The sequence below is a fragment of the Desulfosporosinus shakirovi genome, assembly GCF_020595055.1.
GTDB lineage: Bacteria > Bacillota > Desulfitobacteriia > Desulfitobacteriales > Desulfitobacteriaceae > Desulfosporosinus > Desulfosporosinus shakirovi.
Genome location: NZ_JAJDOO010000001.1, coordinates 344,834 through 437,663 on the forward strand (window position 1 = coordinate 344,834; position 92,830 = coordinate 437,663).

General features: G+C 42.3%; 79 protein-coding genes, 4 pseudogenes, 1 riboswitch and 1 other annotated feature. Of the genes and pseudogenes, 41 read left to right on the forward strand and 42 right to left on the reverse strand.

The window, feature by feature from the left end; translation table 11 throughout:
* From LJE72_RS01720 to LJE72_RS01750, 7 genes are all read right to left on the reverse strand, one after another.
* On the reverse strand, window positions 1-737 hold a 737-nt coding region (locus tag LJE72_RS01720), incomplete at its 3' end, for a DNRLRE domain-containing protein (protein ID WP_229245677.1).
* Between the two features lie 391 nt (window positions 738-1,128).
* Entirely contained in the window at window positions 1,129-2,685 is a 1,557-nt protein-coding gene (locus tag LJE72_RS01725) for an ABC-F family ATP-binding cassette domain-containing protein (RefSeq protein ID WP_229245678.1), read from the reverse strand.
* Between the two features lie 111 nt (window positions 2,686-2,796).
* Window positions 2,797-2,952 (reverse strand): hypothetical protein, encoded by a 156-nt coding sequence (locus LJE72_RS01730; protein WP_200797872.1) that lies wholly within the window; start codon window positions 2,950-2,952, stop codon window positions 2,797-2,799.
* Between the two features lie 82 nt (window positions 2,953-3,034).
* Window positions 3,035-4,981, reverse strand: a complete 1,947-nt coding sequence (locus LJE72_RS01735) for an ABC-F family ATP-binding cassette domain-containing protein (RefSeq protein ID WP_229245680.1) — start codon at window positions 4,979-4,981, stop codon at window positions 3,035-3,037.
* A 364-nt stretch (window positions 4,982-5,345) separates the two neighbouring features.
* Window positions 5,346-5,525 (reverse strand): hypothetical protein, encoded by a 180-nt coding sequence (locus LJE72_RS01740; protein ID WP_229245682.1) that lies wholly within the window; start codon window positions 5,523-5,525, stop codon window positions 5,346-5,348.
* 112 nt (window positions 5,526-5,637) lie between these two features.
* On the reverse strand, window positions 5,638-6,939 hold the full coding sequence (locus LJE72_RS01745; RefSeq protein WP_229245691.1) for an L-cysteine desulfidase family protein: 1,302 nt from the start codon (window positions 6,937-6,939) through the stop codon (window positions 5,638-5,640).
* 225 nt (window positions 6,940-7,164) lie between these two features.
* Entirely contained in the window at window positions 7,165-7,344 is a 180-nt protein-coding gene (locus tag LJE72_RS01750; protein ID WP_229245693.1) for an aspartyl-phosphate phosphatase Spo0E family protein, read from the reverse strand.
* 221 nt (window positions 7,345-7,565) lie between these two features.
* On the opposite strand from LJE72_RS01750, the gene LJE72_RS01755 reads away from it, so the two are divergent.
* On the forward strand, window positions 7,566-7,754 hold the full coding sequence (locus LJE72_RS01755; protein ID WP_396390171.1) for a type II toxin-antitoxin system RelE/ParE family toxin: 189 nt from the start codon (window positions 7,566-7,568) through the stop codon (window positions 7,752-7,754).
* A 319-nt stretch (window positions 7,755-8,073) separates the two neighbouring features.
* Here the strand turns inward: LJE72_RS01755 and hutI are convergent, their stop codons facing one another.
* From hutI to LJE72_RS01820, 13 genes are all read right to left on the reverse strand, one after another.
* On the reverse strand, window positions 8,074-9,333 hold the full coding sequence (gene hutI, locus LJE72_RS01760) for an imidazolonepropionase (protein ID WP_312038881.1): 1,260 nt from the start codon (window positions 9,331-9,333) through the stop codon (window positions 8,074-8,076).
* 132 nt (window positions 9,334-9,465) lie between these two features.
* Window positions 9,466-10,179 carry a vitamin B12 dependent methionine synthase gene (locus LJE72_RS01765; RefSeq protein ID WP_229245945.1) on the reverse strand — a complete coding sequence of 238 codons (714 nt, stop codon included), beginning with the start codon at window positions 10,177-10,179 and terminating at the stop codon, window positions 9,466-9,468.
* A 484-nt stretch (window positions 10,180-10,663) separates the two neighbouring features.
* Window positions 10,664-12,676 (reverse strand): urocanate hydratase, encoded by a 2,013-nt coding sequence (locus LJE72_RS01770; RefSeq protein ID WP_229245695.1) that lies wholly within the window; start codon window positions 12,674-12,676, stop codon window positions 10,664-10,666.
* A gap of 455 nt (window positions 12,677-13,131) precedes the next feature.
* The gene (locus tag LJE72_RS01775) at window positions 13,132-13,764 is read right to left on the reverse strand and encodes a corrinoid protein (protein ID WP_229245697.1); all 633 of its coding nucleotides are present in this window, start codon (window positions 13,762-13,764) and stop codon (window positions 13,132-13,134) included.
* 172 nt (window positions 13,765-13,936) lie between these two features.
* On the reverse strand, window positions 13,937-15,394 hold the full coding sequence (locus LJE72_RS01780) for a trimethylamine methyltransferase family protein (protein ID WP_229245702.1): 1,458 nt from the start codon (window positions 15,392-15,394) through the stop codon (window positions 13,937-13,939).
* Between the two features lie 154 nt (window positions 15,395-15,548).
* Entirely contained in the window at window positions 15,549-17,018 is a 1,470-nt protein-coding gene (locus LJE72_RS01785; RefSeq protein WP_229245704.1) for a trimethylamine methyltransferase family protein, read from the reverse strand.
* A 586-nt stretch (window positions 17,019-17,604) separates the two neighbouring features.
* Window positions 17,605-18,582 carry an ATP-binding protein gene (locus tag LJE72_RS01790; RefSeq protein WP_229245706.1) on the reverse strand — a complete coding sequence of 326 codons (978 nt, stop codon included), beginning with the start codon at window positions 18,580-18,582 and terminating at the stop codon, window positions 17,605-17,607.
* A gap of 121 nt (window positions 18,583-18,703) precedes the next feature.
* Complete coding sequence (locus LJE72_RS01795) at window positions 18,704-19,648, reverse strand: glycine betaine ABC transporter substrate-binding protein (RefSeq protein ID WP_229245708.1); 945 nt, start codon at window positions 19,646-19,648, stop codon at window positions 18,704-18,706.
* Between the two features lie 322 nt (window positions 19,649-19,970).
* On the reverse strand, window positions 19,971-20,615 hold the full coding sequence (locus tag LJE72_RS01800) for an ABC transporter permease (protein ID WP_229245709.1): 645 nt from the start codon (window positions 20,613-20,615) through the stop codon (window positions 19,971-19,973).
* Window positions 20,616-21,731, reverse strand: coding sequence for a betaine/proline/choline family ABC transporter ATP-binding protein (locus LJE72_RS01805; protein WP_229245711.1), 1,116 nt, complete (start codon window positions 21,729-21,731; stop codon window positions 20,616-20,618). It lies immediately after the preceding gene.
* 62 nt (window positions 21,732-21,793) lie between these two features.
* Window positions 21,794-22,450 carry an ABC transporter permease gene (locus LJE72_RS01810; RefSeq protein ID WP_229245713.1) on the reverse strand — a complete coding sequence of 219 codons (657 nt, stop codon included), beginning with the start codon at window positions 22,448-22,450 and terminating at the stop codon, window positions 21,794-21,796.
* A 252-nt stretch (window positions 22,451-22,702) separates the two neighbouring features.
* Window positions 22,703-24,112 carry a sigma-54 interaction domain-containing protein gene (locus tag LJE72_RS01815; RefSeq protein ID WP_229245716.1) on the reverse strand — a complete coding sequence of 470 codons (1,410 nt, stop codon included), beginning with the start codon at window positions 24,110-24,112 and terminating at the stop codon, window positions 22,703-22,705.
* Window positions 24,113-24,197: 85 nt separating this feature from the next.
* Window positions 24,198-25,064: an FAD binding domain-containing protein gene (locus LJE72_RS01820; RefSeq protein ID WP_229245718.1), complete on the reverse strand. Its 867-nt coding sequence runs from the start codon at window positions 25,062-25,064 to the stop codon at window positions 24,198-24,200.
* Window positions 25,065-25,360: 296 nt separating this feature from the next.
* Here LJE72_RS01820 and LJE72_RS01825 point away from each other — a divergent pair, with 296 nt between their 5' ends.
* From LJE72_RS01825 to LJE72_RS01865, 9 genes are all read left to right on the forward strand, one after another.
* The gene (locus LJE72_RS01825) at window positions 25,361-25,648 is read left to right on the forward strand and encodes an AbrB/MazE/SpoVT family DNA-binding domain-containing protein (RefSeq protein WP_229245719.1); all 288 of its coding nucleotides are present in this window, start codon (window positions 25,361-25,363) and stop codon (window positions 25,646-25,648) included.
* Window positions 25,641-26,042: a PIN domain-containing protein gene (locus LJE72_RS01830; RefSeq protein WP_229245725.1), complete on the forward strand. Its 402-nt coding sequence runs from the start codon at window positions 25,641-25,643 to the stop codon at window positions 26,040-26,042. Before LJE72_RS01825 ends, LJE72_RS01830 begins: the two co-directional genes overlap by 8 nt.
* 606 nt (window positions 26,043-26,648) lie before the next feature.
* Window positions 26,649-27,302, forward strand: a complete 654-nt coding sequence (locus LJE72_RS01835; RefSeq protein WP_229245727.1) for a Crp/Fnr family transcriptional regulator — start codon at window positions 26,649-26,651, stop codon at window positions 27,300-27,302.
* Between the two features lie 245 nt (window positions 27,303-27,547).
* The gene (locus LJE72_RS01840; protein WP_229245729.1) at window positions 27,548-29,041 is read left to right on the forward strand and encodes an SLC13 family permease; all 1,494 of its coding nucleotides are present in this window, start codon (window positions 27,548-27,550) and stop codon (window positions 29,039-29,041) included.
* A gap of 23 nt (window positions 29,042-29,064) precedes the next feature.
* Window positions 29,065-30,825, forward strand: coding sequence for an adenylyl-sulfate reductase subunit alpha (locus LJE72_RS01845; RefSeq protein ID WP_229245731.1), 1,761 nt, complete (start codon window positions 29,065-29,067; stop codon window positions 30,823-30,825).
* 17 nt (window positions 30,826-30,842) lie between these two features.
* The gene (locus LJE72_RS01850) at window positions 30,843-31,148 is read left to right on the forward strand and encodes a 4Fe-4S binding protein (RefSeq protein WP_229245733.1); all 306 of its coding nucleotides are present in this window, start codon (window positions 30,843-30,845) and stop codon (window positions 31,146-31,148) included.
* Between the two features lie 203 nt (window positions 31,149-31,351).
* Complete coding sequence (locus tag LJE72_RS01855; RefSeq protein ID WP_229245735.1) at window positions 31,352-31,777, forward strand: hypothetical protein; 426 nt, start codon at window positions 31,352-31,354, stop codon at window positions 31,775-31,777.
* Window positions 31,778-31,801: 24 nt separating this feature from the next.
* Window positions 31,802-32,020, forward strand: coding sequence for an SHOCT domain-containing protein (locus LJE72_RS01860; protein ID WP_229245737.1), 219 nt, complete (start codon window positions 31,802-31,804; stop codon window positions 32,018-32,020).
* Window positions 32,021-32,090: 70 nt separating this feature from the next.
* Window positions 32,091-32,363 carry an SHOCT domain-containing protein gene (locus LJE72_RS01865; RefSeq protein ID WP_229245739.1) on the forward strand — a complete coding sequence of 91 codons (273 nt, stop codon included), beginning with the start codon at window positions 32,091-32,093 and terminating at the stop codon, window positions 32,361-32,363.
* 215 nt (window positions 32,364-32,578) lie between these two features.
* Here LJE72_RS01865 and LJE72_RS01870 read toward each other — a convergent pair whose 3' ends face one another.
* The 10 genes from LJE72_RS01870 to LJE72_RS01915 all read right to left on the reverse strand — a co-directional run bounded on the left by LJE72_RS01870 (window position 32,579) and on the right by LJE72_RS01915 (window position 43,478).
* The gene (locus tag LJE72_RS01870) at window positions 32,579-34,063 is read right to left on the reverse strand and encodes a nitrite/sulfite reductase (RefSeq protein WP_229245741.1); all 1,485 of its coding nucleotides are present in this window, start codon (window positions 34,061-34,063) and stop codon (window positions 32,579-32,581) included.
* 451 nt (window positions 34,064-34,514) lie between these two features.
* Window positions 34,515-35,918 carry a sensor histidine kinase gene (locus tag LJE72_RS01875; RefSeq protein WP_229245748.1) on the reverse strand — a complete coding sequence of 468 codons (1,404 nt, stop codon included), beginning with the start codon at window positions 35,916-35,918 and terminating at the stop codon, window positions 34,515-34,517.
* A gap of 1 nt (window position 35,919) precedes the next feature.
* Window positions 35,920-36,612 (reverse strand): response regulator transcription factor, encoded by a 693-nt coding sequence (locus LJE72_RS01880; protein ID WP_229245749.1) that lies wholly within the window; start codon window positions 36,610-36,612, stop codon window positions 35,920-35,922.
* A gap of 202 nt (window positions 36,613-36,814) precedes the next feature.
* The gene (locus tag LJE72_RS01885; RefSeq protein WP_312038884.1) at window positions 36,815-37,930 is read right to left on the reverse strand and encodes a cytochrome c biogenesis protein CcdA; all 1,116 of its coding nucleotides are present in this window, start codon (window positions 37,928-37,930) and stop codon (window positions 36,815-36,817) included.
* Window positions 37,931-38,018: 88 nt separating this feature from the next.
* Window positions 38,019-39,215 (reverse strand): ABC transporter permease, encoded by a 1,197-nt coding sequence (locus tag LJE72_RS01890; protein WP_229245753.1) that lies wholly within the window; start codon window positions 39,213-39,215, stop codon window positions 38,019-38,021.
* 258 nt (window positions 39,216-39,473) lie between these two features.
* Window positions 39,474-40,637: an ABC transporter permease gene (locus tag LJE72_RS01895; protein ID WP_229245761.1), complete on the reverse strand. Its 1,164-nt coding sequence runs from the start codon at window positions 40,635-40,637 to the stop codon at window positions 39,474-39,476.
* A 12-nt stretch (window positions 40,638-40,649) separates the two neighbouring features.
* Entirely contained in the window at window positions 40,650-41,333 is a 684-nt protein-coding gene (locus LJE72_RS01900) for an ABC transporter ATP-binding protein (RefSeq protein WP_229245763.1), read from the reverse strand.
* Between the two features lie 95 nt (window positions 41,334-41,428).
* On the reverse strand, window positions 41,429-42,013 hold the full coding sequence (locus LJE72_RS01905) for a DUF2318 domain-containing protein (protein ID WP_229245765.1): 585 nt from the start codon (window positions 42,011-42,013) through the stop codon (window positions 41,429-41,431).
* 693 nt (window positions 42,014-42,706) lie between these two features.
* On the reverse strand, window positions 42,707-42,925 hold the full coding sequence (locus tag LJE72_RS01910) for a 4Fe-4S binding protein (protein WP_312038882.1): 219 nt from the start codon (window positions 42,923-42,925) through the stop codon (window positions 42,707-42,709).
* A 373-nt stretch (window positions 42,926-43,298) separates the two neighbouring features.
* Window positions 43,299-43,478: a hypothetical protein gene (locus LJE72_RS01915; RefSeq protein WP_229245767.1), complete on the reverse strand. Its 180-nt coding sequence runs from the start codon at window positions 43,476-43,478 to the stop codon at window positions 43,299-43,301.
* A 549-nt stretch (window positions 43,479-44,027) separates the two neighbouring features.
* On the opposite strand from LJE72_RS01915, the gene LJE72_RS01920 reads away from it, so the two are divergent.
* The 9 genes and pseudogenes from LJE72_RS01920 (at window position 44,028) to LJE72_RS01960 (ending at window position 54,317) form a co-directional block, all read left to right on the forward strand.
* Window positions 44,028-45,386, forward strand: coding sequence for a sigma-54-dependent transcriptional regulator (locus tag LJE72_RS01920; protein WP_229245768.1), 1,359 nt, complete (start codon window positions 44,028-44,030; stop codon window positions 45,384-45,386).
* A gap of 15 nt (window positions 45,387-45,401) precedes the next feature.
* Window positions 45,402-46,535 (forward strand): two-component system sensor histidine kinase NtrB, encoded by a 1,134-nt coding sequence (locus LJE72_RS01925; RefSeq protein WP_229245775.1) that lies wholly within the window; start codon window positions 45,402-45,404, stop codon window positions 46,533-46,535.
* A 300-nt stretch (window positions 46,536-46,835) separates the two neighbouring features.
* Window positions 46,836-47,618, forward strand: coding sequence for an ABC transporter ATP-binding protein (locus LJE72_RS01930; RefSeq protein WP_229245777.1), 783 nt, complete (start codon window positions 46,836-46,838; stop codon window positions 47,616-47,618).
* A gap of 14 nt (window positions 47,619-47,632) precedes the next feature.
* Window positions 47,633-48,625, forward strand: coding sequence for a hypothetical protein (locus tag LJE72_RS01935; protein WP_229245779.1), 993 nt, complete (start codon window positions 47,633-47,635; stop codon window positions 48,623-48,625).
* A 761-nt stretch (window positions 48,626-49,386) separates the two neighbouring features.
* Window positions 49,387-50,304, forward strand: coding sequence for a radical SAM protein (locus tag LJE72_RS01940; RefSeq protein WP_229245781.1), 918 nt, complete (start codon window positions 49,387-49,389; stop codon window positions 50,302-50,304).
* Entirely contained in the window at window positions 50,301-51,263 is a 963-nt protein-coding gene (locus LJE72_RS01945; protein WP_229245787.1) for a radical SAM protein, read from the forward strand. The genes LJE72_RS01940 and LJE72_RS01945 overlap by 4 nt, the downstream gene beginning before the upstream one ends.
* Before the next feature lie 8 nt (window positions 51,264-51,271).
* A complete protein-coding gene (locus LJE72_RS01950; protein WP_229245789.1) occupies window positions 51,272-52,084 on the forward strand; it encodes a lipoate--protein ligase family protein in 813 nt (270 codons plus the stop codon).
* A 236-nt stretch (window positions 52,085-52,320) separates the two neighbouring features.
* A complete protein-coding gene (locus LJE72_RS01955; RefSeq protein ID WP_229245796.1) occupies window positions 52,321-53,580 on the forward strand; it encodes a DUF401 family protein in 1,260 nt (419 codons plus the stop codon).
* Between the two features lie 158 nt (window positions 53,581-53,738).
* Window positions 53,739-54,317: pseudogene (locus LJE72_RS01960) on the forward strand (Uma2 family endonuclease).
* Window positions 54,318-54,789: 472 nt separating this feature from the next.
* On the opposite strand, the gene LJE72_RS01965 reads toward LJE72_RS01960, so the two are convergent.
* The 3 genes from LJE72_RS01965 to LJE72_RS01975 all read right to left on the reverse strand — a co-directional run bounded on the left by LJE72_RS01965 (window position 54,790) and on the right by LJE72_RS01975 (window position 58,105).
* Window positions 54,790-55,464 carry an ADP-ribosyltransferase gene (locus LJE72_RS01965; protein ID WP_312038885.1) on the reverse strand — a complete coding sequence of 225 codons (675 nt, stop codon included), beginning with the start codon at window positions 55,462-55,464 and terminating at the stop codon, window positions 54,790-54,792.
* A 176-nt stretch (window positions 55,465-55,640) separates the two neighbouring features.
* Window positions 55,641-57,119, reverse strand: a complete 1,479-nt coding sequence (locus LJE72_RS01970; protein ID WP_229245807.1) for a C40 family peptidase — start codon at window positions 57,117-57,119, stop codon at window positions 55,641-55,643.
* A 3-nt stretch (window positions 57,120-57,122) separates the two neighbouring features.
* Window positions 57,123-57,260, reverse strand: a riboswitch (cyclic di-AMP (ydaO/yuaA leader).
* A 125-nt stretch (window positions 57,261-57,385) separates the two neighbouring features.
* A complete protein-coding gene (locus LJE72_RS01975) occupies window positions 57,386-58,105 on the reverse strand; it encodes a lysophospholipid acyltransferase family protein (RefSeq protein ID WP_229245813.1) in 720 nt (239 codons plus the stop codon).
* Window positions 58,106-58,430: 325 nt separating this feature from the next.
* Here LJE72_RS01975 and LJE72_RS01980 point away from each other — a divergent pair, with 325 nt between their 5' ends.
* The 8 genes and pseudogenes from LJE72_RS01980 (at window position 58,431) to LJE72_RS02015 (ending at window position 70,822) form a co-directional block, all read left to right on the forward strand.
* Complete coding sequence (locus LJE72_RS01980) at window positions 58,431-59,087, forward strand: winged helix-turn-helix transcriptional regulator (protein WP_229245815.1); 657 nt, start codon at window positions 58,431-58,433, stop codon at window positions 59,085-59,087.
* Between the two features lie 258 nt (window positions 59,088-59,345).
* Window positions 59,346-61,592, forward strand: a complete 2,247-nt coding sequence (locus LJE72_RS01985; protein WP_229245822.1) for a molybdopterin-containing oxidoreductase family protein — start codon at window positions 59,346-59,348, stop codon at window positions 61,590-61,592.
* Window positions 61,593-61,973: 381 nt separating this feature from the next.
* Window positions 61,974-62,495, forward strand: coding sequence for an RNA polymerase sigma factor (locus LJE72_RS01990; protein WP_229245824.1), 522 nt, complete (start codon window positions 61,974-61,976; stop codon window positions 62,493-62,495).
* On the forward strand, window positions 62,495-63,808 hold the full coding sequence (locus LJE72_RS01995) for a DUF4179 domain-containing protein (protein ID WP_229245826.1): 1,314 nt from the start codon (window positions 62,495-62,497) through the stop codon (window positions 63,806-63,808). The genes LJE72_RS01990 and LJE72_RS01995 overlap by 1 nt, the downstream gene beginning before the upstream one ends.
* 371 nt (window positions 63,809-64,179) lie before the next feature.
* A complete protein-coding gene (locus LJE72_RS02000; protein WP_229245835.1) occupies window positions 64,180-66,006 on the forward strand; it encodes a sigma 54-interacting transcriptional regulator in 1,827 nt (608 codons plus the stop codon).
* 294 nt (window positions 66,007-66,300) lie between these two features.
* Window positions 66,301-67,652, forward strand: a pseudogene (locus LJE72_RS02005) (acetyl-CoA hydrolase/transferase family protein).
* Window positions 67,653-67,708: 56 nt separating this feature from the next.
* The gene (locus LJE72_RS02010; protein WP_229245836.1) at window positions 67,709-68,938 is read left to right on the forward strand and encodes a thiolase family protein; all 1,230 of its coding nucleotides are present in this window, start codon (window positions 67,709-67,711) and stop codon (window positions 68,936-68,938) included.
* 48 nt (window positions 68,939-68,986) lie between these two features.
* Window positions 68,987-70,822: an acyl-CoA dehydrogenase gene (locus tag LJE72_RS02015; protein ID WP_229245838.1), complete on the forward strand. Its 1,836-nt coding sequence runs from the start codon at window positions 68,987-68,989 to the stop codon at window positions 70,820-70,822.
* Between the two features lie 248 nt (window positions 70,823-71,070).
* Here the strand turns inward: LJE72_RS02015 and LJE72_RS02020 are convergent, their stop codons facing one another.
* The 3 genes and pseudogenes from LJE72_RS02020 to LJE72_RS02030 form a co-directional block, all read right to left on the reverse strand.
* A complete protein-coding gene (locus LJE72_RS02020; RefSeq protein ID WP_229245846.1) occupies window positions 71,071-71,280 on the reverse strand; it encodes a hypothetical protein in 210 nt (69 codons plus the stop codon).
* Between the two features lie 36 nt (window positions 71,281-71,316).
* Window positions 71,317-71,847 carry a hypothetical protein gene (locus LJE72_RS02025; RefSeq protein WP_229245848.1) on the reverse strand — a complete coding sequence of 177 codons (531 nt, stop codon included), beginning with the start codon at window positions 71,845-71,847 and terminating at the stop codon, window positions 71,317-71,319.
* Between the two features lie 147 nt (window positions 71,848-71,994).
* Window positions 71,995-72,597, reverse strand: a pseudogene (locus tag LJE72_RS02030) (response regulator transcription factor).
* Window positions 72,598-72,629: 32 nt separating this feature from the next.
* Between LJE72_RS02030 and LJE72_RS02035 the strand changes: the two are divergent.
* Window positions 72,630-73,030 (forward strand): annotated as a pseudogene (locus tag LJE72_RS02035) (DMT family transporter).
* 676 nt (window positions 73,031-73,706) lie between these two features.
* On the opposite strand, the gene LJE72_RS02040 reads toward LJE72_RS02035, so the two are convergent.
* The 5 genes from LJE72_RS02040 to LJE72_RS02060 all read right to left on the reverse strand — a co-directional run bounded on the left by LJE72_RS02040 (window position 73,707) and on the right by LJE72_RS02060 (window position 76,243).
* The gene (locus tag LJE72_RS02040) at window positions 73,707-74,012 is read right to left on the reverse strand and encodes a spore coat protein (protein WP_312038883.1); all 306 of its coding nucleotides are present in this window, start codon (window positions 74,010-74,012) and stop codon (window positions 73,707-73,709) included.
* Window positions 74,013-74,177: 165 nt separating this feature from the next.
* A complete protein-coding gene (locus LJE72_RS02045; protein ID WP_229245852.1) occupies window positions 74,178-74,375 on the reverse strand; it encodes a spore coat protein in 198 nt (65 codons plus the stop codon).
* 56 nt (window positions 74,376-74,431) lie between these two features.
* The gene (locus tag LJE72_RS02050; RefSeq protein ID WP_229245853.1) at window positions 74,432-75,589 is read right to left on the reverse strand and encodes a zinc-dependent alcohol dehydrogenase; all 1,158 of its coding nucleotides are present in this window, start codon (window positions 75,587-75,589) and stop codon (window positions 74,432-74,434) included.
* A 20-nt stretch (window positions 75,590-75,609) separates the two neighbouring features.
* Window positions 75,610-76,014, reverse strand: coding sequence for a spore coat protein (locus LJE72_RS02055; RefSeq protein WP_229245862.1), 405 nt, complete (start codon window positions 76,012-76,014; stop codon window positions 75,610-75,612).
* Window positions 76,015-76,036: 22 nt separating this feature from the next.
* The gene (locus LJE72_RS02060) at window positions 76,037-76,243 is read right to left on the reverse strand and encodes a spore coat protein (RefSeq protein ID WP_229245864.1); all 207 of its coding nucleotides are present in this window, start codon (window positions 76,241-76,243) and stop codon (window positions 76,037-76,039) included.
* Window positions 76,244-76,578: 335 nt separating this feature from the next.
* Here LJE72_RS02060 and LJE72_RS02065 point away from each other — a divergent pair, with 335 nt between their 5' ends.
* From LJE72_RS02065 to LJE72_RS02105, 9 genes are all read left to right on the forward strand, one after another.
* Entirely contained in the window at window positions 76,579-77,157 is a 579-nt protein-coding gene (locus LJE72_RS02065; protein WP_229245866.1) for a class I SAM-dependent methyltransferase, read from the forward strand.
* A gap of 95 nt (window positions 77,158-77,252) precedes the next feature.
* Window positions 77,253-77,795 carry a glutathione peroxidase gene (locus tag LJE72_RS02070; RefSeq protein ID WP_229245868.1) on the forward strand — a complete coding sequence of 181 codons (543 nt, stop codon included), beginning with the start codon at window positions 77,253-77,255 and terminating at the stop codon, window positions 77,793-77,795.
* A 22-nt stretch (window positions 77,796-77,817) separates the two neighbouring features.
* A complete protein-coding gene (locus LJE72_RS02075; RefSeq protein ID WP_396390174.1) occupies window positions 77,818-78,240 on the forward strand; it encodes a transcriptional regulator, SarA/Rot family in 423 nt (140 codons plus the stop codon).
* Between the two features lie 79 nt (window positions 78,241-78,319).
* Window positions 78,320-78,632: a binding site (T-box leader), on the forward strand.
* Window positions 78,633-78,725: 93 nt separating this feature from the next.
* Entirely contained in the window at window positions 78,726-79,955 is a 1,230-nt protein-coding gene (trpB, locus tag LJE72_RS02080) for a tryptophan synthase subunit beta (protein WP_229245872.1), read from the forward strand.
* A complete protein-coding gene (gene trpA, locus LJE72_RS02085) occupies window positions 79,948-80,763 on the forward strand; it encodes a tryptophan synthase subunit alpha (RefSeq protein ID WP_229245879.1) in 816 nt (271 codons plus the stop codon). The genes trpB and trpA overlap by 8 nt, the downstream gene beginning before the upstream one ends.
* A 187-nt stretch (window positions 80,764-80,950) precedes the next feature.
* The gene (locus tag LJE72_RS02090; RefSeq protein WP_229245881.1) at window positions 80,951-81,901 is read left to right on the forward strand and encodes a sugar ABC transporter substrate-binding protein; all 951 of its coding nucleotides are present in this window, start codon (window positions 80,951-80,953) and stop codon (window positions 81,899-81,901) included.
* A gap of 7 nt (window positions 81,902-81,908) precedes the next feature.
* Entirely contained in the window at window positions 81,909-83,441 is a 1,533-nt protein-coding gene (locus tag LJE72_RS02095) for a sugar ABC transporter ATP-binding protein (RefSeq protein WP_229245882.1), read from the forward strand.
* Window positions 83,425-84,375 carry an ABC transporter permease gene (locus tag LJE72_RS02100; RefSeq protein WP_229245884.1) on the forward strand — a complete coding sequence of 317 codons (951 nt, stop codon included), beginning with the start codon at window positions 83,425-83,427 and terminating at the stop codon, window positions 84,373-84,375. The genes LJE72_RS02095 and LJE72_RS02100 overlap by 17 nt, the downstream gene beginning before the upstream one ends.
* Window positions 84,376-84,469: 94 nt before the next feature.
* The gene (locus LJE72_RS02105; protein ID WP_229245886.1) at window positions 84,470-85,975 is read left to right on the forward strand and encodes a xylulokinase; all 1,506 of its coding nucleotides are present in this window, start codon (window positions 84,470-84,472) and stop codon (window positions 85,973-85,975) included.
* Window positions 85,976-86,067: 92 nt separating this feature from the next.
* On the opposite strand, the gene LJE72_RS02110 is transcribed toward LJE72_RS02105, so the two are convergent.
* On the reverse strand, window positions 86,068-86,820 hold the full coding sequence (locus tag LJE72_RS02110) for a MerR family transcriptional regulator (RefSeq protein ID WP_229245888.1): 753 nt from the start codon (window positions 86,818-86,820) through the stop codon (window positions 86,068-86,070).
* 416 nt (window positions 86,821-87,236) lie between these two features.
* Between LJE72_RS02110 and LJE72_RS02115 the strand changes: the two genes are divergently transcribed.
* The 4 genes from LJE72_RS02115 to LJE72_RS02130 all read left to right on the forward strand — a co-directional run bounded on the left by LJE72_RS02115 (window position 87,237) and on the right by LJE72_RS02130 (window position 92,477).
* On the forward strand, window positions 87,237-87,914 hold the full coding sequence (locus tag LJE72_RS02115; protein ID WP_229245889.1) for an ABC transporter ATP-binding protein: 678 nt from the start codon (window positions 87,237-87,239) through the stop codon (window positions 87,912-87,914).
* Window positions 87,911-89,014 (forward strand): HlyD family secretion protein, encoded by a 1,104-nt coding sequence (locus LJE72_RS02120; protein WP_229245890.1) that lies wholly within the window; start codon window positions 87,911-87,913, stop codon window positions 89,012-89,014. Before LJE72_RS02115 ends, LJE72_RS02120 begins: the two co-directional genes overlap by 4 nt.
* 10 nt (window positions 89,015-89,024) lie before the next feature.
* Complete coding sequence (locus LJE72_RS02125; protein ID WP_229245892.1) at window positions 89,025-91,529, forward strand: ABC transporter permease; 2,505 nt, start codon at window positions 89,025-89,027, stop codon at window positions 91,527-91,529.
* Between the two features lie 123 nt (window positions 91,530-91,652).
* Window positions 91,653-92,477 (forward strand): undecaprenyl-diphosphate phosphatase, encoded by an 825-nt coding sequence (locus tag LJE72_RS02130; RefSeq protein WP_229245894.1) that lies wholly within the window; start codon window positions 91,653-91,655, stop codon window positions 92,475-92,477.
* The last annotated feature ends 353 nt before the right edge of the window (window positions 92,478-92,830 follow it).

Here is a 92,830-nt window from a genome sequence, read left to right on the forward strand (position 1 = left end):
GTTACTCCTGTTACTCCTGTTACTCCTGTTACTCCTGTTACTCCTGTTACTCCTGTTACTCCTGTGGCTCCTGTTGCTCCTGTGGCTCCTGTTGCCCCTGTTGCCCCTGTTGCCCCTGCTTCTCCTGTTACCCCTGTTGCCCCTGTTGCTCCTGTTGCCCCTGTTACTCCTGTTACTCCTGTACATACACATGGACAGGGACTATAGTTTATGAGCAAAAAAGGCGGATTGGCACTTCCGGTACTTTCGTATCCAATGATTGTATCTTCTTTTTTTTCAATTCCGATAAGTGTGATGCCATAATTCGGATGACAAGAATTAACCCAACTTTGAACTAAATCCTTAATATCAACTCCGATATAACATCCCAAGTCACTATCGGTAACTTTAAATGAATAAGGAGAAATAAGAGTTTTTGGTGCTGTATCCCAAGTTACGGTTAATTGATTAAAGTCACTTTCATTTTCATATATTGTTACAATTTGCGGAGAAAGCTTTTTATCAGATTTATCTTTTCTATTTACAAAGAGAAAAAGTGTAGCACTGCATATTGTATCTGTACAAAGTAAATTAACGTTAAACTTTAATAACGTTCTATAGGCATCCGGTTTACAACGATTTGCCGTAGTTATAAGATATTGCCCTGTAAACAATTGATTAACAGTTCCAAAATTAGTACTTTGATAAAATTGGGATATATAAACACTATCTGTAGGAAAAACATCTATAGTTGCCATTTACTTACCACCTTATTTTTTTTAGTATAATATTCCATATCTGGTGTAAATGTCACTTTTAGCTTGCCTTTAAAGGCAAAAATCTTACTATAACTCAAAGATCAACCTATCGCGACGATAAGATATGACTTAAAAACAGCCAAGACGCTTTTTGAAACCCTTGACATGTTAGATTTACCTGAAGTTAAGAAGGCCTTATACAAGTAATATACTATTTACATAAACAAACAGTCTGAAACTTCTATCCAAGCTCCAGACTGTTTTGTATATGCATATTAATTTCTTTAACTAATGGAGGTTCAGCTATGATTTTATTTATAGTCATAGTTTTTATTGCTGCTTTTATCTGCAACTTGTATGCCGACAGACATAGTATCGGCCAATAGTCTCATTACACGATTTTAGTGGTCCACTCTTCCAGATTCCAGACATCCGTCACCCAGTCTTCGTAAAATTCCGGCTCGTGGGAAACGACGATTACTGTCCCTTTATATTCCATAATTGCTTTCTTGAGCTCAGCCTTAGCATCCACATCCAAATGATTGGTAGGCTCGTCAAGGACCAACCAGTTCACATCTTTCAGCATCAGCTTACACAACCGAACTTTAGCATTCTCTCCCCCGCTCAAGACCATCATCTTACTGGAGATGTGTTCACTGGTCAAACCGCACCTGGCCAAGGCCCCGCGCACTTCGGAATTTGTAAGTCCGGGGAATTCAGCCCAAACTTCTTCCAAAGCGGTCTTAGTATTTTTGCGGCTGGATTCTTGCTCGAAATAACCCGGGTAAAGATAGTCTCCCAGCTCAACTTCACCGGATACCGGCTGGATATACCCCAGTAAAGTCTTTAGTAAGGTAGATTTCCCTAATCCGTTAACCCCGCGGATTGCAACCTTCTGCCCGCGTTCCAGGGCCAAATCTAAAGGCCGAGTCAAAGGCTCATCATAGCCCAGTACAATACCCTTAGCCTCAAAAATCATCTTACCCGGTGATCGAGCTTCCTTAAATCTAAACTTTGGTTGAATTCTCTCCCTTGGCCGCTCAATCAGATCCATTTTTTCCAGCTGTTTCTGCCGACTTTTGGCCCGCCCGGTTGTTGAAATCCGTGCTTTATTGCGGGCAATAAAGTCCTCGAGTCGATCGACTTCCTTTTGTTGCTTATCATAGGCTTTAATTTCCTGGATCTTTCGAGTTTCTAAGAGTGCCATAAACTGCTCGTAGTTTCCGGTATAGCGTGTCAATAAAGCATTTTCCACGTGATAGATAACATTAATAACGCTATTCATAAACGGCACATCATGAGACACGAGGATAAAGGCATTTTCATACTGATTAAGATAGCGTTTGAGCCACTCAATATGCTCAACATCTAAAAAGTTAGTTGGCTCATCCAAAATTAAAATGCTGGGATTTTGAAGCAACAATTTGGTCAATAAAACCTTTGTCCTCTGGCCCCCGCTCAAATCTGCGACATCCTTTTCGAGGCCAATTTCTCCAAGACCCAATCCATTAGCAATCTCTTCAATCTTCGTATCAATCATATAAAAACCGTTGTGTTCTAAAATGCTCTGAATCTCTCCTACCTCTTCCAGGAGCTTGTTCATTTCGCTTTCTGAAACATTGCCCATTCGGTCATACATTTCCAAAGTTTCTGCTTCCAGATCGTACATCCCCTGAAACGCCTCTTTGAGCACGTCGCGGATGGTCTTCCCTTTGGTTAAAACCGTATGCTGATCCAAATAGCCGACGGTTACCCGATTCGACCATTCCACTTTACCCTTGTCCGGCATAAGCTTGCCCGTAATAATGTCCAGAAAGGTTGATTTTCCTTCTCCGTTGGCTCCCACTAAGCCAACGTGCTCACCTTTTAATAAGCGAAAACTAACATCCTCAAATATTTTACGTCCACCAAATCCATGGCTGACATTTTCAACACTTAATACGCTCATTTGACTTAACTTCTCTCCCTTAATTGTAACTATATTTATTTATATAATTCTTGTATTTAACTTCCACCAAGCCTTATTTTTCCACGGAACCTAAAAGCGGCTAAAACCAAGTTACTTGTCAAACATTCCACCAACTTTGCGTCGTTTGATGCCCTTCCTCTTCTCCCCAATCTTCTGTGTCGCTTTCATTGGACCGCCTTGTTGTGAACTCTTCAGCTTCTTTTCCTCCACTAACTTTTTCATCAGATCTAAGGTTTTCTCATCCATATTTTTATCCTCCAATTATTTTAAGGTAAATGCTGAATCAAATCTGCCCTGTACATAGGGCATTGTGCATGCGCCTCATTTTTTATCCCTTGTTTTTTTCTATTTTTTCTGCCAACTCCGTCAAATACGTCCAACGTTCCAGCAAATCATCCAGTTTCTGTTCAAGGGTTTTTTGAAGTTTGACTAACTCTGTTAGCTTTCCAAAATCACTGCCGGAATCATTCATGTCTTGATTGATTTTTTGTAATTCTTCTTCCGCTTGGGCAACCTGAGCATCAATCCGGGCATACTCTTGTTGCTCTTTATAGCTCATTTTCAGCGGACGCTCTTTTTTCTTCTCGGACCCTGCCTTATTTAAATCAGCATCCATCCCTCGGAATGTTGTTGCCAAGGAAGCTAATTTGACAGCCTGTTCTGCTTCTTGCTCTGCAGCGTACACCTGCTCACGATAGTCCGAGTAATTTCCGGCATAGGACCGGATTTTTCCGTCCCCTTCAAAGGCAAAAATCTTATCTGTAACCCGATCCAGAAAATACCGGTCGTGAGAAACTGCAATGACCGCTCCCGGAAAATCCTCCAGATAGCTTTCCAGAATAGTAAGCGTTTGAACATCTAAATCATTGGTCGGCTCATCCAACAAGAGAACATTGGGCGCTCCCATCAAGATCCTCAAAAGATACAACCTTCGTTTTTCCCCGCCGGAGAGTTTACCGATCTGCGTCCACTGAACAGCCGGTGGAAACAAAAAGCGTTCCAGCATTTGAGAGGCTGTTATAAAACCGCCATCTGCCGTGGGAATCACTTCTGCTACGGCTTTAATCTCATCAATCACTCGACGCTCCGGATCCATATAGGTATTTTCCTGAGAAAAATATCCCACATTAACCGTCGAGCCCAGTTCTATACTGCCCCTATCCGGTGTCAGGTTGCCCACAATCAAGTTTAGCAATGTAGACTTGCCGCTCCCATTGGGACCAATAATCCCTATCCGGTCATCTCTCAAGAGAATATAGCTGAAATCTTTGATGACCACACCCCGGTTGGAAAACTCTTTTCGCACTTCATTGCATTCTAGGATCTTCTTACCTAAACGTGACGCCCCAGTGGGCATTTCAATCCGATCCCCATACTCCACAGGTTTATCCGCCTGCAACTTTTCAAAACGCTCAATCCTGGCCTTTTGCTTCGTAGTTCGGGCTTTAGCGCCTCTTCGCATCCAAGCAAGTTCATTGCGAAAGAGATTTTGGCGTTTTCTCTCAGTCGCTTCAACCTGCTCCTCCCGCTCCGCTTTTAACTCTAAGAAGCGACTATAGTTACCGGGATAAGGATACAGTTTACCCTGGTCCAACTCTAATACTCGCCCCACCACACGATCAAGAAAATACCGATCGTGGGTGATCATCACCAGGGCCCCTTTGCGTTTATTAAGATACTGCTCCAGCCAATCTACGGTATCATTGTCAATGTGGTTTGTTGGCTCATCGAGCATCAGGATATCGGTAGGGTTAATGAGAGCACTTGCTAAAGCAACTCGTTTTCTCTGCCCACCCGAAAGAGTTCCCACTAAAGTATCAAACCTTGAAATCCCCAACTTATTCAGGATGGTTTTGGCCTCATTTTCAAGTTGCCAAGCATCCAACTCATCCATCTGCTGGCCTAAGGCAATCAACCTTTGTTGCAACATCGGCTCATCGGAATTCTCATTTAGTTTTTCTAAGGCTAATTCATACTCTCGCAACAATTTCATAACCGGGGCATTTCCTTTGAAGACCTGCTGCAACACCGTCGCGGAGTCTTCGAATTCCGGATTTTGGGGGAGGTACTCTAAACGGACACTATTTCCCGTCGTAACCTTGCCCTGATCTGGCCACTCCATACCTGCCAATATTTTAAGCAATGTAGACTTGCCCGTCCCATTGACTCCAATAATCCCTATTTTCTCCCCCTCGTCAATTCCGAAGGAAATATCCGTGAACAGAACCTTTTCACCATAACTTTTCGTTAAATTCTCAGCAGTTAAGACATTCATGCCGACCCTCTTCTCCTTAGCAAAAGCTGTACAACACCTTATTATATCACAGTTCCTGCACGATGCCGAATAAACCAACTTACCACGCTGGCCAAGGATAGCCGAGTGTCCCTGCAGACAATAAGTTATCTTTTCTATAGGGTACTGAAAAGCCCCATAGCTGAGCATTAATCTTGCACAGTTATGGGACTTTTATATAACTAGAATCCTGCTAATAAACCTCTTTCATCGGCTAATCCCTTTAAAATCTCATGGGCACTGCGACGTAAAGCTCCAACAATTTTCGATGACTCAACTTTCAATTTTTCCCGCTCAATTGCGGCAATGGCGACTTTCTTCTGACCCTTTCAGCATAAGATACATCTCATCTTGACGAGAACGCCATAGCATCCATGTCTGTCTTTAGACTACTCACATCTGTCTTTAAGCTACTTACGTCTGCCTTTAAATCACTTACATCACTCTTCAAACTACTTACATCTGTCGTTATGACCTCGAGTACACCAAGAACTTTTCCGAACATCTCCCGAGTTTCTTGATCCACATCTATCCCCCCCAGATCTCACCCCTCTCTATTTGTCACTATTTTACAAGTCCAAAAGCGGTTTGTCCATCGATTTCCAATATTTATTCTAATTGCCTCAACCTAACGAAGCTTAGCCAACTTTCTTTTGCACCATAATATCCAGAATAACTCGATCCACCTCGTAGCTCGCATCATTAGCCAGCCGTCCAAGGTTTTCGATGGTCTGTTCAGCCGTACTTTCAATAATGCCATCCGTGGCCTGAATCGTTTTACCCTCCACAGCCATGATCGCAGACTGAACAGCAGCACTCGTACAGGTCGATAACTTTAAAGCACACCCCGCCTTGGCTCCATCACAGAACATTCCGGTCGTATTGCCCTGCATATTCTGGATAGCTGACCTTATTTCGGCTTTTCCCCCTCCAAGCAAGTAAGCAATGCCGCAACTTGCACCGGTCCCAGACGCGGTTGCACCACATAAAGCAGAAAGTCGGCCAATCTTTAACTTAATGTAAATTGCAATCAAATTACTTAACGTTACAGCACGAATCAGTTGCTCCCTCGATACCTGCAATTTTTCTCCTGCAGCTACAACAGGCAAAGTTGCCGAAATCCCTTGATTTCCGCTTCCTGAATTACTCATTACCGGCATAGTACATCCCGACATCCTGGCATCCGAGGCACCGGCTGTCAGAGCCATAGCATGAGTTATTAAATCATCGGAAAGCATTCCTTTACCGACACTATTTTTAATCGTTTTTCCTACCTCTAAACCATAGGCATTCAATAACCCCTCTAACCCAACACTTGTATTAAGTTCAATGGCCTTCTTAATTATTGTTAGATCACTGATTTGCGCCCGCTGAACAAACTCCCATATGGAGTCTATCGTGATAAACGAATCCTCGCTTCTCCCACTGTCACCGGTCTCACTTGCACCAGATTCATCTGCACTCAACCTGTTTATCAATAAATTCCCGTCCACTTCAACAAGTACAACCTGGGTATGTTCGTCTGCGACAACCACTCTCGCATACGATTGTGGGGTCTTAACAATTACTTCAACATAGAGCTTTTTCGAAGTATCTGCTATTCCCACCATAACTTTCCCCTGCTCGATCATAGTCTTCGCGTTTTCTACATCCCGCGGAGTCAGTCCTTCTAATACTTCAAGACCTTTGGCAAAATCTCCTGCAATTACCCCTAAGGCTGCAGCAAGATCGACTCCACAGCCCTGGGCACCGGGAATAGCCACAGCCATTGCATTCTTGAGCACATTAGCGCTGGCCAAAACTCTCACTGAAGTAATTATCTCTCCCTTGACATGCTTTTTAGCTAGAGCAGCCGCAAAGGCAATTGCCATTGGTTCAGTACATCCGAGTGTTACGACAAGTTCCTTTTCTAAACGTTCTAAAAACTTCTTGTATTCCATGATGCAATCCCCCCTGTTTTTAACGAAGACAAATTGTAAAAATTGATTCTAGGTTATCTTAATCATTTGATTATAACCTATTTTGATTCTTTGTGTTGTCTTTTAAAAGATAATTATTACAAGAAAAAAGCCAGTCCTTGGTTAACCGATTATTCGGAAACCAAAAACAGCCTCAAATTCAGACTTCTATCGATTGGAATCATTTGAATTTTGGTTCACTCAACCTTAAGAGCTTTGATACTTTGAGCTTAGCTCAAGTTTACGACGGGAATAAAATTCATTAATTAATACATCTAATTTGCAACTTATACTCACAACTCTATGATCCGTTAGGTTTTTATCTGAAGCAATTTCATGCATTTTTAATCTTAATTCTTCAATTTGCTCATCTATTATCTGTTTCACCGTTCAAAAACCTCGTTTCAACAAAATATGGAATCCTCGAACATTCTAATATATTTTCCTGAGAACATCAACAATGTATAAGATAATCTTTTGTCGGAATATGGAAAATATATGTTTTATTGTCAAACATCACCTTTGACTCCCATATTAGGCCTTGACGCGATAATTATCATTATTTGCATCTATTTTGATAAAGAAAATAATGGAGAATTAAATCAGGAATAGAAGGACTGCTTGAAGCACCACCAAAGGTTGATATTAATCAGCTGCAGGGCATAAATCCTCCTGTTCTTCGTTTACGAATAGGAAAATATCGGGTATTATATGAGTATACTAATTTTAATGACGAAGAAGTATTAATGATTAACGATATCGGATCACGAGAGGACATTTACAAGCAATGGCGATGATAATATGTCCACAGTTTCAAAGCAAATCATTGATATGCTTGATATGCTTCCTGAGTCGGAACAGTAGTTGGCATTCGAAATGATTAAGAGAATGGTCCTTGCATGGGACAGTGATTTCACGAAGCTGACGCCTCTGGAGAGAGAGATTAACCCAATCCGAAAAAGAAATAGCAACGAAGAAACCGTTAGCCATTCAGACATTGACTTGAATTAACCGTAAAAGTGGTGACACCCTTTACATTAGTGACACTGCTCTGTCCCAGGTCCTAACAAAAGGACATGGGGCTTTTTTGTGCAAACAAAACTTATGAACTTTGACTTACCCCCCCCAAACCACTTCTCCTCGCTTAACCACCGTCTCAACTGGGTTACTTCCAAAATGATACGGCAAGTAATTTAGATTGGGAATATCAAGAATAAGCACATCCCCCTGTTTTCCAACCTCTAGACTCCCCACCTGATTTGCTCTGCCGATAGCATGGGCAGCATTAATCGTACACCCAGCTAAAGCTTCTTCAGGGGTAAGTCTGAGGTAGAGACAGGCCAGGGTTATAACGAGAGGCATGGATTCCGTAGGAGAAGATCCTGGATTCGAATCCGTAGCCAACGCTACAGGCACCCCTGCACGAATCATCTCTCTCGCTCTGGCGTAGGAATTCTTAGCAAGGTTAAACGAAGTTGCCGGAAGCAATACTGCAATTACACCTTGTCGCGCTAGAGCAGCGATTCCTTCATCCGAAGCTTGAAGCAAATGATCAGCACTTATAACACCCAGTTTTGCCGCTAATTCTGCCCCTCCCGCTGAAGCTAGTTCATCCGCATGCATTTTTAATTTGAAATTCAACTCTTTCGCCTTAACTAAAATCCGCTCGCTTGATTCGAGACTAAAAACTCCGGGCTCGCAAAAAACATCACAGAATTCCGCCAGGTCTTCAACAGCAACCTGGGGTAACATCACATCCACTATATAGTTTGTAAACGCCTCTTCGCTGTACCCCGGCGGAACCGCATGCGCCCCCATAAACGTGGGCACCAAGTCCACCGCCTGTTCTCCATCTAATTCGTGTATAAGACGTAAAGCCCGCAATTCATCATCCACCATCAGGCCATACCCGCTCTTTGCCTCAACTGTCGTCGTCCCCATGCTCAACATCGTCCGGAGCCGACGACTTGTCTGCGCTTTAATTTCTTCATCAGTAGCCAACTTAGTACTTCGAACCGTAGAAAGAATCCCCCCGCCCTGCTTAAGTATCTCAAGATAAGGAACCCCTTTAAGCTTCAAAGACAATTCATTCTCACGAGAACCGGCATAGAGAACATGGGTGTGAGGATCGACAAACCCCGGGGTAACAACCTTACCCAGCGCACTTATTTGCCGAGTATCAGGTCCTGCCCACCCACCGGCTCGAACTTCCTCTGTAGTGCCAACCGCAACAATCTTTCCCTCACGGATAGCAACAGCACCATCTTCAATCAAACCAATCTCAGACATGCCTTCCCCACAGGCCGGACGGTCCGAGTAGCCCCTCAGCGTCGCCATCAATTGGGCGGAATAGATCAAGAGATCCGCATACATCACACAATCAGCTCCAATCAAGTTATTTAGGTAACCTAAAAAAGATACGCAGTGGAAAAGCAGTGAACTCGTTCAACTAAAGTTGAACACAGGAATCTTAACATTGGATGAGACGAGAATGGAACCCGCATGCTCTTAAGTTGTCACTAACTTAGGCTTACCAAATTTCAAGCGGCTGTGAGCACAATTTTGCTGTTCGACACACATCTCACAGGTGATTGCGCAGGACAAGTTTGGCTTACTCAGCTTTTCTCCAACCGGGATAACAAGCGTATGAGATTTTATCGGAGACATCAACATCGTCTCCCCTAAAGATATGCCCAGCTCTCCCCCATCCAACAAAGTAAACAAGATTTTCTGAGCTTCCAGGGGAATCTGATAACCACCCGGACATAGATTATGCCCCGTCTGTAAGCCCTGATCTGACACTTGCTTGACAACCATGCCCCTTAACAATTCTAAAGCTTCATCAAGCGCCACAGTCCCGCAACCGTCTAAAACCATCCCATCGAGCATCTCCCCATCTTGAAACAAACGGATTGATTCCTCTTCAAGCGAGGAACCGATAGTCTGGATAGCAATTAAAACCTCCTGAGCCCCCTCAAAGAACGAGGTAGTAGCCCCAACCGGATACTGATTTGCAATAAGAATTTCCCCCGGACCCGAAACCTCCACCGGTACATAACCATAAATACAGCGAGCATCAACAAGTCCTAACGCTTTGACTCGCATCTCCTCAATGGTTGGCTTAAAGTTCTCACTTCGTTTCGAATCTGCATCCGGCATACCAATACGCCGATAAATCTCTGAAGTATCTAATTTTAAATTATCCCACTTTATATATTCCATCACTTATCGATCCTCCAGCCTAAAAAGAAGAAATCTGACTTTACACTTTTTCCATACTTTCATATCCAAATGCCATGTTCCATCGTTCCGACTCTGTCGACCCAAGCCTTGTGTCCTAACTTGCACAACATACATAGAAGGCGCATATGAAATGTGCCTTCTCCCTACTTTCTAGCAACGTTCCCCACGACCCAAGCCCGGGGCGCAGGGTGACACGAGCGCGACCTCTTTACGTAAGCAGCTAAGCAAACTTCCGTTTAAGCGACCGACCCCATATACAGGGCAGTGTACAGGGATGTACACTGCCGCCAGTGAGCCACGGACGGCTCATCGGCACGATAGTCTCCCGTGGAGATTATCGCCGTAGGCGGGTTCTTTAAAAGGATACTATCGCCGAAGGATGAACCCCGCTCCCCAAAGCCAGTCGCTTAAACGGTTAGTTTGCTCTGCGTCGTAAGCACCGAGCGCTGTGTCACACAAGCCCCTACTTGCATACCCGCTCAATCAACTCATCCTTCGGAATAAAAGGCACCGTAATATGCCCCAAACCCTTATACCGCTCATTGAACTCAATGCCGGTCTCAATAGAATGCTCGTTCCTGGCCCAAGCCCGCCGAGCAACCCCCCCAATTACATCCCACAAAAGCGCAGACTTAATAACCTCATCCACACGTCCGCTCCCGTCAAGGACCAAGCCAAATCCTCCATTAATAGCTTTACCAATGCCGACACCCCCGCCATTATGAAGAGAAACCATACTCATCCCTCGAGCGGCATCCCCGACAAAACTTTGCACAGCCATATCTGCCATAACATTACTTCCATCTTTGATATTCGCCGTCTCTCTAAAGGGAGAATCCGTTCCGCTTACATCGTGATGATCTCGTCCCAGCATGACCGGGCCAATTTCCCCATTGCGAATCATCTCATTAAATTTAAGGGCAATCTTAATCCTGCCTTCCGCATCCTGATAAAGAATCCGCGCTTGAGTACCGACAACCAGTTTATTTTTCTCAGCATCCTTAATCCAAATATAGTTATCCCGATCTTGACCCCTGCGGTTTGGATCGATACACCCCATGGCAGCCTCATCCGTTTTACGCAGATCTTCCCTTTTCCCGCTCAAACAAACCCATCTAAAAGGCCCATACCCATAATCAAACAGTTCCGGTCCCATAATATCTTCTACATAGGACGGGAAAATAAAGCCATCCTTCTCATCCACGCCATTTTTCGAAATCTCATTCACTCCGGCATCATAAACTGCCTTCATAAAAGAATTACCATAGTCGAAGAAGTAAGTGCCTCTTTCGACCAATGTCCGAATCAATTCAAACTGCCGCACCAAGCTCTGATCCACAAGCTTTTTGAACTCAGCCCGGTCGGTTGCCAGTAACCTGGTCCGCTCCTCAAAAGAAATCCCTTGTGGGCAGTAGCCGCCTTCATAAGCAACATGACAGGAGGTCTGATCACTGAGCAAATCCACTTTAATCTCATGCTTTACCGCATACTCCAATAAATCGACAACGTTACCCTGATAAGCAATGGACATGGGCTCTTTTTTCTGCACATACTCAGCCGCAATCCGGAAGACTTCCTCCAGATCCGCAGACACTCTGCTTACCCAGCCCTGCTCATGGCGAGTCTTGATTCTGGATTCATCCACTTCAGCGATAATCCCCACACCTCGGGCGATTTCCACAGATTTCCCCTGAGCCCCGCTCATCCCGCCAAGACCCGACGAGATAAAAAGATGCCCCCTTATATCCCCATCATGAGGAATTCCTAACTTCATTCGCCCGGCATTAAGCAACGTATTAAAGGTACCGTGCACAATCCCCTGAGGGCCAATATACATCCAACCGCCGGCGGTCATCTGACCATAATTGGCAACACCCATCTGCTCTGCGATTTCCCAATCCTTCTGATTGTCAAACATCCCGACCATTAAGGCATTCGTTATGATCACCCGCGGGGCTTCCGGACGAGAGGGAAATAATCCCACCGGATGACCTGATTCCATGACCAGAGTCTGATGATCCGTCATCACTTCCAGATATTTTTTTATCAAACGATATTGCAGCCAGTTTTGACAGACACTTCCTGTTTCACCATAGGTAACAAGCTCATAAGGATAAAGTGCCACCTCAAAATCCAGGTTATTATCGATCATCACCTGAAAAGCCTTGCCCTCTATACAGTTTCCCTGATACTCGTCGATAGGTTTACCGGATAATTTCCCCGCGGGACGATAACGATAGGCATAAATCCTGCCCCCGGTCCTTAATTCCTCCAGAAACTCCGGTGCCAACTGTTTATGCAATTCTTCAGGAACATAGCGCAAAGCATTCTTAAGTGCAATTTTGGTTTGACTGGGAGAGAGGCTAAACCCCCGATCCGGAGCCCGTCTAATCCCTTCCACGAATTCCTGCATCTCAGGCAATTCAGGATCCAGCTTAACAGCCATAGCTTGTGATATTTCATAGTTACTGATCATCCAGCTCACTCCTCACTTAAAATTCAGCAATTCCGGGACTCCACTTCTCAAGTGGGTGTTCCTTATTGGAGGTAGACTCCATCCTACGGCGCGAATGTATTCGTATGTGGATCTGCGCCTTCGGCATAAGTCTATCCTCAGCGCAATTGTATTCGTTACTGGCCGTGCGCTTTCGGCGATAGTCTCCACCAGAGACTATCGTACTGGAGACTTACGTCACCGAAGTCTCGATGTTCAGCTTTAGCTGAACCAGTTCACTTTAAAAACCTTGCTTTACCTTACTACTGAACCAAGCAGGAAAGTCCCAATTAATTCATATTTTTAGAAATAGGTACAGTTGCCCTTTAGGACTCCTGTACCTATCACTTATACGGATGTTTTCACCGTCGTCTTTATGCTCTAATTTCAAAAATTCAAGTCTAACTAACGTTTACCAATCCCACTAATCATAGCTTTTAAGCTATGATGCGTCGACACAGCTCTGTTGCCGATGCGGCGTCCGCAGCATATCCATCAGCGCCGATTTCATCGGCAAAACTTTGGGAAATAGGTGCCCCGCCAATAACGACCTTAACGGAATCACGCAAGCCCTCTTCTTTTAAAGCCTCAATGGTATCCTTCATGGAAAGCATGGTCGTTGTTAAAAGAGCGGACAAACCAATAACTTGAGGGGAATGCTCCTTAACAGCTTTTACAAAAGCAGCCGGATCTATGTCTACACCCAAATCAATAATTTCAAATCCGGCACTTTCCATCATCATAACAACCAGCTTTTTACCGATGTCGTGAAGATCCCCCTTAACTGTCCCGATCACCACTTTACCGGCGGTAGGCATGTCTTTGTCCGCAATCAACGGTTTTAAGAGTTCAATACCTGTACTCATTGCCTTAGCAGACATCATAACCTCTGGAACATACATATCCCCTGCTTTGAAACGAACTCCGACCACATTCATGCCCGCCATTAATCCCTGATTGATAATCTCCAAGGGATCATTGCCGTTATCAATCATTTTCTGGGTTAAATCCTTCGCCCCATTATAATTTCCATTAATCACAAGTTCAGCCAAGCTGGTAAAATCACTCATTAAGATTTCCTCCTCAAATATTGGTTTATCCCCTCACCCAAAGTAATCTATTAATACTATCACGTATTTTTCTTCGAGTACTAAATGCCTGTAAGCCGTCACAGGCTTTCTTCCGGAAGTGAGTACACCTGACATTATATAAAAATGTCCCATAATGATCAACTAATCTAAATTAAGCTTTCTCCCCAACCTTTTCCTTAGCTTTTCGGAGGATTTCAGCGATTTGTGCCCTTACATCCTGGGTGACAGGCTTAGGCTGGTAAGTTTCCAAGACTTGTTTGATCTGGTCCCTGGCACGTTCGATCATCGTCTTACTGCCGCCGGCTGTCCAATTTTCATAATTGTTAAAGTCCGAGAGATCGGGAAACCAGTTATCCCTAAAATGCTTGGCCGTATGGTCATCCCCAAGGAAGTTTCCTCCCGGGCCAACCCGCATGATGGACTCTACACCCAAGGACTCTTTATCAGTATTGATCCCCTTCAGTAACCGGCGAGTCCTGCCAATAACCTCGTTGGAAATAACCAACAATTCTAAGGAACCCGTTATACCGAACTCCATATAGAAAACATCATGCATAATATTGCACCCTTGAAGGGCTCCCATCATGGTGAACATTGTCGACTCCGCGATAGCCTGTTCGTCACAAACCTTGGAATTACTGCACCCGGCATAGCCCCAAGAGGGAAGTTGATAGTAATGAGCCAGATCAACAGCGCCCCCTTGAAAGAGTACCGCTTCCGGAGTTCCATAAACCGCCTGCATCGTTCGCATATCAAGCGGGGAATTTCCATAACCGTAAATAAAGGGAGCCCCCGGAGCCTTTAACTGGTGAATGATTAAGCCGCTCAACGCTTCCGCATTAGCCTGCACCAAGGCCCCTGCAATTGTAGTAGGCACGGAAGCACCCGCCACACCACCGCAGGCAAAATTCGCGGGAACCCTATTTTCGGCTGCAATCAACAGTTTTTCGACGGACTCCTTCGGATGTTGAAGAGGGGAGGTAGGTTCAGTATAAATCATAAACAGAGGCTTCTGACGCAAGCGCTCCTTCCCACCCACAGCACAAGCTGCCATTTCAATAATATCCAGAAGAGTATCCCCATCTTCAGCAATCACTACCTGAGGTTTCTCAGTATTTTGAACCATAATGGCATATTGTTCACGATTAATCATACGAGGGTCTACATCGGACAATAAACCCATGGACATGACAAAATCGATATTCGGTAATTTGTCACAAAGTCTAATAGCATTAGTGACATCTTCTTGACGCCAACTCCGCCTCTCTAAAGTGAAGGGATCCAAGTAGTTGAGGGTATCAGACCCGGTACCGAAGTAAACATTAGCCCCTTCAAGATGAAGCGCCGCCTCTCCCTTGCGGTTATACAGAGTCACACGCGAAGGAGCCGACTGCAATGCTTGCTTGACCAGAAAACTTGGGAAATAAACCCGATTACCCTTTTCCACATGTGCCCCGGCTTGCCGAAGCAATTCCACTGCCTCCTCATGGTGAATCACCATGCCTGTGTCTTCAAGAACTTGACAACTTGCGAGATGAATCTCCTCTGCTTGTTTTTCCGTGAGTGTTCGAAAGAACAGTCCGTTTCCGTGCGAGCTTCCAACTCCCATTGAGTGTAACCCCTTTCATTTGTTCATGCCAACTGCCGTTATTTAAAGCTTATTTAACTTCTTTATTTAAATCGTGAGACTCCCATATCTACAAGTGGGAGTTGTATCCCCGTCACCGAAGTTTCGATGTTCAACTTCAGGTGAACGGGTTCACTTATCTTTTACTTGTTGCTTTGGCTTTTTCCGTCTCAGCAATAATCTCATTTAATCCCTCACGGATTCCTCCATCCAACAGTTCCGAAGTATGGGTGGCCACGATATATTTAGTTAATTCCTCAGCCTTGTCTTCCATCGATTTAGACCCCTGCTCTTCCCAGATCTCCCAGAATGAGCTGTTGAACTGTTTAGACGACCAAATCTCTTCACGGAAGTGTTTAAAGGTATGTTCATGGCTAACGTAGTTCCCGCCGGGTCCCACTTCATTGATCACATCCACAGCCATGGTCTCTTCATCAATTCGAGTTCCTCTCCCCATGTAACGGGCATTATCCATATAGTCATTACACATAGTAAGGAAAGTCAGGGAACCAGTCTTTCCACCTTCCAAATAGCCCACATCATGGACCAGGTTAGCACCCATTAACTGAGCCATCAAAATCCCATTTCCAGCTTCCATGCCAGCCTGAGCATCAGGTATCGGGGAATTAACACACCCTGCCTCCGTAAAGTTTGGAATTCCATAAAACTGTGACAATTGAGTCATAATAGCGTAGTTCATCATCGTCTCCGGAGATCCATACAAGGTCGCAGTGGTCTTCATATCCATAGGAGTAGCACCGCCGCCGATGATAATCGGAGCTCCCTTTTGTTTTAGTTGAGCCATAACCACCCCTGCCAGCGCTTCAGCATTCATCAAAACGATGGTTCCGGCTTTCGTAACCGGTGTTGTAGCCCCGGACAAAACTCCCGGAGTATAAACAACGGGCACTCCATATTCAAAGCAAGCAAACATCTTGCCCACTCCGTCATTGGTGTGCACCAAGGGGGAGATCGGCTCGGAATAAAGAATCATAAACGGATTTTTTCGCAGTTCCTCTTTACCGCCGACCACTAAAGCAGCCATCTCTAATTGCGCCCGCATATTGATTTCATCATGGGCAGTAACAATCATGGGTTTTGTCGTATTAGTAACCATAGCTTCTAACTGATGCAGATCACTCACTTTTGAGTTCGTGTCCGCAGCAATGGCATAACTCATGACAAAATCATAATTAGGCAGAAAATCCATGACTCGGCAAGCCCGTTCCACATCCCTCTTACCGGAGCGTCTCCGCTTACCCGTTTCTAAATCTATGGTATAAGGCAGGTCTGAGCCTGTCCCGAAATAGGTTCGATTCTTTTCCAAGGGCATAACCCGTTGCCCCTTCCGATTAGCAACCACAATTTTGCGCGGCGCTAAGCGCAGGCATTCCTCAACCAGCCAACTCGGAATACGAACCCGGTTCTCATTGACAATGCATCCCGCATCTTTTAATAACTGTAACGCTTCCGGGTGATCTACTTTAACTCCGGTTCGTTCTAAGACTTCTAAAGTCGCAAAATGAATTTCCTCGATCTGTCCCTCACTCACCCAGCGTAAAAATGGCGTTGTTTGTTCTATACTATTGGAGCGAATCTTTCTCATTCATGTTACCTGGTTAATAAAACTTGGACAAAACCTAACCTTATCCTTTCCTAATTCTTGATGTATTGTTTATTTACCTCTCCAAGTTTTGAACATAATTTGTCCGTCTTAGTATCTCCAGAGTTATCTCCAATACCTGACAACGAAAGCTAAGTCTCAGCAAAGACGGCCGCCTTAGTTGCCCTTATACTCTCTCCATGACGACCTATACACTTCGAGTAAGGTATCTCTATAACTATAGTTGTAAGTACTGCAAGATTTATGCCATCCCTTAGACTGGGAGTGGGTTTTTTAAAATCAATACTTACTATTACTATATCGGTATCCTAAAGGGTTTTCTTCACTTTTAAAATCAAGAGTTTAGCCACTCTATAAACATGCAAAAGCAAAGCACCAAAATAATTTGCACTTCTTCTTTCTTCTTACTCCGCCTCACTGTCGCGCTTCCACAAGCGCATAATTTCTTTGCTACGCTAAATTTTATTGCTGTATTTCTTTAACAATCGATTCGAACCAAGGAAATTCATAATATTTCTCATTGGGCCTATGAAATGAAGCAGTTGTCCCTGTTAAAAAAGCAGACCTTTTATCCTTCAATCACAGAAATAGCCTTAGCAGGGCAAGCCTCTTCACAAATCCCGCATCCCCAACACTTGGTCGGGTCAAACTCAACCTTGCTTCGACGTTTACCCTTGACCATCACTTCCGCCTCTCCTATATAAAAAGCCCCAAAATTACAACGCTTAGCGCAAGCACCACAATGCAAACACTTAGAGTCATCCCTCTGAACCAGGATCTGACTCACCGGGAATACACCCTTGGTCTCTTTTTCTTGAGCCAAACGCAAGGGATAACAACAGCAGGAGCAACAATTGCAAATATAAGTGGGCCCCTTAGTCCGCCAGTCACTGTTCACTTGATGCATTAGACCTTTCTTATGAGCCGCCTTCACCATTTCCTTGGCTTCTTCCTTCGTCAGCGACCGCCCAAAGGTCCGATCAGTTATCGAATCATTAAAGCTTAAACAGGTTTCTGTCGGCTTAACACAATGGCTTGCTAACTTACGACAATTACACGGAACTACCCTGATATCACTCACAGACTCAAGTACTTCATCAAGGTCTTCAATCAATAAAAACTGCTCCGGAGCCCTATCCACCGCTTCCTTATTGATCAGCGAATCCAGATAGGAATTCATCTTCCCTGCATAAACCTGATAACACCACTGATCCAAAGCCTGCCGCAAATCCTTGTCAATCAAAGGATAGCTTTCGTCAAACTTACACACATAATCCAAGAGCTCATAAAAATCCGCCCCAAAATAAACTAGCTCTCCATCAAACTCTTCTCTATGAACAATATGTTTATCATAACAGGCATCTAATAAAACCTGAGCATCTTCAAAAGAACAATCCAGCCTTGCAACAATTTCTGAGACAGAACACTTTTCACCATTAAGCCCAACCACAAGACCCATCTCACCCTCAGACACAAACCGATCCATATGGAAAACAACGAATTCCGGCACACCAAACAAAGACACAAACCTCTCAAGCACAGCCATCAATTATTCCTGCCTTTCACGTTGAAAAAGTTATAAAGCCACTCTATACCCCTAGCAAAAATATGGAGTATAAAGTGGCCAATTTAATCAATTCCCATATCCCCACTTCTAGTGGGTGTGCTTAATTCAACAATCCTTTACTCTTCAAGAACGTCGATGAAACTTCATCAATGGACTTCTTCTCAACATCCGCTTGCATGTTCAGTTCAGTAATAGTCAGAGTGTCTAACACGGAGCTTAACTTCTTAAGATCGGCAGCCAAAGTAGGATAAGCATCCACAATTTGCTGCCGAACCACAGGGGCAGCATTATAAACCGGGAATGCATTTTTGTCGTCTTCAAGCATCACAAGCTTATCCGTAACAATCCTTGGTTCTGTAGTGAAGGCTAAAGCCAGATCCCCTTTTTGATTTTTAAGAGTCTCATAGTTTAAACCCATAGCTACATTAACAAAATCCCCTTTAGGCATCTTAAAATCATAGACCTTTTCAAACGAAGGCAGCCCGTCCGCTCTTCCTTCCCATTCAGGGAAGCCAACGAACTTAAAGCTTTCTCCCTTTTTCACTTGGGCAACATAGTCCGAAATGGTTTTAAGCTTATACTTTTCTGCAACATCCGGACGAACTACGATTCCATAAGTATCATTGAGGGGAGCATATTCCAACCAGGCAATTCCATTCTTAGCATCCCATTCTTTGATGAGTTTGTAGCTTTCCTCAGCCTCAAACACAGGAGCATGCTCCATTAAATTCATAACCCCTGTTCCGGTGTACTCCCAATACAGATCAATTTGCCCGGAAGTAAGAGCCGGTCTGATGACCGCTAACTCCCCAAGGCCCATTTTATTTTCAACGGGATACCCTAATCCTTCCAGATACTGAAGACTCAGTGTTCCTAAAATTTCCGCTTCAGTAAAGGTCTTAGAGGAAATTTTAATAGTTGGTCCTTCTTTTCCCTTATCCGGAGCAGTTCCGGCAGCAGGTTCCTTTGCGCCGCAACCGAACACCCCTCCCAAAGCTAATGTCAGGGACAAGACTGCAACGAGAAATAACGATTTCTTCTTCATGTATATACCCCTTCCTTTCAACTTTTTTTGTTAATTATACATCGTTTCATTTTATAATATTACCAAAGGCTTCTATATGTCCTACCCCCTCCTTTTTTGCCCTTTTAAAAACCGTCCCTCGTTCCCCTCAAGCACCTTTGCATGAAGATCAAAACAACCTTCAAAGAGCTCCGAAAAATCATATCCAACCCCGTCTATAAGTTTAGAAGATAGACGGAAAGGACGTCCCTAGTGTAGAACGTGCAAAGAAAGAATCCCCAAAAATTGACTTAGCATAGAGAGCACAGTGAATAGCGATGGCACGAGTACGAAGAGGCGAAAGCTACTCCGCCCCCATACTAGGCGGAGTGATTCGTTGCTCAAGATAATTAATCATCCTGTCTAAAAATATAGCCATCAGCGCCCCGAGCCCTGCCCCAACCAGCAGATACTCAGGCCGGAAGAGTGACAACCCGCCCATAATGAGATTGCCCAAGCCTCCCGCTCCGATAAGAGAAGCTAATGTACCCATGCTTACCACATAAACAGTCGCCGTCCTGATACCGCTCAAAATGATCGGAACCGCCAAGGGAAGTTCCACTTCTATAAGTATCCTTCGCTGAGACATCCCCATACCGCTGGCTGCTTCCTTCACATCCGAGCTAACCCCTAATAAACCGGCAATTGTATTCCTAACGATGGGCAATAAACTCTGAAACATAAGAGCAACAATAGCGGGCTCCATGCCTAAACCGAGAATCGGCAAGGCCAAGGCAATAACAGCAATTCCCGGCACAGCTTGTAACAGGTTAAGTATATTAAGAGTAACAAGACCGAACTTTTTAAATTTCGGACGGCTTAGGAAGATCCCCAGGGGTACTGAAATCAGGATTGCAAGTGTTATGGTGATAACAACAATCAGGGAATGCTCCCACAAAGCCTCCGGTGCCTTCTCGAAAAGAGCAAACCTGAAATTCTCCCACTTCATTTACTCACCCTCTTTCCGGTAAACATGCTTCCTAATCCCTTTGAAAGAGAGCATCCCACATAGTTCCTCGCCCTTAAGAATCCCAAGGTAATCCGTATCATATTCCAGCAACAAAGAAAGTGCATCCGGGAAAGGAGTCGTCGTTTGGACAAAAGCCTTTTCCGTCCTAAGGACTCGTTTCCGCAACCCCTCTATATCCCTCCCGAACTCTTCCGTATCAGAAACCGTAATTTGCCCGCAAGCCTTGCCCTCTTCATTTAAGAGGAAGGCCACCCGGACATGGGCATCCTTCATTTTCTGGGCAACAGTATGTAACTCATTTCCCTTCACCACACACCCAATGGGTTGCATGGCATCTTCCGCCAGATATAAATTCAACTTTTTCACAACCCGATCCCGGCCGATAAAATCTTCAACAAACTCGTTAATGGGATTGGTTAAGATCTCTTCCGGAGTCCCAAATTGAACTAATTTCCCAGCATCAAAAATGGCAATCCTATCTCCCATTTTTATGGCTTCGTTAATATCATGAGTCACAAAAACGATGGTCTTCTTAATCTCTTTCTGTAAACGAAGCAATTCATCCTGCAAATGCGTCCGGGCAATCGGGTCGACTGCCCCGAAAGGCTCATCCATCAGCATAATGGGCGGATCGACAGCCATGGCCCTGGCGACACCCACTCTCTGCATTTGCCCCCCGCTCAGCTGGGCCGGATACTTGCCCCTTGTTTTTTCCAAGTCAAGTCCCATCATGACAATAAGCTCATCAACACGTTTATTGATCTTCCCCTTCGGCCATTTATACAGCCGAGGCACGACAGCAATATTTTCAGCAATGGTACGGTGGGGCAAAAGGCCAATCTGTTGAATGACATAGCCAATCCCCATCCTCAGTTGGTCCGGATCAGTACGAGTTACATCGTCGCCGTTAATTTTAACGATCCCGGATGTAGGCTCGATCATTCGGTTAATCATACGCAAAATTGTACTTTTTCCACAGCCTGAGGGTCCGACCAAGACACAGATCTCTCCCTTAGGAATGGAGAGAAATAATTTATCCACAGCCGGCATTGCTTGACCTGGGTACTGCTTCGTAATTTGATCTAATTCAATCATCCGAATCCTCCTCCGCAAACTCTATCCCGTCCTCAGTTAGACCTAACTATGCTGATGAGGAGTTAGCGACTAATTCTTAATCCTTTAGGAACAATCCTTTTCTCCACCAATCCGAGAATAGTATCTAAACCAATAGCAATCGCCGAGATAATCAGAGCGCCTGTCACCATCATAGGGGTATTAGAACGAATGAGACCCTCTTGAATAAATCGCCCTAAATTACGCTCCCCAATATAGGTAGCAATTGCCGCAATCCCCGTTGTCATTACCACAGTAATTCGAAAACCCGCAAAAATTATAGGCATACCTAAAGGCACAAGAATTTCGATGAGAATCCTTCTTGTGCCCATACCCATCCCTCTAGCTGCTTCGATCACATTGCGATCCACGTTTTTAACCCCGTCATAAACGCTGCGAATCAAGGGCATCATCGCATAGAGAACCAAAGCCAGCAAGGCTGACTTTCGACCTAAGCCAAACATGGGAATAGTTACTAAAATAGCAAACATAGACAAACTGGGAATACAAAATATGGTGTTCGCCAGAGCCAGGACCCTAGCCGCCCATTTATCGCTTTTTGTCAATAAAAGTCCCACAGGTACCCAAATCGCTAAAGAAATCCCTACCGCCAACAAGACCAAGGTAAAATGATTTTCCGAGTATTCCATAATAGTCTTGGAATTCTTCATTAGAAAACTAGTAAAATCTGATAAGGTCACTCGCCATCACCTCACTTTCTTTCGTTATTCTAATTAAAGAAGCCACTTCAAAGAGGTGGGAACTCCATAATTCAAAATAAAGCGTTAATTCTGGTAATCGTTGCAAGAACCATGCCTAATTCCTTACAATTGAGAGTTTATAGATTTTTTCGTTACTGAACAAAAGCTAGGCGCCAAATTATTTTGCTAATATAGAACAGTAAGCCCTTGCCAGAAGCAGTTTTCGGACAAGTGCATATAATTATTGCCTGCCTAATAATTATGCATCCCCAACTTTTTCATGCGGTATTGGAGATTTTGCCGGGCAATTCCAATGGATTCAGCCGCCCTGGTGATATTCCAGTCATGGCTTTTTAAAGCTTCCCAAAGCACCTGCTTTTCCACCTCACGCAAAACATGACTCAGTGTGCCGGACCCTTTCTTATAGAATTCAGAAAAGGTTCCATCCTGACTGAGAAACTTCGCTCTCAGATAATGGGGCAAATGGTCAACGGTTATAACCTTTCGTCCATCCAGCATATTCATAGCGCTTTCAATAATATGCTCTAATTCCCGTACATTTCCGGGCCACAGATATCTAAGAAATATATCCTTTAACTCAGCAGCAATGTGAACCTCACCTAAACCATATATTTTTTGATAGCGATTTAAAAACCAATGGATCAATGCTTCAATATCCTCCGACCTGTCTTTCAAAGGCGGAATAAAAAGGGTCATCACCGCTAAACGATAAAAAAGATCCTTACGCAAACTGCCATTGTTCACCGATTCCCATGGATCAACATTTGTAGAACTAATAACTCGGCAGTGCACCGGAATCTCTGTGGTCCCGCCCACCCGTCTGACCATTCTTTCTTGAACTACCCGCAAAATCTTAGCCTGCAGGGCAATACTCATACAATTAAGTTCATCTAAAAACAAGGTCCCATTCCCAGCCTGTTGAAACAAGCCCTTGGAGTCTACCGCCCCGGTAAAAGCCCCCTTAGCCGTTCCAAATAGAATACTTTCCAGCAATGTTTCCGGGATAGCCGCACAGTTAATTGCTACAAAAGGCTCATTTTTGCGGGCGCTGTGATTGTGAATCGCTTGAACCAACAATTCCTTACCTGTTCCTGTCTCGCCAAAGACTAAGATGAATCCATCGGCTACCGCTGCTTTTTTTGCCGAAGCAACCAGATTCTGCATAGCGGGACTGGCATAAACCATTGATTCAAACGTATATCGAGTTCCATTACTGCTCCGATTTTCTTGCCCTTCCAGACTGATTTGGTCGTGCAATTGCATGGTCTTCGTCAGCAATTCTTTAAACTTGGTAATATCCTTACAGACAGAATAGACCGCAACAACCTGATCCTCTTCTATCACGGGAAATGTGCTGGCTATAATAGTGACCTCTTTGCCTTTGTTGGTAAAATAAGTCTTATGTTTCTCCAAAATTGGTTCACGAGTTAAAACAACGCTCAAGTGTTCACTGCTTTCCACAGTAACAGCATCATACACTTCATTTAAATACTTTCCGACAACATGTTCGGATAACAACTCTTCTAACTTAGCCATTTCAGAATTATAAAAGATTATCTTACCCTCAGGGTCGGTAACAATAACCCCTTCGTCAATTGAATTAAAGAGATGCCTGAAAACTTGGTCCATAACACGAGGCATACTCCTACCCCCTAGTTTTCTACCTTTTTTCGTTAATTCTTCAAGCAACGACAATATCCTCTTTTTTAAGATAATCCCTTTAGGGTTAAGGGAGCAAATCCTCCAGAAGATCGTAAGCTAAGCCTCGAATAGCCTGACGTTTATACTCTTGGGAAGCACGGCCGGGAATAGCTCGGTCAACTGCAGTTGTTAAATGGTCGGCAACTTCCTCTGCGAAATCCGAATTAACCTGCTTGCCTTGTAATCCCCGCTCCAATTCCTCTAAACGAAAGGGGATGGGTCCTAAAGCCCCCACAGCCCATCTTGAGGAAAGGATTTTTTGTTCCTCCGGGTCATATTCCACCATTGCCGCCATATTCAAACGGGCAATTGAAACCGCAGTACGACTTCCGATTTTCCCAAAAGCGCTGATAATTCCCGCTCCCCCCTGGGATTTCCGGATTGGGAAATCAATCTCTGTTATCAATTCCTTCTGCTGCAAACCTTGACCCTCTCCCCCTTGGAACTGAGCAAAGGGCACTCTCCGCATACCCTGTGGTCCGGCAATATTGATCCACGCTTCCAGAACCAGCAAAGCAGGCAAACTGTCCCCGGCAGGGGAGGCGTTCGCAATATTTCCGCCAATAGTAGCTCTGTTTCGGATTTGAGCAGACCCAACCTGAGATGCCGCCCGGCTTAAACACCGAGCCTTCCCTCTCAGCAAATCACTTTCACTGATTTGGGTAAAGGTTGTCCCGCTCCCGATCCTCACCCTTCCCTCAACTTCCTTTATGAATTTCAGTTCCGGAATCAAGGAAAGATCCATAAGCCAGGCAGGCCGTATTTGTCCCCCTTGTAACTTAATGACAAGATCTGTGCCACCACTTATAAAAACCACGTCCTCATTAATTCGAGAAATAGTCTCAATACCTTCCTCAACTGTCGCCGGACAAACAAACTCACATTTCGTCATCCTAAAAACTCCTCTATTTCTCTTCTTACAGACATGAAGGGAACATGGTGGTTCTCTGTTTCCTCCTCGGTGACCGCCTTCGTTTTACCATTTATCTAACCAGGATCCTCGAACTTAATTGTTCTAAATATTCGATATTTAGTGCGCGTATCCCTTCCTTGTTGTTAGCAAAAATTTATCCTTTACTGTATTAATCAAGCTTAGGCATTTAAGCTGAAACCAAACTGGTAAAACTTACTTATGTAAAAGTATTACTTACAATATAGGTAATACTTTTATGATGGAGGGAGATAAATATGGCAAAGCAACTTCTCTCTGGTAAGTTAACCAGCAAAGGACAGTTAACTATTCCAGTTGAACTGAGAACTCTCTTAAATATTAAAGAAGGAGACAGATTGGCTTTTGTCTTAGATGAAAGCGAAAAAATTATTGAAGTCCAGCCTAAGACCAAAAAATCAATTCGCGGGGTCATGGGAGCCCTCAAGCCCGCCTCCTCCATAGATATTAATGAAGCCATTAAATTAGCTACAACAGAACGGGCAAAAGAGATTGACAGTCGCTTAAAAGAGTTGGACGATGAATAAACAGATGATGATAGCTGACACTAACATCCTGATTCGTTTATTCACAAAAGACGATGACTCTCAAATGGAGCAATTAGTACAACTCAATGAACAAGGAGACACTACGTTTTATATTTTGTCACTCGTTCTACTTGAAGCCTATTGGGTCTTACGCAAAGTATATGGATTCGAAAAAAAAGCGATTTTGCAAGTATTTGAGGATTTTGTTGAATCTGACGGAGTTGAACTCGAAGAAGATAATCTGATGCAGCGCGTTTTATTTCGTTTTCATGAAGTAAACGTAGATTTAGTTGACGTTTACTTAGCCCAGAAATCAAGAAGTCTAGACCTACCCATATTGACATGGAATTCTAAAGATTTTAGGAAACTTGACTGTGAATTTTACAGACCATAAGATATTTTAATATAAGGCTTGCACTTTTGAACATAGAGATACTACAAGTTGCCTACTAAAAATGGGGATGTAACGAAACTTGTTTTCCGGTTTATTACATCCCCACTCTATTTGTAATCCCCTGATATATTAGAGGACTGTTCACCACTTCAAAGGTGTACAGTCCTCTATTTTGGGATAACGCACCACCAGCTTGAAAAAATCTCAAGTTTCGTTACGGCCCCTTTTTATAATATAGGCAGTTTTATCACAAATGTAAGATTCTTTACGAGTAGAATAATTTGCTCATGCAGAAATTGAGCTACATAATTGCATCTTCGATTGAGATAATATTACATAAAGTTTAAATACCTTGTTTAATGAGTGGACAAGGGTCGGTAAGGTCAGTGACTGAAGATGACATTTTCGCTACTGAAAAAGGCAAATCTAATGTCCGAGATCCCTGGGGAAGAATTTGAGCATAGTGAATGTGATTTAATCAAGACCCCAGAGGAGGACTTAAGCGGGTCGAATGAGTAAATGGTATGATAATATAGTTAAGAGAATAAAGTCGGTAATTACCGACTTTTTCCAATGTGAACAGCAAACGCAAAGAGGGGGAAAATAATGTTTCAGATAACAGAGGGAGAATTGAAGTATTTAAATGAAATATCTTCAGAGATTAAATACCCAAAAGGACAGATTATTTTTTCAACTAGTCAAAAGGCCAATGAAGTCTATTACATAAAAAGTGGGTTGGTTAAAATATACCGCACTACATCGGATGGCCGTCAGGTGTCTGTTGCGATCCGTTATCCGGGTGACTTTATTGGTTTAGCTGAAGTACTTAGTAATATCAATGAGAGAGAGTATAGTGCTGAGGCAATGGACAATGTCTCGATCTTGATTATCTGGAAGGATGGCTTTAAAAAGATGCTTTGCGAAATGCCTGAGTTTTCCGAGAAGTTAATCAGATTAATGAGTGATAGATTAAGAGAAGCCCAGAATACAATCTATGATTTTATAATGAATCCCATTCAAGGGAGGTTGGCTATTCTTCTGTTGACTATGGCAGAACGTGCAGGGGATAAAAGTGAAGATGATATTATTCGAGTGCGTTTACGGGTTACTCAGGAAGAACTGGCCTGTGTTATAGGTTCGGCACGTCAAACGATTTCGTCTCTGCTCAATTTACTTAAGGAAGACGGAAGCATCCAATATGAAGGTAGAGAGATTGTTGGGGTAAACCCAAACAAGCTAAAACTATGGATTCAGGAATAATGAGATAACACATTGTCCCACAAAATGTAATCCAGCCGACAAAATGGAGGTCTATTAAAGGACCTTTTTTTATCGGCTGGATTTTTTTTGTCGTTAACATGACAAAAAAGTGTCTTCAATTTGGTTTTAAGCAACAATTGTTATTGTTAAAATCTTCACATACCAATAGAACAAAGGGGTGAGCTATAAGGTCAAAATCGAATAGGTTATTTTTACTAACATACGAAGAAATGGAGGGGTTATAAATGACGGAGCCCGCTTTACAAGCAAATGCACAGAGTGCGAATGTTAAAGCGAAATCTACCGAAACTGGCAGAAGTAAGTATGCCTTACCAGGATTTATTCTTTCTTGGTTGGTTTTTGCGGCAATCTTAATACTGGTTCCTACTTCCGAGAGTCTTACCGAGGGTGGTCGAGCAGCCTTGGCTGTGATGGGTTGGGCTACAATTATTTGGTTGAGCGATGGATTGCCTCTAGCGGTTTCCGGACTGATGATACCGGTCTTATTATCCTTGACAGGAGCAGCTACAAAACTACCTGAAGCCTTTAGTGGCTTTACCAGTAACGTTACCTTCCTCATTCTTGGCTGTTTTATTCTAGCTGCTGTTATGCAGACTACTGGATTAGACAAGCGGATTGCACTCACTATCGTTTCAAGAGTTAAACCTAACGTTGGTAGTGTCCTAAAAGGTATAATTGGAGCTCACCTGGTTACTGCAGTACTCGTACCTGCCACCAATGCCAGGGGAGCACTTTTCCTGCCAATTATTCAAGGTCTAAACAGTTTGTTTGAGAAAGCTGGCGAAGGTGCTAGGGCAAGGAAAGTATTTACGATGGTTGGCATCGGTTTTGCCTCACTGGCTAGCGGGACTATTCTGATGCACAGTCATATGTCAAATGTCATCATAGCCCAAACCATTAATCAGGCTGTGAAAAAAGACGTGATTACTTGGGGTACCTGGGGTTGGATGAATTGGCCATTGCTAGGTATTTTGGTAATCATGTATTACTGGGTTAATTGGATCATGAAATCAAAGAATATTGAAGTTCCTGGCGGTATTACTGAAATCAGGCGCCAAAAAGAAGCTATGGGTAAAATGAATACTGCTGAATGGATTGTCTTAGTTACCTTTGGGATTGCAATTTCCTTATGGGCGACGGAACAAATTCATGGTTATAAAATGGCCTTAGTTGCTCTTGTGGCCGTGATGGTACTCTTTATTCCGGGGCTTACTAACCTTTCTTGGAAAAGGGTACAATCCAATACGATCTTTGGTACATGGTTGTTGCTCTGTGGTTCCCTGTCTCTGGTATCCGCCTTTGAAAAGACGGGTGTGGACAAGTGGATTGCCTCTCACCTGGTGGGTTTAGCACCTGCTTGGGGTTGGATAGGCGTTAGTATCTTCATCTGTGTGGTAGTACAAATTAGCCGTTTAGGGATTGTGAGTAATGTTGCGGCTGTGACCCTGCTGGCTCCGATTGTAGCAGCAATGGCTCCTATGCTTGAGCTGAACACTGTCGCCTTTACAATGATGGTCTTAAATGTGGATAGCTACGCCTTTGTCTTGCCTATCTCGGTAACTGCCTGTCTGATCGCCTATGGAACTGAGGAGTTTACCTTTGGCGAATTTGTTAAAGTCGGTGCTCCCTTCACCTTAATGGTAATACTCTATATGGTCTTTATCATGGTGCCCTGGTATGCATTCACAGGTTATCCCATCTGGGTGCCCACTCCATAATGATTAAAAGGAGGAAAATTTAAATGGCAAGAGCAAGTTTACCCCAATCCGTGGAAAAAATTGAAGAGGTCCGCATTGATACTGACATTCTAATTATCGGAGCAGGAAATGCCGGTTGTTTCGCTGCCATTGAAGCTAAGCGTCTCAACTCTGATTTGAAAGTGACTTTAATGGAGAAAGCACACATCGACCGCAGTGGATGCTTAGCCGGTGGTATGGATGCGATTAACACCTATATTAAAAAAGATCGTACCATCGAAGACTTCGTGCGTTGGAGTCGCTCTCAGGCCGGTGGGCTGATCCGTGAAGACTTGACCATTTCGATGGCAGAAGTTTTAAACAAGCCTATCGAAGAATGGGAAGAGTGGGGTATGCCCATTAAATATGAAGAAGACGGCGATGAATATAAAACCAGAGGCAAATGGGATATCACGATCAGTGGTTCTGAGATGAAAGTTATTTTGGCAGAAAAGACCCGTCAAACTGGCTGTGAAATTATAAATCGTGTAGTCGCTACCAATTACCTGATGGAGGGCAATAAAGTCATTGGCGCTATTGGTTTTGGTGTGAGAGACGGCAAGGTATACATCATACGAGCTAAGGCCACCATTATAGCTACTGGTGGCGCAGCTGGTTTGTATAAGCCCTACCAAAACGATGGTAATGACAGCCACCACCAGCTCTGGTATGCCCCCTTTAATGTAGGGACCGGTTTTGCGATTGGTATCCGCCAAGGTGCTGAAATGACCACCTTTGAAATGCGCTGGTGTGCCACCCGAACCAAAGATTTTAATGGCCCCATCGATACCATTTCAGTGGGTTATAAAACACCCATGATTAACTGCAAGGGCGAGCAAATTCTAAAAACGCGTTACGCGCACCTAGGGGGGGATGCCGCTCCCCGCTATATCCGGGCTAACGCGCCGATGGATGAGTGGCGTGAGGGTCGTGGTCCTTGCTATGTGGATACCACCCACATGACTTCAGACCAAATCCATGACATGAAATACGATTATTTGAATGAGCGCCCCAGTTATGTCTTATTCCTTGCCAGCCGAGCCCAGGATTTAAAAAAGGAACCCATTGAAATATATGGCTCCGATCCATATATTGTTGGTGGGCATACGGCGAGCGGTTACTGGGTTGATGTAAAAAGAGCGACTACCTTACCGGGATTATATGCCTGTGGGGATGTAGCGGGTGGCACACCCAATAAATTTGTGGGTGGTTGTGCCGCTGAGGGACTCTTATCCGCTAGGGCCGCCGTAGACTATGTGGCCAGTGTCAAGCAGGGTAACCTTAACGAGGAGCAAATTGCGAAGGAGAAGGACCGAATTTTTGCACCTGGTTTCCGCAATATTTCCGTGGGTGATGGTGTTAAACCTCGAGAAATGGAAGAAAGGCTTCAGCGGCTGATGGATGAGTATGCCGGGGGGGTACACCAATTTTTCCGAATGAACAAAGAAGGCCTGGAATATGCCCTGCATAATCTCAAGACTTTGAAGGATCAAGTCAAATACCTAATCGCCACGGATCTTCATGAGTTGATGGATGCTCACGAAGTCATCGACCGATTAGATGTGGCTCAAGTGCTGGTGCACCACCTGATGTATCGTGAAGAAACAAGATGGGCAGGATGGCAGACCAGGGCAGATTTCCCGGAAAAGAATAATCAAAAATTCGATTGCTTTGTAAACTCTCGTTATAATCCTGAAACTGGAGACGTAGAAATGTTTACTCGCCCCTATGAACAAATTATCCCAGGCGATCGTTTAAAAGCTTAAGAAAGGAGGGTGACGAAATGCCACCAGTAGTATATAAAGACAAATGCCAAGGGTGCGGAAAATGTGAAGAGATCTGTCCAGGAGATTTAATGGAACTAAATGAGGAGAAGAAAGCCTTTTGCCGGGCTAAAAGAGATTGTTGGGACTGCATGGCCTGTGTAAAAGCCTGCCGATTCGAGGCCATTGAAACTAGAATTCCTTATCAGTTGGGGTACTATCCAGCTAGACTTATTCCTAAGGTGAGAGAAAAAGAAATCGAGTGGACCTGCATCGATATTAATGGTAAGGTGGATAAGTTCTTGGTAAGGACGCACAATAAATAAATCCATAATTTTGGTAAAGTGGAACAAGAAGCGATGGTATTTTAAAGGGACTCTGATTTTTTAAATCAGGGTCCCTTATTCATAAGAAATTCACAACTCTTTCATGAGTTAATCGTATCAGAGAGTTAGACTAAGGACATAGAAGAACAGCAGATTCACAGAAAAGGTAACAAAAATTAATAATCGATTGGGAGGAATATTCAATGAAAAAATTTAGTGAAAGAATTACCGTGATCGTAGGAACCGCAACATTAGTTCTGGGGCTCATGGCTTTGCCGGCCTTGGCAGAAACGTCTCAGCAGCAAGGAAGTGGATGGTTTGGAGAAATGCAAGGATACATGCAAAGGAATTTTTCGGCTGATCAACACCAAGAGCTTATGAATTCGACAGAAATGCAAAACCTTCATAATTCGCAGGGAATGCAGAATGCGATGCAAACAGGCGATTTTGAGAAAATGCAAGAACTTATGAATTCTGATCCAGGGGTTAGAGCTCAAATGGGGCAAGAGAACCTTGATAGCATGAACGAATTTATGAGTAATTATGGAGTGAGCATGATGACCAACAGCAGTGGTAGGAGCAATGTTCGCGGGTCTATGATGAATGGAAATGGAATGGGGTCAAGGTAAATAATTAAAAAGGAGAGAGCTTAAATGATGATTGGTTTAATACTATTAGTCGTTATTGCTTATTGGATATTTAATCCATCTAGTTCTGGGGCATCATGTTGTACGGGCCATCAATCTCAGGTGAATTCACTGGATATCTTAAATGAACGATATGCACTTGGTGAGATTCAAAGAGAGGAATACCTAGAAAGAAAACAAGAGCTCTCGGGGCAAAAACAGTACGTATCTATTAAGAAAGAATAAAAAATGGTTACTTATTATTGAGGGAATGTCTCGGTTGAGTTAATGAAATGAGTTTGAAGGAGGAATTTACATGATGGGTGGATGGGGTAATATGATGGGTGGTTGGGGATATAGCGGTTACGGTAGCGGCGGCTATGGGATGATGGGTATGGCGGGAATAGGAATGAATCTCATCTTTGGGATTGGGATTATCCTTTTGGGTATCTATCTATTTCGTCGAAATGCCTCACATGTGGCAACAGGTAAGCATAGTGCTATGGACATCTTGCGCGAACGATATGCGCGTGGCGAGATAGATTCTGAGGAATTCCAGGGCAGGAAACAAGATTTAGAGAGTAAATGAATAAAGACTATAAAAGTGGCTGAGGATTGATTCCTTAGCCACTTTTATGTCTTACTATGAACATCGTTAATTTCTTCAAAAACAAGCTGATTTATCTGGGGATTCCATATAGGGATTAAGAAGTTCTTGGAAGGATTCACTTCCGAGCCGTGAAACAAAATCATGGAACGACTCTTGGGAAGATCGTTGATTTTTATAAAACTTGATAAAATCCTCTAAAACCTCGTGAACTCTTTCGGATGGAACCGCTCTTGGAGCGGGGTTGCAAAGCCAGCGTTTATTCCGAGGCTTCCTCCAATAGAGAGCTCGAATTTCTCGACCATCTTCCCATTCCACTTGCCTATTGTACCGTTTAATCCAATATCGGCAATTTGCAATTGACCGCAAGAATTAAGGCAACCATTCACATGAATGCGAAGCGGGGTATCTAGAGTGATTTTTTCATCCAAGTGTTTTGCTAATTTTAGCGCAAGACTCTTTGTTTCGACGAAAGCTAAATTACAGAATTCCTTACCGGTGCAGGAAAGTGTATATCCCAAAAAGGGCTTTGGATTGGGTGAAAAACGCTTAAGGATTTTTTTCGCTAGGAGAGCTTCGATATTTTCAGTCGGAATGTTACCGAGCACTAGATTTTTGGAAAGGCAAGTCCGTATAGAACCATCTCCGTACTCATCAGCACATTGAGCGATTTCAAGCAGCTCTTCTGCAGTTAAGCGGCCAAGAGGTATTGACAGGCCCATATAATTGAGCCCCGGTTGTATTTGCGGATGAAACCCGTAAATATAGCCTGCATTCCATCCGCGAGTTAGGTCAATTCCGCTGGGTTCAAGAGGGCCAGTCAGTTTTAGAAGCTCTGCTTCAAATTTCTCTCTTCCCCAATCTGCCACAAGAAATTTCAGTCTGGATTTTCGACGATTATTTCGATAGCCATGATCTCTAAAAATTGTCGCTACGGCAATGGAAATCTTTAATACTTCATGAGGGCGTACAAACAGACTTAACTTTTGAGCTAGATAAGGTTGGGTTGACAGCCCACCACCAACACTGACATGAAATCCGTAAATTTCATTTTCCCTATCTTTCTTAACCGCAGGTGTGAATGCCAGATCATTAATTTCAGCATGTGCTGTATTATAAACATTGGCCGAAATTAAAATTTTGAACTTCCGGGGGAGATTTGAAAACTCTTTGTTCCCCTGAAAGTATTGGAAGACTTGCTGAACAATCTCCCGAGTATCTATCATTTCATTGGGGTCTATTCCTGCAAGAGGATTCCCTGTAACTGTTCGAGGACAGTCACCACAAGCTTCGATCGTGTCAAGTTCTGCTTGTTCAAGGATATTCATTACTACCGGGATAGTTTCTATCGTAAGCCAATGGAATTGGATGGCCTGGCGTGTAGTCAAGTCAAGGATCCCGCGACCATAATCTTTTGCAATACGTGCTAATACCCTTGCTTGATCGGAATTCAAAATCCCACTAGGAATCTTTATTCGCATCATAAAGTATCCCTCAGCCCTCGGTCTTTGTATATATGCACCTACCCATTTTAGAAGATCAAGCTCTTTAGGATGTATAGATTCAAATCCGTATTCTTTGAACTGTGAAAGTTTATTAATAACGTCCAAACCATCTTGCTTTAGTTTTGTTTTCTCAAAGTCATTTAGCTTATTATAATCCTTTGCCCAAACCTTAGTCAAAGTGAATGCATCCTAAACATAGCGAATTACTTGGATATAATTATAAAGGAACAATACTACAAAAAGGGGTATTTGTCTAGGCCTAATAACCCAGTTGTCATAAAGTACCAAGTCGATCCGTCTGGGCTTTGAATTTTCTTTGGCTGACTTTAGAAACACTTAAAGAGCATAGACATAAGCACTATCTATTTTACGGGGTAGATGGTTAATTTTTCATGGCTAAGGATGACATTGCCTAAAATCCTTTGCCCATGTAAATCTGATAGTTTACTTAAAACCGGTGAGTCTCCTATAAAAATATAAAGATAAGAATACCCTTAATTATGATATGAAGGTATTCTTATCTTCTCTTAATCGGCGATAATCTCCACCGGAGACTTATGCCACCGAAGTCTCGATGTTCAGCTTTAGCTGAACGAGCTCACTGTCCTTTGACAGAGGGGTGGTTTTTCTACTCCTCAGCCACCTTTATATCTTTGGGAAGCTTAAGGACAAATTCCGTCTCCTGACCGACTTTACTCTGTACAGAGATCGTACCTTGATGGAGGTCCGTAATCTGACGGACCAGCGCCAGACCAATTCCGGTCCCACCTGTCTCACGGGTTCTGGATTGGTCAGCTCGGTAAAAACGCTCGAATATTAGAAGTAGGTCGTCTTCCGAGATGCCTATGCCTGTGTTCATAATCTTGATTTCTGCATAATCCTGCATTTGTGTAAGAGTAACGCTAATCTGACCGCCTGGGTTTGAGTATCGATAGGCATTGTGAACCAGATTGTAGAAGAGTCGAGTCAGAAGGCGATCATCCCCCACCGCAGTAACGGGTTTCTCGGGAGTGTTCCAATTCAGAGTCAAGTTTTTTTCCTGGATAAGAGGGTAAAGGCTGTGGATGATTTTTTCAAGAAGATGTGTTATGTCCACAAGTTCAAGATTTAGGTGTAATCCGCCTATTTCTGCAACATTTAGGTCTTTTAGATCGCTTGACAAGTCGACTAGACGGTTAATCTCCTCATTTATAGAAGAGAGATTTCCATGATTGGCAGGAAGGACGTTGTCTTGGAAGGCTTCAATATAGCTTTTGATCGAGGTCAAGGGAGTGCGCAGTTCGTGGGCAATATCGGCGGTAAACTGTTTGCGCATGGTTTCTTGTCGATTTAAATTGTCAGCCATCGCATTAAAAGCGTTTGCCAGTTCCCCGACCTCATCTTTGGAACGAAGGGAAACGCGTTCGTCAAGATGTCCATGACCAATACGATTGGCAGCTTGTGTTAAGCGTTTGAGTGGAGCGACGAGCCTGAGGCTTGTAAAGTAACTGAGAAGAATCCCAAATAGAAGGGCCAATCCTCCAGCGAAAAGCAGAGAGCGAAAGACTGCAGATTGGAAGCGGACATCTTGGGGATTGAGACTCTGTGCGGTAGCAGGGTAGCGAACCTCTGCTATGGCTAAATTGCCAAGGGGTCCTGACACTGTGAAGGTTTTAGTTTTCCAATTTGTAGTGGTGTGGGAAGACATACCCATGCCCATACCCATACCCATACCCATCTGGTCTTGACCGTGCATCATATTATCCATGGGGTTGCTTAACGTGGCAATGAGCTTGCCGTTGGGATCTGTCAGAGTAACAACTGTACCCGTCGGGAGGGAATGACTTATTTCGTTTAGAAGTGCAGGATCCCAAGTGCCGGTGGTCTGATATAGCGAACTCAGACGTAAGGGTAACTGGTCCAAAGTCGCTTCATTAACCTGAGTCAAGTAGTTACTAAACTGTTGTTTGAAGACAAAGTTCACGGAAAGCATGCTGAAAGTTAAGGTGATCAGCGCGATGATCAAGGTGGAAAGAAATAATTTTGTGCGCATTTTATCCCTCCGCATTCGGGTTAAACTTGTAGCCAATACCGTAGACAGTCAAAATAATTTGTGGGTTGCTGGGAGTAGTTTCAATCTTTTGACGGATCTTTTTAATATGAGCATCAATCACGCGGTCATCTCCGTCAAAGTTGTGCCCTTGAACAATTTCTACCAACTGACCCCGAGATAACACTCGTCCAGGATTTTTCGCTAAGGCACCCAGAATCTTAAATTCGGTTGGGGTCAACGAGATTTCTTGATCCTGCAGCCGAATCTCATACTGTATGTTATCAATGGTGAGGCCATTGTCATAGGAAATCACGTCTGCAAGGGGTGCAGTATCATTATTTGCCCGACGTAAGACGGCACGTACCCGGGCAACCACTTCACGAGGGCTAAAAGGTTTTGTAATGTAATCATCTGCACCGATACTTAAGCCTTGGATACGATCTTCTTCTTCGACTTTAGCGGTGAGCATGATAATGGGTACGGAGGATATTTTGCGAATCTCGCGGCAAATTTCTGTTCCAGACATGCCAGGGAGCATTAGATCCAGAATGAGTAAGTCAAAGGGGTTTTCTTTAAACATGGTCAGAGCGACAAGTCCGTTAATAGCGGTGCTGACTTGAAAACCTTCTTGTTGAAGGTAAGCCTTAAGCACGGTGGTTATCTTTTTTTCATCATCAACCAGTAAAATCCTCATCGATGGACTCCTCTCACTGACCCCGGCAATCCAGTTAGTCAGATGTTTCTTTACTTATATCATAAACTGGTAACATCCGTATGCTTCTCAGTTTTGGGTTATGTATTATGTTACCTTACTCTTTCAAGTAATAATAAACTCAAAACCCATAACAATAACTCAGAAGAATCCTTGGAAAGATGAGAATACAGATATTAGATTACTAACTCGTTCGCGTGAAGAAGTATAAACCCAACACTATGAGCAGGCTGCCGCTCAGATAGGTAAAATAGTGCCCCCATTTTTGTAAACGGGGTAAACTCTTTAGAACCGCAGTAAAAGTACCCGCAATAATCAGCGGTAGCCCATGGCCAAGCCCATAGATAAAGAGCAATAAAGCGCCATACCAAAGCATACCTTGACCAGCTACATAAGTCATCAAAACTGCTAACACGGGAGTGGCACAGGGTGAAGCTACCAGACCAAACAATAAGCCCACTCCAAAAGAACCAAAAACTCCGCCCCTTTTCTCGGGCATACCCTGTAAACCTGGCAAATTAATATTGACAACGCCAATTAACTGTAATCCCATGATAATAGAGAAAAAACCAATGATATAAATCCAAGCAGGGCCAATCTGCCCAAAAGCTTTACCTAATAATGAGGCTACTATGCCTAAAATAGCAAAGGTAACGGCTAGGCCTAGGACAAAGGATGTTGAAGTTATAAAACTTTTAGTTTTAGAGGGTTTTTCCAAGCCGCCGATATATCCTAACATGACAGGTAACATCGACAATATGCAAGGACTTAGACTGGTCATTAATCCCCCTAAGAAAACTAACAGTATGATGGTTAAACTACCATTAGATAAAGCACGCGGGAGAGTATCTTTAAAGAAGGATCCGTACCAAGTATCGTTTGGATTACCGAAGTTGAGAGCATTATCTAAGGCGCTTTTACTTTGAGGGCCAGTATCGTTATAAGTAACTTGCCCTTGCTCATTTATCACGAAAAAAGCAGGGATATAGTAGATGCCAAATTGCGTAGCAAGAGCCTGTCCTTGAGGGGTATCAATATCAGCTACAATAAAATTAGTATTATCACCATATTTTTTCTCTAGAGCCAGCACCACGGGCTCCATGCTCCTACAGCTGGGTCACCATTTAGCATAAAACTCCAGGAAAATTGGTTTTTCAGAGTTCTGGGCGTCTTGGAAAGCAACCATTGGTTGATTAGTTACGTGAAATTCTGAGGGGCCAGTGTATCTGGGAATTACTAAAGCCATTACGGATAAAATTGCAACCGTTAGCATTATAAGTAATTTGATTTTTGTCTTTATAATAACACCCCATTACTATAATTTTAGTTTGCAAGTGTTGATGTCGCCAAGGATGGCGAGAAGCGACCCGTAACTATCGGGATAAATTCTAGATAGAGGATAGTGCTTCTAAGGGATCTAACTGTATGGCTCGCCGAGCCGGAAGAAGAATCGAAACTACCCCTATTATGACAGAAGCACTGATTGCGGTCAAAGCAATGAAAGGGTGGAATTCAGAGCTCACTGTTTTTTGGAAAGCGATTGGAGCAAGAAGAGTGGGCATCAAGATCCCTATAAAATATCCCAAAACTCCTCCACAGAGACTTACTAAAGATATCTCGCGAATTAAAATGGACAGGATATGCTGACGACGAAAACCGATGGCTCGAAAGATGCCGATTTCCGTAGCGCGATCGTTGATATTACCTAAGGTTGTAACGAATACGATTAAGACACCGATAATTCCCAGTAAAATAGAAGTAATTAAGGAAAAACTAGAAAAGCGATCCACACTTTCTTTGGCACCCTGAACCAGTTGAGATATTTCGGAGACTTTAGCATCAGGTAAGAGTTCTCTCATCAGGGTCGCTGATTTAGTTGGTTGAGCCGTATTGAGCTCGATCATTGACCAAGAATCTATTCCAGTAATCGATCGTGCAGTATTAAAATTCGTAAATACTCCACTATCCTCTGAGCCGCCTGTTTCTTGCATTATCCCCACAATGAGATAACTCTTGTGGTTAAGTTCCAGAGCATTTTCGATGGCTAAGTTTTCTTTCTGGGCCAGATACGAACCAATAATAATTTCCTGTTCACTAGGTAATTGGCCATTTATACTCCACCAAGGTTTCATTTTCAGTTCTGTGGGGAAATCCACTCCGATAATCAGATAACGATTGATCTCTCCTGTGACAGAACCAATAATCTTGGGGGCAATTCCGTTTAATATAAGATTAGGAGTATTATTCAATTTAGCTAAACTATCGAATTCTAAATGTTTAATTTCATAATCAATCCCGGGAACGGAAAGACCTCCGTAGCTGAGCGTAAAATGTTCGGACTTTGGAGTAATTACGACGTTAGCACCATATTGGGTTAGGCTTTTTTGTAAATCATCCTGCATACCTTTAGCTAATGAATTTAATGTGACAGTTATGCCTACTACTAATATAAAAGTAAGCAGCAGAAAGAAAGTTTTCCCTTTCCGACGACGCAAATTTTGGATTGCAATATCAGTAAGTGTCATCTTGTTCTCCTTTGCCGAACGGCGATTTTCGAATTTCGAAGATCGTTGTTCTATTTTCATCCTCCACTTTTAACGTTCCTTTACACTCTACCTATCTTGTAATTGTGCTTAAATCCCACGATCAGACAACTATCACCAGTGATAGTTCCTCAAGAATGGCAAGACTTCTGACTGACATCTCGCATCCCTCAATATATTAACCATGATCTGCGAATCACGCATGCCCCTGTCTTCAGTCTCATGCATCGCTTCTCGACTACGAACCACGAACCACGATCCGACCTCTGGCTTCTGACCTACGACCTCCGACCTCCAAAATCACAGATAACGCAAAGACTCAGTCGGGTCAAGTCTTGCGGCTTTGAGGGCGGGATACAGACTTGCTGTCAGTCCAATTATTAGAGAGGCACTTAAGGCATAGATTAGCAAATTAGGTTGCCAAGAGATATGAACTTGAGCTTTCATGAGCTCTGATCCGAAGCTTACGGCCATACTCATGCCAAGAATGTACCCCAATAACCCGCCCAGCAGACTTAAAAAACCTGCTTCCCCAAGGATGATTATAATAATATGACGTTTACGGAAACCAATGGCCCGAAAGATACCAATTTCCCGGGTCCGTTCTTCCACAGAAGACTTCATCGTTATAGTTAGAACTAAACTGCTAGCCAGTAAGAGAATCAGGGATACACTTCGAGCAAATACGTTAAATCTATTGACGGTATCATCCCGAGATTCCAAGCTGGACATAAGCGCGGCAACCTTAGTCCCAGGAAGTTTGTCACTTAATTGTTGGGTAACTTCTTTGATTGGGCAGGTATAACATAAAGCAGCTGTTTCGATAAGACTTATGGCGTTGGGTCGGTTTGTCAGTTTTTGGAGAACAGCTAAGTCCATAAATACAGCTTGGTCATTTTCTGTTGACCCTGTAGGTTGTATGACTCCTGCTATCTTGAAGTCCTGTCCTAGGATAGTTACAGTTTGTAGAGGGATAAGACCAAGGGAAATTGCCATGTCACTCCCTAAAATGACTTGGTCTGCGCTGGGAATTTGGTTCTTCTCCAGACCATCCACTTTCCACCACTTTTTCAGTTGGAATTCTTGAGGAAAATCTACTCCTAACAACAAAATTTCTCGACCTTTGAGCTTAGTATTTGCTAACAGTTTAGGGGCAATGGTAGCCAAGGTTTCTTTATTCTTGATGGTTTGCATAAGCGGAATAAGGGACATATCCAGTTCTTTGATCTGAGTCGGAGCTTCAACGGTTATACCACCAAAGGTTAATGATTGTTCTGTGTCAGGGAGAATGAGAATATTAGAACCGAATTGATCAAGCTTGTTGGCAACATCTTCTTGCATGGCTTGAGTCGTCGTGTAGAGGAAGATGATTGAAGCCACTCCAATAATCACGCTGAGCATTAACAATGAGGAGCGCATTTTGCGGCGGCGTAGGTTTTGCACCACGATATTTGTTAGACGCATTTACTGCCCTCCTTAGAACTCTTGAGGAATTTGGGATAGAACTCCATCACGAATGTAAATGGCACGGGTGACCCAGGCCAGGTTTTCTTGATTGTGAGTTACCATAATAATGGTTAAACCGTCACGGTTAAGGGCTTGGAATAATTCTAACAGCTCCTTGGCGGTTTTTGAGTCCAGACTTCCAGTGGGCTCATCCGCAAAAATCATTGCAGGTCGGTTAACGATGGCTCGAGCAATAGCTACCCGGTTTTGTTCGCCACCGGATAATTGATTGGGGAGGCGAAGGGATTTCGTACCCAGACCAACTTTGGCTAAAACTTTCTGAGCCATATCTCGTTGTTCTTTGCCCGGACGCCAGGTTATGGACAAAGGGAGCATCACGTTTTCTAAAGCGGTAAGATAGGGAATCAGTTGATATTGCTGGAAAACAAATCCGACGTATTCATGACGAAAATCCGCTAATCGTTCAGAAGTGAGAGCATAAACATCTATGTCATCAATGATGAGTTTGCCGGAGGTGGGGGGATTTAATCCTCCTAGAATACTGAGCAAGGTGCTTTTTCCAGAACCGGAAGGACCCATTAAAGCCAGAAATTCTCCTTCGCGGATCTCTAAATTAATATTGGTCAAGGCTTCAACGGCCCCGTCTCCACCTTCATAGGACTTGCTAACCGCACACACCTTTATCAAAGACATTTAGCCATTTCCTCCTAAATTTCTAGAAATTGAGTTCTTAGCCCCGACTAGAGTGAACGCACCCGTAAGAACGAGTGCGTTAATAAATGTTATAACTAAACTCTAGGTTCCCACGTATCAAGTACATCTTGTGGAATCTCAAGGTTGTCGCCGTTTAAAGAGTAGGTGAGCGCTTCGGGCGGATAGGCTTGACAACCACCGCTCAGGCCTTTGAGTGTTTGAAGATCCCAGGTTGTCCCACAGACGTTGCAAACTATTTGGTTACCTGTTATGTGAAAGGTTTCGCCCTTGCAGGGCTCACAAAAGCTGATGGCCACCATGACTTTACCATCAGGTTGGACAAAGGCCGTTAAGGGAATCCTTTTACCGTTTGCTTTATACTCTGTCCAAATAAACTTTTTTTCTTTCACCGCACTGAGCGTCGTAACAATGGCCTTTCCGTTTTCAACCTTGCTTTCAACCTTTGTTTGTTCTAGTTTACTATCTGAGCTATAATCCATTTTTTGACCAATATCCACTGTTGCAGTGACAGCGACGCCAGGTTTATTGCCATTGGAAACTATGAAATAGGTACCTATCATAATTACAACGGTTATTAGGCCAACGATACTGTAAAGCAGGCCATTGCTTTTAGAGGGTTGGATAAATTTCTGGTTTTTCCCCGCGTGGTCTTTATTCATCTGGAAACCTCCTCGTAATAATAATTTTAGCCATTGTAGGAATCTTTGTTCAGGTGGAGTTTTAGCTCCACCTGAAGTTTAATTTGAACTTATTAAGGAAGCAACATCCATTATAGGATTTCTTATTATTTAAATAAAGATGAAAATCCTGGATACTAGAATTCCAGACCTGCAATCTGGCTTCCAGCTTCTGATCTCAGACCTCTGGCACTACATCCGCATATCCATTCTTACCACGAAGGTAAGAAAGTTCAGTATACCGAAGATCAAGATGACGACTAAATAAGGCATAGCGACGGATAGGGCTTTTTGGTTCCATAATTCTTTTTAGCAATCCTATAGGCAGTGTAAAGAGAACCGAGAGCTCCCGAGATAACCAAGACGTATTGCATGATTTGAATTGTTGGGTCAGACACGAAAGAAGTGGTACCCTCAATGTGTTTCCCGAATAACCTCATGAAGGTGTAGAAGATTGATTTCCCTTCCGCCAGAAGATGGAACAAGTTGTGGGCCATGTGGGCAGCCAAGTCTAGCGGGATGACTGCATAACCAAAACGAGCGAAGGCAGTACGCAACGTCTCGCCGGTAAATCGCCGTGGCTAAAAAAAGTAACAAGACTGGGGTGGTCATAGCGAAAACAAAGAGAATTGTAAAGGCTATATCCTTGTTACCGATCCCTAAAGACAGCTCCGCTCATTTAAGATAGGATTGGTAGAACTCTAACATGGTGATATTTTGGACAAAGACAATCCCGACAATGACAATAGCTAAAATGGATTCTTCGAAGCGTGCCCTAGTCATCGACCAAAACTGGCTGGTTGGTTTACGTGGAGTTAAGCGGATGGAATCATGAGGGCAACTTTTGATGCAGTTTCCACAGAGATTACAGTTAGTATTATTCTCCATAGCCATAGGGAATTCAAATATCGGACAGTCGGGCGCTTTAGAGTTTCCTTTGTACCAATCACGAGTAGTACAAGTTTTGCGAATTTCTTTATCGGCACGTAATTTCAGAATGCCTGTTCGAGAGTAGTTGCCTGATAAGCTTCCGATAAAACATAGATAACGGCACTAAGTACGTCGTTGAAGAGCATAGCAGTGACCATAACGCCACCTAAGATGAGTAACAGCAGAGTTCCAGAACCTCTGGGAGATTCAACAACTCCCCAAATGTGGTCGGACCAAGTGATGAAAATGAAGGTAATATCAATGATCTATAATCCATATTTCCTTAAAAAGTTGGGAACTTTGCAATTTTCTCAGAAAATCTTCTGCGTCAAATCGCTCACCCAGGCAAAGGGGCAAACGGCACACCGGAACCGACCGAAAATAAAGAAGAAGAGAGGGAGGAGTGGCCACCAGAGAAGATACCTGGATAAAGTGAACTTTGCAAAAAACATTTGAGAGGTTTAAGCTTAAGAAAGTTTCTTTTTTGTGGGGATTTAGGTGGGGGTGCTTGACTCATTATTGAGCCTCCTTCCCTGAGGGATGCTTTCGTTTGAGAAATTGAACAAAAATACCAGCCAGTACTACCAATCCGAAGGACTGCCAGACATGTTATTGGATGTGGCTGGTTTTGAATCAGCTAATGCGGGAAGGGTAAAAATTAATAAAGAGAACGGAATTAGTTACTAGTGACGAAAATTTCTTTTTCATTAAAAAACACTCCTAAAATTTATTACGGTTTAGGTAAATGCAAAAGCTGTGCCAAGTTCGAGATTCTAATTCAACTTGGGATTTGGAATGACATAACGGAAGGCTTAATTACTCTTTCAGAGAAGTTAAAAGATACTCGATAATTTAGCTGTAGCTGTTCCTATATGAACAGACTGTAGTATCAAGTCGATGTTGTTAGTATGTTTGACCAAAGTAATAATTACGGTATAAATTAATTCGCATCAATTTAAAGTGTTTATCGTATAGAAAAAATTGCTTTGTAATGCCTTAGGGTTAAAAAATTGCGGGATTTCCCACACTATGGTGTGGGAAATCCCGCAGGCGAGGAGGGTGAAAGTTGCGAAGGGTATTAATTGCAGACGATGAAGCAAATATGCGCTGGGTCTTGGAGAGAGCATTAAGTAAAGTTGGTTATGATGTAGAAACTGCAGAGGACGGGAAGATCGTCATAGATCGGGCCTTGGAAGAACGTCCGGATTTGGTCCTTGTAGATTTGAAAATGCCGAAAATGGATGGTTTGAGTGTTCTGAGGACCCTGAAAGAGAATTATCCAGATTTGATGGTTGTCATGATGACTGCACACGGCAGTACCGCGACGGCGGTCGAGGCCATGAAGGCCGGGGCACATGATTATTTGATGAAACCCTTTGATATTGATGAACTGCTCATTACTGTTGCTAAGGCCTTTGAAGTAGAAAGCTTGCGTGAACAGGTAGATTATCTCAAGGGAGAGGTCCAAAGCTCTGGATGGCAACTGGTCGGGAATAGTGAAGCAATGAAAGCGGTTAAACACTTAGTAGAAAGGGTTGCTCTTACTCCGGCTACAGTGCTTATTGAAGGAGAATCGGGGACGGGGAAGGAACTGGTTGCCCATGCCATACATACTTTAAGCCCGCGGGTGAATGGACCTTTTATTCGAGTGAATTGCGCAGCGTTGACGGAGACTTTGCTGGAAAGCGAACTGTTCGGACATGAAAAGGGTGCATTTACGGGAGCTCATGCTCGAAAGACGGGACGCTTTGAGTTGGCCGATGGCGGTACACTCTTTCTTGATGAGATCGGAGAACTGTCTTTCAACGTCCAAGCTAAGTTATTAAGGGTCCTCCAAGAGCGGACCTTTGAGCGGGTCGGCGGTGAAAAAACCATCAAGGTGGACGTCAGGATTATTACTGCAACGAACAGGAATTTACAGAAAGAGGCTCAAGAAGGGCGTTTTCGCGAAGACCTTTACTATCGCCTCAGTGTCTTTCCGATTTCTATTCCTCCCTTACGGGAACGTCGGGAGGATATTCCTTATCTAGCCGATCATTTTTTGAAGAAACTTAGATCTTATGGGCAAACCAAGACTCTGAATTCAGAAGTCCTAACTCAACTTATGGAGTATGACTGGCCAGGAAACGTGCGTGAGCTCGAAAATGTGGTGGAACGTATGGTGATCATTTCCCAAGGAGCAGTGATTGGAGCAGATGGGTTGCCCGTCTTTAGCACACTCTCAAAAGAGGAGAAAGGCCCCGAATCCTTTGTCCTGCCTCCTGAGGGTGTTTCCCTGGAAGAACTAGAGAAATCCTTCCTCCGGCAGGCCATGGAACAAACGGGGGGGAATCAAAGTCAGGCTGCCAAACGGTTAGGCCTTTCCAGGCATGCTTTTTTATACCGTTTAGAGAAATACGGAATAGATCCTCATTGGGGGATTTAGAGAAGGAGGACCTCTATGCTAAATAACGAACCCACTGAACCAAACCAAGCCCGAGCCCGGGTTCTCTTTGACCTCATTGCAATTGGGCTCGTCGTGGCGGTTCTTACTAGTATTCACTATACGAATTATCATTACGAAGTGGATTATCACATTCTTTTACAATTCGCCTATTATCTCCCGGTTATTTATGCAGCTATGCGTTTTGGACCTGCCGGGGGGATCATATCAAGCTTTATTATAACGTTGCTTTTTATACCGCTTATGTGGCATATGCAAGCCGATTTAAGCCCAGCTGCTAAGTATACACAATGGGTGGAGGTCGGCTTAATCAACGTAATTGGTTGGTTAACGGGCATTTTGACTGAAGAGGAACGGAAGGCGAAGCGCAAATATAAGCTGGCGCTAATGATTCAAAAAGAATTGGTAGAAAAGTTAAAGCGAGAAGGGCAGGAACGTGAACGATTGGAGGGTGAGATTCGGCAAACTGAACGAGTGACCGCGCTGGGGCATATGAGTGCCGGCTTAGCTCATGAAATACGGAATCCCTTGGGGATAATAAAAGTGAGCATCCAAATGCTGGCCCAAGAAAAATGCGACGATGGAGTCGTTTCGGAATACTGTCGGGTACTTCTGGAAGAATGTGAACGGTTAAATCGCTTGCTGAGCGAGTTTTTGTCCTTTGCCCGACATAAAGAGCTGGTGCGGGAAGGGATTAGGCTGGAAAAACTCTTGGACGAAGGAGTAACACTAGTCCAGCCAGCCCTGAGGCAAAACAATATTAAGTTAGAACAAGCGCGAAGCCAGGTTGAATTGCAAGAAGTTGAGGTGGACCCGGACCAGATTAAGCAAGTCATACTAAATATTTTACTCAATGCCATCGATGCCCAGGGGGAGGGTGGAGTGATTCTGTTAAGTGGGGTTCAGGAAAAGGGTTTTGTAGGTTTCGCAGTTAGTGATGAGGGACCCGGCATTTTGCCGGACGCCTTGCCTTACATTTACGACCCTTTTTTTACGACGAAGGAAACAGGGACTGGATTAGGGTTATCCGTTGTGCACCGTATCCTTGATCACCACGGGGGGAAGATATCCATAGCAAATCGGAGTGAGGGTGGGGTTCGGGTGGAAATATTGTTACCATTATCCCATTAGGATGGGATAATGATTGGATTTATCCTTCCAGGAATGAAGTTGCTTACAAGCTACAAATACACCTCTAAAAATAGTACAGTCACTTAGAGTAAAGAGAATAATGGGAAAACAAAGGCTAGAGGCGTCACTATCGCTTCTAGCCTTGTTTTCTATCCGAAAAATGTTATGGGAAAAGAGGTGTTTATTAGATTATGGAAGAATAGAGTGAAGATACAGGAAAAGGGTCGTGAAGGATTTTAACAGCCAGTAGGATTGATACTTGACTAAGAAAATGGATTGCTAGAGAAGAGGTGTCTAAAAATGAACACTGAGCCAGTAGTAACTATAAAGGATCTTAAAATGCGATTTGGTTCGAAAGAAGTACTAAAGGGTATCAATTTGGAAATATACAGTGGCCAGATTATTGGGTATATTGGGCCAAATGGGGCGGGAAAGAGTACCACTGTTAAAATACTGATGGGTTTGGTGGACCGTTATAATGGTCAAATCAGAATCCTTGGAGAGGATATCTCGAATGGCAAAGTGGAATATAAACGAAAAATAGGCTATATGCCTGAAACTGTAGAGATATTCGAAAACCTGACAGCCTATGAATACCTTACATTTATTGGAGAGGTTTATGGAATGAGTTTGGAACAGGTAAATAATAAGGCCAAAAAACTTATGGCTTTACTTGGCATAGAAGATGTCTACCACTCAAGAATATCATCTTACTCAAAAGGCATGAAGCAAAAATTGCTGATTATTTCCAGTTTGATACATAACCCGGAGATATTGTTTTTAGATGAACCCTTAAGCGGGCTGGATGCCAATAGTGTGATGATCGTAAAAGAGATTCTGGCAGAGCTGGCAAGGTTGGGAAAAACCATATTCTATTCGTCGCATATTATGGATGTTGTGGAGAAGATTAGCAACAGAATAATATTAATCAATGAGGGACAAATAGTTGCTGACGGAAGCTTTGACGAACTTAAGGAAAAGAGCAGAAAAGGCTCCCTCGAACAGATATTTAACCAGTTGACTGGTTTCAATAGGCATAAGGAGATTGCCTGTGAATTCATCAATGAATTGCAGGGAGTGTAAGTAATGCGGGATTTTTGGATTTTGAAGGTCTTAGATTTTTTGGGTTTTTTTATCAAGTTATGGGAATCGATTATGGGGTTATGAGAAAAATATTGCAAATTAAGCTGTTGATGGATCAGAGAAGAGCGCCTTCCGTACTGATAAATTCTAAACATAAAGATGAAGAAAATACTTTCTATAAATCTTTAATAACTTATGGGTTAATGGGTGCATTTTTCGCTATTATTATGCTCCTGCCTTTACCTATGTTCTTAAAAATGAATTTAATCATTGGAATGTTAATCTTTATGATTACCATGACGATGGTGTCTGATTTCTCGGCGTTATTGCTGGATACAAGAGACAAGGAAATCCTATTAGCAAAACCTATAAAGCCTCAGACTGTAAACGCTGCAAAAATAACTCGTATTTTAATAAATTTCTTAACGATTACGTTTGTCATGGCTGGACCGTCGTTAATAGTAGGGCTCTTTAAATATGGCCCTCTATTTTTGGGCATATATTTTTTGGATTTGCTGCTTATCTCAGGACTGATTCTTTTCTTAACTTCACTTTTGTATTTTTTGATGCTTTTATTTTTTGATGGAGATAAGCTCAAAGATATCATCAATTACATGCAAATTATCTTATCCTTTGTGATGATGATTGGGTATCAATTCACGGGTCACATTATGAGTTATATTGACTATAACATAGGTTTTGTTTTCAAATGGTGGATGTATCTGCTTCCTTCCGCTTGGTTTGCAGCCCCTTTTAGTCTGATATTGGAGAACAGGGCAGAGAATCATTTTCTGTATTTGAGCCTTATAGGAGTAATAGTCCCCATGTTACTTCTAATAATATATTTCGGAGCAGTTATCAAATATTTCGAAAAAAACCTGTATAAACTCGATAAAGTCACAGCAAAAAAACGTAGAACTGTAGAAAAGAGAGCGATACTCTACCAAAAACTAATATCGCCTTTTATTCCAAATAACCTTGAGAATGTTTTTTGCAGGTTTACCTAAAATATGATTTCCAGTGAAAGGAGTATAAGGCTGCGTCTATAGCCTAATCTTGGCTTTGCAACATTTCTATCTGTCATTATGTTGGTTAATAGCTTTATCGTAAATAAATCCTTAAATGAAGCTCTAATAGATATTTCCCAAGGAGCTTATTACCTTTTTATATATCTTTCTGTTTCTATGCTTGCATCAACTGTCATGACAATAAATTCAAGCGAGAATTATAAAGGAGCATGGATCTACAGAACTTTGCCCATTGAGTTACCAGGTGTAATGCTAACGGGAGCGCTAAAGGGTTTCATATTGAAGTATCTTATCCCGGTATACCTTTTTGTAAGCCTAATCTTCGCTATACCTTACGGAATCCGTTTAATACCCCATCTGATCTTGATATTCTTGAACATGATGATATTAATTATTTTGATTTTTAAATGGTCAGAAAATGGGCTGCCCTTCAACAAGGATTTTCAACATAAAGAGGACAATAGGGTTTTGTTTAGTTGTTGGTTCTTTTGCATTCTGTGCTATATCGGCGGCACTGCATTACGTTTTGAGAGATGTACCTGTCGGATTGTTGATATATATTATTGCAGTGCTTATTGTGTCCGCTGTCCTATGGAAAAAAACTAGTGCAAAGATTACCTGGAAAGACGTCTAGCCCCTAGTCTGCCCTTGACCTGTGACTCTTGCAAAAATTCGACAAAATTGCAGAGAATCGTGTAACATAGGAGTAAGATCTAGAAAATATAAAAGGGTGAAAAGATTTGGATCAAAACAACAGTGATGGCGTTTTTGAAATAAATCCCTATTCAGTTGAGACGAATAACTGGGTTAAAAGAGGCTGGGACATACGCGTAAATAATTTTCCAGCTGAGATATACTTTGATTATCCGACCAAAACAAAAAGTGTAAGTTTAACCGGAACTGCTTGCTCTCTCAATTGCGCACATTGTGGGGGACATTATCTCAAAGGAATGACAGATGTCAAAGAGCTAACCTCCCAGTTGTGTTCGGAGCTTTCTTTTTCCAGCGCATTAATCAGCGGTGGATGTACTCAGGACGGTAAGGTTCCTTTTTGGAACCGCTTAGACCTCTTACAGGAGCTAAAGAATAGGCAGGTTCGTTTAAATTTTCATGTAGGACTAATTAGCGAAAAAGAGATTCAGCTGCTTAAAGGGTTAGCAGATGCAGTTTCTTTTGATTTTGTTGGAGATGAGGATACTATACGTGAAGTTTACGGTCTCGAGCATAAATTAGAGGATTATATTCGGGTTTATAAGGATTTGCGTAAACAGGCAAGAATTATTCCCCATTTAACACTTGGCTTAAAAGGGGGTATTTGGAGTGGAGAGGAAAAGGCATTGGATATTCTTGAGGATTTAGGCTTGGACGGATTGGTGTTGAACGTATTTATTCCAACTCCGGGCACCCGTTATGCTGACCGAACTCCCCCGAATTTAGAAGAGGTCATCTGTTTTCTGGCTAAAGCAAGGGTACGCTTCCCTAAAACTTCTCTCGCACTTGGTTGCATGCGCCCCAAAGGAAGTTATCGTCAAAAGCTTGATCAGGCCTCGGTGGCCTTGGGAATCAATAGAATTGTGATACCTACTCCGAAGGCTAGGCATTTAGTAGAAGAAAAAGGGCTGATAATCAAACGAGGTGAGGAGTGTTGTGCTCTATGATACGTTGTTCGGTAGGAACTGCCAAAGTATTAGGTCTAAATAACATAAAAACAGATGTCTTGCCAACGACTGCCTATCTGATGGTAGGAGAACATTGTAAGTTTAATTGTGCCTTTTGTGCTCAAGCTCGCGATAGCAGGTCGAAGACTAACTTACTTTCCAGAGTAGTTTGGCCGGAATTTCAAGAACACGAGGTTGTTCAGGGCTTGAAAATACCCGAGGCCCAAAAGGTCATGCAGAGGGTTTGTTTTCAGGTCGTCCAAGATGGCAAGGCATTAGAGGAAGCCAAAGGTCTGGTTACAACCATAAAGAATGAGAGCCCCAATATGCCAATCTGTGTCTCGGCAGGGCCGCGAAGCCTCACCGAGATTGAAGATTTGCTTAAGCATGGTGTGGACCGGGTAAGTTTAGCGCTCGATGCTGCTACTCCAGAGGTTTTTGCTTTGGCCAAAGATGGATCTTGGGAAAACCGCTATGAATTGCTCATTGAAGCGGCAGGTAAGTTTCCGGGACATATTGGCACCCACCTTATCGTAGGGCTGGGGGAAACCGAAGAGGAAATGGTCAAAATCATACAAGACATGTATGATAAGGGAATCACTGTAGCCTTGTTCGCATTTACACCGGTAAAAGGGACCCGCATGGAACAATCACCTAAACCAGAGTTGAATCATTATCGCCGGATACAGGTTGCCCATTATTTAATCCGCAGGAAATATGCTCGAGCAGATGAGTTTATCTTTCGAGCGGGCAGGATTGCAAGTTTTTCTATGCATTTAGACCAGCTTTGGGATTATCTCTCTTTAGGTGAGGCCTTTCAGACCTCTGGTTGTTCAGGATGTAACCGTCCTTATTATAATGAATCCCCCAGGGAGGAATTTTATAACTATCCAAGACCGCTTACCCCTGAAGAAACGAAAAAATCCTGGCAGGAACTCGTTTCTGGTTTAGAAAAGTAGGTGGAAAAATGAAAACGTGGAGATATCTGCCTTACTCGGTTTCTACTGGCTCTGAAAACATGGCAATCGATGAATCTATCATGGAACTTATGCAAAAAGATAATAGTAACCAACCAGTTTTGCGGTTTTATGGCTGGAAGCCTGCCGCTTTATCCCTGGGTTATGCTCAAAGTTATGCTAAGGAAGTGGATGAAGAGGCCTGTCGTGAGGCTAATATTGATGTTGTTCGGAGGCCGACTGGTGGCAGGGCTGTGTTACACCAGTATGAACTAACCTACAGTATTATTGTTCCGGAATCTGAGGAACATGTTAAGGGGACCATCATTAAATCCTATTTGAAAATAAGTGAGGCATTATTAAAAGGAATAAATGCAGTTGGGGTGCCGGCTGAAATAGTTGCTCAGGCAAATTCTTCACACACTGGAACAGCGGCTTGTTTTGATGCCCCTTCGTGGTATGAACTAGCAGTAGCCGGAAAAAAGCTTGTAGGAAGTGCCCAAATGCGCAGAGATGGAATTCTCTTGCAACATGGCTCTATAATCTTGCATTTTGATACAGAACTTCTATTCAGACTTCTAAAATTACCAAACCAAGAAGTTCGGCAACGTTTGGTAAAGAGCTTTAAGGCCAAAGCCTGTGCCTTGGATGAAGTATGGACGCGACCGGTGACAATCGATGAGCTGGAAAAAGAGATATGTTTAGGATTTGAGGAAATTATGGGTATAAGACTTGTCCCTTCAGTTCTGAGCAAAGAAGAGAAACTTATAACAGAACAACTAGTTAAGAAATATAACTCGCAGGAGTGGACAATGAAAAGGTAAATATCGAGATATGTCTCGGAAAATTGTCCGGAAGGTATATATAACTTCTGGACAAAGGTGGCACCGATTGTTAGCAGTTATCATCATAACTAATATGCAAATAAATTATGGAAAAAACATTAAGCAAAGACTAAAGAAATGAAGATTTCTCGAAAGGGCTCCTTATCGAAAGCACTTGAACAAGCTTAAAGGAAATTTGCCCGAGTCAATTGCGTTAGAAGGGACGTTAAGCCCACATGATTGTTATGTTGAAAATTTTAAGCACCTTGTTCCTCGTCGTTTGGCTTCTTCGGAGGCGTGTTCAAATTGGACATGCTATGTTAGCTGGTTCGATGATCTTATTTTTAATTGCTTCGCCAACGTGGGAAAAAGCATCTACTGCGCTCCGAGCCACCTTACTGGAAACCAGCACATGGGAAGTTGTGCTGGCGATGTTTTTTGTCATGTGTCTAGAGTTCCTTTTGAGAACAAGTGGAACCATAGAAGGCTTTATGACTTCTATGAAAGCACTGTTGCGAAGTGATCGCGTGCTGCTTGTCCTTATGCCTGCTTTCCTTGGCCTGCTTCCCTCACTGGGTGGAGCGATGTTCTCTGCCCCCATGGTTCAGCACGCAAGTAAAAAGTACTCCCTCACTTCGGAAAACAAGGTGACAATCAACTACTGGTTTCGCCATATTTGGGAATATGCGAACCCCATTGTGCCTGCCTTAATCCTCGGCAGTCAAATTACATCGATCCCCTTAGGTTCATTAGTCACTCACATGGGAGGATACACATTCCTGGCACTGATCCTGGGGTGTTTATTCCTTTTAACTGGGAAGAAATTTCGTCCTCGTGAGCAGTTCGAAAATCAAACGGAGCTCGAAGTTTCCGCTTCGTTGGAAACCACACTTGTTGACGCATCTGAGATCAGAACTTCCTCGCGGTCTATGCGTTACCTACTCCTCGCTCTTGGTCCTATTATTGTGAACATCATCCTTGTTGTCAGCTTCCACTTTAGTGCAGCGGTATCCATGGGTTTAGTCGTTCTTGGAATGGTTTTGATTCTCCGCATACAACGGGAACAAGTAATTCGGATGTTGAGTAAGTCCTTTGACTTAAAACTTCTTTGGGGAATTCTCAGCATCATGTTATTTCAACATACCCTGACGGCTTCAGGCTTAGTTCAGGAACTTGTCGCGCTTTTGCAAGGAGTAAGTCTTCCCATCTCAATTATGATCGGACTCTGTGCTCTAATGGTCGGAGTTCTTACAGGATCACCTCAAGGCGTCGTCGCCATTACCTTTCCCATAGTTGCAGTCCTAGCGCCGGGGAATGTGAATACCGCCACAACTGCGTACGTGATGGGTATAGCCGGATCGATGCTCTCACCGGCACATCTTTGTCTTATTGTAACTGGAGAGTACTTCAAGGCAGACATATTCAAGTCTCTGCGCCCTGTACTATTTCTTGAGGGTATCATCGTTGCAATTGTTATCTTAACTCAGTGCATATAATGTGTATATTGGTTCCCTATTAACTAGTTCTAAGATGAATTTTGCTTACAACTCTGAACATTGTGACCTTTTACCCATAAAATGGTATAATGGCAGCATGGGAACGTGTTAAACGATGTGTCTGATAAGGGCATTTGAAAATAAAAGGGGAGCTAATTATGTCATTATCTCGAGAAGATAAAAAGTACACGTTTGCAGACTACTTAACATATCCAGAAGATGAAAGATGGGAAATCATTGACGGAGTACAATATCTGCAAGCATCCCCAACACCTGTACACCAAGAAGTACTTACGGAATTAGTAAGACAAATTGCTAATCATTTGATAGGCAAACCATGCAAAGTATATCCTGCTCCTTTTTGTGTAAGATTGCCATTAGGCTCAGAAAAAATGAGTATGAAGTAAAAAATATTGTTGAACCCGATATATCCATTATCTGTGGCAAATCTAAAATTGATGATAAAGGATGCAATGGAGCACCAGATATGATCATTGAAATTATTTCTCCTTCATCAATAAAATTGGATAGGGTTGTCAAGGTTCAATAAATATGAAAAAGCTGGTGTTAAAGAATATTGGATGGTTGAACCTGATCAAAAACTTGTGAGTGTAGTTGTAATGCAAATTAATCAAAGATATGGGAGGACTGAGATATATACCGAAGAGGATAAAATAGCGGTATCCATATTTCCAGATTTAGTAATAGACTTGAGTGAAGTTTTTACTTCGCAATAGATTTACAAAGCACATGCCGAAGGCCACACTTGAAGTGTGGCCTTCGGCATGTGCTTTGTAAAAATCGTTTAATCATCCCGAGACACCCACTTCTTCAAGTGGGTGTTCCTTATTCTACTTCGGTGACGATAGTTTCCAGTCCGATAGTTTCCGGTGGAGAGTATCGTCGAAGCCGTGGTCCCAATAGGAATGCCTACCAGCGTAGGATAGAGTATCGACGAGCACTTTTCCCAATAGGGACACTTGGCGCGAAGGAGGTAGACTCCATCCTACACCGCGAATGTATTCATCTGTGCATATGCCACATGTTATTTTAAAATCTACATCCTTTGGACGTCACGTATTTCCTTTGGGGGAATGAAGAAGCAACACGCCTCTCCGGTATCAATATAAAGTAATCAATAACGATAACTATAAAAGAGGTTGGAGCGGATAATGCTCCACCTCTTTTATAGTTATCGTTATTTGGAATTCATCGGACATTACATAGTAAAATTACATGTGTATCAGTATAATGAACAATTTTCTCCACAGTATAAGTTGAATTTCTTTTTAAGAGCAGTTCATCTTCTGTTTTAATGTTGCTGATACTTTTTAGACAAGCCGCATTAAAATGCCTTGGGACTTTTAAGATAAATAGTACATCCCCAGAGTATTCGATATTACCGTTAAAAAATAAAGTAGTACTTGAATAACCCTTTTCAAGAAACTTTTCTCCATTGTAGATACTTAAAGAATTAGTGAGTTCTTGGAAACCCTCTAAATCTATCCATCTAAAAGTAATTATATCCTCAGGAGTTGATGCTTTTTCTAAAGCAGAATCTATATGCTGAATTCGACTCTTATGCCTCGGATATCTACTATGACGCAAATGCTCGTTGAATTTGAAAGAACATGAAGTATATAGCTTGATGGTTTTAATCTCTTCCTGAGTCAGATGTTGTTCCCATGAACTGTAGTTTAGTTTACCCCATTGTCTAATGTCGTCTTCAAGTTCAAATATACGGAATGAATCATGAACTTTGAGATATTTTAATAAGTTGAAAACATTCTGTAAGGCCTTGGAAAAGTCTTGGTTATCAAGTTGAATAGATACATTTTCCTTGCCAAAGATTGATTGCCAGATTTCCTTGAATTCTTTAAATATAAAACATAACCTCCTTTGCTTAAAGGGTAGTTTTGTTTATATTTATTTGTATAACACCAAGAAATGACTAATATGCTTTAGGTTTATTTATAAAGGAAATTCTAATTGTATATTTTGACCGAAGAAAAAGAGCAACAACATGCGTTGTTACTCTTAAAAAGTTATTGTTATCTCTATTAATATCTACGGGCACCAAGATAACGAGAGGAGTAGAAGCTGTCACTAAGACTGGATGTTTTAACATCGCTTTGGGGGTTGCTGGCGTGAACAAAACGTCCTCCACCAATATAAATACCTACATGAGAGGCACCTTTAGCATAGGTTGAAAAGAATACTAAATCACCTGCACGAAGATCATTTTTGCTAACTGGAGTTCCCGAAGCGAATTGCGCAAAAGAGGTTCGAGGAAGAGATATACCAGAACCTGATAAGACGTACTTTGTAAAACCTGAACAGTCAAAGCCACTTTTTGTTGTTCCGCCAAAAACATAAGGCGTACCTTGCAAGCTAAGTGCACGGTCTACGATATTTGAAGAACCGCCGCTTCCGCGAGACAGGGTAGAAGCTACCATGACTGGTTGCTTGCTGGGGCCCTGAGCGATGACGCGATTGACTGGATTTTGCGTTACTTTTTCATCGATCACTTGTTTGGTAACGTCGATACCATTTTTTTGAACATAAGAATATGTTACTGTTTTTGAACCGTTGCTACCTTGCTCAATAACTTTCGTTTGCCCAACTTTTAAACTATTGTCATTCTTTGTTTCGACATCATAGGGAATAGTTTCTGGACCAGTAAATGTCCCTTCACTTACAACGGTAAGATAAGGAGCTGTAGAAACTAATTTAATAATCTGGCCGGGCTGTAATTTCGTATCCTTGCTCGTTCCCGGATTACCCGCTAATACTTCATCTGTTAACATATCGTTTTTGCGGGCAATCAGCCACCAAGAATCGTTGGGTTGTACAGTATAATCCTTTGTAGTTACTTTACCGCCAATCAACTCTTTGAAAGCTTGTTCAAGTGGTTTCATTTGATCTGGTTGGACTTCTGTTGCTTCAACACTAACCTGTTCGGCAAAACTAACGGAAGTCACCTTATTTTCCTCACTGGGTTTAACATAATAGTCTTCATACTCTTCAAGAAGTTTATCAGAATCCTCTTTACTAGGCAGATATGCGACAACTGAACCGTCTGCTTCTAACCTATAACCTTCAAGATAAAATCCTAATTTAGTTTCTAACGTTTCTTCGTTTAAAGAAGATTCAAAATAGACTGCGGGATTAACTCTGAGGGTTTCATAGGTGATTTGGTCATGGGTTTTGGCAACCACTCCAAATGGCTTACCTTGTTGTTTTAGAATCGTTGCGACGAGGTTTTTACCGGCATCAACATTTTTAACTAACCCAATTTGTTGGCCGTTAATCATAAGCGCAGCAGCGGCAGTCGTTGTCGAAAGATAATAGGTGAGACCGCCAGTTAGGATAACCACAATAGATAAACCACCAATGACGCGCGGTGATTTCCATGAGACTTTTTGTAAGGTATTGTTGAAAAATCGTTTGAGCAACGTTTTTTTCTGAGCCCAATTGAAATGTTTGATTCTAGCATGTATCGAACTTTTTAACCGTAATATGACCGGAGACAAATGCATATTTCTTTCACCTTTCTCAGCTTACGAGGTTAGTTGACGGATTCGGGCACAAGGTGTAAGCCCTACGCATATCGGTATGCGTTTCACCCCATAAAAAAGAGTCCCCCGCTCTAGGTATCCTAGATTCAGCCTTTGTTTTTTTACGTCGACATAGTATATTCGACATGATAGGGAAATTTCCTCTAAAGTTAATCGTAGAAATAAATGGTAATTGGCATTCCGAGACTTATTAGGAACCTGATTTCAGATCAACTTAGTACAAGATTTTATTGAGAGAGGCCTCGATCAATAATTTTCCTGACCCTTTCCGGCAATTCCGCGGCTTGCTCTTTGGTTAGTTTGGCAGTTGGGATGGGGTCAAAAATAGTTATCTCTACATGGGCTGGCTTAATTTTAAAGCCGTTTTGTTCCATTATCTTATACGAACCGCGAATCGTAAGCGGAACAATGGGAACACCGGCCTTCAACCCCAACTTCAAGCTCCCAGGTTTAAATTCGCCTAAGGTTTCACCTTTGCTGCGAGTGCCTTCAGGGAAAATGACCATAGAATATCCTTCTTTAAGATATTCTGCAGCCTGGTTTATAACTTTAAGAGATTGTCGTATATCTGAACGGTCCATAAAAACACACTTCAAATGAGTCATCCAGGTTCGAATCAAGGGTAATTTAAGAAGCTCAACTTTTGCAATAAATGCCTTAGGCTTGTCAATATAACCCAAGAGAATAGGGATGTCAAAATTCCCCTGGTGATTGCTGACGAAAAGAACTGGGCCTTCAGAAGGGATGTTCTCCTCCCCGCTGATGGTAACAGTAACGCCTGCAAGCTTAACGAGAGAGTGGGCCCATTTCTTTGCCGTTTGGTTTGTGAGCAGGTCATGTTCAACGGTTTTTCCCATTTTTTCTAATAGGTTAACTTTTAACAGTGTTGGTTGAATAGCCATGAGGTGTAACCAGAAATATGTAAACCATAGAATTGTTCGAAACATAAATGTACTCCTCATCCTTGTTTTTAGGATATTATACCAAAAATCAAGATACACAGAAACCTAAACATAACATTCCTGAGTAACCATTTCGTAAGCCGTCAGGATAAGTGCCGGACGCCGGGTAATGTTACTAAAATAAATTTATATATGTGTTAGCTGAGGAGGTCATTGAATCCATCACCATAATAGGTGCTGGAAATACCAATGGAGTTGTAAGGTGACAGTAATTAATAGAGAAGACTTGACAGCTGGCGTTAAGAAATTTATTATTAGTATAATAAAGATACTATAATTAGTATACTTACTTTCAGAAAGGTAATTCACAATGACACGAAGGTACAACCATTATTGTCCTGTGGCGTTTTCATTAGAGGTAATTGGTGGCAAATGGTCTTTTACTATCATTCGAGATTTGCTCACTAGGCCCCAAAGGTTTAGTGACCTGCTGCAGTACTCAAGCAACGTCACGCCTAAGGGACTTACGCTTGCACTCCGGCAACTTGAGGAGACTGGTATTGTTGAACGAGAGGAACAGCCGGGCCATCGCGAGGTTTGGTACAGGCTAACGCGTGCAGGTCAAGACCTGCGTCCTGTGGTGGAGGCAATGAAGGAGTGGGGCCTGAAACATGCAATGCGGCCACCATTGCCAGGCGAAGTGGTTCGCCCTGATCTAGCGATGGATGTCATTACAGATTCCCTCAATAAACGAGGCCGTAAGTTGCCTCAACCCACAACATGGTTGATGTGTTTCACCCATGGGGGGACCTATATCTTATCCTTTGATGGTGATCGATGGTCAACAAGTAAAGGAGAGCAAGCAGATCCGGACGTCCGAGTGACGGTATCTCCCGAAGCGTGGACGACATTTCTGGCCGTTAAACGGAGTGAGAGAGATCAGTATGTTCAATCGTTGCAACTTGATGGCTCACCCGAACGTGTCGAGGAGTTTTTACGGGCCTTTGTCGTTAGAGATACAATTTAATAACATCAAGGTAACGGTTTGGAAAACAGAGTAGCCGCCCTGTCTTTCGGGTCTATTATTTCAAGAGCGTTTTAGGCTTTTTTCAGAGTAGAAAAGGCTAACAAGTGTACATACGGGAGGAGTCTATTCGGAGTATTATTTAGTGAAGCGATTTTTTAGCCCTTCTATTTTGATTTAAAAGATTCACAGAGGAAAGGAGAGATTAGGAAGGAGCGAATAAGAAAGATGAACTAATATGAAGTACGAGGAGGGCTAAACTTGAGCGAGTGGAAAAAGACCAGTTGCGTGCTTTGTGCCCAAAATTGCGGTCTCCAGGCGTTGGTGGAGAACAATCGAATTGTTAAGGTCAAACCTGACAAAGATAATCCCCGCAGCCAGGGATATGCTTGCCGGAAGGGGCTCAATATCACTTATTACCAGCATCACAGTGATCGGCTTACATACCCGTTAAAAAAAGTGGGCAACGATTTTGTACCTATTTCTTGGGAACAGGCACTCACCGAGATCGCAGAAAAACTGCGATCCATCGTAGATGAACATGGGCCACGTTCCTTGGCCTTTATGGGTCTGGGAGGCTTGGGCGGTCATTCGGAAGCAGTTTTCGGACTTCGTCTTTTACGTTCTTTGGGCTCGAAATACTACTATAATGCCTTGGCCGGCGAACTTACCGGTTTATACTGGGGCTATGGTCGAACTATAGGCAGGCAATATAATTTTACGATCTTCGATCACGATCAGACGGATCTCCTCTTAGCCATTGGTTGGAACGGTTGGATGAGCCATCAGATGCCTCAGGCCAGAAGGTACCTTGATAAGATGTCCAAAGACCTAGGAAAAATGTTAGTAGTCATAGATCCCCGTCGTTCAGAGACTGCAAAAAAAGCAGATATTCATCTGGCTTTGCGTCCGGGTACCGATGCCCTCCTAACACGTGCGTTGATCGCCATCATCTTACAGGAAGGGTGGCAAAATCAATCATATATTGACCTGCATGTCAGTCAGTTTGAGCAGATCGATCCGTGGTTTAAGGATTTTGATGCCAGGGAAGCCTGCAGAGTATGTGAACTGGACTATGATCAAGTCAAAGAAGTTGCGCGACTTTTTGCCACACGGAAATCATCCCTTCATGCGGACCTGGGAGTACTTATGGGCAGGCATAGTTCAGTGACGACTTATTTGGAAATTATACTGCTCGCCATCTGTGGGCGACTTTTTGTTCCAGGGGGGAATGTTGTTCCAGGTTGTTTGATGACCATGGGACCACATACGGATGATCGAAATCCCAAGCACTGGAAAACTATGTCGACCGGTTTCCCTACAATTCTAGGCATGCATCCACCTAACGCAATGCCAGAAGAAATTGACAATAACCACCCCGAACGGCTGCGGGCGGTACTTATTTCTTCCAGTAACCCTGTGCGCTCTTTTGCTGACACGACGGCCTATGAACAAGCCTTCTCCAAGCTGGACCTATTGGTTACTATTGATATTGCCATGACTGAAACAGCTAAGATGTCTGATTACGTACTGCCAGATCGCTCGCTTTATGAGAGATGGGATACTACTTACTTCCAGCTCAATTATCCCGAAATATATTGCCAAATGCGTCAGCCCATGGTGAAACCGGAGGGGGAACTCCTCGAAGGGAGTGAGATCTTTACTCGTCTGGCCGATAAACTAGGCTTTATTCCGGCAATCCCAGAATCACTTTATTCTGCTGCTAAAAAATCCCGAATAGAATATGGTCAGGCATTATATGCCTATATGAAATCGGAACCCAAGGTAGCAGAGATAATGCCATTTGTGGTGGCTAAAACTCTAGGCAAAGAAATGGGATCAGTTAACTTAGCCTGGATGTGGGCTCTGCTTCAAAATGTCCCCCAGAGCTTCAAGGAAAATGCAGTTCGGGCTGGCTTTAAACTCGGTCTCACTATGGGTGATGACATCTTTCAAGCAATCCTTGATCATCCGGAAGGTTTATGGATCGGTAAGGTGGACCCAGACAACAACTTTGCCAACCTAAAAACGGAGGATAATCGCATCAACTTATATATACCAGAAGTCGAAGAATGGGTTACGGGCATAACCCCAGAGTATGAAGAAGAACAACTCCAGTCTGAAGGTAAGTACCCCTTTGTTCTTTTGGCAGGACGGCACATGGATGACAATGCCAATACCTTAATGCGGAATCCTGAGTGGAACCGTGGGCGAAGAGCTTGTACCGTGGCTATGAATCCGGAGGATGCCGAGGGGCTGGGCCTAAATGATCAACAAATCGTGAAGGTTACCACTGAAGCAGGGACCGTGAACATTGAACTGGAAACCACCACGGACACTCGCCCAGGAATGGTGATCATTCCCCATGGCTTCGGGTTGGAATTTAACGGTGAGACTTTCGGAGTGGGGGTCAATAGATTGACCAAGAATACCAATCGTGATCGCCTTGCAGGTACGCCTTTACATCGTTATGTACGCTGTCAGGTGGAAGCGGTTATTGATTTTTAAGAACACAATTCAAGATGGCCGATGGTTAGGTAGATGTGCGATCTGGAAAGAATGATCAATCTTATAAATGGCTAAGATAACAATGACATAGGACTTCGGGCAGAGGGTAAGCCCTAATGACAGAGATGGTAAGCGACCCCGATCCCGAATAATTATGAAAGAGTTATCAAAGCAATGCTCCAAATGAAAAATAAATATAAAGACTTTAATGCAAGAGTATGAGGGATAGAATGATAAAGAGCACTCTAATAATGGGTGCTCTTTTCTGCTTTAACTATTTGAATTGCACTACACACCAGTGAATATTTAAAAATTTTCTACCCGTAAAATGAACTTATTAGGTAAGATAGAAATCATAGGTATAGAAGTGAGGTGAAAGCTTTGGGAAATGAGTTTGCCCAGATGATGAAACAAGCAAAAATGGGGGATAAAGAGGTAATTATTGAACTCATCATGAGGCAAAAACAGGATTATTATCGCCTTGCCTATACCTTTATGAAGAACCAAGATGACGCATTAGACGTTATGGAAGATATGATTCTTAAAGTATATGAAAATATTAAGAGGCTTAAAGAGGATAGTGCTTTTTATAGTTGGAGTAAAACAATCCTAGTTAATTGTTGTAAAAATAACTTAAGGAGAAAGAATAGGGTCATATTGATCAGTAATATTCCGGAAGGCTCTCATGAAGATGTCTTTCAAGGAAAGGACGAACAACTGGATATTGAAAAACACTTGGAAAAGCTCAATCAAAAACACCTGGAAGTTCTAAAATTAAGATATTACCTTGATATGGATTATGAATCTATTGCTGCTGTCTTAAGAATTCCGTTAGGAACAGTGAAATCACGAATTCACACTGGGCTTCTAAAATTAAAACAGAGCATGGGAGTGAGTAACTGATGAACAATATAGAAGATATTCTTAAAGCGCAAAAATGCAAAATTGATCAAATTGAAGTCCCCGAAGAATTGGAGGGGCGACTGCGTACTGCCATAAATAAAGACAAACAATTTAGACTAAGGAACAGAGCTAAAGTTTATGTCGCGGCCATGGTTATGATGGTCACTATATTACTATCATTTAATTATGATGTAATTGCTTTTTATAGTAAACAGCTCCTAGGGTATGATCAGGTCATGAATGCTTCTTTGAAAGAATTAAGTGAACTTGGTAAAGGACAACCGGTAGGAAAAAGCTTTATATTTGACAATGGAGTCTCATTAACAGTTGATTACGTAATGTTAGATGAAAACCAACTTTTATTGTTCTATACCGTAAAAGATCCATCAGGGCACGTCGAAGAAAATGACATCTCATCTTTAATGTCCTTAAAAGCCTTTTGGGGAGAATATCACCATCAGAATTCCCAGGGTAATCTTAATGAAGAGAAGACAGAAATAAAATATCTCGCCAGCTTTGAGCCTCCAAATCCTTTTGAAAAAAGCTTAACCTTAAGGTTTTCGCAAATACTGCAGGGAACACAAACGCCTGCTGAGATCAGTTTTACTTTAAACAGGAATACTGCTATGGGACACACACTAAAAGAGAATCTCAATGAGACGATTAAAGTTGATCAGGCCCAAATAAAAATCGAATCTATTCTTGCATCCCCTACAAAAACAGTAATCAATGGTTCTATCCAAAACATTTTTGAATTAGCTATAGGACAACTCAGTGGGGAAAGACTTCGACCAACAGACCTAACGCTAAAGCTTATTGCCAATGGAAAAGAAGTTCCCGTACAAGGGGGTGGGATGAGTACAGACATGAAAGGAATTACTTTTCACAGTGATTATGATCCTTTACCCTTAGAGTTAGAGCAACTCCAAGTAGAATTGGTGAAGTTTGAAGCAGATCACGATGTGAATCAACGGTTTAAGTTGGGGAGAACTAACAATAGCGAGAAGCAGAAGTTAAATATTCTAGGGCAAGCGGTAGAGATAGATCAAATTGAAACATCTCAGGGAGAGACACATATTACAATTAACAGCGAACAAAGCCTTATCTTAAGTCGGGTGTATTTAATGATTGATGGACAGAAAGTCCCTCTAGAAGAAACTATTATGGACAATTATGATAAACTTCAAGATGGTACCATTATTCACACACGAATGCTGCGTTTCTTGGGTGCGGGGAATGAGTTAGAACTGGATGTCCAAAGAATGACTTATTCAAAAAGCTATGATGAAATGCTGGAGATACCGATCAATTGAACAATGGCTCAGATAATAGGTAAGAGCTAGGGCATTCAGACAAATGTTTGGATGTTCTAGCTTCTTGTTTTTAAGATTAAAAAGGGATGGGCTCTAACTATACTGATAAGAACTGGCTTTACCACATCCCACCCAGGCTGAAGGAAGTCTGGGCGAACAGCTTGTTTTATCACAATTGGCCTCAATGAAATGATATAATCAATCTAGGGTCTAATGTTTAATATATTAATTCGATGCTGACAAACTATTTAATGTTTAGCCGTTCCCTGGATGAAAAGGAACTAGAAAACGAGAGCTTCGAAGTATTAATGACTCTTCGAGAATAGTTGCCAGATTTATTTCAATCCAAGGATGGAAAAGGGGGATGTGAGGTGGGTGTTTTCTCGGATATGATCAGTGGGTCTGGGATAGATACAGTGGACTGCATGATTACACTTAATTTCCCAAAGGTTTCTGAAGATAGAAACATTCATGAAGTCTATGAAGAATTTGGCCAATCGTTAGAATGTGTTTATGTCCTAAACAGAGACGGATTATTAGTGGGGCTTCTAGATCAGGCTGCTATGCTAAAGGCCGTAGCTCGTAAGAATATGCAAAAATTAGCAGGGGCGCTTGTATGTAAGGTTCCGATGTGTTTGCCCTCGAGTAGTTCAGTTCAAGAGGCGATCACCCTTTTCTTAAAACTAAAAGTGAAGGAAGTCCCGGTTACTGATGAGACGGGACGGATGATTGGAGTACTTAAGCTTTGGCCGTTGTTTGATTACCAGGCACGAAAGCTGGAGAGTTTAGAACAAGAGCTTAACAAATCCAAAAAGCTAACAGCTACCTTGGAAGCGGTTATAGAAAACCCGTATGAAGGTATGGTTGTCGTCGACGAAAATAGCCATGTAACTATGATTAATAACTTCTATTTAGAGGTCCTTGGGGTAACTAGGGAAGAAGCTCTGGGTCGACATATTTGCGAACTAACTCCACACTCAGAACTTCCAAACATTGTGCGTACGGGTAAGGCCCAATTCGTAGACTACTGGAAAGTTGGAGACCGGGATTTTATGATTATCCGGGCACCCATTAAAAAAGATGGCAAGACAATTGGCGCACTTGGGAAGACCCTCTTTAAGGATATGGGTCTAGCTCATGTCTTCACACGGAAACTGGCCCAATTGGAAGGTGACCTGAAGTTTTATAAAGAAGAGTTGCGCAAAATTCACAGCGCAACTTATACTTTTGAGGATATTATCGGGGACGGATTTAAAATCACAGCAACCATACACTTAGCTCAACGGGCGGCTCGTACAACTTCAACCGTTCTGTTAACGGGGGAGAGTGGAACGGGAAAAGAGTTGTTCGCTCATGCAATTCATAATTATAGTGTGCGGCGCCATGGACCATTTATTAAGGTTAACTGTGCCGCGATTCCGGAACAGCTCTTGGAATCTGAGCTGTTTGGTTATGTTGAAGGGGCCTTCACCGGAGCAAGCAAAGATGGTAAACCGGGTAAGTTTGAACTGGCGAACTATGGTACTATCTTTTTGGACGAGATCGGGGATATGAGTCTGACAATGCAGGCTAAGCTTTTACGTGTCATTCAGGAACGTGAAATTGAAAGGATAGGCGGAACGCAACCTTTCAAAATCGATTTGCGTATTATTACAGCTACTAATCGCAAATTAGAAAAAATGTTGAGGGAAGGGACGTTTCGGGACGACCTTTTCTATCGGTTAAATGTTATGGTTCTTGAGTTACCATGCTTACGGGAAAGGCCTGGGGACATTAGATTACTGGCAAATTACTTGGTGACTAAATTAAACCAAAGATTGGAAACAGATGTGGCGGGCATTTCTCAAGAAGCCATACAAATATTACAAAACTATGCATGGCCAGGCAACGTTCGAGAATTAGAGAGCGTTTTGGAACGAACGATGAACATGGTTGACGAGCCGATTATTTTACCTGAACATTTACCGGCTCGAATACTGCAGGCCAAAATGAGCGTTAATGATACTCAGAGCGGAGAACAAAGCAGATTCGAGGAAGGCAGAAATTTTGCTGAAAAAGAGTTGTTGGTTGATGCTTTGAAGAGTGCCAAGGGCAATAAGGCTCAAGCTGCAAAAATCTTGGGGATTCACAGATCTGTTCTGTATAAGAAACTCACGAAGCATGGGCTTGGTGGTGAAGTTTTGTCTGGGGAGTTGTAATTGAATGATAGTCGGGTTGCTTGATCGAGACAAGGCGTCTTTTTTAGGAGCATATTGTCTCAAATAGGAGACGAGAAAATATTTCAATGCAGCATTATTTTTAAAATGGTTCTAAATAATCTCATTAGATGATTTGCTGAGGGGCAGGGTTTTCCTGGCCTTTTTTGTTGTCATAAAATAATTATTAAAAAGAGTCAGAAATTTGGGTCTATTCTTGCATATTGGATGGATTAAAGGAGGGGCTCTTGGACAAAAGCCATCTAAGAATAAAAAAATAATAAGGGAGGGATCGACTTGGATTACAAAAACGAGTACGAGCGCAAATTTGTCACTGCTGACGAAGCGGTCAAGGTCGTGAAATCAGGTGGTGTTGTTCATTATGGTGAATTCATGATGGCTTCACATGTTTTGGATGCAGCTTTGGCCAAGAGGTGTGATGAATTGGAAGGGGTGAACATTAGAACCGTTACCTGCCCGTTTATACCGCAAAGCGTTGTCAGTGATCCGGAAAGAAAACATTTTGTTTACAATGACTGGCATTTTAGTGGCGCCAGCAGAAAGCTGCATGATAAAAATATGTGCAATTATATTCCCTTGACCTATCACGAAGGTCCCAGTTTTTTTGACCGAAGTTGGGTACCGGTTGACGTAGCTTTGATCAAGGTTACTCCTCCAGATCAACATGGCTATGTAAACTTGGGCACATCGAATTCTATAACACATGCCTTCTGTGATGCTGCTAAAATCGTGATTGCTGAAGTAAACGAGTCAGTACCCCGATGTTTAGGGGGTGCCAGGGAGACCTTACATGTATCCGAAATCGACTATTTTGTTCAGGGTGACAATAGACCTCTTATTCAACTTCCTGAAACCCCAATCTCAGATGTGGATAAGATAATCGCCAAAATTATTCTGGAACAAATCGAAGACGGTGCCTGCTTACAGTTAGGAATTGGGGCTATGCCCAATGCAGTAGGCGCAATGATCGCCCAATCGGACTTAAAAGACCTAGGTGTTCACACAGAAATGATGGTCGATTCATTTGTGGATATGTACGAAGCTGGAAGAATTACGGGTCTGCGCAAACAGCTTGACAAAGGTAAGATGGTCTATACCTTTGCTATGGGAACCAACAAGCTCTATGATTTTTTGAATAACAATCCGGTTTGTGCAAGTTACCCGGTGGATTACACGAATGAACCTGACATAATATGCCGAAATGACAATATGATCTGCATTAACAATGCAATAGAAGTAGATCTTTATGGTCAGGTGGCATCGGAATCATCAGGTACACGACAGATTTCTGGAACCGGCGGACAGTTAGACTATATTTATGGGTCTTATAAATCTAAAGGCGGTAAGGGTTTGATTTGTCTTACTTCGACCTTCGTTGATTCGTTGACAGTGAGGGCAAGATGCAATCCCGCATTAGGCCTACTATAAGTCCAGGGTCTATCGTTACTGTTCCTAGGAGTATTAATTATTATGTAGTTACGGAATACGGTATAGCGATGCTGAAGGGAAAGAGTACCTGGCAAAGAGCCGAAGCCTTAATAGATATTTCTCATCCGGATCTGCGTGATGAACTGATCAAGGAAGCGGATGCCAATAAGATTTGGGTAAAATCCAACAAGATATCCTAAGGTTGTAGATCTTCTGAATTTGGGAGGGCTAATTAATATTAAAGGGGTTTTAAATTATGGTAATGCAACTTAATGAAGTTGTAATGGTTAGCGCTTGCAGAACACCTATTGGTTCTTATGGAGGGTCACTCCAACCAGTGCCTGCCAATGAATTGACCAAGCTTGTTGCTGCTGAGGCTATTAAACGTGTGGGAATTGATCCGAAACAGGTGGATGAAATCGTGGCTGGAATGTGCTTAGGTCATGGTAATGGCTCATGTCCCCCCCGTATTGTGGCTATGGAGATTGGTATGGATCCTAAATCAAGTGCCTGTATGGTCAACCAGAACTGTGCATCTGCAATGAGAGCCGTGGAAATCGCTGCTATGAAACTGCAACTAGGCAAATACGAAATAGCGCTGGTAACTGGCACTGAAAGTATGAGTAATATCCCTTACATCTCTACGACATCCAGATGGGGTGCAAGAATGGGCGACGTCAAACTTCAGGACGCCATGCTTGCAGATGGACTGGTATGCCAACTAGCCGGTTCCCATATGGGAGGAACTGCTGAAAATATTGCTGAACAGTATGGAATTACTAGAGAAGAATGTGATGAGCTAGCTCTTCTTAGCCATCAGAGGGCAATAAGGGCTATTGACGAAGGTCGTTTTGTCAGAGAGATTGTTCCTGTTCCAGTCAAAAAGGGGAAGAAAGAATACGTGTTCAAGCAGGACGAACATTCTATTCGAGGTGCAAGCTTCGAAAGTATGGCCAAGCTGAAACCTGCATTTAAAAAAGACGGTGTTGTAACTGCTGGCAACGCTTCTGGTCTAAATGACGCAGCGGCGGCTGTCGTTTTGATGACTAAGAAAAAGGCTGAGGAACTGGGAATCAAACCTCTAATGAAACTTATAAATATCTGTGATGAAGGGGTAGAAGCTAGTGTTATGGGCTTAGGTCCCGCTGTTGCTATACCCAAATGTTTGAAAGAAGCTGGAATAAAGTATGAAGACGTTGATTACTGGGAAATCAACGAAGCCTTTGCAGCCCAAGTGATTGGTGTTGGCAAGAAGATAAAAGATGAAGCAGGCATCACTTTCAACATAGGTACGTTCGAGCAGGATGGCAACATTAACACGAATGGTTCTGGAATTGGATTAGGACATCCGGTTGGGGCTACCGGACTGCGCATCATTGTAAGCCTTTATTATGAACTGGAGAGACTTGGGAAAACAGTTGGCGGCGCTTCCCTTTGCGTAGGTGGCGGAGCAGCTATGGCTTCTCTGTGGACTCGAGAGATATAGATGTTGTAAGAAATTGGTGATAAAATTTAGGCTGGAGGGAATGTAAACATGGCGTCTAATTTTGCAGTTAATAACATTAGAGATTTCGAATTTATTATCCAAGAATGGCTTCCAACTGAGGGGGTTTTTAACTACCCCCAGTTTGCAGATTATTATTCCAAGGATGATATTAAATCAGTCTTAGATCCTGTTTTAAAAATATGCAAGGCAGTAATTGAGCCGACTAATGGGGAAAACGAGACTCATCCAGCTACCTTTGCTGACGGTAAGGTAACTACCCCGCCTAGCTTAGGACCTCTTTTCCACAAGTTGCAGGAAGAGGGCTGGGGTACCAGCAATATAGATAATTCACCCGATGCCATGGTATTACCGGAAATGTTGAATGCCGCCGTTTGGGAGCTGATTTGTGCAGCTAATCCCACCTTTATGCCCTATGTTCTGCTGACCAGTGGGGCAGCCGGCCTAATTCAAAGCTTTGGCGATGATAAATTAAAAGCCAACTTCCTTCCTAATATGATGAATGGAACCTGGGCTGGAACTATGTGTCTGACTGAGCCCGGAGCAGGGTCTGATGTAGGGGATATTCTTTCTAAAGCCTATCCTACCGACGATCCGCGGATCTTTATGATCAAAGGCAATAAGATCTTTATAACTGGTGGAAACAATGATTTTACGGAAAATATCATTCACCTCTACTTAGCTCGTATAGAAGGTGCTAAACCCGGTACCAGCGGTATTTCTCTGTTCGTAGTTCCAAAGTTATGGGTCAATGAAGATGGCAGTTTGGAAGACAATGATTTTGTAAACACCGGGATAGAGCATAAAATGGGCCAGCATGGTTCGGTTACGGCCGCTTTGTCTGCTGGGGAAAACGATAATTGTCGAGGCTGGCTGCTGGGTAAAGACCCACGTGAAAACGAAGGCAAGGGCGAAGGTATGGCTCAGATGTTCCAAATGATGAACATGGCCCGCATGGAAACAGGTCATATGGCGCTGTCCTGTATTATCAACGCCTTTGCGAATGCCCGAGATAATGCTAAAGAAAGAGTTCAGGGCCGCTTGCTGACAAATCCCAAAGCTGGACGGGTATCCATTATCAACCATGAGGATATTAAGCGAACTCTGATGATGGGCAAAGCTCATATTGAAGCCATGAGGGCCATGATGTACAGGGTTTATCTGGCTTTCGACCAGAGGCATCGCGATCCTGATCCGGCTGTGAGGCAAGCCGCCAACGACCTAATTGATATAGCCACCCCGCTTTGCAAGGCCTATCCTTCTGATGAAGGATGGTGGCTCATTGGCGAAGCAATCCAATCCTATGGCGGGTATGGCTACTGTGAAGAGTATCCCCTATCCCAAATTGCCCGCGACATGAAGATTTACTCCATTTGGGAAGGAACCAATTATATCCAGTCCATGGATCTGATTGGCCGTAAGATGAAAATGAAGGGCGGCGTTGTCTTTGGGGCTTGGGTACAGGAAATGGTCGATTTCTATGAAGCTAATAAAGGCAATGAAGCTTTAAGCAAGGAATTTTCTAACCTGGGCAAGGCACTTGATGCTTATCAAGCTATGCTTAAGACCTTGAACGTATACACCAAAACCAATATGAGCATGATTCCTCTCTATTCCCGACGAATCCTTACCGCCAGTTCCCAGCTCTTTTGTGGCCGGCAGATTCTTGATCAAGCTGTATTGGCGGATAAGAAAGCTAAAGAAGTGGAAGTAGAGCATTTTGATTATAAGTTCTACATCGGCAAAGTAGCCGCCGCCAAGTACTACCTGCGCAATGTTGTTCCCAATGTATGGGCAGTCGCGGAGATAGTCATTGATGGTGATGCTTCAGCTCTTGATGTTCCGGTAGATGTTTTCGAATACTAGAAGACAAGAGAGCAAATTAAAACAGGGAGTGTCGCGAATTTTTGAAATAGTAAGCGATGCTCCCCTTTGCTTTGTACGGAAAAATAATTTAGTAATTGGATTATAACTTACAAAACTAAAAATAGTGGTTTGCGTTTTGCAACGTTCCTTTTTTGTGGAACAATTTCAAGAGTCATCTGCCCCGGTGCAATAGATAAAGGTGGGACGTGTTGTTTAAAAGTTCTTTAAACAATACGTCCCACCTTACATTATCCTACTGCATTTTCTGTTATTGGTTTAAGATCTAAACTTCCATCATATCCGTTAGGAAAGAAAATATAGACTGCTACTTCCTTGTTTTCACCTGTTAAGAGAACTGCACATGCAGAGCCGTTGGATAACTCACTAACAACCATGACGCCAGTTTCGGGGGTCGCATAAATCACTTTACTGCTGGTTATGGAGACCTCTTCCGGCATTAATCTGGCGATATCTTCTTCAGCCTTATTTTTCCACTAGGGATATTCTAGATTTTTACTGTTATTTACTAAATAAGAAAGGTTGAAGGAACTTGCATCAAGCATGGATCCGTTCACAGAGTCCACACTGGCACTATACCTTTGTGTAGTATTGTTTTCGTTGGGTGCGTGGAATATTACTGTCCAGTTGTCTGAGTTTGGCATTGGGTTTTTCGAAAAGCTTGCATGAGCAGTGTAACTTGTAAAGTCAACATTATAGGCCTTCTTAAGTATGTCTGCGGCGTAAGCAGCAGCTTGTTCAGCAGAAATATCCTTAGCGCCTGGAATAGAGTTGGAAATTATGCCCTTGTATTTTTCCTCGATCTGCTCAGGTGTGATATCTTCTGTCAGGCTTAACTTGTCTCTAATTAGTTTATCTCGCTCGGGTGACCCCTTAGATAGGTCGATTACTGAGTACTCCGCATTAACTCCAGTTTCTAAAGAAAAATTGTTAGTAGTCTCTTGAGCATTAGTCGCAATGACATATGCTGAAGAACTTTCTGGAGTCCATAGTTTCCAAAACACCATTCATGATAAAGTGATATTCCCCTAATGTTCGGTCCGAATCCCGCTTCATATTGAGAGAGAAGCTATAGTTAGACGTGAGGTAGAGGCAGGTGTTGATGGATATTATGAAAACTATTAAGATTCCAATAAAAGCTTTTTGCCAAAATTTCATGGGTTCACCTCAAGGCGACAACCTATTTTATAGACTGTTTTTATTCTGTTTTCCCAGTTGAGTTTTTTGCGCAGCTTTTGAATATGTACATCGACGGTTCTTGTCTCTCCAAAATAATCGTACTCCCAGCCAATTTAAGCAGTTTTTCACGGGACAAAGCAATGTTTATATTATTAATGAGTATCTCCAGTAATTCATATTCCCGAAGGGTAAGTTCGATTTCACTGTCGTTCACTGTAACCACTCTGCTTTCCAGATTTACTACAGTACTGTCAAGAGAAAAAATCTTTGAAGACCGGTTTGTACGGCGAAGCACGGCTTCAATCCTTGCCAACAGCTCAATTGTTTCAAAAGGTTTAACGATATAGTCGTCAGCACCTAGATTAAGTCCTTTTTACTTTATCGGACAGATTGCCCATAGCTGTGAGGAAAATTACAGGGATGTTTTCGGGAACATGCTTCATCAGAGTAAAACCATCCTGGCCAGGAAGCATTATATCCAAGATAATCAGTGAATAAGTATTATGCTTTAAGTATTCGAGTGCCTCATTGCCTTCATATGCTTGTTCGCTGGTATGACCGACCAACTCAAGATTCATGGCAATGAGATCGTTTATAGACCCAAGGGGTTATGTGGGGAATGCTCTCCGGACTTACCTATGCAGTTTTATCAATGCTCAACAGAAAATTTGTCAAAGACTATTCAAGCCTTGACATTGCTTTCTATGAACAAGTCACGTCTACAATTATTTTAATCCCTTTTTTGTCATACAACTCCCGGTTTTTAGCCCAAAAGAGATTTTATTACTCCTTCTTTTGGGGGTAGTGTTTACTGGGATTTCTCAGTCACTCCTTATTAATGGATTAAAGACCATTAAGACACAAACAGCAGGCATTATTTCCTGCCTTGAACCGGTCTATGGCATTATTTTCGCTACGTTGATATTGAGAGAAATACCAACGATCCGAGAAATCTTAGGAGGCCTCATTATTTTAAGTGCAGTTTTTTACTCGACCAGTAAAGCGAACTAATTCTTTATAGCATAATAGTTTATTGGTAAATTGACCCAATCCCGACAAGTTATGAAGATAATGAAACAACAGAATGGATTTAACAGTCCATTCTGCTTTATTTTACACAGTCAGAAGTATAAACTTGTCGTTATTACTTTCCAAGCATAGGTGCAATAGCGGCAGCCTGTGCCGGGGGCTTCTCCGTAAGTTATACGTGCGAAGACAGTGTCTTCGGGCGTCAGCCAAGTTTTCTTTAAACTTTTAGGAGAACGACATTATTTTGTCACAAAATCAAGGTGCTATTTTAAAATATCCCCTAAAACAAAAGAGTTCAGGTAGACTCGATAATAGATTGAGTAGATTAAGAGAGGAGAGTTGTGTTTTGGCACAACCATCATTACAAGCTCCACAAATCCCTAAGCCGATCGTTTCGGGAACTAAGAAAGTTAGGTTATGGCATAGACCATTTGTGCAAATTATTTTTGTTCTTTTAGTCGTCCTGATTACGATGAATCAAGCTTTAAAGGAAATCGGAATTACAATTCTTTTGTCGCATCGGCTTCCTTACATGCGATTTGTCCATTCGGGGGAGTTGTATCGATCTACGAATTTGTTAATACAGGTCTTTTGGTTCAGAAGACTCATGAATCGTCCTTTATTCAACATTCGGTTGATATTCCTTAGAAAGATTTACTTAGGGTCTAGGTATATCTAATACTGTATCACTTGCTTGCATGTCCACTCTAATCTGTTCTTGTGGGTTGGTTACTTGGTAAGACCCATTTTTCATCATATAGGCTGCAACTTTTTCATGAGTCTCAATGGCGACATCCAAGTGTCTGCGGAGTACATCCCTTACTTCAGGAGTTACAGTTTCAGAGATCGCAATGGCGTAATTAATGACACCTGATTTTGAAGCTATTAAAAAATCTGTCGCAATAACTTGTTCGGTCATATCCCCCATACCTATCATATCTTGAAAAAATCCCAATATTGACACCTTCTTTTTAACTTAGTTATCAAATTCGAAGATAACACTCACTTCTATATAAGTGGGTGTTCCTTATCTTGCTTGGGGTAGAGTCCCCTACGTCCTGATGTTCAGCTTTAGGGAACGAGTTCACTGATGTTAATGGGTTGGTGCGGCTGTATTATCTAGAAGCTGCTAAGATTGAATCAAATCCTGCAGTTCTTTTATATGTTCTTGGGAGGTTACTAAATCATCCTGCAGTAGCATTCTCAAATCTTCATCTTTAATGAATCCAACCATTGCCGATGATTTTGTAGCACATACATTCTTAAACATCAGAATTTCATGAAGCTCATAGGTTTCATGGGGAGCAATTCTTTTGCCTGTTAGCATTAGGTTCACCTTCTTTAAGAATTTTCTTTGGATTAGCTTTTCATTTCATTAAACGGTTAATGAAGATATCCTTTCCCCCCTGGATGAAGCACAACTTTGATACATCCATCTGTTTTAGTATCGAATACCTCATAGCCATGTTTAGCTTGATCTAAGGGTATATTATGGGTAATGATATCGCTAGGATCAAACCTTTTATCGGCAAGCATCTGATAAAGACGTGGCATATATGGAATTACTGGTGCTTGTCCCATTCTTAGATTTATATTTCGATTCATTAAATCTCCAAGGGGGAAAGAGTTATACCTTGAGCCATAAGCACCTGTAACTTGGATCATTCCTCCTTTGCGGACTGCTTGGCTGGCGATTACAAAACTGCCCAAAGCCCCGCCTTGAAGCTTTAGACCACTGGCTAGGAATTCAAGCGGTGTCATCTTTCCGTCCATGCCAACAGCGTCTATTACAATGTCCGCACCACCTTGAGTGATTTCCTTCAGATATTCTCCAGTGTTTTCGTGTTGTTCAAAATTGACGATTTCCACAGTGTTGTATTTTTTGGCGTGATCTAAACGATAATCTATGTAATCTACAGCTATCACCCTTTTAGCACCCATCATCCAGCAGAATTTCTGCGCCAGGAGTCCTATCGGTCCACAGCCTAAGACAACGACTGTATCCCCCTTTTTGACACCCGAGTTTTCCGCACTCCAAAAAGCAGTTGCCATTGCATCGGCCAATAACACTAATTTTTCATCTTCGACCTCAGAATTCTCTGGTATCTTAAAAGGTGTAAAATTGCCATACGGAACTCTCATATACTCCGCTTGTCCCCCAGGATAACCCCCTGCAGTTTCGGAATATCCAAAAAAACCGCCCATTCCTCCATGTGGATTGGAGTTATCGCATTGACTTGTCAGATCGTGTTTACAATAGAAGCATTCACCGCAGCTGACGTTAAACGGTATGATTACCCTGTTCCCTTTTTTTAGCTTTGTTACCTCTGGACCGACCTCCTCAACCACTCCCATTGGTTCGTGACCAATAATGTAATTCTGGGGAAGGTTGGGAATCATGTCATGAATTAGGTGCAAGTCTGAGCCGCATATCGCAGTGGTGGTGATCTTTACAATGATGTCGTCCGGTTTATGGATTGTTGGAGCCGGAACGTCTTTAACTTCTACATTTTTATTCCCTTGAAAGGTTACAGCCTGCATTGTTTTGTATCCTCCTGGTTTTAATAGTTTGGCGTAGCAAACGTACCGAGCCTGCTGGTATCGCCAGGGAAAAGCTTCAAGTTGGCAATTTGAAGTGCCGCCTGCGCTGACATCTTATCAAGTTTGAACTGTTCATTTACTTGGTAAGGGTGGAACCAGCCTTTCTTCATCATTAACTCTGTAATTTGAGCATGCAGATCAATTGAAGCGTTCAACATGTTGCGTACTTCAGTTCTAGATTGAGGGTCAGCAATTTCAGTTAAGGCCATAGCGCAATTTCGTATGCCGTTTTTGGCATTCAGTAAAAAATTGAGGGCAATGGTTGAGTCAACAAGACCCGGCATTCCCTCTGCGTTTGCTATCTCTAAATAGTCGTTTCTCATAGGCTTTTTAAGGGCGTTTATAGGTTTTCTTTCATAATCCATCAATAATTCCACCTCCATTTATTCACTGTGGTTGAGTTTTGCTTAATAGTTCTTGTAATACATTGACGGATTGCATGGATTGTTGAACATCTTTCTCGAGCAATGTTTTTAATTCTTGATCAAACACTACTCCTTGAATCATTTTCGAGGTAGTCATGCAGATGGTTTTAAAATTTAAGAGCTCATGAAGTTCCATTGTTTCATGTAATGCAAAATTCTGTTGAACCATTATAATTACCTCCTGCTAAATTATGCATGTAGTTTGACCATATTAAGGATAGTTATGTAATGTATTGGAGGGCTTTAAATATTTATGATGCACTAGATATTTAGTGAAATGAACAAAGACAACCACTGAAAAACTGAAGGGAAAGAGTTGAAAAGCAAGAGTTGTACTATTAGTTTGCGATATATGGAATATAATATAGACAGACAATAAAGGTGAAATTGAGAGTTCAATAATATGGAAGCCCAAATAGCCTCTTTCAGATCTCATTCTTTAAGATGTTAGAATGTAATATATTGTAGGATCTCTCGATAAAATGAGGAGAAGAAACCAGAAGTATGAAGAATATTTTTAAAAATGCTATGGAGATATCTAAGGGAATATGCAAAACGAAATTAAGTAATGGGGATATAGCGGTGGATTGTACCATGGGAAATGGAAATGATACTGCATTTTTATGCAATTTAGTTGGAGAAGAGGGGAAAGTCTATGCTTTTGATATCCAAGAAGAGGCTGCGATTAATACTGAGAAAAGACTAAGAGAATTGAAGCTTCTTGAAAGAGCTGAAATCATACTTACTGGTCACGAAAATATTGATAAATATCTTAAGGAAGGTGTTGTTCAATTAATAATATTTAATTTAGGATATCTACCGAAGGGAAATCATGAGGTTACTACGAAAAAGGAGACAACCCTTGAAGCTGTACAGAAATGTTTAGGGTTGCTCAAACCTAACGGTATAATTTTATTAGTTGTATATTCGGGACATGAGAATGGTAAAATGGAACTAAGGGCTTTGGAGGACTTTACAGCAACATTAAACCAAAAGAAGTATAATGTAGCCAAAATTTGCTTCACAAATCAGATTAATAATCCACCGGAACTTATTTGTATTGAAAAGGTTTTCAAAGCCTAAGAAGAGGAATAGAAATTTAAGTTCTGCTTGCAATATTATATTTAATTGTGTACAATATAATTGTATCAAATATAAATAAGGATAAGGTGATTAACATGTCAATTTATGACTATTCGTTTCAATCTATTGAAGGAAAGACCGTCTCTCTTTCTGATTATAAAGGAAAGGTGATGTTGCTCGTCAACACCGCCAGTAAATGCGGCTTTACGCCACAATATGAGGGATTGGAGAAGCTTTACAAAACCTATCAAGATCAGGGGTTGGTGGTAATTGGTTTCCCGTGTAACCAGTTTTCTGAGCAGGAACCAGGGACAAATAGCGAAGTTCAGGAGTTTTGTAAGATAAGATACGGGGTTTCGTTCCCACTGTCTGCTAAGATAAATGTACGAGATGAAAATGCTGATCCGATCTTTCAGTATCTTTCTGAACACACAACCTTTGATGGCTTTGGAAAAGGTCTTAAGAACAAGGCCTTTGAACTTATGATGAAACAGAAATATGGAAAGCAGTTCTCCGATGGCTCTGTAAAATGGAACTTTACTAAATTCCTCATCGACAAGGACGGAAAAATCGCAGGCCGTTTTGAGCCCACCATATCCCCAGAAAGCATGACCACTTCGATCGAGGAGTGCTTGTAAATTGAACGGGGACTCGAAAGACATGCTCAAGCTCGACAATCAGCTGTGTTTTGCACTCTATGCGTGCTCGAAAGAAATTATTTCCTTGTATAAGCCATACCTGAACTCTCATGGGCTAACCTACACTCAATATATTACACTCTTGGTATTATGGGAGCAGGATTCGCTCAGTGTCTCTGAGCTTGGAAACAAGCTTTTGCTTGATTCAGGCACACTCACCCCTCTTCTGAAAAAACTCGAAAAGTCACAATTGATTGAGAGAGTAAGAGATAAAGATGATGAACGAATCGTCAAGGTTTACTTGACGGAAAAAGGAAAAATGCTACAGGACTCATTTCTTGAACTTCCTCAAAAAATGTTTTGTAATTCTGGCATTAAGCTTGAGGAAGCAATAGATCTTAAAGCAATGCTCAATCAGTTACTGGGAAATATTCGGAAGCTGTAATAAGTTGTTGTTCTGTGATATTGACAGTCATAATTACCTGTCATATAATAAGTGCTATTATAGTGAAGAAATTAATACACAATAACTGATGATGAGAAATAGTATGTCTTATGGGAATGTCTTAGCGAGTCAGAGGCGGTGAGAGTCTGATACAAATCTCTTAGACAGAATGGTTCTCAGAAGTGTGATCCGAAAGCTGTTAGCGTTAGTAGGTGATTCCGGGGGTTTCCCGTTACAGAGACAAGGGTATCGAGAAAAAATTTTCTCCGTACCTGATAGATTAGAGGTATTTGGTGGTTTGTTTGCATAAGTTCGATCAGCAGTGATTGGATTTGTAAAAATAATTACCCTATACGAATTAAGGTGGTACCACGGAGCATTCCGTCCTTTTAGGATTGAATGCTCTTTTTATTTACCTGATTTAAGCACAAGCATCAAATGGTACATGGAAAATGAATATGCAACTGCATGAAAGGAGAGTTCAAATGGTTAAGGAAAAAACACATGTGCTATCCGATGACGGCTATGAAACGAGTGGGCATTTTGGCCCATATGGAGGTGCTTATGTTCCAGAGACGTTAGTTCCTGCTTTACGAGAATTGGAAGCGGCCTATATGGAATCTTGCCAAGATGAGAGCTTTCAGCAAGAATTTAAAGAGCTTTTACAAAGGTATGTTGGACGACCGTCTCTCTTTTATGAAGCAAAGCGCCTGGCGGAACAATTAGGTGGTGGGCGTATTTATCTTAAGAGAGAAGATCTCAATCACACGGGCGCTCATAAAATTAACAACACCTTGGGGCAGGTTTTGCTTGCTAAACGTATGGGCAAGAAACGGGTGATTGCAGAGACTGGAGCAGGTCAACACGGGGTAGCAACGGCCACAGCTTGCGCGCTGTTTGCTCTTCCTTGTGTGGTTTATATGGGAGAGGAAGATGTGCGCAGACAGAATTTAAACGTTTTACGAATGAGATTACTGGGGGCTGAAGTTCGCACGGTGACCCACGGTTCATGTACCCTGAAAGATGCTATCAATGAAGCGCTCAGGGATTGGGTTACGAATGTTGAGGAAACGTTTTACTGTTTTGGAACAGCAGCCGGACCCCATCCCTATCCGACGATTGTTCGAGATTTCCAAACAGTGATTGGGCAGGAGACGCGGGAGCAGGCCTTGAAGGAGCTGGGAAAACTTCCTGACGCCATCATTGCTTGTATCGGTGGAGGAAGTAATGCTATTGGGATCTTTCATCCATTTATCGATGACAAAGAGGTAAGACTGATCGGAGTCGAAGCTGGAGGAACGGGGAACAAGACGGGTGAAAATGCGGCGACACTTTGTCTAGGCGAGCCGGGAGTTCTGCACGGAGCGTATAGCTATTTATTACAAGATGATGATGGACAAATCGTTGTAACAACCTCCGTTTCTGCAGGGCTTGATTATCCGGGCGTCGGTCCTGAACACAGTAATTTAAAGGAGACTGGGCGAGCTGACTATGTCAGTATTTCTGATCAAGAAGCCTTGGACGCGTGCACCCTGCTCTGTCAAACAGAAGGCATACTGCCTGCCCTGGAAAGTGCCCATGCTGTTGCTTATGCGGCAAAACTCGCACCAGGGCTCTCGAAGGACCAGGTGATCGTCGTTAATCTCTCGGGAAGAGGAGATAAAGACGTAGAAACTCTGGCTCAGTATTTGGAAGGAGGAGCAAATCATGAGTGAGCGGCTTAAAGCAGTTTTTAAAAGTGAGCCTACTGGGGTAACCCGTCTAGTCTCATATATAATGGCAGGAGATCCCTCCGTGGAAGCAAGTCTTCGTCGCTTGAAGGGACTGGCCGATCACGGTGTGGATGTGTTAGAACTGGGGGTCCCCTTCAGTGATCCTATGGCAGATGGAGTGGTCATTCAAGCTGCCGCTGAGAGGGCTTTGAACGCTCAGATGACCGTGAAAAAAACCTTGGAACTTGTCCGGGAATTTCGCAGAACCCATGATACTCCGCTTCTGTTAATGAGTTATCTTAACCCACTTCTTCGCTATGGTTGGGATCAATTGGCGGAGGATGCTGCTGATGCAGGGGTTGATGGGTTTATTTTGCCGGATTTGCCTTGGAGAGAAGGTCAAGGCCTGCGCATGAGAACGAAAAAGAGGGTGGGCAACAAATTGGATTTCATCCCAATGATCGCCCAAACGAGTCGTGAGCAGGATGTTCAGGCCGTCTCTCAGGTTACGGAAGGCTTTGCTTATGTCATATCGCGTAATGGGATTACGGGAGGAGAGGTTGAACTCCCTGCCAGCGTTAATAAGTTCATTGAAAGTTTAGGGAACAGTCTTCAAATTCCGCGTTGTGTTGGTTTTGGGATTCAGAAACCGGAACAAGTCCGCGCGTTAGCAAAGGTTTGTGACGGAGTTGTTGTAGGCAGTGCTTTAGTGAAGGCTTTTGCTAAGCTCGACCAAAAAGGACTAGAGGAACAAGACCTGATAGAGCAGGAAAAAGAAGTGTTTTCTTGGTTGGCTAGCCTTAAGAATTAGGCAGAGCAGAACCTTGGGGGAGGCTACCGCCTTCGCGCTAAGTGTTCCTATTAGGATCACGGCTTCGGCGATACTTTCCACCGGAGACTATCGTACCGGAGACCATCGTCACCGAAGTAGAATAAGGAACACCGACTTGAAGAAGTGGTCGTCTCAGAATTGATAGAAAAGAGAGAAGGCAAAAAGTATGAAAAAATTATTATCTCTGTTTATCCTAGTGGCGCTGGCATTTAGTCTCACAGGGTGTGGTGGAGGAAAACCTGCAACAACCGCTGGAGGACCAGAGAAGGAACAAAAGACTGTCGCAATTTTGACTCCTTATTTATCATCCGTTACTACGAATGAAATGATCGAAAACTTGAAAACTCAAGTAGCTAAGCGTGATTTGAAAGCTAATGTAGTAGATACTAAAGGGGACTTTGCTCAACTGGCAAGCCGGATGGAGGATCTGATATCAAGCAAAGTAAATGCTATCGTGCTTGTTAGCACAGATCCGAATCAATTGAAGGATCAGATTAAGAAAGCACAAGAAAAGGGGATTCCGGTCTTTGGGTGTGATTCCGGTTATATCGAAGGAATGACTATGAATGCAACCAGTGACAACCAAGCAATGGCCCAGATGATTACAGAATATCTCTTTACGACGATGAACAATAAAGGGAACCTCGTGGTTCTCACCCACAGACCACATCCAGGAGTTCTGAAAAGAACTCAGGAGCTTGATGTGCTTCTCCAGAAAACAACCGAGATCAAAATCGTTACAGAACAACAAGTCCAAGTTCCCGGACCCATCGAAAGCGCTCGCCAACAGATGGAAAATTTATTGCTGGCCAACAAAACCGAAGAATCATTGACAGCAGTTTGGGCTGGTTGGGATGAGCCTGCTATTGGAGCTTCCCAGGCGATTGAGGCAGCAGGTCGGAAAAACATCGTGGTTGTTGGCATAGACGGGACTAGCCAAGCGATTGATATGATTAAAAAAGGTTCCCCATTGATTGCTACGATCAAACAGAATTTCCCTGGCATGGCTGAAATAGTGGCTAACCAGATAGATTTAGTTTTCCAAGGCAAACAGGCAGAAGGTACGGAACTTTATGCACCCGCTACGTTGATCACGAAAGAGAATGCAGGGAAGTGATCAGTGGATGTCGCTACTGCAGGTAAGAAACTTAGACAAGACGTTTGGCAAAAACTATGCACTTTCTGGCGTATCTTTAACGATTGAAGCGGGTGAAATACACGCGCTGGTTGGAGAAAATGGCGCCGGAAAGTCTACCTTCATTAAGTTAATAACTGGAGTTTATCAGCCTGACGGAGGGGATATTTTCTGGCGAGGGGAAAAGGTGGACATAAAAAATCCACGGAATGCCCGTGACTTGGGAATCAGCGTCATTCACCAAGATCGTCATCTTGTGCCTTATTTTACGGGTTTGGAAAACCTATATCTTGGAGCCGATTATCCCAAACGGAAATTGTGGCTCGGTATTCGCTGGGACATAATGCGTGAAGAAGCTGAAAAGCTAAAAGTCCAATTAGGCATAGAGGTTCCCTTGGAAAAGCAGGCTCAAGATATGTCGCCAACGGAACGTACTTTATTGGAGATTCTGAGGTCAGTAAGGGTCGGATGTAAACTTCTTTTTCTGGATGAACCGACGGCATCGTTAACTGACCAGGAAACTGAAATGTTGTTTCGTTTGCTTTTTCGCCTAAAATCCCAGGGAACCGCCATCATCTATGTTTCCCATCGTTTGGATGAAGTTTTTCGGCTTGCTGATCGAATAACGGTGCTTCGTAATGGTCAACTGGCGGGGACAGTAATTAAGGACGATGTTAACAAAGACAGCTTGATCAAGCTCATGGCTGGTCGAGAGATATTATCCAGTGGTGTGAAAAAAGAAGCAGAGGTTAATTCGGAACCCTTCGTTTTGGAGGTGAAAGGCTTAAGAACAGTTGACAAGAGAGTGAAAAAGGCTGCCTTCTCCGTTCGCAAGGGGGAAATACTAGGAATTTTTGGCTTGGCAGGCGCAGGACGGACCGAACTCCTAGAGGCGATTTACGGAATTAGGCCGAAATGCAGGGGGGAAATAATGATCAACGGGAAGGTTTTAGCCAAACCTTCCCCCGCGGTTTCTTTGCAAGAAGGAATTGTACTTATTCCTGAGGATCGCCGAGGGCAGGCTTTGATCATGGATATGTCGATTCGTGAAAATATTACCTTGCCCGTTCTTAAGAATTACACGGCGAGAGGAATCATCGCTCATACTGAAGAACTTCGAGATACAGAAGACTTTATTACTAAATTAAAAATTAAAGCTGATGGGTCAGGGCAAGCTGTTCAAGTCCTGAGCGGAGGAAATCAACAAAAGGTCGTTTTTGCCAGAGCTTTAATGTCCCGTCCGGGAGTGTTCTTGTGTGATGAACCGACCCAAGGCGTCGATGTAATGACTCGCAGTGAAATTCATCGTTTATTGAGAAATCAGGCTAAACAAGGTGGGGCAGTAGTTTATGTATCTTCGGATTTGGAAGAAATGTTAGAAGTGGCTCATCGTCTGGTAATTATGCATGATGGAGAAACGATTACCGAACTTTCGGCCAAGGAGATGACACAGGATTCTGTACTGAAGTGTTGTTATTATCCAAGAAAGGAGAGTGAGCCTTCAATTGAAGGAGAGGGGTAAACCAAATTGGCTTCAACTACTTCGCGTGTATGGAACAGTTATCGCGGCAATTTTAATTATGATCGGATTCAGTGTTTTAAGCCCCGCTTCTTTTGCAACCTGGGACAATGCGGTTAATATCAGTCGCCAAATTTCCTTTCTTGTTATTATTGCTGTAGGAGCTACCTTGGTGATGGCTATTGGGGAATTTGACCTTTCCGTAGGTGCTATGGCCAGCCTTGGGGGCGTTTTTTCTGCTAAATTGGCGGTTCAGGGTTCACCTTTTTGGGCAGTATTCCTCATCCCCTTAGGGGTTGCCTTTGCCATAGGGTTCATTAACGGTTGGATTGTGACTCGTTTTAGAGTGTTGTCGTTTATTACAACTATGGCCATGGGAACGATATTGGGGGGTTTTACCTTCTGGTTTACGGGAGGGACGACCATCTTCGAGAATATTCCAGAATCGTTTCGCTATGTGGGTCAGTCAGAATGGCTTGGGATTCCTGTGCTTTCATTCCTAATGATTTTTTTGACGGTTATATTTTGGTTCGTAATGGCAAACACAGCTTTTGGACGTCGTTTGTATGCTCTGGGAGGGAATGAAACAGCCTCGCGAATTGCGGGGATTAATGTGCATGCCAATAAAAATTTGGCCTTTGCCATATGTGCTGCTCTGGCTGCTTTAGCTGGGATCTTAATGGCTTCTCGCTTAGGTTCGGCTCATCCCACCGGTGGAAACGGCCTGTTTTTACCCGCTTATGCTGCAGCCTTTTTAGGAATGACCACGTTTAAAGAAGGAGTGCCGAACATCTGGGGGACCTTTGTAGGTGCCGCCATCATAGGGATATTAGCGAATGGACTAACGATTCTTGAAGTGCCAACGTTTATGCAGGATGTTATAACTGGAGTCATTGTGATTTCTGCGGTGATCTTGCAAAAACTTGGGAGAAAGTGAACAAAAATATATTCCAGGGGCTGACCGCCACTTATTTCATTTGAGAAAAAAAGATAAGTGGCGGGCAGTTCGGATAAACCTAGGAGGTGATTATATGCAGTATATTGCCTCGTTCGATATTGGTACAACCAATGCCAAGGGAATTCTGGTTTCTCAGGACGGAGTAATTCATGGGGAAAGGACAAGACCTATTCATACTTACCACGAAGGGAACCGGGTTGAGCAGGATCCGGAAGAGTGGTGGCAAGCTGTCAGAGAGATCGTTCAGGAGTGGTGGAAAAGTGGGTTCTCGGCGGAAAAAGTTCAAGCAATTACCTTGAGTGGGCAGATGGAGGACTGCATCCCAATCGATGGTAAGGGTAATCCGGTTAGACGAGGGATTCTTTATTTGGATTCCCGCGCCGAGTCAGAGGCTAAACAGATCTTAGGGCGCTTTGGAGAAGAAGAGATTCGGCAAAAAACCGGAAACCATATGGATGGGCAGATGACATTTCCCAAAATGATCTGGCTTCGAGAAAATGAGCCTGATTGTTTTTCTAAAACGGAGTGTTTTTTGATTAGTGCTAAGGATTATGTCATCCTCCAATTAACTGGTCGAAGTGTCACAGATCCTACTTCAGCGGCCACTGCAGGAATGATGAATTTACTTGATCGATCATGGCTAAGCACATGGCTTAACTCGTTTGGGTTAGTGACATCCTATCTCCCCGAACTATTAGGTCCTGATGAAATTGCGGGTTATGTAATGGAAGAGGCTTCTTTATTGACCGGATTCAAGATCGGAACTCCGGTGTTATGTGGAATTGGAGATGCTGGGGCAACGACGTTGGGGGCAGGGGTAACCGAGATTGGGGAGATGTATGCTTATTTGGGGACAACCGGATGGGTTGCCTTGCCTACAGCTGCCGTCAGTCGGGTTGGCAATGGAGTATTCCATTTGGCTCATGCGCCCAAAGATGTAATGATTGCCATTGCTCCATTACTCAATGCGGGAAATGTTTACCACTGGGCGTTGTCCGTGTTTGGGGACCCTAATCGATCGGAGGGCAAAGAGGGGTTTGCTTATTTGGAAGAGATTATGGCCAATACTGAACCGAGTACTAGGAGGGTTGTTTTTTTACCCTATTTGCATGGTGAACGCTGTCCGATCCAAGACCCGGATGCCAGTGGATCGTTTATTGGTCTTAAATCGACAACCACGCGAGGAGAAATGTGTGCGTCTGTTCTGGAAGGGGTTGCCATGGCGATCCGTCAAGTTATGGAGCTTCTCTTGGGCGAAAAAGAAATTCGGCGAATAACCTTGATCGGCGGCGGGAGTAGAAGTCGTGTATGGAACCAGATAATAGCGGATGTATGTCATTGTAACGTGGTTGTTCCCCAGGATTCGGAATTTCTCCCTGCTTTGGGGGCAGCAGCGGCGGGTTATGTGCGCTTGGGTTGGGCTAATAGCTATGCAGACTTCTCGAAAAGATTCCTTTCTCTGAGGGAAGGAGAGGAGTATTCGCCTAATGCAAAGAATGCCTCCGCTTATGACAAACTGTATTGTAACTATCTGCGGATTTATTCGGCAGTACAAGCATTAGATAAAGACGGATGTTGAACAGAGAAATGAGTCTTATAAATCGTTATGCAAAAAGCCCCAGCTTTGCTGAGGCTTTTTGCATGTTTTTATGTGTTAGGTTTCAGCTCCGGTTATTTTTTCATTATCGGAACTTGTAATTCCGTAAGCCAATCATTTTCGTCTTCTTTATTCCAAATTCCATCAATATATGATTCCCTTGGGTTATCGCTTGCTAGAAAACCATTTTCTTCAATCCATTTATACAGATGAGCATAAGCATTGCCAATACTGCTATAGGGACCTTTGTGATAGACACAGGCAGCGCTGGCTACTTTCTCGATTTTTTTGAACTTAATTGTTTCGGTGTCTTTTCCCCAAGTAGTTACAGCCTCGCAGAATTCAATATCAATATTTTTCTCTTTATACTCGCCGTCATGGTAAATTATGAAACAATACTCTGGAACAGTGCATTTCAACTCTGGGTTTGATTTTTTAACCTCTTCGCCAATCTTGGGAATGATCTCGAAGTAGTAGTTATAGTCAGGTATTGCCATACGTCTAGAAAAGACAATAACCTCCGGTAATTCTTTCGACACAACTTCATAATTCATATTAAAATCCTCCTTCATTTTTGCAAGATAATGCGTTATTTGACCCAGTTGCCGCTGACTTTCGGCGATGCTTGATTTCAGCTCTTGTTCTCTTTGTTGAAAAATTCTAATGTTATTTTGACCTTGCTGGATAGTTGAAATTTCATCGATCGAAAAGCCTATCTGCCGAAGTGCGATGATTTTGTGTAATAAGGGCAACTGATCTGAGGTGTAATACCTTATAGCTTTTATAGTGACTTTGTTGATCTTCGAAAACATTCCTATTCGATACACAATGATCTCCCCTTACACATTATCTTTGCTGATTTCAAATATAAATCCTCCCCTAACAGGAGGGTCAAGAGATGAATAGAGAATTTATTTAGAGTTTGGTTTAGATGCACCGAAGCAGTTTAATTAGGGATAATTCTTTTCAACGTTATTAATAGTTAATAATTTGTTAATAAACTGTTTAGAGAAAGTCAATAGGCTTAGTCTAGAATATATCTAGGAAAGCTATGAGGAATTTTGTTTTAGTGATATTCAATTTATCCTAAATAAGAAAAGCTTAAGAGTTCAAGTGAAAATGAAGTATGAAATCAGAATTCTGCGTCTAAATAATATAGGACTATTTAGTAACTCTTATTGCGCTCTAGGCTTAATGTAGGGTGTATTTGCTGTTGCCAATTTTTGAATAGTTGAGGTGTGTAATGGATTTAGTTATCGAAACAGTCGATTTATGGAAGGCATATAAGTTAGGGACTGTAGAAGTGGAAGTTTTGAAGGATATTAATGTACATATTCACAAGAGAGAGTTTGTTTCGATTATGGGACCATCCGGTTCAGGTAAAAGTACTCTTTTATATTTAATTGGTGGCCTTGATAAACCAACCGCTGGCTGTATCAGGGTAAACGGTCAAGAGATTTCGAAGATGAAGGATAAAGATGAAAGCTCAATGCGTAGAAAAGAAATAGGTTTTGTATTTCAATTTTATAATCTCATCCCTAATTTGAGTGTTGAAGAAAACATTTTACTTCCTGTTCTGTTGGACGGGAAAAAAATAAAAAACTATCAGAATGAGTTAAAACAGATTTTAGATATTGTAGGTCTTTCGGATAGAAGAAACCATACTCCCAAAGAATTATCAGGTGGTCAGCAGCAAAGAGTAGCAATTGCCAGAGCGCTGATTAATGAGCCAGAAATTATTTTAGCAGATGAGCCTATAGGAAACCTCGACTCGAAAACCGGAACAGAGGTTATGGAACTTCTAAAAACAATTAATGCGGAAAAAGGAAGAACTATTGTACAGGTGACTCACTCCAGAGAAGCCGCAGATTATGGACAAAGAATCATTAACTTAAAAGACGGGAAGGTATGTCAATTATGAAAAAGGTATTAATTATAGGACTTATCGGGATATTGTTATTATTTATATCAGGGTGCGTTAAAGAAGCCGAAAAAACTAATGATGAAAATGTTACCCAGGTAGAAGCAAAGCAGGTGATTGAAGCTTTCGGAACAGTCAAGTCTACTGAGGTGAAAAATATAACAATTGATTTTTTGGCTGAAGTTACTAAGCTTAATGTTGTAGAAGGGCAAACTGTAAAACAGGGGGATGTTTTACTTAGCATAGACTCTCAAAGCTATTTAACAGAAATCCGTAACAAGGAACTCAGCTTAAAGACTCTGCAAATAGAATTAGCCAGTTTAAATAGGGATTATGAGGCGAAAAAGAATTACCTGACTAATAACTCTGACCCTGAGATTATGAAATATATTAATGATCGGAAACATGCCGAGGATTTGTTGAATAGAGCTCAAGAGGACTTAACAACCAGAGAGGCATTATATAATGCTGGTGCGTTGTCCCTAAGTGTGCTTAATGATTTTAAGGAAACGGTCAATGAAAAGAAAAAAACTGTCCAAGATGCTGTCTTATCCGAGGAAACCACCCGAAAGAAGATTCAAGATGAGCTGGATGAGCTTAAAACATTAATTGATCAGAAAAGTCTCCAAGTTCCCTCCCTGGAGCTTGATATCCAAGCTATGCTGGAAAAAATGAACAAAAGTTACATAAACGGCAATGACATATTGACGGATGTTCCTAATGGAGTGGTATCCGAAATTGACTGCGTTCAGGGGGATATAATCTCTGACCCGGAGAAAAAGCTCTTGAGTGTTCTGAATAAGGATAGCTTAGTGGTAGAGGCAAATGTAGCTGAGGAATTTATTAAGGATGTAAAGTTAGGAGCGGAAGTTACAATAATCCCTCAGGCAGATAAATCCCGGACTTATAAAGGGAAGGTTTTGTTCATTGCTGACAAAGCAGTCTTGAAAAACAATGAGACCATAATACCTGTTCGGATATCGATTGAAAATCCAGACAGCTTTCTGCTACCTGAGTTTAATGTTGATGTGAAAATTAACTTTGAAAGTGATAAAGCAGACTTAGCGTATAATTTGACAGTTACAACAGGGAAGCTTTAGGAGAGATGAGATGGGCATAATCACCAAGTTTATAGTTAAAAGTATTTTTGAAAAAAAATTACGTTCATTTCTAATAATCTTGGCAATCGTTCTTTCCTCGGGGGTATTTTTTGCTTCTATTGCTATTTCAGGGAGTCTAGAGGAAATGATTATTAAAGGGATCCAGGGTTCGATTGGGAATGCGGATATTATAATCACCCCCAGCGAGAAATCTCCTTCCCCCTATTTCTATATGGATAAAGCGGAGTTATATAAAAATCGTGCGGAATACATTATTGGGGAGCTTCAGGAAAACGCAGTTTATAAACCAAACAGGAATGAAGAAATCAGTATTAACATGACAGGAGCATCTATTGAAGACGTTCAAAAAATGAACCCATTCACAATTAAGCAGCAGTATAACCTATATCCTTTTGAAGGCAGAAAAATCATTATTGGAGAATCAGCCGCAGAGAAGTATCAGTTGAAGGCCGGAGACAGCCTGGATCTGGAATTTGGACAAGGTGGGACTACATCCAGACAGAGGTTTACAATATGTGGAATAGCTTCCTCGACAGGATTATTTAAAGGGAATACAAAATCAGCTTCTGCCATAGTACCCAGGGACTTTATAAGTAATTACAACAATGCGCGAGGCAAGGTAGGGTCTATCTATATCAAGCTTCTTAAGCCTGAAGACAAACAGGAAACGATTGAACTATTGTCCAATGACTATAGCAATTACAAGGTATTTGAACTTTTTCCTCTTGAAGAAATAAAGCAGGAAACCATGATGATATCCGCAGTATTTCTCATGCTGTCATCTATCGTTTTTTTTATGAGCATATTCATCATTTACTCCTCATTTAAAGTTATTACGACAGAAAAGCTACCAATAATAGGGACCTTTAGAAGTATTGGTGCTACAAAAAGAATGACAAACTATTTATTATTAGGAGAAAGTATTATATATGGTATTATCGGTGGGCTTTTGGGATGTGGTGTAGGAGTAGGAATCTTATATCTTATGTCTTATGCCTTAAGCAAAATGGTCAATGGCTCTGAGGGAATGGAATTTAATGCTACAGTTCAATTTTCAGAAGTTAATTTTGTATTGGCTTTTTTGATGGCCATAATTCTTTGCTTCGTAAGCTCCATCATTCCTATCTTAAAAGTATCAAAAATTCCGATCAAGGATATTGTTTTAAACTCTGTGCAAAAAAATACCAAACGAAGAAGGCTATGGACCATACTTGGGATAGTCTTTATGGTCATTGCGTTTATTTCTTCCCTCATAGATTCGGACAACTTAAGACCCATTTTGGGCAGCGTAGGAATGCTAATGACCCTTACTGCCATCGTAATGCTTGTACCTAATCTTACTTCAGCTTTTGTCAGAGTCTTTGAAACGTTATATGTCTTTGTTTTTGGGAACATAGGGATTCTTGCCGCCAAGAATTTGCGCGAGAATCAAAATATCATTAATAACATATCGATGCTCGCTATAGGTATAGCCTGCTTACTTTTGATCAATACAGCCAGTTATGATAATGTCATAAGCATAACAGATCAGTTTAAAAATGTTTCGTATGATATTGAAATGTATACGAACAAAGCGGATAGAAATATCGAGAACAGGTTGCTTAGTATTGATGGAGTGAAAGAAGTCTATGGAGATTATGAAGCTTACAGAGTAGAAATCGCCGATAAAAATGATAGGATATCTCGTATAAAAGGGGTCGATAAAAACAAGATTTTAGATTTCTGGAACATTAATATGGATGGAGATATTCAAGCTGAATTTGAACGACTTGATGAAGGACGTAATATTTTAATAACCAACACTTTAAAGGAAAAGCTGAATTTGAACGAAGGAGATCTGATCAAGCTCAAAATGAAAAGCGGCGAAAAAGATTACAAGGTAATTGGCTTTTTTGATGATTTTGCTACGAATAAAAACATTGGTTTAGTATCTCAAAGATTTTTAAAAGCAGATATGCAACTCAAGTATTATTCTGATATTTTCATAAAGACGTCTCAAAATCCAGAAGACGTGCTGAAGAAAATTGAAACAGAATTTATAAGACTTAAGCCCTACCTGGTCACAAAAAACGAACTTCAGGAAGAATACATGAGTTCCAATCAACAAGTCACTTTACTTATGTCGGGCTTTTCAGTTTTAGCAATCATCATCGGAGTTTTTGGAGTCCTGAACAATCTCCTGATAAGCTTTCTCGTACGTAAGCGTTCCCTTGCCGTATTTCGATCTATGGGAATGAGCAAGGTTCAAACTGTCAAGATGATTTTTATTGAAGCAATTACAGGGGGAGCGATAGGCGGATTACTAGGGGTTATGGCGGGAACCTTAATGATCGTTATCTTGGCCGGAACAAACAATTCTAAGGACATACATTTCCCTTTTAGTTCATATATAATTTATGTCCTGGCAGGTGTAACCCTAATGCTTATGGCATCGATAATTCCGGCCTTAAAATCCTCAAAGCTTGATATAGTATCATCGATAAAGCTTGAGTGAACTCGTTAGCTAAAGCTGAACATAGATAAAACTGGGAAGTAAAGAAAAATGCATCTTATCAAACATTCGCTATGCATAGTGAACTTTAAGAAACAAGGTATTGAATAAGGAGAGATCAGAGGAATGTTATTAATTGAGATCATGAAGGCAGTTATTCTTGGGATTGTCGAGGGAGTCACTGAGTGGTTACCCATCAGTAGTACTGGGCATATGATTTTAGTTGACCAGTTTATACAGCTCAATATGAGTGAAGCGTTTAAAGAAATGTTTTTCGTTGTTATTCAGCTTGGTGCAATCATCTCTGTTGTAGTTTTGTACTGGAACAAGTTGGTCCCTGTGTCTTTTCAAAAGAAGTCAGCGGTAAAAAAAGATACTTTAGTACTGTGGTTGAAAATTCTTACAGCCTGTATCCCAGCGGCAATCATTGGACTTTTGTATGACGATCAAATTGATGCACAGTTCTATAACTATCAGACTGTTGCGGTCACTTTAATTCTGTATGGAATATTGTTTATCATAATCGAGAACCGAAACAAGAATTTAAGGCCAAGGATCAATAATCTTTCGCAAATTACCTATAAAACTGCACTCCTCATAGGAGTATTTCAAGTTTTAGCATTAATCCCCGGCACATCTCGTTCAGGCGCTACAATACTTGGTGCTATATTAATAGGCACTTCTAGAACGGTTGCAGCAGAATTTACATTCTTTTTAGCTATTCCTATTATGTTTGGTGCAAGCTTGATAAAAATATTAAAATTTGGGTTTGTTTTTACAAATAGTGAAATTTTGATTTTATTAACGGGTATGATAGTTGCTTATATAGTATCAATTTTATCAATTAAATTTTTGGTAGGATATATCCAGAAGCATGACTTTAAGGTGTTCGGTTGGTATAGAATTATATTAGGAATTATATTAGCGTTATATTTTTTAGTTAAGAGTTAGATAAAGTTAGAATTTATGAGCTTTGGCCATACATTAGCTAAAGATACCTTATAGCTGCATAATGGCTTATATGATTGAGGTTATATGATCAAATAACAACAACATTAAAAATAATAGTTGACAGAACAAGCTAAAGGATGTATTCTAACAAAGCGTCAAAACGACGCACAATGACTGAATAGCTACGGGGGTAAAACCTTCGAACCTTTGCATCGAAACAATACAAATTAGTTATTGACAACGCGAGTTGAAAATGCTAAGATATGGTTCCGGCCTAAACAGCCAAAGAAAATGATGGTCTTTGAAAACTAAACAACAAGGACAGCCAATGAGAGAAACTCGAAAGAGTTTCA

Bases quoted from the DNA above. Each gene is read 5' to 3' on its own strand.
- LJE72_RS01725 (WP_229245678.1), bottom strand. From the start codon at position 2,685: ATGAGCGTATTAAGTGTTGAAAATGTCAGCCATGGATTTGGTGGACGT.
- LJE72_RS01730 (WP_200797872.1), bottom strand. From the start codon at position 2,952: ATGGATGAGAAAACCTTAGATCTGATGAAAAAGTTAGTGGAGGAAAAG.
- LJE72_RS01735 (WP_229245680.1), bottom strand. From the start codon at position 4,981: ATGAATGTCTTAACTGCTGAGAATTTAACGAAAAGTTATGGTGAAAAG.
- LJE72_RS01745 (WP_229245691.1), bottom strand. From the start codon at position 6,939: ATGGAATACAAGAAGTTTTTAGAACGTTTAGAAAAGGAACTTGTCGTA.
- LJE72_RS01765 (WP_229245945.1), bottom strand. From the start codon at position 10,179: ATGGAATATATAAAGTGGGATAATTTAAAATTAGATACTTCAGAGATT.
- LJE72_RS01770 (WP_229245695.1), bottom strand. From the start codon at position 12,676: ATGATCAGTAACTATGAAATATCACAAGCTATGGCTGTTAAGCTGGAT.
- LJE72_RS01775 (WP_229245697.1), bottom strand. From the start codon at position 13,764: ATGAGTGATTTTACCAGCTTGGCTGAACTTGTGATTAATGGAAATTAT.
- LJE72_RS01780 (WP_229245702.1), bottom strand. From the start codon at position 15,394: ATGGGAGTTGGAAGCTCGCACGGAAACGGACTGTTCTTTCGAACACTC.
- LJE72_RS01785 (WP_229245704.1), bottom strand. From the start codon at position 17,018: ATGAGAAAGATTCGCTCCAATAGTATAGAACAAACAACGCCATTTTTA.
- LJE72_RS01790 (WP_229245706.1), bottom strand. From the start codon at position 18,582: ATGGCTGTGCTTGAGAGGTTTGTGTCTTTGTTTGGTGTGCCGGAATTC.
- LJE72_RS01795 (WP_229245708.1), bottom strand. From the start codon at position 19,648: ATGAAGAAGAAATCGTTATTTCTCGTTGCAGTCTTGTCCCTGACATTA.
- LJE72_RS01800 (WP_229245709.1), bottom strand. From the start codon at position 20,615: ATGAAGTGGGAGAATTTCAGGTTTGCTCTTTTCGAGAAGGCACCGGAG.
- LJE72_RS01805 (WP_229245711.1), bottom strand. From the start codon at position 21,731: ATGATTGAATTAGATCAAATTACGAAGCAGTACCCAGGTCAAGCAATG.
- LJE72_RS01815 (WP_229245716.1), bottom strand. From the start codon at position 24,112: ATGCCTCGTGTTATGGACCAAGTTTTCAGGCATCTCTTTAATTCAATT.
- LJE72_RS01820 (WP_229245718.1), bottom strand. From the start codon at position 25,064: ATGACGAAATGTGAGTTTGTTTGTCCGGCGACAGTTGAGGAAGGTATT.
- LJE72_RS01825 (WP_229245719.1), top strand. From the start codon at position 25,361: ATGGCAAAGCAACTTCTCTCTGGTAAGTTAACCAGCAAAGGACAGTTA.
- LJE72_RS01830 (WP_229245725.1), top strand. From the start codon at position 25,641: ATGAATAAACAGATGATGATAGCTGACACTAACATCCTGATTCGTTTA.
- LJE72_RS01835 (WP_229245727.1), top strand. From the start codon at position 26,649: ATGTTTCAGATAACAGAGGGAGAATTGAAGTATTTAAATGAAATATCT.
- LJE72_RS01840 (WP_229245729.1), top strand. From the start codon at position 27,548: ATGACGGAGCCCGCTTTACAAGCAAATGCACAGAGTGCGAATGTTAAA.
- LJE72_RS01845 (WP_229245731.1), top strand. From the start codon at position 29,065: ATGGCAAGAGCAAGTTTACCCCAATCCGTGGAAAAAATTGAAGAGGTC.
- LJE72_RS01850 (WP_229245733.1), top strand. From the start codon at position 30,843: ATGCCACCAGTAGTATATAAAGACAAATGCCAAGGGTGCGGAAAATGT.
- LJE72_RS01855 (WP_229245735.1), top strand. From the start codon at position 31,352: ATGAAAAAATTTAGTGAAAGAATTACCGTGATCGTAGGAACCGCAACA.
- LJE72_RS01860 (WP_229245737.1), top strand. From the start codon at position 31,802: ATGATGATTGGTTTAATACTATTAGTCGTTATTGCTTATTGGATATTT.
- LJE72_RS01865 (WP_229245739.1), top strand. From the start codon at position 32,091: ATGATGGGTGGATGGGGTAATATGATGGGTGGTTGGGGATATAGCGGT.
- LJE72_RS01875 (WP_229245748.1), bottom strand. From the start codon at position 35,918: ATGCGCACAAAATTATTTCTTTCCACCTTGATCATCGCGCTGATCACC.
- LJE72_RS01880 (WP_229245749.1), bottom strand. From the start codon at position 36,612: ATGAGGATTTTACTGGTTGATGATGAAAAAAAGATAACCACCGTGCTT.
- LJE72_RS01890 (WP_229245753.1), bottom strand. From the start codon at position 39,215: ATGAAAATAGAACAACGATCTTCGAAATTCGAAAATCGCCGTTCGGCA.
- LJE72_RS01895 (WP_229245761.1), bottom strand. From the start codon at position 40,637: ATGCGTCTAACAAATATCGTGGTGCAAAACCTACGCCGCCGCAAAATG.
- LJE72_RS01900 (WP_229245763.1), bottom strand. From the start codon at position 41,333: ATGTCTTTGATAAAGGTGTGTGCGGTTAGCAAGTCCTATGAAGGTGGA.
- LJE72_RS01905 (WP_229245765.1), bottom strand. From the start codon at position 42,013: ATGAATAAAGACCACGCGGGGAAAAACCAGAAATTTATCCAACCCTCT.
- LJE72_RS01910 (WP_312038882.1), bottom strand. From the start codon at position 42,925: ATGGCTATGGAGAATAATACTAACTGTAATCTCTGTGGAAACTGCATC.
- LJE72_RS01915 (WP_229245767.1), bottom strand. From the start codon at position 43,478: ATGAGTCAAGCACCCCCACCTAAATCCCCACAAAAAAGAAACTTTCTT.
- LJE72_RS01925 (WP_229245775.1), top strand. From the start codon at position 45,402: ATGCTAAATAACGAACCCACTGAACCAAACCAAGCCCGAGCCCGGGTT.
- LJE72_RS01930 (WP_229245777.1), top strand. From the start codon at position 46,836: ATGAACACTGAGCCAGTAGTAACTATAAAGGATCTTAAAATGCGATTT.
- LJE72_RS01945 (WP_229245787.1), top strand. From the start codon at position 50,301: ATGATACGTTGTTCGGTAGGAACTGCCAAAGTATTAGGTCTAAATAAC.
- LJE72_RS01950 (WP_229245789.1), top strand. From the start codon at position 51,272: ATGAAAACGTGGAGATATCTGCCTTACTCGGTTTCTACTGGCTCTGAA.
- LJE72_RS01955 (WP_229245796.1), top strand. From the start codon at position 52,321: ATGATTGTTATGTTGAAAATTTTAAGCACCTTGTTCCTCGTCGTTTGG.
- LJE72_RS01970 (WP_229245807.1), bottom strand. From the start codon at position 57,119: ATGCATTTGTCTCCGGTCATATTACGGTTAAAAAGTTCGATACATGCT.
- LJE72_RS01975 (WP_229245813.1), bottom strand. From the start codon at position 58,105: ATGTTTCGAACAATTCTATGGTTTACATATTTCTGGTTACACCTCATG.
- LJE72_RS01980 (WP_229245815.1), top strand. From the start codon at position 58,431: ATGACACGAAGGTACAACCATTATTGTCCTGTGGCGTTTTCATTAGAG.
- LJE72_RS01995 (WP_229245826.1), top strand. From the start codon at position 62,495: ATGAACAATATAGAAGATATTCTTAAAGCGCAAAAATGCAAAATTGAT.
- LJE72_RS02010 (WP_229245836.1), top strand. From the start codon at position 67,709: ATGGTAATGCAACTTAATGAAGTTGTAATGGTTAGCGCTTGCAGAACA.
- LJE72_RS02015 (WP_229245838.1), top strand. From the start codon at position 68,987: ATGGCGTCTAATTTTGCAGTTAATAACATTAGAGATTTCGAATTTATT.
- LJE72_RS02020 (WP_229245846.1), bottom strand. From the start codon at position 71,280: ATGCCGGAAGAGGTCTCCATAACCAGCAGTAAAGTGATTTATGCGACC.
- LJE72_RS02025 (WP_229245848.1), bottom strand. From the start codon at position 71,847: ATGGTGTTTTGGAAACTATGGACTCCAGAAAGTTCTTCAGCATATGTC.
- LJE72_RS02045 (WP_229245852.1), bottom strand. From the start codon at position 74,375: ATGCTAACAGGCAAAAGAATTGCTCCCCATGAAACCTATGAGCTTCAT.
- LJE72_RS02050 (WP_229245853.1), bottom strand. From the start codon at position 75,589: ATGCAGGCTGTAACCTTTCAAGGGAATAAAAATGTAGAAGTTAAAGAC.
- LJE72_RS02055 (WP_229245862.1), bottom strand. From the start codon at position 76,014: ATGGATTATGAAAGAAAACCTATAAACGCCCTTAAAAAGCCTATGAGA.
- LJE72_RS02060 (WP_229245864.1), bottom strand. From the start codon at position 76,243: ATGGTTCAACAGAATTTTGCATTACATGAAACAATGGAACTTCATGAG.
- LJE72_RS02065 (WP_229245866.1), top strand. From the start codon at position 76,579: ATGAAGAATATTTTTAAAAATGCTATGGAGATATCTAAGGGAATATGC.
- LJE72_RS02070 (WP_229245868.1), top strand. From the start codon at position 77,253: ATGTCAATTTATGACTATTCGTTTCAATCTATTGAAGGAAAGACCGTC.
- LJE72_RS02075 (WP_396390174.1), top strand. From the start codon at position 77,818: ATGCTCAAGCTCGACAATCAGCTGTGTTTTGCACTCTATGCGTGCTCG.
- trpB (WP_229245872.1), top strand. From the start codon at position 78,726: ATGGTTAAGGAAAAAACACATGTGCTATCCGATGACGGCTATGAAACG.
- trpA (WP_229245879.1), top strand. From the start codon at position 79,948: ATGAGTGAGCGGCTTAAAGCAGTTTTTAAAAGTGAGCCTACTGGGGTA.
- LJE72_RS02090 (WP_229245881.1), top strand. From the start codon at position 80,951: ATGAAAAAATTATTATCTCTGTTTATCCTAGTGGCGCTGGCATTTAGT.
- LJE72_RS02095 (WP_229245882.1), top strand. From the start codon at position 81,909: ATGTCGCTACTGCAGGTAAGAAACTTAGACAAGACGTTTGGCAAAAAC.
- LJE72_RS02105 (WP_229245886.1), top strand. From the start codon at position 84,470: ATGCAGTATATTGCCTCGTTCGATATTGGTACAACCAATGCCAAGGGA.
- LJE72_RS02115 (WP_229245889.1), top strand. From the start codon at position 87,237: ATGGATTTAGTTATCGAAACAGTCGATTTATGGAAGGCATATAAGTTA.
- LJE72_RS02120 (WP_229245890.1), top strand. From the start codon at position 87,911: ATGAAAAAGGTATTAATTATAGGACTTATCGGGATATTGTTATTATTT.
- LJE72_RS02125 (WP_229245892.1), top strand. From the start codon at position 89,025: ATGGGCATAATCACCAAGTTTATAGTTAAAAGTATTTTTGAAAAAAAA.
- LJE72_RS02130 (WP_229245894.1), top strand. From the start codon at position 91,653: ATGTTATTAATTGAGATCATGAAGGCAGTTATTCTTGGGATTGTCGAG.